Annotated in this window: 99 protein-coding genes, 1 pseudogene and 1 riboswitch (1 of these 101 only partly in view); of the genes and pseudogenes, 52 read left to right on the top strand and 48 right to left on the bottom strand. The window is 65.3% G+C overall.

Annotated elements, in window-relative coordinates; translation table 11 throughout:
- A protein-coding gene (tkt, locus tag C8N34_RS17200; protein WP_108129804.1) for a transketolase crosses the window boundary here: on the top strand, positions 1-249 show its end. The gene continues 1,770 nt to the left of window position 1, outside the view; the window shows 249 of its 2,019 coding nt (coding positions 1,771-2,019); its start codon lies beyond the left edge, outside the window; its stop codon occupies positions 247-249.
- Here tkt and C8N34_RS17205 read toward each other — a convergent pair.
- From C8N34_RS17205 to C8N34_RS17225, 5 genes are read right to left on the bottom strand one after another with little or no spacing between them, the layout of a single operon-like run.
- Entirely contained in the window at positions 246-1,205 is a 960-nt protein-coding gene (locus C8N34_RS17205; protein ID WP_108129805.1) for a sugar-binding transcriptional regulator, read from the bottom strand. The genes tkt and C8N34_RS17205 overlap by 4 nt on opposite strands.
- A 10-nt stretch (positions 1,206-1,215) precedes the next feature.
- Positions 1,216-2,358, bottom strand: a complete 1,143-nt coding sequence (locus C8N34_RS17210) for an iron-containing alcohol dehydrogenase (protein WP_108129806.1) — start codon at positions 2,356-2,358, stop codon at positions 1,216-1,218.
- Positions 2,359-2,383: 25 nt separating this feature from the next.
- Positions 2,384-3,316 (bottom strand): sugar phosphate isomerase/epimerase family protein, encoded by a 933-nt coding sequence (locus C8N34_RS17215; protein WP_108129807.1) that lies wholly within the window; start codon positions 3,314-3,316, stop codon positions 2,384-2,386.
- A 7-nt stretch (positions 3,317-3,323) separates the two neighbouring features.
- Positions 3,324-4,835 carry a glycerol-3-phosphate dehydrogenase gene (locus C8N34_RS17220; protein WP_108129808.1) on the bottom strand — a complete coding sequence of 504 codons (1,512 nt, stop codon included), beginning with the start codon at positions 4,833-4,835 and terminating at the stop codon, positions 3,324-3,326.
- Position 4,836: 1 nt separating this feature from the next.
- Positions 4,837-6,417 carry an FGGY-family carbohydrate kinase gene (locus tag C8N34_RS17225; RefSeq protein ID WP_108129809.1) on the bottom strand — a complete coding sequence of 527 codons (1,581 nt, stop codon included), beginning with the start codon at positions 6,415-6,417 and terminating at the stop codon, positions 4,837-4,839.
- Positions 6,418-6,793: 376 nt separating this feature from the next.
- On the opposite strand from C8N34_RS17225, the gene C8N34_RS17235 reads away from it, so the two are divergent.
- From C8N34_RS17235 to C8N34_RS17260, 6 genes are all read left to right on the top strand, one after another.
- Positions 6,794-7,450, top strand: a complete 657-nt coding sequence (locus C8N34_RS17235; RefSeq protein WP_108129811.1) for a DUF2291 family protein — start codon at positions 6,794-6,796, stop codon at positions 7,448-7,450.
- Positions 7,447-8,988, top strand: coding sequence for a sugar ABC transporter ATP-binding protein (locus C8N34_RS17240; protein ID WP_054304303.1), 1,542 nt, complete (start codon positions 7,447-7,449; stop codon positions 8,986-8,988). The genes C8N34_RS17235 and C8N34_RS17240 overlap by 4 nt, the downstream gene beginning before the upstream one ends.
- 37 nt (positions 8,989-9,025) lie before the next feature.
- Positions 9,026-10,066, top strand: a complete 1,041-nt coding sequence (locus C8N34_RS17245) for an ABC transporter permease (RefSeq protein ID WP_108129812.1) — start codon at positions 9,026-9,028, stop codon at positions 10,064-10,066.
- Positions 10,067-10,159: 93 nt separating this feature from the next.
- On the top strand, positions 10,160-11,107 hold the full coding sequence (locus C8N34_RS17250; RefSeq protein ID WP_054304301.1) for a D-ribose ABC transporter substrate-binding protein: 948 nt from the start codon (positions 10,160-10,162) through the stop codon (positions 11,105-11,107).
- A 91-nt stretch (positions 11,108-11,198) separates the two neighbouring features.
- Positions 11,199-12,713 (top strand): FGGY-family carbohydrate kinase, encoded by a 1,515-nt coding sequence (locus C8N34_RS17255; protein ID WP_108129813.1) that lies wholly within the window; start codon positions 11,199-11,201, stop codon positions 12,711-12,713.
- A gap of 1 nt (position 12,714) precedes the next feature.
- Complete coding sequence (locus tag C8N34_RS17260) at positions 12,715-14,346, top strand: glycerol-3-phosphate dehydrogenase/oxidase (protein WP_108129814.1); 1,632 nt, start codon at positions 12,715-12,717, stop codon at positions 14,344-14,346.
- 2 nt (positions 14,347-14,348) lie between these two features.
- Here C8N34_RS17260 and C8N34_RS17265 read toward each other — a convergent pair whose 3' ends face one another.
- Positions 14,349-14,801, bottom strand: coding sequence for a 6,7-dimethyl-8-ribityllumazine synthase (locus tag C8N34_RS17265; protein WP_108129815.1), 453 nt, complete (start codon positions 14,799-14,801; stop codon positions 14,349-14,351).
- A 76-nt stretch (positions 14,802-14,877) separates the two neighbouring features.
- Positions 14,878-15,006: riboswitch (FMN riboswitch) on the bottom strand.
- Positions 15,007-15,221: 215 nt separating this feature from the next.
- On the opposite strand from C8N34_RS17265, the gene C8N34_RS17270 reads away from it, so the two are divergent.
- Positions 15,222-16,226, top strand: a complete 1,005-nt coding sequence (locus C8N34_RS17270; protein ID WP_054304297.1) for a TAXI family TRAP transporter solute-binding subunit — start codon at positions 15,222-15,224, stop codon at positions 16,224-16,226.
- A 94-nt stretch (positions 16,227-16,320) separates the two neighbouring features.
- Positions 16,321-18,396, top strand: coding sequence for a TRAP transporter permease (locus C8N34_RS17275; protein ID WP_054304296.1), 2,076 nt, complete (start codon positions 16,321-16,323; stop codon positions 18,394-18,396).
- Between the two features lie 67 nt (positions 18,397-18,463).
- Here the strand turns inward: C8N34_RS17275 and C8N34_RS17280 are convergent, their stop codons facing one another.
- From C8N34_RS17280 to C8N34_RS17300, 5 genes are all read right to left on the bottom strand, one after another.
- Positions 18,464-19,582, bottom strand: coding sequence for an ABC transporter permease (locus C8N34_RS17280; RefSeq protein ID WP_108129816.1), 1,119 nt, complete (start codon positions 19,580-19,582; stop codon positions 18,464-18,466).
- Entirely contained in the window at positions 19,579-20,478 is a 900-nt protein-coding gene (locus C8N34_RS17285; RefSeq protein ID WP_108129817.1) for an ABC transporter ATP-binding protein, read from the bottom strand. Before C8N34_RS17285 ends, C8N34_RS17280 begins: the two co-directional genes overlap by 4 nt.
- Positions 20,475-21,419, bottom strand: a complete 945-nt coding sequence (locus C8N34_RS17290; RefSeq protein ID WP_108129818.1) for an HlyD family secretion protein — start codon at positions 21,417-21,419, stop codon at positions 20,475-20,477. Before C8N34_RS17290 ends, C8N34_RS17285 begins: the two co-directional genes overlap by 4 nt.
- A complete protein-coding gene (locus C8N34_RS17295) occupies positions 21,416-22,051 on the bottom strand; it encodes a CerR family C-terminal domain-containing protein (protein WP_054304293.1) in 636 nt (211 codons plus the stop codon). The genes C8N34_RS17290 and C8N34_RS17295 overlap by 4 nt, the downstream gene beginning before the upstream one ends.
- An 89-nt stretch (positions 22,052-22,140) precedes the next feature.
- Positions 22,141-23,367 carry an argininosuccinate synthase gene (locus tag C8N34_RS17300; RefSeq protein WP_108129819.1) on the bottom strand — a complete coding sequence of 409 codons (1,227 nt, stop codon included), beginning with the start codon at positions 23,365-23,367 and terminating at the stop codon, positions 22,141-22,143.
- 125 nt (positions 23,368-23,492) lie between these two features.
- Here C8N34_RS17300 and C8N34_RS17305 point away from each other — a divergent pair, with 125 nt between their 5' ends.
- Together C8N34_RS17305 and ilvA are read left to right on the top strand one after the other, a co-directional pair.
- Positions 23,493-24,218, top strand: coding sequence for a hypothetical protein (locus C8N34_RS17305; protein ID WP_054304291.1), 726 nt, complete (start codon positions 23,493-23,495; stop codon positions 24,216-24,218).
- Between the two features lie 36 nt (positions 24,219-24,254).
- Positions 24,255-25,502: a threonine ammonia-lyase IlvA gene (ilvA, locus tag C8N34_RS17310; RefSeq protein WP_108129820.1), complete on the top strand. Its 1,248-nt coding sequence runs from the start codon at positions 24,255-24,257 to the stop codon at positions 25,500-25,502.
- A 7-nt stretch (positions 25,503-25,509) separates the two neighbouring features.
- On the opposite strand, the gene C8N34_RS17315 is transcribed toward ilvA, so the two are convergent.
- Positions 25,510-25,839, bottom strand: coding sequence for an Hpt domain-containing protein (locus tag C8N34_RS17315; protein ID WP_108129821.1), 330 nt, complete (start codon positions 25,837-25,839; stop codon positions 25,510-25,512).
- Positions 25,840-26,050: 211 nt separating this feature from the next.
- Between C8N34_RS17315 and C8N34_RS17320 the strand changes: the two genes are divergently transcribed.
- Positions 26,051-27,277, top strand: a complete 1,227-nt coding sequence (locus C8N34_RS17320; RefSeq protein WP_108129822.1) for a PP2C family protein-serine/threonine phosphatase — start codon at positions 26,051-26,053, stop codon at positions 27,275-27,277.
- Here the strand turns inward: C8N34_RS17320 and C8N34_RS17325 are convergent.
- The gene (locus tag C8N34_RS17325; protein WP_054304288.1) at positions 27,265-27,711 is read right to left on the bottom strand and encodes an NUDIX hydrolase; all 447 of its coding nucleotides are present in this window, start codon (positions 27,709-27,711) and stop codon (positions 27,265-27,267) included. The genes C8N34_RS17320 and C8N34_RS17325 overlap by 13 nt on opposite strands.
- Positions 27,712-27,782: 71 nt before the next feature.
- Here C8N34_RS17325 and hslO point away from each other — a divergent pair, with 71 nt between their 5' ends.
- From hslO to C8N34_RS17340, 3 genes are read left to right on the top strand one after another with little or no spacing between them, the layout of a single operon-like run.
- Positions 27,783-28,784 (top strand): Hsp33 family molecular chaperone HslO, encoded by a 1,002-nt coding sequence (hslO, locus tag C8N34_RS17330; RefSeq protein WP_054304287.1) that lies wholly within the window; start codon positions 27,783-27,785, stop codon positions 28,782-28,784.
- Positions 28,774-29,361: a CoA pyrophosphatase gene (locus C8N34_RS17335; RefSeq protein ID WP_108129823.1), complete on the top strand. Its 588-nt coding sequence runs from the start codon at positions 28,774-28,776 to the stop codon at positions 29,359-29,361. Before hslO ends, C8N34_RS17335 begins: the two co-directional genes overlap by 11 nt.
- Entirely contained in the window at positions 29,358-30,500 is a 1,143-nt protein-coding gene (locus C8N34_RS17340) for a CCA tRNA nucleotidyltransferase (RefSeq protein ID WP_108129824.1), read from the top strand. The genes C8N34_RS17335 and C8N34_RS17340 overlap by 4 nt, the downstream gene beginning before the upstream one ends.
- A 56-nt stretch (positions 30,501-30,556) precedes the next feature.
- Here the strand turns inward: C8N34_RS17340 and rpsO are convergent, their stop codons facing one another.
- The gene (gene rpsO, locus C8N34_RS17345; protein WP_054304284.1) at positions 30,557-30,826 is read right to left on the bottom strand and encodes a 30S ribosomal protein S15; all 270 of its coding nucleotides are present in this window, start codon (positions 30,824-30,826) and stop codon (positions 30,557-30,559) included.
- 300 nt (positions 30,827-31,126) lie between these two features.
- Between rpsO and C8N34_RS17350 the strand changes: the two genes are divergently transcribed.
- Positions 31,127-32,149, top strand: a complete 1,023-nt coding sequence (locus tag C8N34_RS17350; RefSeq protein WP_054304283.1) for a calcium-binding protein — start codon at positions 31,127-31,129, stop codon at positions 32,147-32,149.
- Here the strand turns inward: C8N34_RS17350 and C8N34_RS17355 are convergent.
- The 4 genes from C8N34_RS17355 to rbfA are packed head-to-tail and all read right to left on the bottom strand — an operon-like array spanning position 32,124 to position 34,769.
- On the bottom strand, positions 32,124-32,654 hold the full coding sequence (locus C8N34_RS17355; RefSeq protein ID WP_108129825.1) for a DUF1643 domain-containing protein: 531 nt from the start codon (positions 32,652-32,654) through the stop codon (positions 32,124-32,126). The two genes, C8N34_RS17350 and C8N34_RS17355, sit on opposite strands and share 26 nt — an antisense overlap.
- A gap of 4 nt (positions 32,655-32,658) precedes the next feature.
- Positions 32,659-33,564 carry a tRNA pseudouridine(55) synthase TruB gene (gene truB, locus C8N34_RS17360; RefSeq protein WP_108129826.1) on the bottom strand — a complete coding sequence of 302 codons (906 nt, stop codon included), beginning with the start codon at positions 33,562-33,564 and terminating at the stop codon, positions 32,659-32,661.
- 55 nt (positions 33,565-33,619) lie between these two features.
- Positions 33,620-34,348, bottom strand: coding sequence for a phosphodiester glycosidase family protein (locus C8N34_RS17365; RefSeq protein WP_108129827.1), 729 nt, complete (start codon positions 34,346-34,348; stop codon positions 33,620-33,622).
- Positions 34,341-34,769, bottom strand: coding sequence for a 30S ribosome-binding factor RbfA (rbfA, locus tag C8N34_RS17370; RefSeq protein ID WP_108129874.1), 429 nt, complete (start codon positions 34,767-34,769; stop codon positions 34,341-34,343). Before rbfA ends, C8N34_RS17365 begins: the two co-directional genes overlap by 8 nt.
- 97 nt (positions 34,770-34,866) lie before the next feature.
- On the opposite strand from rbfA, the gene dapB reads away from it, so the two are divergent.
- The gene (gene dapB, locus C8N34_RS17375; RefSeq protein ID WP_108129828.1) at positions 34,867-35,676 is read left to right on the top strand and encodes a 4-hydroxy-tetrahydrodipicolinate reductase; all 810 of its coding nucleotides are present in this window, start codon (positions 34,867-34,869) and stop codon (positions 35,674-35,676) included.
- Between the two features lie 90 nt (positions 35,677-35,766).
- On the opposite strand, the gene C8N34_RS17380 is transcribed toward dapB, so the two are convergent.
- A complete protein-coding gene (locus tag C8N34_RS17380) occupies positions 35,767-35,943 on the bottom strand; it encodes a DUF1674 domain-containing protein (protein WP_054304278.1) in 177 nt (58 codons plus the stop codon).
- A gap of 76 nt (positions 35,944-36,019) precedes the next feature.
- Here C8N34_RS17380 and C8N34_RS17385 point away from each other — a divergent pair, with 76 nt between their 5' ends.
- Positions 36,020-37,258, top strand: a complete 1,239-nt coding sequence (locus C8N34_RS17385) for an RsmB/NOP family class I SAM-dependent RNA methyltransferase (protein WP_108129829.1) — start codon at positions 36,020-36,022, stop codon at positions 37,256-37,258.
- Here the strand turns inward: C8N34_RS17385 and gph are convergent.
- The gene (gph, locus tag C8N34_RS17390) at positions 37,236-37,904 is read right to left on the bottom strand and encodes a phosphoglycolate phosphatase (protein ID WP_108129830.1); all 669 of its coding nucleotides are present in this window, start codon (positions 37,902-37,904) and stop codon (positions 37,236-37,238) included. The two genes, C8N34_RS17385 and gph, sit on opposite strands and share 23 nt — an antisense overlap.
- Before the next feature lie 166 nt (positions 37,905-38,070).
- Between gph and C8N34_RS17395 the strand changes: the two genes are divergently transcribed.
- From C8N34_RS17395 to C8N34_RS17450, 12 genes are all read left to right on the top strand, one after another.
- Positions 38,071-39,807: a heparinase II/III family protein gene (locus C8N34_RS17395; RefSeq protein ID WP_242013819.1), complete on the top strand. Its 1,737-nt coding sequence runs from the start codon at positions 38,071-38,073 to the stop codon at positions 39,805-39,807.
- A 13-nt stretch (positions 39,808-39,820) separates the two neighbouring features.
- The gene (gene purH / locus C8N34_RS17400) at positions 39,821-41,431 is read left to right on the top strand and encodes a bifunctional phosphoribosylaminoimidazolecarboxamide formyltransferase/IMP cyclohydrolase (RefSeq protein WP_108129831.1); all 1,611 of its coding nucleotides are present in this window, start codon (positions 39,821-39,823) and stop codon (positions 41,429-41,431) included.
- A gap of 1 nt (position 41,432) precedes the next feature.
- Positions 41,433-41,942, top strand: a complete 510-nt coding sequence (lspA, locus tag C8N34_RS17405) for a signal peptidase II (protein WP_054304274.1) — start codon at positions 41,433-41,435, stop codon at positions 41,940-41,942.
- A 53-nt stretch (positions 41,943-41,995) separates the two neighbouring features.
- Positions 41,996-42,532: a DUF3035 domain-containing protein gene (locus C8N34_RS17410; protein WP_108129832.1), complete on the top strand. Its 537-nt coding sequence runs from the start codon at positions 41,996-41,998 to the stop codon at positions 42,530-42,532.
- 85 nt (positions 42,533-42,617) lie between these two features.
- On the top strand, positions 42,618-43,952 hold the full coding sequence (locus C8N34_RS17415) for a M16 family metallopeptidase (RefSeq protein WP_108129833.1): 1,335 nt from the start codon (positions 42,618-42,620) through the stop codon (positions 43,950-43,952).
- Positions 43,949-45,253 carry a M16 family metallopeptidase gene (locus C8N34_RS17420; RefSeq protein ID WP_108129834.1) on the top strand — a complete coding sequence of 435 codons (1,305 nt, stop codon included), beginning with the start codon at positions 43,949-43,951 and terminating at the stop codon, positions 45,251-45,253. The genes C8N34_RS17415 and C8N34_RS17420 overlap by 4 nt, the downstream gene beginning before the upstream one ends.
- A gap of 52 nt (positions 45,254-45,305) precedes the next feature.
- Positions 45,306-47,156 (top strand): DNA mismatch repair endonuclease MutL, encoded by a 1,851-nt coding sequence (mutL, locus tag C8N34_RS17425; protein WP_108129835.1) that lies wholly within the window; start codon positions 45,306-45,308, stop codon positions 47,154-47,156.
- Positions 47,153-48,295 (top strand): DNA recombination protein RmuC, encoded by a 1,143-nt coding sequence (locus C8N34_RS17430; RefSeq protein WP_054304269.1) that lies wholly within the window; start codon positions 47,153-47,155, stop codon positions 48,293-48,295. Before mutL ends, C8N34_RS17430 begins: the two co-directional genes overlap by 4 nt.
- The gene (locus C8N34_RS17435; protein ID WP_108129836.1) at positions 48,292-48,777 is read left to right on the top strand and encodes a HutD/Ves family protein; all 486 of its coding nucleotides are present in this window, start codon (positions 48,292-48,294) and stop codon (positions 48,775-48,777) included. The genes C8N34_RS17430 and C8N34_RS17435 overlap by 4 nt, the downstream gene beginning before the upstream one ends.
- Before the next feature lie 72 nt (positions 48,778-48,849).
- Positions 48,850-49,758, top strand: a complete 909-nt coding sequence (locus tag C8N34_RS17440; RefSeq protein ID WP_229825587.1) for a hypothetical protein — start codon at positions 48,850-48,852, stop codon at positions 49,756-49,758.
- A gap of 12 nt (positions 49,759-49,770) precedes the next feature.
- The gene (locus C8N34_RS17445) at positions 49,771-52,278 is read left to right on the top strand and encodes a hypothetical protein (protein ID WP_108129837.1); all 2,508 of its coding nucleotides are present in this window, start codon (positions 49,771-49,773) and stop codon (positions 52,276-52,278) included.
- Positions 52,263-53,096: a glycosyltransferase family 2 protein gene (locus C8N34_RS17450; RefSeq protein ID WP_108129838.1), complete on the top strand. Its 834-nt coding sequence runs from the start codon at positions 52,263-52,265 to the stop codon at positions 53,094-53,096. Before C8N34_RS17445 ends, C8N34_RS17450 begins: the two co-directional genes overlap by 16 nt.
- Here C8N34_RS17450 and C8N34_RS17455 read toward each other — a convergent pair.
- The 4 genes from C8N34_RS17455 to mntR all read right to left on the bottom strand — a co-directional run bounded on the left by C8N34_RS17455 (position 53,093) and on the right by mntR (position 55,717).
- Positions 53,093-53,857, bottom strand: coding sequence for a TSUP family transporter (locus tag C8N34_RS17455; RefSeq protein ID WP_108129839.1), 765 nt, complete (start codon positions 53,855-53,857; stop codon positions 53,093-53,095). The two genes, C8N34_RS17450 and C8N34_RS17455, sit on opposite strands and share 4 nt — an antisense overlap.
- Positions 53,857-54,336 (bottom strand): GNAT family N-acetyltransferase, encoded by a 480-nt coding sequence (locus C8N34_RS17460; RefSeq protein WP_054300910.1) that lies wholly within the window; start codon positions 54,334-54,336, stop codon positions 53,857-53,859. The genes C8N34_RS17455 and C8N34_RS17460 overlap by 1 nt, the downstream gene beginning before the upstream one ends.
- Positions 54,333-55,208 (bottom strand): phosphoserine phosphatase SerB, encoded by an 876-nt coding sequence (gene serB, locus C8N34_RS17465; RefSeq protein WP_054300909.1) that lies wholly within the window; start codon positions 55,206-55,208, stop codon positions 54,333-54,335. Before serB ends, C8N34_RS17460 begins: the two co-directional genes overlap by 4 nt.
- 71 nt (positions 55,209-55,279) lie before the next feature.
- On the bottom strand, positions 55,280-55,717 hold the full coding sequence (gene mntR, locus C8N34_RS17470; protein WP_054300908.1) for a manganese-binding transcriptional regulator MntR: 438 nt from the start codon (positions 55,715-55,717) through the stop codon (positions 55,280-55,282).
- A gap of 144 nt (positions 55,718-55,861) precedes the next feature.
- Between mntR and C8N34_RS17475 the strand changes: the two genes are divergently transcribed.
- Positions 55,862-57,142 carry an Nramp family divalent metal transporter gene (locus C8N34_RS17475; RefSeq protein ID WP_189381562.1) on the top strand — a complete coding sequence of 427 codons (1,281 nt, stop codon included), beginning with the start codon at positions 55,862-55,864 and terminating at the stop codon, positions 57,140-57,142.
- Between the two features lie 56 nt (positions 57,143-57,198).
- Here the strand turns inward: C8N34_RS17475 and cydX are convergent, their stop codons facing one another.
- The 5 genes from cydX to C8N34_RS17500 form a co-directional block, all read right to left on the bottom strand.
- Positions 57,199-57,327, bottom strand: coding sequence for a cytochrome bd-I oxidase subunit CydX (cydX, locus tag C8N34_RS17480; RefSeq protein WP_082400627.1), 129 nt, complete (start codon positions 57,325-57,327; stop codon positions 57,199-57,201).
- A gap of 12 nt (positions 57,328-57,339) precedes the next feature.
- Positions 57,340-58,503, bottom strand: coding sequence for a cytochrome d ubiquinol oxidase subunit II (gene cydB / locus C8N34_RS17485; RefSeq protein WP_108129840.1), 1,164 nt, complete (start codon positions 58,501-58,503; stop codon positions 57,340-57,342).
- 5 nt (positions 58,504-58,508) lie between these two features.
- The gene (locus C8N34_RS17490) at positions 58,509-60,119 is read right to left on the bottom strand and encodes a cytochrome ubiquinol oxidase subunit I (RefSeq protein ID WP_108129841.1); all 1,611 of its coding nucleotides are present in this window, start codon (positions 60,117-60,119) and stop codon (positions 58,509-58,511) included.
- A 123-nt stretch (positions 60,120-60,242) separates the two neighbouring features.
- Complete coding sequence (locus C8N34_RS17495; protein WP_108129842.1) at positions 60,243-61,886, bottom strand: amino acid ABC transporter ATP-binding/permease protein; 1,644 nt, start codon at positions 61,884-61,886, stop codon at positions 60,243-60,245.
- The gene (locus C8N34_RS17500; RefSeq protein ID WP_108129843.1) at positions 61,883-63,520 is read right to left on the bottom strand and encodes an ABC transporter ATP-binding protein/permease; all 1,638 of its coding nucleotides are present in this window, start codon (positions 63,518-63,520) and stop codon (positions 61,883-61,885) included. The genes C8N34_RS17495 and C8N34_RS17500 overlap by 4 nt, the downstream gene beginning before the upstream one ends.
- Before the next feature lie 120 nt (positions 63,521-63,640).
- On the opposite strand from C8N34_RS17500, the gene C8N34_RS17505 reads away from it, so the two are divergent.
- Complete coding sequence (locus tag C8N34_RS17505; protein WP_054303152.1) at positions 63,641-64,117, top strand: RrF2 family transcriptional regulator; 477 nt, start codon at positions 63,641-63,643, stop codon at positions 64,115-64,117.
- Between the two features lie 3 nt (positions 64,118-64,120).
- On the opposite strand, the gene C8N34_RS17510 is transcribed toward C8N34_RS17505, so the two are convergent.
- The 4 genes from C8N34_RS17510 to C8N34_RS17525 are packed head-to-tail and all read right to left on the bottom strand — an operon-like array spanning position 64,121 to position 68,563.
- The gene (locus C8N34_RS17510) at positions 64,121-64,942 is read right to left on the bottom strand and encodes a 2-dehydro-3-deoxygalactonokinase (RefSeq protein ID WP_108129844.1); all 822 of its coding nucleotides are present in this window, start codon (positions 64,940-64,942) and stop codon (positions 64,121-64,123) included.
- Positions 64,943-64,977: 35 nt separating this feature from the next.
- Complete coding sequence (locus C8N34_RS17515; protein WP_108129845.1) at positions 64,978-66,042, bottom strand: DmpA family aminopeptidase; 1,065 nt, start codon at positions 66,040-66,042, stop codon at positions 64,978-64,980.
- 4 nt (positions 66,043-66,046) lie between these two features.
- Positions 66,047-67,858, bottom strand: a complete 1,812-nt coding sequence (locus tag C8N34_RS17520) for a CHASE2 domain-containing protein (protein ID WP_108129846.1) — start codon at positions 67,856-67,858, stop codon at positions 66,047-66,049.
- Positions 67,859-67,861: 3 nt separating this feature from the next.
- The gene (locus C8N34_RS17525; protein WP_108129847.1) at positions 67,862-68,563 is read right to left on the bottom strand and encodes a Crp/Fnr family transcriptional regulator; all 702 of its coding nucleotides are present in this window, start codon (positions 68,561-68,563) and stop codon (positions 67,862-67,864) included.
- Between the two features lie 140 nt (positions 68,564-68,703).
- On the opposite strand from C8N34_RS17525, the gene C8N34_RS17530 reads away from it, so the two are divergent.
- Positions 68,704-70,479, top strand: coding sequence for a calcium-binding protein (locus tag C8N34_RS17530; RefSeq protein WP_108129848.1), 1,776 nt, complete (start codon positions 68,704-68,706; stop codon positions 70,477-70,479).
- 54 nt (positions 70,480-70,533) lie between these two features.
- On the opposite strand, the gene C8N34_RS17535 is transcribed toward C8N34_RS17530, so the two are convergent.
- Positions 70,534-71,583: an AraC family transcriptional regulator gene (locus tag C8N34_RS17535; RefSeq protein WP_108129849.1), complete on the bottom strand. Its 1,050-nt coding sequence runs from the start codon at positions 71,581-71,583 to the stop codon at positions 70,534-70,536.
- Between the two features lie 107 nt (positions 71,584-71,690).
- Between C8N34_RS17535 and C8N34_RS17540 the strand changes: the two genes are divergently transcribed.
- From C8N34_RS17540 to C8N34_RS17550, 3 genes are all read left to right on the top strand, one after another.
- The gene (locus C8N34_RS17540; RefSeq protein ID WP_108129850.1) at positions 71,691-72,458 is read left to right on the top strand and encodes an SDR family oxidoreductase; all 768 of its coding nucleotides are present in this window, start codon (positions 71,691-71,693) and stop codon (positions 72,456-72,458) included.
- 69 nt (positions 72,459-72,527) lie between these two features.
- On the top strand, positions 72,528-73,757 hold the full coding sequence (locus C8N34_RS17545) for a styrene monooxygenase/indole monooxygenase family protein (RefSeq protein WP_108129851.1): 1,230 nt from the start codon (positions 72,528-72,530) through the stop codon (positions 73,755-73,757).
- The gene (locus C8N34_RS17550) at positions 73,757-74,251 is read left to right on the top strand and encodes a flavin reductase family protein (protein WP_108129852.1); all 495 of its coding nucleotides are present in this window, start codon (positions 73,757-73,759) and stop codon (positions 74,249-74,251) included. The genes C8N34_RS17545 and C8N34_RS17550 overlap by 1 nt, the downstream gene beginning before the upstream one ends.
- A 70-nt stretch (positions 74,252-74,321) precedes the next feature.
- Here C8N34_RS17550 and C8N34_RS17555 read toward each other — a convergent pair whose 3' ends face one another.
- The 6 genes from C8N34_RS17555 to C8N34_RS17580 are packed head-to-tail and all read right to left on the bottom strand — an operon-like array spanning position 74,322 to position 81,479.
- Positions 74,322-75,872 carry an indolepyruvate oxidoreductase subunit beta family protein gene (locus C8N34_RS17555; protein ID WP_108129853.1) on the bottom strand — a complete coding sequence of 517 codons (1,551 nt, stop codon included), beginning with the start codon at positions 75,870-75,872 and terminating at the stop codon, positions 74,322-74,324.
- Complete coding sequence (locus tag C8N34_RS17560; RefSeq protein WP_108129854.1) at positions 75,869-78,013, bottom strand: thiamine pyrophosphate-dependent enzyme; 2,145 nt, start codon at positions 78,011-78,013, stop codon at positions 75,869-75,871. Before C8N34_RS17560 ends, C8N34_RS17555 begins: the two co-directional genes overlap by 4 nt.
- A 15-nt stretch (positions 78,014-78,028) precedes the next feature.
- The gene (locus C8N34_RS17565; protein ID WP_108129855.1) at positions 78,029-78,619 is read right to left on the bottom strand and encodes a VOC family protein; all 591 of its coding nucleotides are present in this window, start codon (positions 78,617-78,619) and stop codon (positions 78,029-78,031) included.
- A gap of 46 nt (positions 78,620-78,665) precedes the next feature.
- A complete protein-coding gene (locus C8N34_RS17570) occupies positions 78,666-79,133 on the bottom strand; it encodes a MarR family winged helix-turn-helix transcriptional regulator (protein WP_054303139.1) in 468 nt (155 codons plus the stop codon).
- Positions 79,130-80,683 (bottom strand): phytoene desaturase family protein, encoded by a 1,554-nt coding sequence (locus tag C8N34_RS17575; protein WP_108129856.1) that lies wholly within the window; start codon positions 80,681-80,683, stop codon positions 79,130-79,132. The genes C8N34_RS17570 and C8N34_RS17575 overlap by 4 nt, the downstream gene beginning before the upstream one ends.
- A 4-nt stretch (positions 80,684-80,687) precedes the next feature.
- Positions 80,688-81,479, bottom strand: coding sequence for a cyclase family protein (locus C8N34_RS17580; RefSeq protein ID WP_108129857.1), 792 nt, complete (start codon positions 81,477-81,479; stop codon positions 80,688-80,690).
- Between the two features lie 112 nt (positions 81,480-81,591).
- Here C8N34_RS17580 and C8N34_RS17585 point away from each other — a divergent pair, with 112 nt between their 5' ends.
- The 6 genes from C8N34_RS17585 (at position 81,592) to C8N34_RS17610 (ending at position 88,344) form a co-directional block, all read left to right on the top strand.
- Positions 81,592-83,160 (top strand): phytoene desaturase family protein, encoded by a 1,569-nt coding sequence (locus C8N34_RS17585; RefSeq protein WP_108129858.1) that lies wholly within the window; start codon positions 81,592-81,594, stop codon positions 83,158-83,160.
- Positions 83,161-83,204: 44 nt separating this feature from the next.
- The gene (locus tag C8N34_RS17590; RefSeq protein ID WP_054303135.1) at positions 83,205-84,725 is read left to right on the top strand and encodes an ABC transporter substrate-binding protein; all 1,521 of its coding nucleotides are present in this window, start codon (positions 83,205-83,207) and stop codon (positions 84,723-84,725) included.
- 99 nt (positions 84,726-84,824) lie between these two features.
- Complete coding sequence (locus C8N34_RS17595) at positions 84,825-85,832, top strand: ABC transporter permease (protein WP_108129859.1); 1,008 nt, start codon at positions 84,825-84,827, stop codon at positions 85,830-85,832.
- Positions 85,825-86,685: an ABC transporter permease gene (locus C8N34_RS17600; protein ID WP_108129860.1), complete on the top strand. Its 861-nt coding sequence runs from the start codon at positions 85,825-85,827 to the stop codon at positions 86,683-86,685. Before C8N34_RS17595 ends, C8N34_RS17600 begins: the two co-directional genes overlap by 8 nt.
- Positions 86,682-87,551 (top strand): ABC transporter ATP-binding protein, encoded by an 870-nt coding sequence (locus C8N34_RS17605; protein ID WP_108129861.1) that lies wholly within the window; start codon positions 86,682-86,684, stop codon positions 87,549-87,551. The genes C8N34_RS17600 and C8N34_RS17605 overlap by 4 nt, the downstream gene beginning before the upstream one ends.
- Complete coding sequence (locus C8N34_RS17610) at positions 87,544-88,344, top strand: ATP-binding cassette domain-containing protein (protein ID WP_108129862.1); 801 nt, start codon at positions 87,544-87,546, stop codon at positions 88,342-88,344. The genes C8N34_RS17605 and C8N34_RS17610 overlap by 8 nt, the downstream gene beginning before the upstream one ends.
- A 53-nt stretch (positions 88,345-88,397) precedes the next feature.
- Here the strand turns inward: C8N34_RS17610 and C8N34_RS17615 are convergent, their stop codons facing one another.
- Both C8N34_RS17615 and C8N34_RS17620 read right to left on the bottom strand, forming a co-directional pair.
- Complete coding sequence (locus C8N34_RS17615; RefSeq protein WP_054303130.1) at positions 88,398-88,886, bottom strand: hypothetical protein; 489 nt, start codon at positions 88,884-88,886, stop codon at positions 88,398-88,400.
- Between the two features lie 190 nt (positions 88,887-89,076).
- Positions 89,077-89,886, bottom strand: coding sequence for a response regulator (locus tag C8N34_RS17620; protein ID WP_054303129.1), 810 nt, complete (start codon positions 89,884-89,886; stop codon positions 89,077-89,079).
- Between the two features lie 128 nt (positions 89,887-90,014).
- Here C8N34_RS17620 and C8N34_RS17625 point away from each other — a divergent pair, with 128 nt between their 5' ends.
- The 3 genes from C8N34_RS17625 to C8N34_RS17635 are packed head-to-tail and all read left to right on the top strand — an operon-like array spanning position 90,015 to position 92,511.
- Positions 90,015-90,161, top strand: coding sequence for a NepR family anti-sigma factor (locus tag C8N34_RS17625; RefSeq protein ID WP_108129863.1), 147 nt, complete (start codon positions 90,015-90,017; stop codon positions 90,159-90,161).
- Positions 90,158-90,730, top strand: coding sequence for an RNA polymerase sigma factor (locus tag C8N34_RS17630; RefSeq protein WP_054303128.1), 573 nt, complete (start codon positions 90,158-90,160; stop codon positions 90,728-90,730). Before C8N34_RS17625 ends, C8N34_RS17630 begins: the two co-directional genes overlap by 4 nt.
- A complete protein-coding gene (locus C8N34_RS17635) occupies positions 90,727-92,511 on the top strand; it encodes a sensor histidine kinase (protein ID WP_108129864.1) in 1,785 nt (594 codons plus the stop codon). The genes C8N34_RS17630 and C8N34_RS17635 overlap by 4 nt, the downstream gene beginning before the upstream one ends.
- Positions 92,512-92,545: 34 nt before the next feature.
- Here the strand turns inward: C8N34_RS17635 and C8N34_RS17640 are convergent, their stop codons facing one another.
- Positions 92,546-92,908 carry a hypothetical protein gene (locus tag C8N34_RS17640; RefSeq protein WP_145693633.1) on the bottom strand — a complete coding sequence of 121 codons (363 nt, stop codon included), beginning with the start codon at positions 92,906-92,908 and terminating at the stop codon, positions 92,546-92,548.
- Positions 92,909-93,153: 245 nt separating this feature from the next.
- Here C8N34_RS17640 and C8N34_RS17645 point away from each other — a divergent pair, with 245 nt between their 5' ends.
- Positions 93,154-93,327: a DUF1328 domain-containing protein gene (locus C8N34_RS17645; RefSeq protein ID WP_082400959.1), complete on the top strand. Its 174-nt coding sequence runs from the start codon at positions 93,154-93,156 to the stop codon at positions 93,325-93,327.
- 95 nt (positions 93,328-93,422) lie between these two features.
- Here C8N34_RS17645 and C8N34_RS17650 read toward each other — a convergent pair whose 3' ends face one another.
- The 4 genes from C8N34_RS17650 to fliK are packed head-to-tail and all read right to left on the bottom strand — an operon-like array spanning position 93,423 to position 96,991.
- A complete protein-coding gene (locus C8N34_RS17650) occupies positions 93,423-94,025 on the bottom strand; it encodes a DNA-3-methyladenine glycosylase (RefSeq protein WP_422387667.1) in 603 nt (200 codons plus the stop codon).
- Positions 93,958-94,812: a phosphotransferase family protein gene (locus tag C8N34_RS17655; RefSeq protein ID WP_054303124.1), complete on the bottom strand. Its 855-nt coding sequence runs from the start codon at positions 94,810-94,812 to the stop codon at positions 93,958-93,960. Before C8N34_RS17655 ends, C8N34_RS17650 begins: the two co-directional genes overlap by 68 nt.
- Before the next feature lie 44 nt (positions 94,813-94,856).
- The gene (locus tag C8N34_RS17660) at positions 94,857-95,504 is read right to left on the bottom strand and encodes a flagellar hook capping FlgD N-terminal domain-containing protein (protein WP_108129866.1); all 648 of its coding nucleotides are present in this window, start codon (positions 95,502-95,504) and stop codon (positions 94,857-94,859) included.
- Between the two features lie 11 nt (positions 95,505-95,515).
- Positions 95,516-96,991, bottom strand: coding sequence for a flagellar hook-length control protein FliK (fliK, locus tag C8N34_RS17665; RefSeq protein ID WP_108129867.1), 1,476 nt, complete (start codon positions 96,989-96,991; stop codon positions 95,516-95,518).
- Positions 96,992-97,139: 148 nt separating this feature from the next.
- Here fliK and C8N34_RS17670 point away from each other — a divergent pair, with 148 nt between their 5' ends.
- From C8N34_RS17670 to C8N34_RS17695, 6 genes are all read left to right on the top strand, one after another.
- Positions 97,140-97,424: a chemotaxis protein chel gene (locus C8N34_RS17670; RefSeq protein ID WP_108129868.1), complete on the top strand. Its 285-nt coding sequence runs from the start codon at positions 97,140-97,142 to the stop codon at positions 97,422-97,424.
- A complete protein-coding gene (locus C8N34_RS17675; protein WP_054303119.1) occupies positions 97,414-97,752 on the top strand; it encodes a hypothetical protein in 339 nt (112 codons plus the stop codon). Before C8N34_RS17670 ends, C8N34_RS17675 begins: the two co-directional genes overlap by 11 nt.
- Positions 97,753-97,954: 202 nt before the next feature.
- Positions 97,955-99,160, top strand: coding sequence for a flagellin N-terminal helical domain-containing protein (locus C8N34_RS17680; RefSeq protein ID WP_054303118.1), 1,206 nt, complete (start codon positions 97,955-97,957; stop codon positions 99,158-99,160).
- Positions 99,161-99,230: 70 nt separating this feature from the next.
- A complete protein-coding gene (flaF, locus tag C8N34_RS17685) occupies positions 99,231-99,608 on the top strand; it encodes a flagellar biosynthesis regulator FlaF (protein ID WP_108129869.1) in 378 nt (125 codons plus the stop codon).
- The gene (gene flbT, locus C8N34_RS17690) at positions 99,605-100,009 is read left to right on the top strand and encodes a flagellar biosynthesis repressor FlbT (RefSeq protein ID WP_054303116.1); all 405 of its coding nucleotides are present in this window, start codon (positions 99,605-99,607) and stop codon (positions 100,007-100,009) included. The genes flaF and flbT overlap by 4 nt, the downstream gene beginning before the upstream one ends.
- The gene (locus tag C8N34_RS17695; RefSeq protein WP_108129870.1) at positions 100,006-100,746 is read left to right on the top strand and encodes a DUF1217 domain-containing protein; all 741 of its coding nucleotides are present in this window, start codon (positions 100,006-100,008) and stop codon (positions 100,744-100,746) included. The genes flbT and C8N34_RS17695 overlap by 4 nt, the downstream gene beginning before the upstream one ends.
- 87 nt (positions 100,747-100,833) lie before the next feature.
- On the opposite strand, the pseudogene C8N34_RS17700 reads toward C8N34_RS17695, so the two are convergent.
- Positions 100,834-101,001 (bottom strand): annotated as a pseudogene (locus C8N34_RS17700) (IS5/IS1182 family transposase); the annotation flags it as partial.
- Positions 101,002-101,146 lie beyond the last annotated feature (145 nt).

The raw sequence follows: 101,146 nt of genomic DNA on the forward strand, positions 1-101,146 counted from the left end.
TCCATGCCCTCGTGGGAGCTGTTCGAGGCTCAGCCCGCCGAATATCGCGCCGAGGTTCTGGGCAATGCCCCCCGCATCGCGGTTGAGGCTGCGGGCAAGTTCGGCTGGATCCGTTATGTCGCCACCGAGGATGACGTGATCGGTATGCCGGGCTTCGGCGCCTCCGCCCCGGCAGAGCGGCTGTATCAGGAGTTCGGGATCACCAAAGAGGCGATCATGGCGCGGGCAAAACTTTTGGCGCGGGGTTAATCCGCGCCCTGCATCAGTGCCATGGCGGTGGCCTCGTCGGTGATGAGGCCCCGTAACCTGCCGCTGTTCAACACCGCCCGCACAGCCGCAACCTTGCCCGGCCCGCCTGCGATGGCGACGACATGGCTGCCCTCCGGCCCGTCCAGATCCACGGCCAGGGTCCGCGCGGTCAGCGTGGTTTCCAGCACATGCCCGGCAGCGTCAAAGAAGTGGCCCAGCATCTCGCCCGCGCCACCCGCCGCATTGATCTCGGCGATCTCGCGCGGTTCGATCATGCCCGAGGCGACAAGCTGTGCATCGGCGTCGGCGGTGCCGATGCCCACCACCTTCAGCCCCGCGCCGTTCGACATGTCGAACACCTCGCGCACGCCGGGTTGTGCCAGCAGGATCGCCCGGTCCTCGGCCGAATTGGCGAAGAAGGGCACCGGCATGACATAGGATTGCGCGCCGGTCTTTTCGGCCATGCGGTGCATCACGTCATGCGGGTTGGCGGCGTAGTTCCGCGTCAGCCCGCCCAGAAGCGAGACGAAGCGTGTGCCCCCGGCATCAAAGCGCGGCAGGTGTTGGACGGCGGCGGCCAGCGTGCGGCCATGGCCAAGGCCGATCACCGCATGTTCACTGCTTTCAATGACCCGCCGCAGGAAGCCCGCGCCCGCCAGACCCAGCGCGCGCAGCGGCAGCCCTTCTTCCCCCAGATCGGGGGCAACCTCGCAGCTTTCCAGCCCGTAGCGGGTGGCCAACTGTTGCTCCAGTTCCACGCATTCGACAATCGCGCCGTCGATGGACACCTTGACCGCCCCGTCCGCCACCGCCCGCGCGATCAGCCGGTGGGTTTTCACCGAGGGCAGGCCCAGCCGTTTCGCCACGGCGGCCTGTGTCAGCCCACCCGCGTAATGCAACCAGGCCGCGCGGATGGCGAGGCTTTCCTCGGGGTCAAGCGGGCTGCGGCGGGCCATGGGCTTCCTTTCAGGCGGCGGCGTCTTGGACGGCGACAAGATCGGCTGCCGACAGGGGCGCCGGATTGGCCTTCATCGAGGACGAAGTGGCGGCGGCCTGTGCCGCTGCGGCGCGGGCCTCTGGCCCGATGCCCTGCGCGGCAAGGCCGGGCAGACCGGCGCTTTGCGACCATGCAGACAGAGCCTGTGCGGCGCTGTCCATGTCGGGCGCGCTTTCGAAAGCCTCGGACAGCCAGCCCGCCACCCGGTCCAGCCGCGCCGGATCGGCCACGGCACGGCGATTGGCGCGCAGCACATGCGGCAGCAAAGCGCCGCAGATCGCGCCATGTGCCGCGCCGGTCAGCCCGCCCAGTGGCCCGGCCAGCCCGTGCACGGCGCCCAGCCCGGCATTGGCCAGTGCGAGGCCGCCGCACAGGCTCACCCAGGCCATTTCGTCGCGCGCCTGAGCGTCCTCGCCCTGCATCAGCCGCTTCAGCGCCGCCAGCCCGCGCGGGATGGCATCGGCGCAAAGCGCGTCGGTGAGCGGGTTGGCGCGGGTGCTGGTGAAAGGCTCGATCACCTGTGTGATCGCGTCCAGCCCCGAGGCCAGCGTGATGGCGCGCGGGCAGCCATCGGTCAGCGCCGGATCGACCAGCGCCAGACGCGGCAGCATCCGCGCGTCGCGGAGGCTGACCTTGCGGGCATGATCGGGCACACCGATCACCGCATTGCGCGTGACCTCGGCCCCAGTGCCGGCGGTTGTGGGGATGGCGATGAAGGGCAGGGGGGCCACATCCAGCGGCAGGCCAAGGCCCACGACCTCCAGATGATCCAGCATCTGACGCGGGGCGGGCACCATTGCGGCAATGGCCTTGCCCGCGTCGATCACTGCGCCGCCGCCAAGTGCCACCACGGCCTCGGCGTCCGAAGCGCGGGCCAGCGCTACCCCGGCCTCGATCAGTTGCACATCGGGTTCGCGCGGCACGGCGAAATGCGTGACCGTGCAGCCCGCCGCTGCCAGAGCGGCGGCCAGTGGCGCCGCACGGGCAGGAGTAGCCCCGCCGACCAGCAGGACGCGCCGCCCCAGAGCCGCGATGCGGCCCGGCGCCTCGGCCAGCTTGCCGCGCCCGAACAGGATTTCGGTTGAGGTGGCGAAGGCGAAGGCTTGGGTCATCGGCAGGCTCCGGGGCTGTGCGACCTCAGATATTCAGGTTTTGCACGCCGGTGTCGATATGCGGCGCCCAGAAAGCCACGCTTTCGGCGATCTGCGGGATCACCTGCCGGTCATTCGGTTCGCGTTCCTTGAAGCTGAGTTCAAGGCAGATCTCGTTATCCACTGCGCCACCTTCGGCAAGGGCGGCCAGCAGCGGCTCGGGCTGGATCGAGCCTTTGGCGTTGAAGGCCGCCGTAAAGGGGCGGTGGCCGGATTTGTCCATCATTGACTGCTTGATATGGATGATCGGGCTGACTTTGGGCACCGCCCGCGCCCAGGCGTAAGGGTCTGTATCGTCGGGGTCGGGACTGGTGACATCGCCATGGTCGATATCGGCCATCATCCACATCGGCACCGCCATATCCGCCGCCGTCAGCCGGTCTTGCAGCGTCAGCGCGGCGGCGATGGTTTCGCCAAATTCGCGACCGACGCTCATCGGCTCCCAGAACACATAGCGCAGCCCGGCGGATTTCGCATGTTCCGCCACCTCGGCCCAGCAGTCGATCGCGGTCTGGATCAGCGCCTCGCGCCGCGCCGGATCGTCGTAATCCTGATAGGTGAAGATGGCGAATTGTGTGCCGACCGAGGTGCCGCCCAGATCGGCGGTGATGTCGACGAAGGTCTTGAACCAGTCCACATAATAGCGCCGCACATCGCGGTCGGGGTGGCCGAAGTGATTGAGCCGCCCGTAAGGCCCGGTCATGCCAGAGGTGACCCTCACCCCCGTCCGTGCCAGCGCGGCACCCATCTGCCGGGTCAGGCGACGGATCACCGGGGCGGGCCAGCCCGGGTTGATGAACTCATGCGTCAGTTGCAGGTCACGGATGCGCAGGTCACGCGCCACGGTGTCGATCAGATCATCCGGGTCGGCAAAGCGGTTCACCAGCGGATTGGTATTGAGCGAGAGCGTCAGGGTCATGGGAACCTCAGGCGGCAAGGCGGGCGGCGGTGAACCAGTCGGCAAAGGCCGCGCGCTCGGCCTCGGTCAGGTGCAGGTAATGCTTGGTCCGGCGATAAAGGATGTCCTCGGCGGTGCGGGCCCATTCCTTCGCGGTCAGGTAACGTACCTCGGCCTCGTAAAGGTTGCCGCCGAAGTGACGGCCCAGCCCGGCCAGTGTGGTCGCCGCACCTACCACATCGCGGGTGCGTGCGCCGTAAAGCCGCCCGTAATGCTGAACCAGCTTGCGCGGCATCCAAGGGTAACTGTCGCGCAGGTCGTTGGCGAAGGTCTCGTAATCCGCGCCGGGCATCTCGCCACCAGGCAAGGGGGCGTGCTGCGTCCAGTCATCACCCATTTTCGGGAAGATATGGCGCAACCGGTGTAACCCACGCTCCGCCAGTTCGCGGAAAGTGGTGATCTTGCCGCCGAAGACGTTCAGAAGCGGGGCGCCACCGGTTTCATCCAGATCGAAGACATAATCGCGCGTCACGGCAGAAGGGTTGCCCTTGCCATCGTCGAACAGCGGCCGCACACCCGAAAAGCTGTGCAGCACGTCGGAACGGCGCAGCTTTTCCTTGAAATAGCGGTTCACGGCGGCCAGCAGATAGTCGATTTCGGATTCGTCTGCCGCCACATCCTCGGCCCGGCCCTCATAGGCGATGTCGGTGGTGCCGATCAGCGCCTTGTCGCCCTCGTAGGGGTTGATGAAGATGACGCGCTTGTCGTGGTTCTGCACCAGATAAGCGTTCGATCCGGCCCACCATTTCGGCACGATGATGTGGCTGCCCTTGACCAGCCTCACATTGCGGGACGAATTGGACCCGGCGACATTGTTGATCACCTCGCTGACCCAAGGGCCGGCGCAGTTCACAAGACATTTCGCGCGGAAGGTTCGGGTTTCGCCGGTGGTGCCGTCGCGGGTGATGACGGTCCAGCCGCCGTTTTCGCGCCGGGCCGAAATGGCAGGCGAGCGGGTCAGCACCTCGGCGCCCTTTTCAGCGGCGCCAAGCGCGTTCAGCACCACAAGCCGCGCGTCATCCACCCAGCAATCGGAATATTCAAAACCGCGGGTGAACTGGTCGAGGATCGGCATGCCTTCGGGGTCGCGCCTCAGGTCCAGTGTTCGGGTGCCGGGCAGTTTCTTGCGGCCGCCAAGGTGGTCGTAAAGAAAGAGGCCCAGCCGCACCAGCCAGGCGGGCCGGTCCTCGGGGCTGTGCGGCAAGACAAAGCGCATTGGCCAGATGATATGCGGCGCGGCGTTCAGCAGAACTTCGCGTTCGATCAGCGCCTCGCGCACCAGCCGGAATTCGTAATATTCCAGATAGCGCAAGCCGCCGTGCACCAGCTTGCCGGAACGGGACGAGGTGCCCTCGGCCAGATCGTCTTTCTCGCACAGCACGACCGACAGGCCACGCCCGGCGGCATCGCGCGCGATACCGGCTCCGTTGATCCCGCCGCCGATGACGAACAGGTCGATCATTCCGGGTTCGGTGGTCATGTCAGTCTCCTTCATGGAACGTCCGGGCGGCGGCCAGCGCGTCCCAGGCGGGGACAAGGCCACGCCGCGCGGCGGCAAAAGCGGGAAAGATGCGGCCATAGGCGGTGACCAGCGCGGGGTCGGGGGTCTCGGACGCGCCCAGAAGCGGGGTGACCCAGTCGGCGATGCAGGCGTGCATATCGGGGTAGGCGCCGATGGCGACGGCGGCCATCATGGCAGCGCCTGCCGCCCCGGCCTCTTCGCGGGCCGACACGCGCACTGGCGCGTCGATGGCAGCGGAGAGGATGCCACGCAGCCCGCGCGACCGGGCGGCCCCGCCGGTCAGGCGCAGCTCTCCGGGCAGGCTGCCCATGGCGGCATAGCAATCGCGCATGGCATGGCCCAGCCCCTCGACCACGGCGCGCAGAATGTCGGGGTAGCGGTGGTTCAGCGAAAGGCCGGTGAAGCCCGCGCGGGCGTCGGCGTTGACGAAGGGGCCGCGCTCCCCGGCGGCCGAGATATAGGGCATGTAGACGATCTGGCCTGGTGTGCTTTGCGCCAGCCAGCCGTCGATGCGGGCTACCAGATCGCGGTGGCTGACCTCCTGACCGAAGTCGCGCAACACATCGGCGGCAAGACCCAGCGCCCAGTCGATGTTCAGCGTGGCGGCCATGTTGGTCTGCACCTGCGTGACCAGGCCGGGCACCGGCAGGCAGATCACATATCCGGTGCCCTCGGCGTTCAGATGCACGTCGCCGGCCTCAACCGCGCGCATGTGCACGCCGGTGGAGCCGACGGTGGAGCAAGCCACATCCCCCGGCCCACCCACGACGCCGGCGCCCAGTGCGGTCATTACCATGTCGACATAGCCAAGGCTGACTGGCGTACCCGCCAGAAGCCCGGTCTGCGCGGCGGCCCCGGGCGTCAGCGGATGGGTGATCTGCGTGCCGTCAATGATTTCGGGAAGCAGGTGGCGACGGGCGCTCAGGTCCAGCGCATCAATCACCGCATCGTCATAGGCACGGTTGCGGAAATTGCCGAAGGTGAAGCTGGCCTCCGACGGATCGGTGGCGCGCGCGCCCGTCAGGTTGAGGTAAAGCCAGTCCTTGCAATGCAGCGCGACCTCGGCCTGCGCCAAAAGCTCGGGGTAATGCGTCTGCATGTGGGCAAGTTGGCTACCCTGCTGGCAGGTGTTCAGCCCGGTGCCTGTCGCCTCGAATCTTGTGCGGTTCGCGGCTATGGCCGCCAGCCGCGCGACCGTGGGTGCAGCACGGGCATCCAGCCACAGCCAGGCGTCGCCCACAGGCTGGTTGCCCGCCCCCACAAGCCAGGTGCCATCGCCCTGCCCGGTAACTGCCAGCGCGGCGGTGCGGGCGGCGAGCCCCGCGATCTTCGCGCCCAGACCGCGCAGCGCGGCGGCGCAATCGGCCCAGGTATCGGTCAGCGACTGCGTAACGGCCCCGCCGGTCCGACTGGCATAACGATTCGGCACGGCTGCCGCATCAATCTGACGTCCTGCCAGATCAAAGGCCACGGCCTTGATGACCGAGGTTCCCGCATCAATGCCGATCAGCAGGTCGCGCCCGTTGCCCTGTCCTGCCATGTCTTTTCGCCTCCCGCCTTCGGCCCGCAGATACGCAGCCGTGTCCCGGCATCTCCTCCGATGCCGTTTCCGCTTCATAGCACAGTTTCACGATGCATGTGTATTTTTTTGCGGACAACGAAATTTATTTCAGTTACGGTTGGAACTGTCAAGAAAAGGCTGGCCGGGGTTCGCATCGCTGGAGGGCGGCGAAATATTCGGGGAGGACAGCCGTCACGACAGGCGCCGGGGAGGGGTGCATGCCGTTGAAAATGAAAGAGATCACAACATCATCGGCAGCGCGCCCGCTGTGCGGCGCCCGTCTTGCGGCGTCGGCCGCCGGGGGCGCCCCGGCTCGATTCGCCGCCTGCCGTTCCATCATCACGGAGGTCCGCCGATGAACCGCGCCACATCCCCCGCCCCCCGTGCGCCCGCCGCGCCGCGCCGTGGGCTGATGCTTTCGCTGGCGCTGGGCCTCGCGCTGCTGGCGGCGATGGCGCTGGATACCAAGGTGGTGCGTCTCGGGTCCGATCTGGATGTGCGCCAGCAGGCGTTTTCGCCCGACAGCTTTGGCGAGGCGGAGTTTCCCCGCATTCAGGCCAATATCGAGGGCCGGGCGGTGGATGCGCTGGTCATCGCGCCTGAGGCTCTGGCCGACAAGGCGGCGGCGGGCCAGAAATACGGCACCGTGTCTTCGACAGGGGCCATCATTCCGGTGAAGCTTTCCGGTGTGGTGGGTGAGGGAAAATCAGGCGTCTACCAGCTTGCCATCGAGGGCATGCCGCCGGAAATCAAGGTCCGGCTGCAAACCGGCCCGGCAATCAACGGCACCGATCTGCGCGACGCGCCGGGGGACATCGCCTTTGGCAGTTTCAAGAACCAGATCGAGTATCAGGATGCCGGCTCTGGCATCAACCGCGCCATGAAAAAGGCCGTTCTGGACGGGCTGGATACCGCATCGTTGCAAGGCAGGACGGTCGAGGTCATCGGCGCGTTCCGGCTGGTGAATCCGAAAAACTGGATGATCACCCCTGTGAGGATCACCGTGAAATGACCGATGTTCCGCAGCAAAAACCGGATCTGGCCGAGGTGGTTCTGGCCGCCCGTAACGTGGCGAAATCCTACGGTAATGTTCATGCGCTTAAAGGCGTGAACTTCGACATTCATCGCGGGCAGGTGACCACGCTGTTCGGCGAGAATGGCGCGGGCAAGTCGACGCTGATGAAGATCCTTTCCGGTGTGATCCAGCCGACCAGCGGCGAGATCATTCTTGATGGCAAGCCGGTCGCCTTCAACAATTCGACTGAGGCGCGGGATCGCGGGATTTCCATCATTCACCAGGAACTCAGCCTCGCCCCGAACCTGAGCGTGCGCGACAATATCTTCATGGGGCGCGAGATCATGGGCCCGACCGGCGTCGATTTCGCCGAAGAGGAACGTCAGGCCCGTCGCCTGATGGCAGAGCTTGAGGAAGACATCGACCCGCTGACCCCGGTGGAGGAGTTGCGCCTTGGCCAGCAGCAGATCGTGGAAATCGCCCGCGCCCTGTCGGTGGACAGCCGCATCCTGATCATGGACGAACCGACCAGCGCACTGTCGGCGTCCGAGGTTGAGGTGCTGTTCAAGGTCATCCGCGACCTGACGGCCAAGGGGGTCAGCATCGTCTATATCTCGCACCACCTGGAAGAGGCGTTGCAGATCACCGATCACGCGGTGGTATTGCGTGATGGCACGATGACCGCCTATGCGCCACGCGGCGGAATCGACCTTGAATGGATCGTCCGCAACATGGTGGGCGACAATTACGATCTGGGCAGCCCGCCCGAGGGGCATGTCTTTGGCGAAGTGGCGCTGTCGGTGCGCGACCTGACGGTGGCCGATCCCAAAGGGGGGGCCTTCAACGTGGTGGACCGGCTGTCGCTGGATCTGCGCGCGGGTGAGGTGGTCTGCATCTACGGGCTGATGGGCGCCGGGCGGACGGAGCTTCTGGAAACCGTGGCGGGCCGTTTGCGCGCCAGTAGTGGTGAGGTGGTGCTGGAGGGCCGCGAAATCTCGCATCTTTCCATCGCGGAACGCATCGCGCGCGGTCTGGCACTTGTCCCCGAGGATCGGCAGCGCGACGGCCTCGTGCAGACCATGAGCGTGGGCGAGAACCTGTCGCTTGCCTCCATCGCCAGCTTTACCAAAGGGCTGTTTACCCAGAAGAAGGCCGAACGCGCGCTGATCGACGCCTCTATCCGCGAGGTGACGGTGAAAACCTCCGGCCCGGCCGCCGCCATCGGCTCACTGTCTGGCGGAAACCAGCAGAAGGTCGTCATCGGCAAGATGCTGGCGACGAAACCCCGCGTCATCATGCTGGATGAACCCTCGCGCGGTATCGACATCGGCGCCAAGGCTGAGGTGTTCAAGCTGCTGGCCGAAGAGGCGAAGCGCGGCCTTGCCGTGATCTATTCGACCTCGGAAGTCGGTGAATGCCTGTCGATCGCGCATCGGATCATCGTCATGCACAAGGGCCGCATCTCGGCCGAATTCGATTCCAACGTCAGCAAGGAAAAGATCATGGCCGCCTCGGGCGAGTCCGTGGCGGCCTGACGGCCGATCCTCAGCGACCAAGTAACGGAGCCATCCCATGTCGGATACCACACTCGCCCGCACGGCCGCCGCGAAACCCGCCTTCAGCCTTGGCCGGCTGCTGCTGGAAGGTCGCGCCTTCTTTGCGCTGATCCTGATCGTCGCCGTATTTTCCTTCCTGTCGCCGAACTATTTCACGGTGTCGAACTTCCTCATCATGGCCAGCCATGTGGCGATTTACGGCATCCTGGCCGTGGGGATGCTGCTGGTGATCCTGAACGGCGGGATCGACCTGTCGGTCGGTTCGGTGCTGGCGCTTTCCGGCGTGATTGCCGGGGCGCTGATGCAGGGGGTGGAGATGCAGGCGCTGGGCGTCATCCTCTACCCGCCGGTCTGGGCGGTCGTGGTGCTGACCTGCGCGCTGGGCGCTTTGGTCGGCGCCGTGAACGGCGTGCTGATCGCCTGGTTCAAGGTGCCTGCCTTCGTCGCCACGCTGGGCGTGATGTATGTGGCGCGCGGCGTCGCGCTTCTGATGACCAACGGCCTGACCTACAACAATCTTTCGGGGCGCCCGGAACTGGGCAACACCGGCTTCGACTGGCTGGGCTTCAACAGGCTGGCGGGTATTCCGATCTCGGTTCTCGTGCTGGCGGCGATTGCGGTGCTGGCGGGTCTGATGCTCAGCCGGTCGGCTTTCGGGCGCTGGCTCTACGCCTCGGGCGGCAATGAACGTGCGGCCGATCTGTCGGGCGTGCCGGTCAAGCGGGTGAAGATCACCGTCTACACGCTGTCGGGCATGCTGGCGGCGGTGGCGGGGCTGGTGCTGTCGTCGCAGCTGACCTCGGCGGGGCCGACGGCTGGCACCACCTATGAACTGACCGCCATCGCAGCGGTGGTCATCGGCGGCGCCGCGCTGACCGGCGGGCGCGGCACGGTGCGCGGCACCATGCTGGGCGCCTTCGTTATCGGCTTCCTGTCCGACGGGCTCGTGATCATCGGGGTCTCGTCCTACTGGCAGACCGTGTTCACCGGCGCGGTGATCGTGCTCGCCGTGCTGATGAACTCCATCCAATACGGCAAAGGCCCGCGCAAGGGCTGAGCCGACCGACCTTCCCGACCGGGCCGGACCCAACCGACCCGCGCGGAAAGCCTTGCCAAGACGGCAAACGACCAAACCAAGGGAGAGAGAACCATGCTGAAACTGACCCGCCGTGCCCTGATGGCCGCCGTGGCTGTGACCCCGCTGATGAGCTATGCCGCCGCAGCCGAGGGGCTGATCTCGATCATCGTCACCGACCCGGCGAACCCCTATTGGTTCACCGAGGGAGAAGTGGCCAAGGCGACCGCCGAAAGCATGGGCTACACGGCCAATGTTTCGGCCCACAAGGGCGACACCAATGCCGAAAGCACCCTGATCGACACCGCGATCACCAACAAGTCGGCTGCTATCATCCTTGACCCGGCAAATGCCGATGGCTCCATCGGGGCGGTGAAGAAGGCCGTGGATGCGGGTATCCCGGTGATCCTCGTGAATGCCGAGATCAACCAGGAAGGGCTGGCCAAGGCGCAGTTGGTGTCGAACAACGCCCAGGGCGCCGCGCTGGGGGCGGAACAGTGGGTGGCCGATGTGGGCGACGCTGGCAAATACGTCGAGCTGTTTGGCAATCCGTCGGACAACAATGCCGCGACCCGTTCGAACGGCTACGAGACCGTCATCACCCAATACCCGGATCTGGAAAAGGTCGGCAAGGAAGTGGCGAACTGGGACCGCACCCAAGGCTATCAGAAGATGCAGTCGCTGTTGCAAGCCAACCCCGACATCATTGGCGTGATCTCGGGCAATGATGAGATGGCGCTGGGCGCGATTGCCGCGCTGAAAGAGGCGGGCAAGCTGGATCAGGTGAAGGTCGGCGGCTTCGACGGTTCGCCCGATGCGGTCGCGGCGGTGAAAGCGGGCGAGATGCAATATACCGTCCTGCAACCCGTCGCGGTCTTCTCGGCCGAAGCTGTGCGTCAGGCCGACAACGTGATCAAGACCGGCTCCACCGGCGCGGCGACCGAAAAGCAGCTTTTCGACTGCCTGCTGATCACCAAGGACAATGTGGACAAATACACCGCCGCTTTCACCCTGTCCGAGTGATTGACGGGTGGGGCGCCGCTGTGCGCCCCGGCATTCAGGCGGGGCCGGGTGCATCTGCATCCGGCCCCGATCTTTCCGAAAGGGATCTGCCATGGCTTGCCTGCTGGGTATCGACAACGGCCTGACCGTCAGCAAGGCGGTGATTTTTGACGAGAACGGGCGCGAGATCGCGGCGGCGCTGCGCCGTGTGCCGCAACAGATACCGCAGCCCCGGTATGTCGAACGTGACATGGCCGGTCTCTGGCGCGCGACGGCCGAAGCGGTGGCCGAGGCGCTGGCCAGATCTGGCCGCGCGCCGGGTGATATCACGGCAGTGGCGGCGACAGCGCATGGCGACGGGCTTTACTTGCTCGATCAGGCGGCGCAACCGCTGGGCGCGGGCATCCTGTCGCTGGACAGCCGCGCGGCGGACGTGGTCGCGGGCTGGCAGGCCGATGGCACCGCCGCGGCCGCTTTGGCGCGCACGGGGCAGGAACCGCATGCCTCTGCCCCTTCGGCGCTGCTGGTCTGGATTGCGCGAAACCAGCCCGAGCGTTTCGCCCGGATCGGGCATGTCCTGGCCTGCAAGGACTGGATCCGGTTTTGCCTGACCGGCAGCATCGGCACCGATCTGACCGAGGCCAGCACCTCTTTCACCGATGTATCGACGCAGGCCTATGCGGCAGACATTCCCGGCATTTTCGGGCTTGGCACGCTGAACCTGCCTGAAATCAGCCGCCCGGATCATGTGGTGGGTCATGTGACCGAAGCCGCCGCCGCTTTGACGGGGCTGTGCATCGGCACGCCAGTTGTGGCGGGGCTGCACGATGTGACGGCCTCTGGCCTTGGCATCGGCGGCTATGGCGAGGGGATCGTTGCCATTGTCGCAGGCACCTATTCGATCAACGAAACCGTGACGCGGCAGCCGCTCTGCGATGCGCGCTGGTTCTGCCGTAACGGCATTGCGCCGGGTGAATGGAACGCCATGGCGATCTCGCCTGCCTCTGCCACCAATTACGACTGGCTGCTGGATCGCACCTTCGGCGCCGAGCGGCAGGCGGCCGAGGCTGCGGGGGGCTCGATCCATCCGCAGGCGGCGGCAGAGTTGCAGGCCGCGCTGGCGCGGCAATCGACGCTGATGTTCCACCCCTACCTGTTCGGTTCACCCCATGGAGCGGGGGCCAGCGCCGGCTTTCTTGGCCTGCGCGGCTGGCATGACCGGGGTGACATGCTGCGCGCCGTTGTGGAGGGCATCGCCTTCAACCACCGCCTGCATGTCGATGCGCTGCGCGAAGGGTTTGCCCCGCGCGAGGTACGGCTGACCGGGGGGATTTCCCGCAATCCCGCCATCGCGCAACTGTTTGCCGATGTGCTGAACCTGCCGGTCACCGTGCCCGGCACCGGCGAGGCCGCCGCCTGGGGCGCCGCGCTTTGTGCCGGGGTAGGGGTGGGGCTTTACCAAAGCCCGCGGCACGGCCCGCCAGCGCGGGAAGGCGTCACCTTTGACCCGCAGCCCGAACGCGCCGCCGAGATGGCCTGCCGTTACGCGCTGCATGGCGAAATCGCCGCACAACTGGCGCCGATCTGGCCCGCGCTGGAGGCTCTGGCCCCCGAGGATACTGCCTGAAATGACCGAGACCCCCATTGACGTGCTGATCCTCGGCGCCGGGATCAATGGCGCGGGCCTGTTCCGCGATCTTTGCGAACAGGGGCTGACCTGCGTGATCGCCGACAAGGGCGACTATGGCTCGGGCACATCGGCTGCGCCCTCGCGGTTGATCCATGGCGGCATCAAGTATCTGGAAACCGGCGAGTTTCGCCTTGTCGCCCAATCGACGCTGGAGCGGAACCTTCTCCTGCGCAACGCGCCGCATTGCGTGCATCCGCTGCCGACCGTGATCCCGATCTTTTCGTGGTTCAAGGGCATTGGCGCGGCGCTGCGCACGCTGATGGGATCGACCACCGCGCCACGGGCACGCGGGGCGGTGCTGATGAAAATTGGCCTCGCGCTTTACGATTTCTATGGGGCCCGCGCGCGGGTCATGCCGCGCCATGCGCTGTGGGGCCGGGCGAGGGCGCTGGCCGAAATCCCGCCGCTGACCCCGCGCATCGTGGCGGCAGGGCGCTACTATGACGCGACCGTGGCGCATCCCGAACGGCTGGTGCTGGAGCTGATGCAGGATGGTTTGCGGGCCAGCCCGGCGTCGCGGGCCTTCAATCATTGCGCCTTGCTGGGGGCGGAGGGCGCCACGGTGCGACTGCGTGCCGTCGATGGCACCGAACTGGCACTGCGCCCGCGTGTGGTGATCAATGCGGCGGGGCCGTGGATCGACGCGGTGAACGCCACGCTGGGCCTGCAAACGCGGCTGATCGGCGGCACCAAGGGTTCGCATATCCTGTTGGATCATCCGGCGCTTCTGGCGGCGCTGAAGGGGCGGATGATCTATTTCGAGGCCGATGACGGGCGCATCTGCCTGGTGTTCGATTATCTTGGGCGGGCGCTGGTCGGATCGACCGATACCCGTGCCGATGACCCGGACGGCGTGCGCTGCGAGGACGGCGAAATCGACTATTTTCTGCAAAGCCTGCGCAGCCTGCTGCCGGGGCTGGCGTTCGACCGCAGCCAGATCGTCTATGCCTATTCCGGCATCCGGCCCCTGCCCGCGTCGGATGGCACGGCGGCGGGGCTGATCAGCCGCGACCATTCCGCCCCGGTAATCGAGCCGTCAGATGCGCGCGACTGGCCGGTGATCTCGCTGGTTGGCGGCAAGTGGACAACCTTCCGTGGCTTTGCCGAGGAGGTGGCGGATACGGTTCTGTCGCGCCTTGGTCGGGCGCGGCGCGTCAGCACGCGCGATCTGCCCATCGGAGGCGGGCGGGATTATCCGGCTGACCCTGCGGTCTGGGCGGCTGAGGCGGGCGGGGCGCCGGGGCGGGCGGCCACGCTGCTCGCACGCTATGGCACCACGGCGCGGGCGATTCTGCAGGCGGAGGGTGCGGCGCCCACCTCGCTGGAAGATGCGCCCGATTACACACTGGAAGAGCTGGGCTGGCTGAGCCGCAACGAACAGGTGCAAGGTCTGGAGGATCTGGTGATGCGGCGCACCGCGCTTGCCGTCACCGGGCGGCTGAGCATGCGCGACCTGGACCGGATCGCAGGGCTGCTCGCCGAAGTTCTGAACTGGGACGCACCACGCCGCGAGGCTGAACTGGCGCAGGTGCGCGCCCGGCTGACCGGGCGCCACCATATGCGGCTTTAGGCTCAGCCTGCCAGCCGCGCCTCAAGGTCCAGAAGCTGCCGCACCGCGCTGGCGGCCTCGGCGCCCTTCTTGACGAAATGGTCGCGGTAGAAATCGGTCAGCACATCGACCGGCTGGTAGTTATGCGGCGTCAGCGAGACCGACAGGCAGGGCACGCCGGTTTCAAGACCCACATTCATCAGCCCGGTCACCACGGCACCGGCGACGAAATCGTGGCGGTAGATGCCGCCATCCACCACGAAGGCGGCAGCCACCACGGCGTTGAAATGCCCGGTCTGCGCCAGTTTCTTCGCGGCCAGCGGCATTTCGAATGCACCGGGCACGTCGAAGGTTTCCACCTCGGCGCCGGGGATCAGCCGGGCGGCCTCGGCCAGAAAGCCCTCATGTGCACGGTCCACGATGTCATCGTGCCAGCGCGCGCGGATGAAAGCGATGCGGGGGGTTTTGGTCGTCATGTTTTCGGAACCTTCCGTTCAATTGCGTCAGGTCCCAGAGCACGAGTCACACCCGGCCCGCGGGAGGCAGGCCGTGCGCGATTCTCTTCCATCCGGACTATACCGTCGGCCCCGGAGTTTCACCGGATCTGCTGACCCTTCGTTGCCGAAGGCGCTCGCGGGCTATACCGCCGGTGGGGAGTTGCACCCCGCCCTGAGAACCCTTTCTGACTAACCTGTCTGTGGCGCGATGACCAGCCTGCAACCGGCATCGGCATGTCGGAAACCGGCAGCCAGGAGTCAACAAATCCGGCATTAAGGCGGCCGGATTGGCATTTCGCCTGTCCCAAAGCGGTTGCATTTGACCATTTGGTCGGTCTTACTGTGGCGATCAAGGGCGCGTGATGAACGGTGCCCTCAATGCCAAGGGGAGATGCTGGTATGATTCATCAGAAATTCTTTGCGGGTCTGGCGCTGACGGCCGGCCTTGTGGCGGGTGCTGCGCAGGCGCAGGACATGGCGTTTTTCCGTATCGGCACCGGCGGCACGGCTGGCACCTACTACCCGATCGGCGGCCTGCTGGCCAATGCCATCTCGAACCCGCCGGGGTCGCGCCCCTGTGAAGAGGGCGGCTCCTGTGGTGTGCCGGGGCTTATCGCTTCGGCCCTGTCCTCAAACGGCTCGGTCGCCAATATCAACGCCATCGCCGGTGGCACGCTGGAATCGGGTTTCTCGCAATCCGACGTGGCAACCTGGGCCTACAGCGGCACGGGCATCTGGGAAGGCAAGCCTGCGGTCGAGAAGCTGCGCGCCATTGCCAACCTTTACCCGGAAAGCATCCATCTGGTCGCCAGCGCGGAATCGGGCATCAACGGTGTAGCCGATCTGAAGGGCAAGACCGTCTCGCTGGACGAGCCGGGGTCGGGCACGCTGGTTGATGCGCGCATCATTCTGGAAGGCTACGGCCTGTCCGAAGGGGACGTGAAGGCCGAGTTCCTGAAGCCTGATCAGGCCGCCGACCGGATGCGCGATGGCGCAATGGATGCGTTCTTCTTCGTGGGTGGCTATCCAGCCGGTGCGATTGCCGAACTGGCCAGCCAGCATGCGGTGAAGATCGTGCCGATCACCTGCGAGGAAGCGCCCGCGATCTGCGAGAAGTACAGCTTCTTCGCGGCAGATACCGTGCCGGGCGGCACCTATGAAGGCAATGCCGACGATGTGAAAACGCTGTCGGTCGGTGCGCAGTGGATCACCAGCGCCGATCAGCCGGAAGAGCTGGTGTACCAGATCACCAAGGCGCTGTGGAACGAGAACACCCGCAAGCTGCTGGATTCCGGCCATTCCAAAGGCAAGCTGATCACGGCGGATACCGCCCTGAACGGCGTGGGCATCCCGCTGCATCCGGGCGCGGAACGCTTCTACAAGGAAGCGGGCCTGCTGAAGTAACGAGGACCGGCGCAAGACCGGCCAGAAGCAGGGGCCGCGCCGCAGAGCGCGGCCCCGTTGCGCTTTTAACAGTCAGCACAGGGGCAAGTGACATATGGCAAAGGTAGAGGAAGACGAGGGGCCACGGCATCTGACAGCGGATGAGCTTCAGGCCCTGGAAGAGAAATTCGACCCGGAAATGCGGTTCCGCGAGGTTGCGCGGCCGCTGGCCATCCTGACCGGCGCCATCCTGTTTCTGTTGTCCTGCTATCACTATTATACAGCCGGATTCGGCATTCCGCAGGCCACGGTGCATCGCGGGCTGCACATGGGCGTTACGCTGGCGCTGGTGTTCCTGAGCTTTTCGGCCTTCGGCGCCAAACGAACCGAGCCGGGCCTTCTGGCGCCCTGGGGCCTGCCGCTGATCGACTGGCTGCTGGCCATCGCCGGGGCGGTTGCCGCGCTGTATGTGCCATGGATCTATGCGGACCTTGCGTTCCGGGTGGGCAACCCGTTGCCCATCGACATCCTGATGGGGACCATTCTCATCGTCGTGCTGCTGGAGGCGGTACGGCGGTCGATGGGCTGGCCTCTGCCGGTCATCGCGATCCTGTTCATTGCCTATGCCTATTTCGGCCAGTCGATGCCGGGCATCCTTGTGCATCCCGGGGCAAGCTGGTCGAACATCGTCAACCACCTCTATCTGACCTCGCAGGGGATTTACGGCACGGCGCTGGGGGTGATCGCAACCTATGTGTTCCACTTCGTGCTGTTCGGCGTGATGGCGACGCGGATCGGGCTGGGGCAATTGTTCATCGACGTGGCCTCGGCGCTCGCCGGGCGCTATGCGGGCGGGCCTGCCAAGGTTTCGGTGTTGTCCTCGGCGCTGCTGGGCTCGATCTCGGGTTCCTCCATTGCCAATACGGTGACGACCGGCGCGCTAACCATCCCGGCGATGATCCGCATCGGCTATCCCCGCCATTTCGCGGCGGCGGTCGAGGCGGCTTCGTCCACCGGCGGACAGATTACACCGCCAGTCATGGGGGCGGTGGCCTTCCTGATGATCGAATATCTGGGCGTGCCGCTGACCACCATCCTGACTGCCGCCCTGGTTCCGGCCTTCATGCATTTCTTCGGCGTGCTGGTGCAGGTGCATCTTGAGGCGCGGCGCCTGGGCCTGCGCGGCCTGTCAGCCGAGGAACTGCCGAATGCCTGGAAGGTGATCAGGGAGGGCTGGCTGTCGATCTTCCCGCTGATCCTGCTGGTCGGTGTGCTGCTGTCGGGCCGCACGCCTTTTGCCGCCGCTTTCTGGTCGATCACCGCCTGTATCGTTGTGCTGGCGATTCAGGAGTTCATGAAGGGGGGCATCGCGCAGGCGATCCGGGGCACCGCCCATGGCGTGTGGGAAGGTTTCTGCCTTGGCGCGCGTCAGTCGCTGTCGGTGACTGCCGCCGCTGCGTTGGTGGGTGTGGTCATCGGGGTCGTCACCCTGACGGGCGTCGGCTTCAAGATCGCCTATATGGTGACGGGCGTTGCAGCGGGCTGGGCGGCTTCGGTCTCTGGCTGGCTGGCGATCCTGCCGTTCGAGGTGATGACGGTGCCGACGCTGACACTGCTGTTCACGCTGCTGCTGACGGCCATCGTCTGTATACTGATGGGCTGCGGCATCCCGACCACGGCCAATTACATTATCATGGTGGCGGTGGCGGCGCCCATCCTTGGCATGCTGGGGATGGAGCAGATCGTGGCGCATTTCTTCGTGTTCTACTATGGGGTGCTTGCCGACATCACGCCACCCGTGGCCATGGCGGCCTATGCGGCGGCCGGGATCGCCGGGGCCAATGCCTTCAAGGCGGGGAACACCGCGTTCCGGCTCGGCATGGGCAAGGTGCTGGTGCCCTTCGTCTTTGCCTTCCAGCCGGCGCTTCTGCTGGTGACCGAGGGCTTTACCTGGGGGGCCTTCTTCCTTGCCTTCTTCGGCGCAGTAATGGGCATCTATGTGCTGGCGGCGGCTGTCACCGGCTGGCTTTTCGCGCCCCTGAAAGGGTGGGAGCGGCTGGCGCTGACCGTGGCCGCGCTGCTGCTGGTGGCGCCGTCGATGACACCCACGATTGTCGGTCTCATCCTGATCCTGCCGGTGGCGCTGCGGCAGTTGATGGGGCGCGGCGATTCCGGCGGGCTGACGGCCTGACGCTCCTGAGTTTTCGTAATGAGTACCGGGGCGCGGGGAAACCTGCGCCCCTTTTCAATCTGCCCCGTCAATCCAGCGTGCGACGGAAGCGCGCCAGTGCCAGCAGGCCATAGACCAGCACAAAGACCATGAGCGCCGCCATCGGCTGCGCAATGTCGGGCTGGCCTGCCCCTTTCAGCATCACAGCCCGGATCAGTCGCAGGAAATGCGTCAGCGGAAAGACCTCGCCCAGGGTCTGTGCCCAGCCCGGCATACCCCGGAACGGGAACATGAAGCCCGACAGCATCAGCGATGGCAGAAAGAAGAAGAACGTGAGCTGCATCGCCTGCATCTGGGTTCGCGCGAGGGTGGAAATGAGGTAACCGAGGATCACCAGCGCCAGAACGAAGGTGAAGATCCCCGCCGCCAGCACGCCGAAACTGCCGACGAAAGGCACGCCGAAAAGCAACCGTGCCGCCAGCAGAACCACCGCCACCTGCACCGCGCCGACGCCCATATAGGGCATGACCTTGCCCAGCATGATCTCGACCGGGGTGGCGGGCAGGGCCAGCAGGTTCTCCATCGTCCCGCGCTCGATCTCGCGGGTCAGCGCCATGGAGGTCATCATCACAAGGATCATCTGGAGGACCACCCCCAGCAGCCCCGGCACGATGTTGTATTGCGTGATCCCCTCGGGGTTATAGCGTTTGTGAACGACGATCCCGACCGGCGGCTGCGTCGGGCTGGCCCCTGTTTCGCGTTGCAGGGCCTCCGCCGCGACAGTGCCAAGGGTGGAAATGGCGCCCGAGGCGACGGAAGGGTCGGTCGCATCCGCCTCGATCAGGATCTGCGGCGCGTCGCCACGTTCGACCCGCCGCCCGAAATCAGAAGGCAGGGTGACGACGAAAGCCACAGCGCCGCGGGTAATCAGCGCCTCTGCCTCGGTCGCGGAAATGCCGACATGGGTGAAATCATAGTAGCCGGTCAGTTCCAGTGCCGAGACCATGGCGCGGCTGAACCGATCCTGCGTCGGTGCCACCAGAGCGGCAGGCAGGTGTTTTGGATCGCTGTTGATCGCATAACCGAACAGTACAAGCTGCATCAGCGGCACCAGCAGCATCATGGCGAAGGTGATCCGGTCGCGCCGCATCTGGATCAGCTCTTTGCGCAGCAGGGCGCCGAGGCGGCGAAGGGAAATGCCGGTCATGCCATATTGTCCCTGCTCTGGCCCATCAGGCGGATGAAGACGTCCTCAAGGCTGGTTTCGCCAGGCTGGAAGCTTGCACCGGCCTCGGTCAACGCGCGTTCCAGTGCGGCGCGGTCAGTGCCGGTGACGTGCAGAGTGGTGCCGAACGGGGCAACCTGTTCCACCCCCGGCGCCTTGCGCAGCCGCGCCGCAAGCTCGCCCGGACGGTCGGCAGTGACCAGAAAGGTGGTCAACCCGGCCGAGGCGATGACCTCGGGCACGGTGCCGTGCGCGATCAACCGGCCGTAAGCGATATAGTTGATGCGATGGCAGCGCTCTGCCTCGTCCATGTAATGTGTGGATACCAGAACCGTCAGCCCGTCGGCGGCAAGGCCATGGATTTCATCCCAGAACTCGCGCCGTGCCTTGGGGTCCACCCCGGCGGTGGGTTCGTCCAGCAGCAGAAGCTTCGGTTTGTGCATGATGCAGGCTGCCAGTGCCAGCCGCTGCTTCCAGCCTCCCGACAGGCTGCCCGCAAGCTGGCTCCGGCGCGAGGTCAACCCCAGCCCCGCCAGCGTGTCGCGCACGGCTTCGGCGGGCAGTGCGTAAAGCCCGGCGACGAAGGCAAGGTTTTCCTCGATGGTCAGATCCTCGTAGTAGGAAAACTTCTGGGTCATGTAGCCGACCTGCCGCTTGATGGCGCGGGCTTCGCGGCGGATGTCATGGCCCAGCACCTGCCCGTCGCCCGCATCGGGCGTCAGCAGCCCGCACATCATGCGGATGCAGGTGGTCTTGCCGGAGCCGTTCGGCCCCAGAAACCCGGCAATTTCTCCCCGTGCGACGCTGAGCGAGACGTCATCCACCACCTTGCGACCATGGAAGGCCTTTGTCAGCCCGGTAACCTCGATCGCGTTCATGGTGCTGACAGGTCCACATCGACAATCTGGCCGGGCTTCAGCCGGTCCGATCCGGGGTCGGGGCGGGCCTCGACCAGAAACACCAGCTTCTGCCGGTTTTGCAGCGAATAGATCACCGGAGGGGTGAATTCCGGCGAATCCGACACATAGCTGACAGTCGCATTTTGCCCTGTGCAGCCGTCGCAATTGACCTGCAACCGGGTGCCGGGGCGGATCTGCGCGACCGATGGCTCGGGAACGTACAGCCGCAGCTTCACCGCGCCGTCGGGCAGGAAGGACAGGACAGGGGCAGAGGGCCCGGCAATCTCGCCGGGTTCGCGCACCACGTCGTAAATCGTGCCAGCGGCGGGGGCGGCCAGCGCGCGTTGCGACAATTGCCATTCCGCTGCCTCGCGCGCGGCTCGCGCCTGCGCCAGCGTGGCGCGGGCGGCGTCGATCTCCTGCGCGCGGGCGGGCAGGCGGGCAACCGCAAGATTGGCCTCTGCCTCGGCCACGCGGGCGGCGGCAACCTCGGCGGCAGTGCGGGCCTGATCCAGTTGTGCCTCAGGGCTGACATTGCGGGCGTTCAGGCTTTGCTGGCGGGTGACCTCTTTCACGGACTCGTCCGATTGCGCTCGGGCCGACGTCAGCGTGGCTTCCAACACGCGGATTTCTTCCGGGCGGCGGCCCTCCTGAAGGTTGGCCAGCTGACTTGCGGCCCGCGCCTCTGCTGCCCGCGCCTCGGCCAGCGCGATTTCGGCATCGCGCTTTTCCATCGCCACCAGCGGCGCCCCCGCTGCCACATGATCGCCCCGTTCGACGTTGACGGCCGACACCTGTGCCACGGCAAACGGTGCGATCATCACGAAATCCCCCTCGACATAGCCGGTCGCAAAAGGCGGTGGCATATCACAGGCCGCAAACAGGGCAGACAACAGCGGAACGGCGCAGATCAGGCTCATGGCTGGCTCCTCAGGATGGCGCGCATGTTGGCGGCCAGACGGTCGGCGATGGCGGTGGTTTCGGCGGCGGAATAGCCGGTCCAGCCCATCCGGCGGCAGATAACGGGCTGACCGATGCGGAAGTAGACCGCCTGTCCCAGCAGTGAAAACACCAGAAGCCGGGTTTCCTCGGCTTCGGCGGGCTGGTCGGTGGCCATACCCGCCAGAGCGCAAAGCTCGCGGTGCTTGGGCAGGAAGAAGGCGTCGTAAACCAGATCGAAAGCCGGGCCGCCTTCGGAAAGTTCGCGCAGGATGAAAGCCACTGTATCCTGTGCCTGCGGCCCCTGGGTGAGGAAAACCACCATGGCGCGCAGCATCGCCTCCAGCCGGTCCAGCGCATCGCGTCGGGTGGCGGGCAGTTCTGTTGCGGGCGGTCCGGCGACCTGCCCGATGCGCCGCGCGACCTCGGCCCCACAGGCAAGGCGCAGGCCCTCCTTACCGCCGAAGTGATAAGCGATGGAGGCGACATTGGTTTTGGCAAGCGCCGCCAGGGCCCGTGTCGGCGTGGCAGCGAAGCCCTGCTGCCCGAACAGGTGCAGCCCGGCGGCGATCAGATCGGCACGGGTGCCGGCAGGGGGATCATCCTGAGTCATGCAGCAATTTAATCAAACGATTGATTTAATCGCAAGTCCGAAAAAAAGCCCGCCCCCGAAAGGGCGGGCCTTGCCGCGAAACGGCAATTTTACTTGGCGACGCGGGCGTTGCGCGTGGCGATCAGCTTCAGCCGCAGGGCGTTCAGCCGGATGAAGCCTGCTGCGTCCTTCTGATCATAGGCGCCAGCGTCTTCCTCGAAGGTGACATGCTTTTCGCTGTACAGCGAATGTTCGGACCAGCGACCGACACAGTGGACCGAGCCTTTGTAAAGCTTCAGCCGCACAGTGCCGGTGACATGCTCCTGCGACTTGTCGATCAGGGCTTGCAGCATTTCACGCTCGGGTGAGAACCAGAAGCCGTTGTAGATCAGTTCCGCATAGCGCGGCATGATCGAATCCTTCAGGTGGCCCGCACCTGCGTCGAGCGTGATCTGCTCGATCCCGCGATGGGCTTCCAGCAGCACGGTGCCGCCGGGGGTTTCATAGATGCCGCGCGACTTCATGCCGACGAAACGGTTTTCCACGAAATCCAGCCGCCCGATGCCATGCTTGCCACCCAGTTCGTTCAGGCGGGTCAGGATGGTTGCGGGCGACAGCGCCTCGCCGTTGATCGCGACGGCATCACCCTTTTCGAAGGTGACTTCGATATATTCGGGCGTATCCGGGGCTTCCTCGGGCGAAACGGTGCGCTGATAAACGTAATCGGGCGCCTCGTCGGCCGGATTTTCCAGCGCCTTGCCTTCGCTGCTGGTGTGCAGCAGGTTCGCATCCACGCTGAACGGCGCTTCGCCGCGCTTGTCCTTGGCAATCGGAATCTGGTTCGCTTCCGCAAATTCGATCAGCTTGGTGCGCGAGGTCAGATCCCATTCCCGCCAGGGCGCGATGACCTTGATCGACGGGTCGAGCGCATAGGCCGACAGTTCGAACCGGACCTGATCGTTGCCCTTGCCGGTCGCGCCATGGGCCACGGCATCCGCGCCATGGGCATGGGCGATTTCCACCAGATGCTTGGAAATCAGCGGCCGCGCGATGGACGTGCCCAGCAGGTAAAGCCCCTCATAGACCGCATTGGCGCGGAACATCGGAAAGACGAAATCGCGCACGAATTCCTCGCGCACGTCAACGATATGGATGTTCTCGGGCTTGATGCCCAGCAGTTCGGCCTTGGCGCGGGCGGGTTCAAGCTCTTCGCCCTGACCCAGATCGGCGGTGAAGGTGATGACCTCGCAGCCGTATTCGGTTTGCAGCCATTTCAGGATGATCGAGGTGTCGAGGCCGCCGGAATAGGCCAGCACGACTTTCTTGGGCTTGGACATGAAACGCTCCCTCGCGGTTTCGCCAGCGATTAAAGGCAAATGACCGCAAGGGCAAGCGGGCTGGTCTGCTTGACTCTGCCGGGGCAAGCTGACTCAATCGCCGCGTGCAACAGGCGAGGCGAAAGATGAAGGCGTGGCAGATTTTCACCCATTCGGTGCGGCAGGTGTTCGGCAACCTGACCGATGCGCTGCGCATTTCCGGGCTGCTTTACATCGTGCAGATGATGATTGTCGTGGCAATGGGCGTGACCTCGGGTGAGACGATGCAGGCCAACCCGGCGAAAATGCTGCTGATCGTTGTCGTCGCGCTGGTGTTTTCGTTATGGATCGCCGTTGCCTGGCATCGTTTCGTGCTGAAGGGCGAGGGCGGCACCAGTTTGCTGCCGCCGTTTCACGGCAACGAGATTCTGCGCTATCTTGGCCGCTCGCTGCTGATCGGGTTGGTGGTTGTTGCAGTGGGCGCTGTGGCCGGTATGCTGATGATGCCGTTGGGCGTCATGCTGGCAGGCCCGCTGGCAGGGGCGATGATCGCCTCGCTGTTCATCATGGTTCCCGTCTTCATGGTGATGCTGCGGCTCAGCATCCCGCTCCCGGCCATCGCCATGGGGCAGAACATCGGCTTCAACGAGGGCTGGAAGGCCACCCATGGGGAAACCGGGGTTTTCTTTGGGCTGGCGTTGCTGCTGGCTGTGTTCAGCATTCTGCTGGGCGTGCCGGAAGCGCTGTTCCGGCCGGATTCGATCCCTGCTCTTCTGTGGACGTTGACCACTGGTTGGGTGCAGATGATGGTGGGCGTGTCGATCCTGACCACGTTGTACGGCCATTACATCGAAAAGCGCAGACTGGTCTGAGCTTGCCAATCCCGGCGGGACGGGTCTAATCGGCGCATGAGCGATTTTACCAGCCGAGCCCGTCTGATCACCGAAGCCCTGCGTGACCTGTTTGCGGTCACGCCCTTGCAGCGTAATGACCACCTGTCCAATCGCTACGGGGCGGAAATCTATCTCAAGCGCGAGGATCTGACGCCGGTGCGCAGCTACAAGCTGCGCGGGGCATTCAATGCCATGCGCAAGGTGCGGGCGGCAGATCCGGGGCAGGGACATTTCGTCTGCGCCAGCGCCGGTAACCATGCGCAGGGCATGGCCTATGCCTGCCGGCATTTCGGGGTGCGTGGCACGATCTTCATGCCGGTGACCACGCCGCAACAAAAGATCGACAAGACCCGGACTTTCGGCGGCGATGCGGTGCGCATCGTTCTGACCGGCGACTATTTCGACCAGACGCTTGCCGCCTCGCAAAAGTATTGCGCCGAGGAAGGCGCGCATTTCCTGTCGCCTTTTGACGATCCAGATGTGATCGAAGGGCAGTCCAGCGTTGCGGTTGAACTGCTGGATCAACTGGGGGCCGCGCCAGATCTGGTGATCCTGCCGGTCGGCGGGGGCGGGCTGGCCTCGGGCGTGACCACCTATCTGCGTGAAGCCGCGCCCGGCGTTGCCTTCCGCTTTGTGGAGCCGCTGGGGGGCGCGAGCCTGAGTGCGGCGCTGGAGGCGGGCGGGCCGGTGACGCTGCCGCGTGTCAACAGCTTTGTCGACGGGGCGGCCGTGGCGCGTCTGGGTACGCATACCTATGATTGTCTGAAATGGGCAGATCCGGCGCAGGTGCTGCTGGCGCCAGAGGATCGCATCTGCATCACCATGCTGGAGATGCTAAACGTTGAGGGCATCGTGCTGGAACCTGCCGGGGCGCTGTCGGTCGATGTGCTGCCGGTGCTGGCGAAGGAGATTCGCGGCAAGACCGTGGTCTGCGTCACCTCGGGCGGGAATTTCGATTTCGAACGCCTGCCTGAAGTGAAGGAACGGGCGCAGCGGTTTGCGGGCAAGAAGAAATACTTCATCCTGCGCATGCCGCAGCGCCCCGGAGCCCTGCGCGAGTTTCTGATGATGCTTGGCCCGGATGACGACATCAGCCGCTTTGAATACCTCAAGAAATCCGCGCGCAACTTCGGATCGGTCCTCATCGGGATCGAGACCAGCAGCGCCGGGAATTTCGACGCGCTGACCGCGCGGATTGATGCGGCGGGCTTTGCCTATCGGGATATCACCGGCGACGAGGCGCTGGCCGAATTTCTGGTGTGACCGGCCGTCAGGCGGCGGAATGACGGGCCAGACCGTTCGAGAAGGCGGCTTTGGAATCGATGTAAAGCCGGATCAGGGTGGCCAGATCCACGGCCCCGCCTGCCCCGGCGTTGCACATCCTTTCCCCTTCCTGACAACGTAATGCCAGATCGCGAAACCCCAAATTCAGCGCGCTGCCTTTCAGGAAGTGAAGGTCGCGCGGCAGTTGTGTGACCTCGCCCGCGCGGAGCCGGGTCACGACCTCGTCTGTTTCTTCCAGAAACAGCGCCGCCACTTCGGCAAAGCCGTCCTCCCCGACTTCGGATTGCAGTTCCGCAACCCTGCTCCAGTCAATCATGATACACCCCGAATGCGGCCAGACTGGCCGACGCTTCCACATCCCACCAGATCAGGATCGCGGGCGGCGCTTAACAAGCGGTTAGGAAATCACACGAGTTTCCGCGCATTTTAGGTTTCACACCATCTTAAGAGGGGCTGCCGAAACTGCCGCTGTTTTTGGGTGGAGACAGCGTGTGAATCAGGGCAGTTCTCTTTTCACAGGTGATCTGATGGCGGGGGGCGGGCGCGGGCAGGTGCTTGTGGTCGACGACAGCCGCGCACAGCGCCGCATCCTGACCATGTCGCTGCAACGCTGGGGCTATATGGTGACGGAAGCAGGCAGCGGGGAAGAGGCACTTCGGCTGGCGCGCGAAACCCCTTTTGATATCGTTCTCTCCGACTGGGTGATGCCGGGCATGTCGGGCCTGGAGTTTTGCAAGGCTTTCAGGGCTTTGCCGCACGAAAGCTACGGCTATTTCATCATGCTGACCTCGAAATCCGAGAAAGGCGAGGTGGCGGACGGGCTGGATGGCGGGGCAGATGATTTTCTGACCAAGCCGGTCAGTGCGGATGAACTGCACGCGCGGCTGCGGGCGGGGCAGCGCATTCTGGGCATGCAGGCCGAACTGGTGGAAAAGAACCGGCTGATCCGGGCGACGCTGGATGAATTGCAGAAGCTCTATGATTCGCTCGACCGGGATCTGATCGAGGCGCGCAGGCTGCAACAGACGCTGGTGCGGGACCGTCATCGCGATTTCGGGCGAGGAGTGGCGTCGATTCTTATGAAGCCCTCCGGTCATGTGGGCGGTGATCTGGCCGGGTTCTTCGAAATCAGTGCCCGCCGTGTGGCGCTGTATTCCGTGGACGTGTCGGGGCATGGCGTGGCTTCTGCGCTGATGACCGCCCGGCTGGCGGGGGTGCTTTCCGGGGCCTCGCCTGACCAGAACATCGCGCTGACAGGCGGTCTGGACGGGCGGCGCGACGCCTGGCCGCCGGAAATGGTGGCAGCGCGGTTCAACCGTATGATGCTGGAGGAAATTCAGGTCGATCAGTATTTTACCATGGCCTATGCCGAGGTTGATCTGGCCAGCGGGCGGCTGCAACTTGTGCAGGCCGGGCATCCCTATCCGCTGATCCTGCGGGCGGGGGGCGGGATCGAACTGCTGGGTGCGGGCGGGCCGCCGATCGGCTTGCTGCCAAATGTGATCTTCCAGCGGGTCGAGGCGCAGCTTGCGCCGGGGGACCGGCTGTTTCTGGTATCGGACGGTGTTACGGAATGTCCGACACCAGAGGGGGAGGAGTTGGGTGACGAGGGGCTGATGCGAATACTGCGGGACAATGCGCAGCTCGACAGCCCCGCGCTTCTGGAGGCGCTGGTCTGGAATCTGAACGCGCATGCCGGAGGCGGTGATTTTCCGGATGACGTGTCGGGCGTGCTGTTCGATTACCGGGGCTGAGCCAGTGCGCGCGCCAGAAATGCCCGGTCACCGGCGTTGCCCAGCAGATCCATCGCCTCCAGCGCCGGCAACCAGACTGCACTGTGCCCTTCCTCAGTCGGCGGGCCGATGGGGCGGACGGGACGCGCCAGATAAATGGTGCACAGCTTTTCGGCCCAGAGATCGTAGTCCGGCATATAGCAGAACCGGCGGAAGGCGCCGAGGCGGCGGGTGACGCGGATGCTCCAGCCGGTTTCCTCCATCACCTCGCGGTGCAGGGCCGCGATGGGCTGTTCGCCGGGGTCGATGCCACCACCCGGTAGCTGGAACTCGGGCTTCGGGTCTTCCTGAAAGGTGGTGAGGATCTGATCGCCTTCCAGCAGCACGGCATAGACGCCGGGGCGCCGCCGATAATGTTGACCTGCCTTCACTGCTTCGCCATACCGCCTGATCATGCCTTTGGTCCTGTGCTTGCCGCGCCTATATGATCGCGGTATGCCAAGACTGGCGCCTTCAGGAAACCCCCATGACCATTGGATCACAGATCGCCTGGGACGATACCGTCCTGCCCTTTCAACTCGACCTGTCGGACATCCGCGGCCGTATCGCGCGGCTGGACGGTGTTCTGGAGCAGGTTCTGAAGCAACATGCCTACCCGCCGCAGATCGAGGCGCTGGTCAGTGAAGCGACACTGCTGACCGCGCTGATCGGGCAGACAATCAAGCTGCGCTGGCGGCTGTCGCTGCAAATCCGCGGCACCGGCGCGGTGAAGATGGTGGCGACCGATTACTACGGCCCAACCGAGGGGGGGGAGCCTGCGCGGCTGCGCGCCTATGCCGATTTCGATCCCGATCATCTGCCCGAAGTCGAACGCCCCTTCGATCTGCTGGGAGAGGGCTATTTCGTCATCGTGATCGACCAGGGGCAGGGGATGACCCCCTATCAGGGCATCACGCCGCTGACCGGCAATTCGCTGGCCGACTGCGCGCAAACCTATTTCGCGCAGTCCGAACAGCTGCCGACGCGGTTTGCGCTGACCTATGGTCAGGTGCAGACGCCGGGCGGCGCGCCGCATTGGCGGGCCGGTGGCGTGATGATCCAGCACATGCCCAAGGCTTCGCCTTTCGCGGCGGATCAGGGTGGCTCGGGCGAAGGCGGTCTGCTGACCGCTGAAGACATTGTTGACGGCGAGGATGGTGAAAACTGGACTCGCGCCAACCGTCTTCTGGAAACGGTGGAGGAGATGGAACTGATCGGCCCCGCCGTCTCGCCGACCGAACTGCTGGTGCGGCTGTTCCACGAGGAAGGCCCGCGCGTCTTTGATGCGCAGCCGGTGCGCTTTGGCTGTTCCTGCTCGGCCGAAAAGGTGCGTTCGTCGCTGGGGATCTATTCGCAAAAGGATCTGCGGCATATGACGACGCCGGAAGGCATCGTGACAGCGGATTGCCAGTTCTGCGGCGCGCACTACGAGTTCGACCCGCTGACGCTGGGCTTCGACGCGCCGAAGGCGGCCCCGGATGGGGCCTGAGGCGCTACTGGCTGCACTGGCACGGTTCTCGGGGGAGAGTTCGGATTTCGATCTGAACCCGGGGACCGTGCTGCCGCCGGGCCGTAAACTGCGGCCCGCTGCCGTGCTGATCGCTGTGTGCGAAGGCGCGGGCGGGCCGTCGGTCCTGTTGACCAAACGGGCGTCGGGGCTGAAGCACCATCCCGGCCAGATTGCCTTTCCAGGGGGCAAGATCGACGCGGGCGATGCCTCGGCCGAGGCGGCGGCTTTGCGCGAGGCGCAGGAGGAAGTGGGGCTCGACCCCGCACTGGTGCGTGTGCTGGGCCAGCTTCCTGCGCATGAAACGGTGACCGGCTACACGGTTGTGCCGATCCTTGGGCATATTCGCGCCGATTTCACGCCGGTTCCCGAGGCGGGCGAGGTGGAAGAGGTGTTCCGCGTGCCACTGGCGCATCTGGCTGATCCGGCGAATTTCCGGGTGGAACGGCGGATGTGGCGTGGGGTCTGGCGGCGCTATTATGTCGTGCCTTATGGACCCTATTACATCTGGGGCGCTACGGCCCGGATGTTGCGCGGCCTGGCCGAGAGGCTCGCATGAGGATCACCGGCCCCTGGATCGACGCGCCGGAAACGCAAGGAGTTTGCGCGGCGCTGACTGGGGCAGGTGCGCAGGCGCTTTTCGTCGGTGGCTGTGTGCGCAATGCCCTGCTGGGTGCCGCGGTCAATGACATTGACATTGCCACCGATGCGCAGCCCGAAACGGTGGTCAGGCTGTGCGAGGCGGCGGGGTTCCGGGTGGTGCCGACCGGGATCGACCATGGCACTGTCACGGTGGTTGCCAAGGGCGTGCCGCATGAGGTGACGACCTTCCGTCGTGACGTGGAAACCGATGGCCGCCGCGCCACGGTCGCATTTTCCTCCGATGTGGCCGAGGATGCCGCGCGGCGCGATTTCACCATGAATGCGCTTTATGCGGCCCCTGACGGTCAGGTGATAGATCCGCTGGGCGGCTTGCCCGATCTGCTGGCGCGGCGGCTGCGTTTCGTGGGCGAGCCGGAGCAACGCATCCGCGAGGATTACTTGCGTATTCTTCGCTTCTTCCGGTTCCATGCCTGGTATGGCGACCCCGCACAGGGGATCGACGCGGATGGTCTGGCCGCCTGCGCCGTGCTGGCCGAGGGGCTGGAGACGCTTTCGGCAGAACGGGTCGGGGCCGAGATGCGCAAGCTGCTGGCCGCGCCCGATCCCGCGCCCTCGGTCGCAGCCATGGCGCAGGCCGGGATCTTGCAGCGGGTTCTGCCCGGCGCTGACCCGACTGCGCTGGCGCCGCTGGTGCATCTGGAGGCCGGGATACCGCCACGCTGGATGCGGCGGCTGGCGGTGCTGGGTGGCGAAGCGGTCGATGACCGCTGGCGCCTGTCGCGGGCGGAAAGCCGCGATCTGGCCCTGTTGTTGCCTGCGGTGCGTGAGGGGGGCAGCGCCGCGGTGCTGGGTTATCGGCTGAAAGCCCTCGCCGCCGATGCCATTCTCGCGCGGGCCGCGATGCTTGGGCATCCGCCCGGGCGGGGCTGGCAGGCCGAGGTCGCGCGTGGCGCGGCTGCCGTGATGCCGGTGCGCCCTGCCGACCTGATGCCGCAATATCAGGGGGCGGAGCTGGGCGCGCGGCTGAAGGCGATCGAGGCGCGCTGGCTGCAATCGGATCTGCGGCTGGACCGGACGGCGCTTCTGTCCCCCTGAAACGCGAAACGCCCGCAGCCATCGGCTACGGGCGTTCCGTTAAGCTGTGCGAAAGCTCAGCGACGCAGGCCCAGACGCGAAATCAGCGACTGGTAACGGCCTTCATCCTTGCCCTTCAGGTAGTCCAGCAGCTTGCGGCGCTGGGCCACGAGCATCAGAAGGCCACGACGCGAGTGGTTGTCCTTCTTGTGGGTCTTGAAGTGCTCGGTCAGCGTCGCGATGCGCGACGACAGGATCGCAACCTGAACTTCCGGCGAGCCGGTGTCGCCTTCTTTGGTCGCGTATTCCTTGATCAGACGGGCTTTTTCTTCCACGGTGATCGACATCGGGATCTCCTTTGCAGGTTGGTGTGACGGCACAAGCCGGGATGTCGTCCAGCAGGGCCCTTGGTTCCGCCTTGCGGCGGATGCGGGCGTATAGGAGAAAATCGCCCGCAAGGGAAGATGGATTCGCCCGGACGGATCATTCCCAGTTTAACCAAATTGCAAGAAACCATCGCGCCCGCGTGGCGCGCTTGCCCGGATTGTGCCATGATCGGCGCGCTGAATCTTCTGCAATGACAGGGGCTTGCGCGGAATATTGGTTAACGCCGGGCGGGCATTTCGGGGTTCGTGGGGAAACTGGCCATGTTGGGGCTGATCGGGTTGCTGGGCGCCTTGAGCGCGGGTCTGATGCTGGATGCGTTCGTCGCGCGACCGGAGGCGGAGGATGACCCATCCGCGAATGACGAGGATTCTCCCCCGGATGACACGGCGGAGAGTGATTCTTTCGCGCATGGCGATTTACTCGACCCGGCCACCGCGCATGCCGCCCCCTCAGCGGATGCCGCGCCGGAGGCGCCTGCGGTGGTTACCGGAGGGCCGGGGGATGACACGCTGACCGGCGGGGCCGAAGACGATGTGATCCATGGGCGGGGCGGTCTGGACCAGATCGTGTCGCGTGGGGGGGATGACAGGGTCGGAGGCGGTGCCGGACAGGATTATCTTTATGGCGGGCGCGGGGATGACACGCTTGCCGGTGGTTCCGGCGACGATCTGCTGCGCGGCGAGGCGGGGGCCGACTCGCTGTCCGGTGGCAGTGGCAATGATTTCATCGCGGGTCACGGCGGGACCGATACGCTGGCAGGTGGGCGTGGCGACGATTCGTTGATGGGCGGCAGCGGCAATGACCTGTTGCAAGACGATCTGGGCGACGACTGGCTGAACGGAGGTTACGGCGAGGATACCCTGTCGGGAGGCTATGGCGCCGATACGCTTGATGGCGATGCGGGAAATGATCTGCTGATCGGCCATGACCCGCAGGCGCCCCAGGATGGCGATGCCGATTTCCTCAATGGCGGGCAGGGTGACGATACGATGGTGGCCGGGGCGGAGGATTACCTGACCGGCGGATCGGGGGCCGATACCTTCCGTCTGGGCGACTGGCTGGAGGAAGGCGACGGCGCGCGGATCATGGATTTCAATGCGCATGAGGATGTGCTGGAGGTGCAATACGATCCCGAGGCGCATCCTGACCCGGTGCTGGAACTGCATGCCGATCCCCGGACCGGCGACGTAGCCCTGCATCTGGATGGCAAGCCCCTCGCCATCGTGGCGAATGGCGCCGGGCTGGATCTGTCGCAGATCAGGCTGGTTCCGCAGGCGGCGTAATTTCCCATGCCTGCACGGTCTGTGCCAGCGGCACATAAAGTGGATGGCGCGGCTGCCCGGCGAAGGTCAGGCCCAGATGCGCGACCTCTGCCCCACTGGCGCGCAGCAGCGCCAGAACCGCCGCATCGCGCCCCATCAGCCCGCCATGGTTGCCCCAGCCGCAGACTGCCGATCCCGAGACCCGCGCCGCCCAACGCAACAGCCGGTCGTTCAGCGGGCCAACCGGATCGTCGGCGCGTTTCAGATCGGCGGGTTCCTTGCTGCGCAGCGCAAACAGGTTCACCACGGCAAAGCCACCGGCTCCGCCCATCCGCGCCCGTTTCTCGCAACGCGCAAGCGTCTGGTCATTTTTGCGTTCCGTCGCGGTGGAGGGGTTGAGCATGACAAACAGCATCAACCGCCCCGCGCCCCAGCGACGGCTGAGATAGTAGCGGTACAGCCCGCAGCGCGAATAGGCGGCGCGCGATTGCACGCCCGCCTCGGCATGGCGACGGATCAGCAGCATCGGCTTACAGGTTGAACACGCGGCTCGGGTGCAGCTCGCCCGACTGGTAGCTGCCCACCGCCACCGGCTTTCCCCGATACGAGGCCCAGGCCGTTTCCCCGAACTCCACCCCCGAGGCGATGACCATGCCGGGATTGCCATTCTTCAAACGCGCCGCGCCTTCCGGCGTGGCGGGCAATTCCGGCAGATCGGCAAGCCCGAGTTCCAGCGGCAGCAGCAGTGTGTCGATTTCCTCGCTGCGCGCCAGCCGCTCGATTTCGTCAAGGCTTACGCCCTTGTCCGCCTCGAACGGGCCGGACCAGACCCGGCGCAGCCATTCCACATGGCCGCCGCAGCCCAGGGCCGCCCCCAGATCGCGGGCGATCGACCGCACATAGCCACCCTTGCCGCAGACCATTTCCAGCTCCACATGGTCGGCATCGGGGCGGGCGATCATCTCAAGGCTTTCCACCCACAGCGGGCGGGCGGCCAGATCCATCGCCACGCCGTCGCGGGCGAGGTCATAGGCGCGCTCGCCCTCCACCTTCACGGCGGAAAACTGCGGCGGAATCTGCATGATCTCGCCCCGGAACGGCGCCAGCACGGCGGCAATCGCCGCATCTTCGGGGCGCGCGTCGAAGGACGCCAGCGGTTCGCCCTCAGCATCGTCAGTGGTGGTAGTCACCCCCAGCCGCACCATGAAGCGATAGGCTTTCAGCGCATCGGTGATATAGGGCACGGTCTTGGTCGCCTCACCCAGGGCCACGGCCAGCACCCCGGTCGCCGCCGGATCGAGCGTTCCGGCATGACCGGCCTTCTGCGCCTGAAACGCCCATTTCACCTTGTTCACGACCGAGGTCGAGGTGATGCCTGCCGGCTTGTCGATCACGACCCAGCCGGAAACCGCCCGGCCTTTCTTGCTGCGCGCCATATCCGCCCCGCTTCTTTCAGAGAACCCGCCTGCTATCCGTCCCGGGGGCAGGCCGTCAAGGCAGCGGCGCCACCAGCCCGACGATAGGCCCCATGGGGAAGCCTATATCCGCCCGTCCCAGCTCCGGCGCATAAAGGCGCGAGACCTTGCCATCGAAATACAGCGCATCGGGCAGGCCGAGTTGATCACGGAACAGCCGCGCGAAGGTTTCAAAGTTCACCGCAGCATCCGAAATGGCAAACACCGCGCGCTTGCCATCGGCGCTGACCCCTACGCCGTTGCGGATATAGGTGCTGTCGCTGCCCGGAATGAACTTCGGATGCAGCTTGCCGCCGATCACCAGCATCGGCCCGGATTGTGTGGCATAGCGACAGGCGCGCGGCGCCCTGTCGAAGCGCCGCGATTCGATGACCGCGAACCGCGTCTTGCCGATGCAGAACACGCCGTTCGGCAGCATCCCGAAATTTCCGCGCGAGGCGGGCAGCACGATCCCGTGCCGCTGCTGCCCTTTCTCGATGTAAAGCCCCACAGGCCTGCGGTCGGGATGATACATCCCCGCGTTCATTGCAAAGACCAGCGCCTTGCCTTCGGGCGCCAGCGCTGTATCCACCGCGCCGAACGACCCCAGAAGATCGCCCGCATCATCGCTGTGAAACAGCCGCAGATCGGCGCCAGCCTGCACCTCGCAAAGCGTGAAGGGGAGGCTCTCGAAGCTGGTCTGTCGGCACGGTTCTGCCAGCGCCGGGGCGGCCAGCAGACACAGCGCCGCCAACAGCTTAAGCATCGTCGCCGTCGTCGCCCTCATCCGGCGTGTCCAGATCGCGGCGCACCTTTTCATCGGCGAACAGGCGCCGCGTCTCGTCCAGCTGATCGAAGGTCGCATCGGGGCGAAAGCGCAGGTCGGGTGTGTATTTCAGCGTCAGCGCCCCGCCGATGCGGTGGCGCAATTCGGCCTTGTTGCGCGCTAGCGCGGCAATTGCATCCTCCACCGGAACCGATCCCATCAGCGGCATCACATAAGCCGTCGCCACCTTCAGATCGGGCGAACAACGCACCTCGCCCACGGTGATGGACATGCGGTTCAGATCGGGATCGTGGATCTCGGCCCGGTTCAGCACATCGGAAAGCGTGCGCCGGATCAGTTCGCCAACGCGAAGCTGCCGTTGCGAGGGGCCATCGCCCGAGGAGAAGCGGTTTTTCGACATGACTTCCATCTAAGCCTTCCCCGCCGCCGCCGCAACAGGGCTTGGCCGTCTCCGCGCTTTCACGCTATGGGAGGGCGAGCAGACAGGAGGGCGCGAGATGGACGCATTGCCGGGTATCGTCATCGCCGGGGCTTCGGGCCGCATGGGCCGCATGCTGATCGGTACGGTTCTGGCCAGCGACAAGGCCCGTCTTGCCGCTGCCATCCAACGGCCGGGGCATGACTGGATCGGTCGTGATATCGGCGAATGTCTGGGCGGCGCGCCGGTCGGCGTGAAAGTCACTGACGACCCGCTGGAGGCTTTCGCCAAGGCCCGCGCGGTGATCGACTTCACCACCCCCGCCGCCACGGTGGAATTTGCCGCCCTCGCGGCGCAGGCGCGTCTGGTCCATGTCATCGGCACCACCGGGCTTGAGCCGGAACATCTGGCAAAGATCGACGCCGCCGCCCGCCATGCGGTGATCGTGCGTGCGGGGAACATGAGCCTTGGTGTCAACCTGCTGGTCACCCTGACCCGCAAGGTCGCCGCCGCCCTTGATGCCGACTGGGACATCGAGGTGATCGAGGCGCATCACAACAAGAAGGTCGATGCGCCCTCTGGCACCGCGCTGATGCTGGGTCATGCCGCCGCCGAAGGGCGCGGCGTCGATCTGGACACCATGCGCGACTCGGGCCGTGACGGCATCACCGGCGCCCGGCGCCCCGGTGCCATCGGCTTCAGCGCCATTCGCGGCGGTGACATCGTGGGCGAACATGACGTGCTGTTTGCCGGGACGGGCGAGCGCATCGTGCTGCGCCATATCGCGACTGATCGTGCCATCTTCGCCCGTGGCGCGCTGAAAGCCGCCCTTTGGGGGCAGGACAAGGGCCCCGGGGCCTATGACATGATGGATGTGCTCGGCCTCTGAGGCCCGGCACGTCCCTGCCCATTGCTTCTTGCAAAAATACTCAAATTCCGACGCTGCCGGCCACGCGGCCAGTCGGGGCAGGGCGCCGCCTCAGAAATCGACCGCGATACCCTTCTTTTCCCAATCGCCAAAGCGCACCGGCTCCGGCCCGTCGCGCCCGCCCAGTTCGGGCGGCAGGGTCTGGTCCTTCGCGGCGCGGCGGCGTTCCTCGGCCTCGGCCAGGGCGCGCAGCGCTTCGGGTGGAAGGTCAGGCTTGTCCTCGCTCATCGGTCGGGTTCCTTGCAGGCTTCTCTGCCATGATATACGGGCGGCAGGCAGATGAACAAGGGCGGGGACGCGGGCAATGGCAAGGACGGCACGGGCGGCGGCGGTGGACATGCTGGACGGTGTGCTGGGCGAGGGCCTGCTGCTGAGCCAGTGTGAAGCGGCGCTGACCGGCCTGTCCCCTGCTGACCGCGCGCGGGCGCAGCGGCTGACGGCGCAGGTGCTGCGCCATGTCGAACCGACCGACCGCCTTCTGAAGCCCTTTCTCCGCAAGGCTCCGCCGCTGACGGTGCTGAACACCCTGCGCCTTGCCACAGTGGAACTGGTGCTGGGCGAGGCTGCGCATGGTGTGGTGAACGAGGCAGTGAACATGGTCCGCCATCACCGCCGTCATGCCGCGCTGTCGGGGCTGGTGAATGCCGTGCTGCGGCGCGTGGCGGAAAACCCCAGTTTCGGCAAGCAACCGCCGCAGCGCCTGCCGTTCTGGCTGCGCAAGCCATTGGTCGATGCCTGGGGCAAGCCCGCGGTCAGTGCGATGGAGGCTGTGCAGGCCGCCCCTGCGCCGGTCGATCTGACCCTGCGTCCGGGGCGGGATGTGGGGATCGAAGGGGCTGAGGCCTTGCCCACGGGCAGTCTGCGGCTTGCCCCCGGTGTGCAGGTTTCCGCCCTGCCGGGCTATGCGACCGGCGACTGGTGGGTGCAGGACGCTGCCGCCGCGCTGGCAGTGCCGCTGCTGGCACCGCAGGCGGGCGAGCGGGTGCTGGACCTCTGCGCCGCGCCGGGGGGCAAGACCTTGCAACTGGCCGCCGCCGGGGCGCAGGTCACGGCGCTGGATGTGAACGAGTCGCGCATGACGCGGCTGCGCGACAACCTTGCGCGCACCGGCCTCACCGCCGAGGTGGTGGTGGCCGATGCGCTGGACAGGCAGCCCGAGGCCCCGTTCGATGCCATCCTGCTGGATGCGCCCTGTTCCGCTACGGGCACCATTCGCCGCCATCCCGATCTGCCCTTTGTGAAAGACGGATCGGAACTGGAGGCATTGGTCGCCCTGCAGGCCGCGCTGATCGACCGGGCGCTGGGCTGGCTGAAACCGGGAGGGCGGCTGGTGTTCTGCACCTGCTCGCTTCTGCCGGAGGAAGGGGAGGCGCAGCTTGCCGCCGCGCTGGCGCGTCACCCCGCCCTGCGCGTTGATGATACCCTGCCGCCCGGCGCCGACCCCGAATGGCGCGCGCCTGCGGGCGGTTTGCGCCTGCGGCCCGATTACTGGGCCGACCGTGGCGGGATGGACGGGTTCTTCATGGCGCGGCTGGCGCGCTGAACGCGGCGACCAGCCCCGGCAGCGCATCGTGATGGGCGAAAGCCGCATCATGTGGCAGCGCCTCGACCGGGGTTTTGCGATAACCTTCGGTGAACAACAGGAAGGGCAGGCCCGCGTTCTGCGCGGTTTCCGCATCGACCTCGCTGTCGCCCACGAAAATCGCCGGGCCGCCACCCATGCGTGTCAGCGTTTCCAGCAGCGGCGCCGGATCGGGCTTCTTCACCGGCAGACTGTCGCCGCCGATTACCGCCGCGAACAGGTTTTCCAAGCCGAAATGGCGCAGCACCGCAAGTGTCGGCGCCAGCGGTTTGTTGGTGCAAAGCCCCAGCTTGCAGCCCGCTGCCTGCAACGCCTCCAGCGCCGCGCGGGTGCCGGGATACAGCACGGTCAGCGCCTGCGCCCCTTCATAGACTTCCAGAAACCGGGCCAGAACGCGGTCGAACTCCGGCCCCTCATGCGGCAGGTCCCGCGATTCGCACAGCCGCGCCACAAGGTTCGGCGCGCCGCGTCCGACAAAGCCCTGAACCTCGGCACGGGTAAAGGGGGGCTGGCCCAGAGCGGTGAAAACGGTGTTGGCGCTGGCATGGATGTCGGGTGCGCTGTCAATCAGCGTGCCATCCAGATCGAAGATAACGGAATGGGTCATGCGGGCTCCTTTGCGGGCGGAGAATGGCCTGCCCCGGCGCCGGGGTCCAGCCCCCGGACCGGCTCACACGGGGTTTTGCGGTGACAGGGGGCGCCCGCGCGTCTATGGTGCGGCGCAAGACCCGGACACGGGCAAGGCAGGCAATTTGTGGATCAGTGAGCGGGGCATGAGGGCGGTTGCGCGCGGCGCATGGTGGGCAGAGGCTTGGGTGCAGGCGATGAACCGCCTTGCCGCCCGTAAGGCCACGCGCGCAAAGCCCGCCGCCGGTTTCGTCTCGCAACCCGAACCCCGCACCATCGGTCTTTACGCGCGCGGCAAGCAGCTTGTTGCCGGAAACTTCCTGTTCGCAGGCCATCTGATCGAGGCGCCGGGGGCAGAGATCTGGGATATCGCCTGCCCGGGCCCCGCGTTTGAGGCTGAATTGCAGGGCTTCGGCTGGCTGGATGATCTGGCGGCGGTCGGTGATCCGGCGGCGCGCAAACGCGCCCAGGACTGGACCTTTGGCTGGATTGATCGTTACGGGCGCGGCGACGGCCCCGGCTGGTCGCCCGATCTGACCGGACGGCGGCTGATCCGCTGGATCAACCATGCCATCCTTTTGCTGGGCGGGCAGGATCGTGACCGCGCTTTGGCCTATTACAGCGCACTGTCGCATCAGACGGTGTTCCTGTCGCGGCGCTGGCAGGTGGCCTCGCCTGGCCTGCCGCGCTTCGAGGCGCTGACCGGGCTGATCTATGCGGGTCTGGCGCTGATCGGGATGGAGGCGCATGTTGATCCCGCCGCCGCCGCGCTGGCGCGGGAATGTGAGCGCGAGGTGGATGCCGAAGGAGGGATACCGACCCGCAACCCCGAGGAATTGCTTGAGGTTTTCACCCTGCTGACCTGGGCTGCCCAGGCGCTGACCGATGCCGGGCGGCTGGTGCCGCCGTCGCATCTGGCAGCGATTGAACGGATCGCGCCGACTCTGCGCGCGCTGCGTCATGCCGATGGCGGGCTGGCGCGGTTTCACGGGGGCGGGCGCGGGCTGGAGGGGCGGCTGGATCATGCGCTGGCCAGTTCCGGCGTGAAGCCCGCACCTGTCGGCGGGCTGGCCATGGGCTTTACCCGGCTGTCGGCGGGGCGCAGTTCGGTTATCGTCGATACAGCCCTGCCGCCGGGCGGGGAGGCGGGGGCCTCGGCCCATGCCTCGACCCTCGCATTCGAGCTGACGTCGGGGCGGCGGCCGCTGATCGTGAATTGTGGCAATGGCGCGCCTTTCGGCGCCGACTGGCACCGGGCCAGCCGCGCCACGCAAAGCCATTCGACCCTGTCCATCGACGGGTTTTCCTCGTCCCGCTTTGCCCATGACCGCCGCGAGGTGCTGGAGGATCGTGCCCGCATCACCCTGCTGCGGCAAAGCCATGATGCCGAGGCGCATCTGCTGCTTGCCGGGCATGACGGCTGGCGTGGCACGCACGGTCTGGTGCATCTGCGCGACCTTTCCCTGACGGCTGACGGACGCCGCCTTGATGGCACCGACATGCTGGTGGCCGATACCCCTGCCGACAAGGACCGCCTGCAAGCGGTGCTGCGCCGGACGGAGGGGGAGATCGGCTTTGCTCTGCGCTTCCACCTGCACCCCGATGCGGATGCCGAAATCGACATGGGGGGCGCTGCGGTTTCGGTCGCGCTGCGCTCGGGTGAGATCTGGGTGTTTCGCCATGACGGGCAGGCGGTGATGACGCTGGAGCCCTCGGTCTATCTGGAAAAGGGCCGTCTGATGCCCCGCGCGGCGCGACAGATCGTACTTGCGGCATCTTTGCAGGATTTTCAGGCCCGGATCGGCTGGACCTTGGCGAAGGCACAGGATACTCCGCTCGCCATCCGCGATATTGACCGGGAAGAGCCCCCCTCCCGCCCCTGATCAGGAGTGTCCGATGCATACCGCCGCCGCCGCACCCGTGAACCTCGTGCCCGTGGGGCGCGCGCTCCTCTCGGTTTCCGACAAGACCGGCCTTCTGGATCTGGCACGCGCGCTGGCCGCGCGGGGGGTCGAACTGATCTCCACCGGCGGCACGGCGCAGACGCTGCGCACTGAGGGCCTTGCCGTGCGGGACGTGGCCGAGGTGACGGGCTTCCCCGAGATGATGGACGGGCGCGTGAAGACCCTGCACCCGATGGTGCATGGCGGCCTGCTGGCGCTGCGCGACGATGACGAGCATCTGGTCGCCATGGCAGCCCACGGGATCGAGCCGATCGACCTGCTGGTGGTGAACCTTTATCCGTTCGAGCAGACGGTGGCGCGCGGCGCCTCTTACGCCGACTGTATCGAGAATATCGACATCGGCGGCCCGGCGATGATCCGTGCCGCCTCGAAGAACCACAAATTCGTCAACGTGATCACCGATCCGCAGGATTACGATGCCCTGCTGGCCGAACTGAAGGCCCATGACGGGGCAACCACCTATGCCTTCCGGCAGAAGCTGGCGCTGACCGCCTACAGCCGCACCGCTGCTTATGATGCCGCTGTGTCCACATGGATGGCCGGGGCGATCAAGGAAGATACGCCGCGCCGCCGCGCCTTTGCCGGGCAACTGGCGCAGAGCCTGCGCTATGGCGAAAACCCGCATCAGAAAGCGGCCTTCTACACCGACGGCACGCAGCGCCCCGGTGTTGCCACCGCGCAGCAATGGCAGGGCAAGGAACTGTCCTACAACAACATCAATGACACCGATGCGGCGTTCGAGCTGGTTGCCGAGTTCGATCCGGCGGAAGGTCCGGCCTGCGCCATCATCAAACATGCCAACCCCTGCGGCGTGGCGCGTGGCGCGACGCTGGCCGAGGCTTATGGCCGAGCCTATGACTGCGACCGGACCTCGGCTTTCGGCGGCATCATCGCGCTCAATCAACCGCTGGACGAAGCCACCGCGCGGGAGATCACCGGCATCTTCACCGAAGTCGTCATCGCCCCCGGCGCCTCGCCCGAGGCGCGCGCGGTCTTTGCCGCCAAGAAAAACCTGCGCCTGCTGACCACCGACCGCCTGCCCGACCCGCAGGCCAGGGGGCTGGCATGGAAACAGGTGGCCGGCGGTTTTCTCGTGCAGGACCGCGACAACGGCTTCCTGCGCATGGAAGACCTGAAGGTCGTGACGAAGCGCCAGCCGACCGAGGCAGAACTGCGCGACCTGCTGTTCGCCTGGACCGTGGCGAAACACGTCAAATCCAACGCCATTATCTATGTGAAGGACGGCGCGACCGTCGGGGTCGGCGCCGGACAGATGAGCCGCGTTGACAGCACGCGAATCGCTGCCCGCAAATCGCAGGACATGGCAGAGGCGCTGGGCATCGCCGCGCCGCTGACCCATGGCTCGGTCGTGGCCTCGGACGCGTTCTTTCCCTTTGCCGATGGCCTGATCACCGCTGCCGAGGCGGGGGCAACGGCGATCATCCAGCCCGGCGGCTCGATGCGCGACGACGAGGTCGTCGCGGCGGCCGATGAACGCGGGCTGGCCATGGTTTTCACCGGCATGCGCCATTTCCGGCACTGACATGCGCCGCGTTGCCCTGGTTGCCCTTGCGATTTTCTTGATTGATCAGATCACCAAACTGGTGGTGGTCTTTGGCCTTGACCTGCGGGCGCGGGGCGAGATCGACATCCTGCCACCCCTGCTGAATTTCCGCATGGCCTGGAACCGGGGCGTCAACTTTGGCCTGATGTCCAGCGAAGGCGAGTTGATGCGCTGGGGCCTGATCATCCTGTCGATCCTGATTGTCGGCTGGGTCTGGCACTGGTCGGCAAAATCGGCGCACGGGCCGCTGGCGCGGATTTCGGCGGGCGTGCTGATCGGGGGGGCCCTGGGCAATGTGGTGGACCGCGTGGCCTATGGGGCGGTGGCCGATTTCCTCAACATGTCCTGTTGCGGTTTCGACAACCCCTACGCCTTCAACGTGGCCGACATCGCCATTTTCGCGGGCGCGGCGGGATTGGTCCTGTTCACCGGGGATCGTGGCGCGACCAGCGGTGGCAAGCCGCGGCCAAAGCGCCGAAAGACCCCGTGACGTGCCAGCGCCTTTGCGCTAAAGACAACGGGACGGGTTTTCTGGAGAGAACGATGCAGGCAGCACGGCGGGTAGCGCGGGGGGCCATCCTTGCAGGAGCGGCGGCGCTTTCGATGACGCTGGCAGGCTGCGGTTCCGACCGGGAGCCGAAGCTGATGAACCTGCGGTCTACGACCAATGGACCCGATGAATTCGGCATCCTGCCGCCCAAGGCGCTGCAAATGCCGGACAACCTGAAAGCGCTTCCGGCGCCGACGCCCGGCGGCAGCAATATCACCGACCCGACGCCCGAAGCCGACGCCATCACCGCGCTGGGCGGACGTCCGGGCGCGGGCAGCGACGATGCGGCGCTGGTGGGTTATGCCGCCCGGAACGGCGTGGCGCAGAATATCCGCGGCCAGCTTGCGGTCGAGGATCTGGATCACCGCCGCCGCAACGATGCCCGGCTGCTGGAACGGGTGTTCGGCGTGAACGCCTATTACCGCGCTTACAAGGACATGTCGCTGGATCAGCATTCCGAGCTGGATTACTGGCGCCGCCGCGGTGTCGGCAATCCGTCCGCCCCGCCGCGTCAGGACGGGGAACGCTGACGCACGTCCGGTAAACTCGCCGTCAGGGCGGCTTGACCCCGGCCCTCCACCGCGTAGGTGTGGTGGGCGTCCGAGGGAGGCTTCCATGCGCAATACTGTCACCGCCGCACTGCTTTGGTCGGCTTCCGCCACTTTCGCCCTGGCCGAAGGGCCGGTGACGGATTTCACACTGGATAACGGTCTGCAGGTCGTGGTGATCGAGGATCACCGCGCGCCGGTCGCCGTCCAGATGATGTGGTACAAGATCGGCGCGGCGGACGAGCCGCAGGGCCATTCCGGCATTGCGCATTTCTTTGAACATCTGATGTTCAAGGCCACCAATGATCTGAAACCGGGCGAGTTTTCTGACATCGTCGAGGCGCAGGGTGGCAATGACAATGCCTTCACCTCGTGGGACCAGACCGCCTATTTCCAGCGCGTCGCGGCTGACCGGCTGGACCTGATGATGACGATCGAAGCCGACCGGATGCGCGACCTGCAACTGACCGACGATGTGGTCGCTACCGAACGCAACGTGATTCTGGAGGAACGCAACCAGCGTACCGACAGCGATCCCAGCAGCCTGTTCATGGAACAGCTTCGGGCGGCGCAGTTTCTCAACCACCCCTATGGCGTGCCGATCATCGGCTGGCGCCAGGAGATCGAGGGGCTGGGCCGGGCCGAGGCGGAAGATTTCTACCGCACCTATTATGCGCCCAACAATGCCATCCTGATCGTCGCGGGCGATGTGACGCCGGATGCGGTGCGCGCCATGGCCGAAAAGCACTATGGCCCGCTGACGCCCACCGCCAACCTGCCGGTACGCAAACGCCCGCAGGAGCCGCCGCAACTGGCCGAGCGCCGTCTGACCATGCATGACAAGCGTGTCTCCGAACCTTTCATGATGCGCACCTATCTGGCGCCGAACCGTCGGACGGGCGATCAGAAGACCGCCGCCGCGCTGGTTTATCTGGGGGAATTGCTGGGCGGGTCCGGCACGACCAGCCTTCTGGCCCGCAAGCTTCAGTTCGAAGATCCGAAGGCGGTTTACAGCTATGCCTATTATGATGGCACGGCGCTGGATTACGGCCAGTTCACCATCGGCATGGTTCCCTTGCCCGGTGTGAAGCCCGAGGAAGCGGAGGCGGAACTGGATGGCGTGCTGAAGGATTTCCTGGCCACCGGCCCAGATCCGGCCGCCTTCGCGCGGATCAGGACGCAGCTTCATGCCTCGGAAATCTATGCCGCCGATGATGTGGACGGACTTGCCCGCCGCTATGGCGATGCGCTGACCACCGGCCTGACCGTGGCTGATGTGCAGGCCTGGCCCGAGGTGCTGCAATCCGTGACGCCCGAGGATGTGATGGAGGCCGCGCGGCAGGTGCTGGATCGCCGCCATTCCGTGACCGGCTGGCTGCTGACCGAGGAGGATGCCCAATGATCGGCCGTTTTCTGGCGCTGTTCCTGCTGCTGGCCACACCGCTGCGGGCCGAGATTGCTATTCAGGACGTAACCTCACCCGGCGGCTTGAAGGCCTGGCTGGTCGAGGATCACTCGATCCCCTTTACCGCGCTGGAAATCCGCTTCCGGGGGGGCACCTCGCTGGATGCGCCGGGCAAGCGCGGCGCGGTCAATCTGATGACCGGATTGCTGGAGGAAGGCGCGGCAGAGATGAATGCCCAGAAATTCGCGGAAACCCGCGATGGTCTGGCGGCGGAGTTCCGGTTCGACAGTTCGAAGGACGATGTGGCGGTTTCGGCCCGGATGCTGACCGAGAACCGTACGCAGGCGGCGGAACTGCTGCGCCTTGCCCTGACGCGGCCACGCTTCGATGCCGATGCGGTGGAACGGGTGCGGGGGCAGGTGCTGTCGATCATCCGCAGCAATGCCAAAGACCCGTCGGCCATCGCAGGCCGTACGCTGGACGGGATCGCCTTTGGTGACCACCCTTATGCCAGTTCGGGTGACGGAACCGAGGACAGCGTGCAGGCGCTGACCCGCGATGACATCCTTACCGCCCACACGGCCGCGCTGGCCCGCGACCGGGTCTATGTGGCGGCCGTGGGCGACATCACGCCTGAACAACTTGGTGCGCTGCTGGATCATCTGCTGGGGGGCCTGCCCGAGACCGGGGCACCACTTCCCGGCGCAGCCCGGCTCGATCTGACCGGCGGGGTCACGGTGGTCGATTTTCCGACGCCGCAGGCAGTGGTCAGCTTCGCACAGCCGGGGTTGGAGCGGGATGACCCGGATTATTTCGCGGCCTTCGTGCTGAACGAGATTGTGGGCGGTGAACGCTTCGGCTCGCGTCTCATGCGGGAATTGCGCGAAAAACGCGGGCTGACCTACGGCGCCCGCAGCTATCTGATCGACTATGATCATGCCGATCTGCTGGCCGGGCAATTCGCCACCGACAACAAGACTGCCGGGCAAGCCGTCGATGTATTGCGCGCTGAATGGGCCAGAGCCGCCGAAGGTGTGACGGCCGAGGAGCTCGCCGCTGCCAAGACCTATCTGACCGGCGCCTATCCGCTGCGCTTTGATGGCAACGGGCCGATTGCCCGCATCCTTGTGGGTATGCAGATGACCGGTCTTCCGATCGACTATTCCGCGACGCGGAACCAGAAGATCGAGGCGGTGACGCTGGACGATATTCGCCGTGTGGCGCGGCGGCTGATCCGGTCCGATCAGCTGCGGATCGTCGTGGTGGGTCAGCCCGAGGGACTGAGCACGGCGCCCTGACGCGCCGCTATTCCTGTGGCCGAATCTGCGCCCCTGTGCTAGGTCTTGCGGCATGAAGCTGGAAACCCCCAACATGGCGCGGCCGGTCATTCGGCAACTGGATGAAGCGGCGATCAACCGCATCGCGGCGGGCGAGGTGGTGGAACGCCCCGCCTCTGCCGTGAAAGAGCTGGTGGAAAACGCGCTCGACGCCGGCGCGCGGCGCATCGCGGTGGATTATGCGGATGGCGGCAAGACGCTGATCCGCGTTACCGACGATGGCTGCGGCATGACCGGCGACGACCTGCCGCTGGCCTTGTCGCGGCACGCTACCTCGAAGATTGACGGCTCGGACCTGCTGAACATCCAGAGCTTCGGTTTCCGTGGCGAGGCGCTGCCCAGCCTCGGTGCCGTGGGGCGGCTGACCATCACATCGCGCGCGCAGGGGTTTGAAGGCGTCAGCCTGACCGTCGAGGGCGGGCGCCTGGGCGACCTGCGTCCCGCCGCGCTGAATCGTGGCACGGTGGTCGAACTGCGCGACCTGTTCTATGCCACCCCGGCGCGGCTGAAATTCCTGCGCTCTGACCGGGCCGAGATGGGCGCGATTTCCGATGTGATGAAGCGCCTCGCGCTGGCCGAACCTCATGTCGGTTTCACCCTGCGCGATGTCAGTGGCGGTGGCGACGGGCGGCTTGTCTTCCGCGCCGATGCGGAAAACGGTGATTTCTTCGATGCGCTGCATCGGCGTGTTTCGCGCGTGCTGGGCAGCGATTTCGGTGAAAATGCGCTGCGCATTGATCTTGAACGGGAAGGTGTGCGGCTGGTTGGCTATGCAGCGCTGCCGACCTATTCGCGTGGTTCGTCTGTGGCGCAGTTCCTGTTCGTCAATGGCCGTCCGGTGCTGGACAAGATGCTGCTGGGGGCGCTGAGGGCGGCCTATATGGATGTGCTTAGCCGTGACCGGCACCCCGCTGCCGTGCTGAACGTGGTCTGCGACCCCGAACGGGTGGACGTGAACGTCCATCCCGCCAAGGCCGAGGTGCGTTTCCGCGAGCCGGCGCTGGTGCGGGGGCTGATCGTCTCGGGGCTGCGGCTGGCGCTGACAGGGGCGGGGCATCGCGCCTCCAACACCGTGGCGACCGAAACGCTGGAGGCGTTCCGTCCGGAGCCTGCGATGGTTGCGCCTGTTGCCGTGCCGCCGCGCGTCTATCAGATGGATCGCCCCTCGCAGGCGACCTTTGCCCGCGCTTTCGCCGCTCAGGCCCCTGCGCCGCAGCCGGGCTTTGCCGAGGCGCCTTCGGCTCGCGTCGAGTCGGCTGCCGCGCCGGAACCCGATCTGACCGAGCGTCCGCTGGGTGCCGCCCGCGCGCAGGTGCATGAAAATTACATCATCGCGCAGACGGCCAGTGGCATGGTCATCGTCGATCAGCATGCCGCGCATGAAAGGCTGGTCTATGAACGGCTGAAGGCGCAGGCGTCCGACAAGGGTATCGCCGCGCAGGCGCTGCTTATCCCCGAAATCGTCGATCTGTCGGAGGCGGACGCCGCGCGCCTGCTGGAGATTGCGGAGGATCTGGCGGCGCTGGGTCTGGGGATCGAACCCTTCGGCGGTGGTGCCATTGCCGTGCGCGAGGTGCCCGCGATCCTTGGCCGCGTCGATGCTGCCGCGCTGATCCGCGATATCGTGGACGATCTGGCCGATCTGGGATCGTCAGAGCGCCTGAAGGGCCGCATCGACGCGGTGCTGAGCCGGATGGCCTGCCATGGCTCGGTCCGCTCCGGGCGGCAGATGCGGGCCGACGAGATGAACGCGCTGCTGCGCGAGATGGAGGCGACGCCGATGTCCGGCCAGTGCAACCATGGGCGGCCGACCTATGTCGAACTCAAGCTGGCCGATATCGAACGGCTGTTCGGGCGCAGATGATCCGGCTGGGAACCATGGAACTGGCGTGGAATGACCCGGCCGTGCTCATTGCGGGCAGCCTCATCGGGCTGATCGTCCTGCTGCTGCTGCTTGTGCTGCGCGCCTCCGGTCGGGCGGCGCAACCGCTGGTGCAGGAACTGGGGTGGCTGGGGCAGCGGGTGCAAAGCCTTGCCGACGGGCAGGAGCGGCTGGCAGGCGGGCTGCATCATGTGTCTGAGGCGCAGGCGGTCAGCCAGACCGCCATGTTGCAGGTGATGGAACAGCGTCTGGCTGAAGTGCAGCGCCAGATGGGCGAAAGCCTGCACGGCACAGCCACTCGCACGGCGCGTTCCCTGGGCGAATTGCAGCAACGGCTGGAAACTATCGACAAAGCGCAGGCCAATATCGAGAAACTGTCGGGCAATGTGCTGGGTTTGCAGGATATTCTGTCCAATAAGCAGACGCGCGGCGCTTTTGGCGAGATCCAGTTGCATGACATCGTGCTGAAGGCGCTGCCGTCGGACAGCTACACGATGCAGGCCACGCTTTCCAACGGGCGGCGGGCGGATTGCCTGATCCACCTGCCCAACCCGCCCGGCCCCATCGTGATCGACAGCAAATTCCCGCTGGAGGCGTATGAAGCCCTGCGCCGCGCGCAAGGGCAGGCTGATCTGGACCTTGCGGCGCGTCAGCTACGACAGGCTGTGCGCACGCATATCAAAGCGATTTCAGAGCGTTACATCCTTGAAGGCGAAACCGCCGATGGTGCGCTGATGTTCCTGCCCTCCGAGGCGGTCTATGCTGAGTTGCATGCCAATTTCCCTGAACTGATCCGTGACGGATTTGCCGCGCGGGTCTGGATCGTCTCACCCACCACCTGCATGGCGACGCTGAACACCATGCGCGCGGTGCTGAAGGATGCTCGGATGCGCGAACAGGCGGGGGCGATCCGCAAGGAACTGGCGCTGCTGTATCAGGACGTTTCGCGGCTGGGCGACCGGGTGGCGAACCTTGACCGGCATTTCGGGCAGGCCGCGAAGGATATCGAGGAAATTCGCATCAGCAGCGAAAAGGCGGGCCGTCGGGCGCGGCGCCTTGATAACTTCGACTTCGAGGAACTGGCGCCGGAAAGCCCGGCCATGATTGGAGGCGCCGAATGAGGCTGAGCCGTGCGGATTACACCGAAATGCCCTGGGCCAATGGCAAGGGCCGCACGGTGGAACTGTGGCGCGAGGACGGGCCGCAGGGGCTGCGCTTCCGGTTGTCGATGGCTTCAGTGGTGGAGAACGGTGATTTCTCGCTGTTTCCGGGCATTGACCGGGTGCTGACCGTGCTGTCCGGTCCCGGTTTCGGGCTGGTAGGTGACGGGATCGACCTGCGCTGTGACCTGTTGGTCCCGGCGGCCTTTCCGGGGGATGTGGCGCTGCGGGCGGTGGGTGTCACCGCGCCGGTCGAGGATTTCAATGTGATGACTGCCCGTGACCTGCCCGCGCCCGAGGTGCGGGTGGTGCAGACGGGGCAGCACGCCCCGCCACAGGCTGGGCGGTTGTTTGTCTTTGATCTGGCCTCGCAGGGGCTTGAGATCAGCGAGGCGCCGGTGACGGTTTCGGGGCCGTCCCTTCTGGTGCTGACCCGGTTCTAGGCGGCAATTCGCAGAACAAACCTTGCAATCCCGCCATTGGCTGCCGATCTGGCGGGGATGAAACGACGATTGATGCTGATAGCAGGGGCTGCCGTGGCGATGGTGGCGGCGGGGGGCTGGCGTTGGCGCGCGCGCCACGACAGCGCGGCATTCGCGGCGCAATATGCCGCCCTGCCGCCTCGTCCCCCGGGATCGGTCTATCACCTTGGCCACAGCCTCGTGGGCCGGGACATGCCCGCCATGCTGGCGCAGATGATGGGGTCGGGCTACCGCTACAACAGCCAGCTGGGCTGGGGGGCCTCGCTGAACCAGCACCGTGCGGGCGACGTTCCGGGCCATGCCGAGGAAAATGCCACCCCCGCCTATCGTGCGGCCGAAGCGGCGATCGGATCCGGCGATTATGACGCAGTTGTTCTGACGGAAATGGTGGAGCTGCGCGACGCTCTGCGCTGGCATGACAGCGCGGTGGCGCTGGCCCACTGGGCGGCACTGGCGCGTGCAGCGCGGCCGGATGTGCGGGTGTATCTCTATGAAACCTGGCATCGGCTGGACGATCCGCAGGGCTGGCTCTCCCGGCTGGACGCTGACTTGCCGGAGTTGTGGGAGCCGCTGGTGGCCGAGGCCATGGCCGATCCGGCGACCGGCTCGATTCACATCATTCCTGCGGGCCAGGCGATGGCTGCGCTGGTGCGGCGGATCGAGGCGGGCGAAGTGCCGGGGCTGAGCAACCGGCAGGATCTGTTCGCCCGCGATGCGGCGGGCGAGGTGGACCCCATCCATCTGAACGATCTGGGGGCCTATGTGGTGGCGCTTGTTCATTACGCGGTACTGAGCGGTGCCAGCCCGCTGGGCCTTCCGCACCGGCTGAACCTTGCCGATGGCACCCCCGCCACGGCGCCGCCCGATGCCGCCGCGCCGATCATTCAGGCGGTGGTCTGGGACGCGGTGCGCGGTTATGCTCCGTCCGGTGTATCCGGTTGATAAGGCTTAAGCATGTCCCTTCTCGCATTCCTGGCTGACATCCTGTTCGTGGGCCACAGCCTCGTCGGCCCCAATCTTCCGCCGCTGGTGGAGGATGGCCTGCGTGCGACCGGGGTCGAGGAGGTGCGGGTCGAGGCGCAGATCATCAATGGCGCACCGCTGAAATATCAGTGGGATCACGCGGCTGAGGCCGAGGGCGCAAATGGCCGCGCCCGGCTGGAAACGGGCCAGATCGGCACGCTCATCCTGACCGAGGCGATTCCACTGGCGGGGCAGGCGGAGTGGAACGACAGCGCCGGGCAGGTCAAGAACTGGGCCGGGCTTGCCTGGGCACAAAATCCGGAGACGGCGGTCTATGTCTATGAGACATGGCACAGCCTTGCCTCCGGTTCCGGTGCGGTGATCGCGGATGACCCGGCGGCGGGCGTGCCATGGCTGGACCGGATCGCGGCAGATCGCGCGGCGTGGCTGGATCTGGCCGCAGCGGCCGAGGCGATCCGGCCCGACACTGCGCCACCGGTGCGGCTGATCCCCGCCGGGCAGGCGATGGCGCTGGCGGCAGGGGCCGCGCAGGCGGGCGCCTTGCCGGGCGTTGCCGACATCCGTGACCTGTTCGCCGATGACATCCACCCCAATGGCAAGGGGCAGTATCTGGTTGCCATGGTGCATCTGGCCATGCTGACCGGAGAATCGCCCGAGGGACTGCCGGCCAAGCTGGGCCGTCGCTGGCAAAGCCGCGATGCGGTAATTTCCCCCGAACTGGCCGTCGCGATGCAGCGCATCGCCTGGGCGGCGGCGCAGCCGGAGCTCGCCCGCGAGCCTGCCCCCCGCGCTGTTGCTGTGCCGGAACCGGCGGTCGATGCACCTGCCGGGGCCGATGCGAAACCCGTTGCCACGGAGGTTGCGGCAGCCGACCCGATGCCTGCCGCTGACGCAGCCTCCTTTACACCCGTCACCAACCCGGCGCTGGCGCTGGGGCTTGCGGGGGTGAACGACTGGTCGGTGCAGCAGCCGTTTCTGGATGTGATGAAAACAGCGCGGCCATGGACCGGCCATCTGGCGGGTCAATGGGGCGGGATGGACCATGATGCACTGGCGGCGGGCGGCTGGCTCAACGCGAATGGCTGGCCGGTTGCGCTGCCGCCCGGCATCACCGGGATTTCCACGCTGGTGCTGACCGATCTGCCCGAGGATGCGGGCGGGGTTGCCGGGCGCTATCTGGTGCACTGGCAGGGGCAGGGCGACCTGACGGTGGAGGGCCGGGCGCAAAACCTGACGCCTCTGCCGGGTGGCGGACTGGCCTTCGACTATACGCCCGGCGAAGGAGCGGTGCTGCTGACCCTGACCCGCACCGAAAGGGATGACCCGTTGCGCCGCATCACCCTCGTGCGCGAGGACCGGGCGGCAGCTTTCGCCTCGGGGCAGATCTTCAACCCCGACTGGCTGGACCGTATTCGCGGTGTGCGGGCGATCCGCTTCATGGATTGGATGGCGACCAACGATTCCATGCTCTCCACTGTCGAGGTCAGCCCCAAGCCTGATGATTACACCTGGGCGCGCAATGGCGTGCCGGTGGAGGTGATGGTGGCGCTGGCCAATGAGCTGGACGCCGATCCGTGGTTCACCCTGCCGCATCTGGCGGGCGATCCGCTGGTGCGGTTCTACGCCGAAAGCGTGGCGGATCTGCTGGAACCCGGACGCGTTGCCTGGGTCGAATATTCCAACGAGGTCTGGAACCCGCAATTCGCCCAAGGCCAATGGGCGCGCGAACAGGCGAAGGCGCGCTGGGGGGACGAAGGCGCGGGGCTGCAATTCTATGGCCTGCGCGCGGCCGAGGTCATGGGGATCTGGTCGGCAGCCTTTGGCGATGAAGCAGCGAAGCGGCTGGTCCGCGTGGTGGCCACCCAGACCGGCGTGCCGGGGGCGGAACGCGCGATCCTTGACGCGCCGCTGGCGGTGGCCGAGGGCAAGCCCGCGCCGAAGGGCAGCTTTGACGCCTATGCCGTCACGGGCTATTTCGCGGCGCTGCTGGGCAGCGAGGCCAAGCAGGCCATGGTGAAGGGCTGGCTGGCCGAAAGCGCCAAGGCTGATCCGCAGCACCCTTATGCGCAGGCCATCGCCCGTGCGGCGGAGGAATTGCGCGACGGTCGGCATTCGGGCGTGACCGAGGATACGCTGGACGACTTATTGACTCGCGTTCTGCCGCATCATGCCGAAGTCGCAAAGGCCGAGGGTCTGCGTCTGGCGATGTATGAGGGCGGCAGCCACGTCGTCGGCTATGGCCCGGTGACCGAAGATAGCGAACTCACGGCCTTCTTTCAGGCGCTGAATTACGCCCCGGAAATGGGTGCGCTTTACGCCGTCCTGCTGAAAGGCTGGGCCGGGCTGACCTATGCGCCTTTCAACGCTTTCGTAGATGTCTATCGCCCGACGAAATGGGGAAGCTGGGGCGCGCTGCGGCATCTGGGCGATGAAAACCCGCGCTGGCGGGTGCTGGCGAAGGGCTGCGACGGGTGCTGAGCGTCATCCTCCCCGCGTCGAACGAGGAAGCCTATATCGGCGCCTGTCTGGATGCATTGCTGGCCTCCGACCCGGTCCCAGGCGGGGCCGAGGTGATCGTGGTCTCCAACGGCTCGCGCGATGCGACGGCGGCGGTGGCCCGGCAACGACAGGCGGCTGCGGCTGCGGCGGGCTGGCGGCTGGCGGTGCTCGATCTGGCTGAGGGCGGCAAGCCCGGCGCGCTGAATGCAGGCGATGCGGCGGCGCGGGGGGCACTGCGGGCATATCTGGATGCCGATGTCATCGTCTCGCCCCCGCTGATGGCGGCGCTGGTTGCGGCGCTGGAGGGCGACCAGCCGCTTTATGCCGGGGGTACGCCGGTCATTCCCCGCGCCCGCAGCGCGCTGACCCGCGCTTATGCGCGGTTCTGGCAGCGCCTGCCCTTCAACCGCAGTGCCGCGCCCGGTTACGGCCTGTTTGCGGTGAATGCTGCGGGGCGGGCGCGATGGGCAGAGTTTCCGGCCATCATCTCGGACGACACTTTCGTGCGGCTGCAATTCGCGCCGGGCGAAAGGATGCAGGTGGCGCCCACATACCTCTGGCCGATGGTCGAAGGCTTTGCCGCGCTGACCCGCGTGCGGCGCCGGCAGGATGCAGGCGTGCGCGAGATTGAGACGCTCTGGCCCGACCTGCCTGCGCGCGAGGGCAAGGCGCGCCTTGGCAAGACGGCACTGGCGCGGCTGGCCCTGGCCGATCCCGTCGGTTTCGCGGTCTATGCTGCCGTGACGCTCGCGGTGCGGCTGCGCCGTCAATCCGGTGGCTGGACGCGCGGGCGTTAGCCCGTCGCCAGTTGCCAGATCAGCCGCAGCGCCAGCGCGGTGGAGCTGATCACCAGCAGCGGCTTGATGATCCTCGCCCCGATCCGCATGGCCAGCCGCGACCCCAGCCGCGCGCCGGCGATCTGCGCCGCCCCCATCGCCAGCCCCATCGCCCACCAAGGGGCGCCCTGGGCCGCAAAGATCAGCAGCCCGCCGATGTTGGAGGCGAAGTTCAGAAGCTTGGTATGCGCCGTGGCCTTCAGCACGCCATAGCCCGCCAGCAGGACGAAGCCGATCATGTAGAAGGCCCCGGCGCCCGGCCCGATCAGCCCGTCATAAAAGCCGATCAGCGGCACGATGGTGGCCGAGAAGGCCACTGCGGGCATCCGGGCGGTGCGGTCGGCATCGGTCAGCCCCGGTTTCAGCGCGAAGAACAGCGCAATGCCGATCAGGATGACGGGCAGCGCATAGCGCAGCCCCTCGGTCGGCAGGATGCTGACGGCCAGTGCACCAAGGGCGCCTGCGGCAAAGGCCCCGATCGCGGCGCGGATCTGGTGGCGCGGGTTCACATGGCCCGCGCGGGCGTAGGAAATCGCCGCCGTCGCCGCGCCGAAGGTGCCCTGAACCTTGTTGGTGGACAGCGCCTGCACCGGGCTTGCCCCGGCCAGCAGCAGGGCAGGCAGGGTAATCAGCCCGCCACCCCCTGCAATGCTGTCGACGAAGCCCGCCGCGAAGGCCGCCACGATCAGCATGGCGGCAAGATCGTAGGTGACCTCGAACATCACAGATCGAACCGGCGCGAGACACGGCCGACGACCTGCCCGCTTTGCAGCGCGTAATCGGGGTCGTTCGCATAATCGACAAAGCCGCGCCGGGCGTAATAGCCAAGCCCCGGCGCATTGTCGGCGCGGATCGTGGCGTTCAGCACCGTCAGCCCCGCCGCGCGGGCGGCGGGCACGGTAGCGGCGAACAGTGCCACGCCTGCGCCGCTGCGCTGGCGGTCGGGGCTGACGAAGCTGCCGATGTCGCCCCAGCCTTCGGGTAGCGCCGGGTTGTGACCGACACATTGAAAGCCGATCAGACCGGCGTCATCTTCCGCCAGATGGCAGCAGACGGGTTCCTCGCCCGCGATGTAATGGCGCGCCACCGCCTCGGGCGTAAACGGGGTCTCATGCGCCGTGGTGCCGCCGATGGCGATGATCCGGTTCAGCAGATCGGTCATTGCGGGCGCATCGGCGAGGGTGGCGGGACGCACGATCATGCTGCGAAATCCTCGCGCCGGTATCCCTGGATATACAGCAGCGCCGTCAGATCACCGTGGTTGATACGGATGTCGCATTGTGCCGCGACCGAAGGTTTGGCGTGCAGTGCGACGCCGGCACCTGCCCGGTTCAGCATCGCCAGATCATTGGCGCCATCGCCCACCGCCATCGCCTGTTCCGGCGTGATCCCCATGCGGGCCGAGATCTGTTCCAGCGCCTCAAGTTTCGCGGCCTTACCAAGGATGGGCATGCCCACCTCGCCGGTCAGCGCGCCATCCGTGGCAAGCAGCGTATTGGCGCGGTTTTCGTGGAACCCCAGCGCCTCGGCCACGCGGGTGGTAAAGGCGGTGAAGCCGCCAGAGACGAGCGCCGCATAGGCACCATTGGCGCGCATGGTGGCCAGCAATTCGCGCCCGCCGGGCATGAAGGTGATGCGGTCCGTCCAGACCCGTTCGATCACGTCTTCGGGCAAGCCCTTAAGCAGCCCCACGCGTTCACGCAGCGCGGCCTCGAAATCCAGCTCTCCATTCATCGCGCGGCGGGTGATGTCGGCAACATAAGCGCCCACCCCGGCCTCATCGGCCAGTTCGTCGATGCATTCCTGCTGGATCATGGTCGAATCCATATCCGCCAGCAGCAGGGCCTTGCGCCGCCCTTCGGCCGGTTGCACCACAAGGTCGATGCCTTGTTCCTGCAACTGCTCCCACACCTGCCAGCGGTCAGCGGGCATCGCCTCCAGCGCGAATTCCGCCGCTGCGCCGGGATCGAGCCAGAGCGTTTCCCCGCCATTCCAGGCGGCGCGCAGGGTTTCGACGGTGGCGCGCTCCAGCGTCGGACGGTCAGGGCAGGTCAGCAGCGTGGCGATGAACATGGGGTCTCCGGTCGGTCGCAATCGCGGGTTGCCTTGCCGCATATGCCAAATCCGCCGTCCATGCCAGCCCGTCAGCGCTGCGACAGGTAACGTTCGAAGGCCCGCAGGGTGCTGTCCGAGACGTGATGTTCGATCCCTTCGGCATCGAGTTCGGCGGTTTCCTCGGGCACGCCGACGGCCACCAGCAGGGCCACCACGGTGCGATGCCGTGCGCGCACCTTTTCGGCCAGCGTGCCGCCCGCTTCGGTCAGGAACACGCCGCGATAGGGGCGGGAGATCGCCAGCCCCTCGCGTTTCAGCCGCGCTACCGCCTTGGTTGCGGTGGGCTGGGCCACGCCCATCCGTTCGGCGATATCGGCCACGCGGGCCTCGCCCATCTCGGCCATCAGATCGCCGATCATCTCGACGTAATCCTCCAGCAGCGCGACCGACTGCACCTCGCGCGCCCGCAGAAAACGGTCTGCCTGTTCGCGGGCCGGGCTGGGTGCTTGGGGGATATCCTCGGTCAACAGGGGGCTCCGGCGGCAATCTTCGGGGAAAACCTTATAGCCAAGGCTGTGCTTTCGGGCCAGCCTTTTCGGGGCGGGAAAGCCACTTGCACGAATTATAGCCTAAGCTATATCTTGACCCGCAGGCTAATTCGGGGCGCAGCAATGACTTCTTATTCGGATCGGACGCGGCACGGCATGTCGGCGGTTCTGGCTGGCGAACGGCGGGGGATTCGCGGCAAACTGCTTTTCGCAGGGCCCGCCATTATTGCCTCGGTCGCCTACATGGACCCGGGCAATTACGCGACCAACATCCAGGCAGGCGCGGGCTATGGCTATACCCTGCTGTGGGTGGTGCTGCTGGCCAACCTGATTGCCATGCTGTTTCAGGCGCTGTCCGCGCGCCTGGGCATCGTGACCGGCAAGAATCTGGCCGAGCTGTCACGGGACAATTTCCCGAAACCTGTGGTCTGGATCATGTGGGCGATCAGCGAGATCGCCGCCATGGCCACCGACCTTGCCGAGTTTCTGGGCGGCGCAATTGGCCTTGCACTGCTGTTCAACCTGCCGCTGATCGTGGGCATGGCGATCACGGCGGTCATCACCTACGGCATTCTGCTGTTTGAGCGGCAGGGCTTCCGCCCGATGGAGCTGATCATCGGGGCGATGGTCGGCATGATCGGCCTTTGCTATCTGGCCGAAATGCTGATCGCCCCGGTCGACTGGGGCGCGGCGGCGGGTGGCATGTTCAGCCCGGCACTGCCCGACCAGACCGCGCTGATGATTGCAGTTGGGATCATCGGTGCCACGGTCATGCCGCATGCGATCTATCTGCATTCAGGGCTGACGCAGGGCCGCGCCGCCGTGCGCAGCGAGGCGGAGCGCCGCAAGGTCTTGCGCTTTTCCAATGTCGAGGTTGTGCTGGCGCTGGCCGTGGCCGGGATGGTCAACATGGCCATGGTGATGATGGCGGCCAGTGCCTTCCATCAGGGCTATGCCGAGGTGGCCGAGATCGAGACTGCCTATCACACGCTGACGCCGCTGCTGGGCGCGGCGGCGGCAGGGATCTTTCTTGCCTCGCTGATCGCCTCGGGGATTTCCAGCTCGGTTGTGGGCACGATGGCGGGTCAGCTTATCATGCAGGGCTTCCTGCACATCCGGGTGCCAATCTGGCTGCGGCGGCTGGTGACCATGGTTCCGGCCTTTGCCGTGGTGGCCGCCGGGGTGAATGCGACGCAGGCACTGGTGATGAGCCAGGTGATCCTCAGCATCGCGCTGCCGGTGCCGATGATCGCGCTGATCATCTTCACCTCGCGCCGCGATATCATGGGCGATTTTGCCACCGGCCTTCTGGTGCGGCTGCTGGCGATCATCGGTGCGGTGGTGGTGCTGGGGCTGAACTTCGTTCTGCTCGCCGGGGCGGCGGGGATGGACCTGCCGATCTGACCCTTTCGGAGCTGCGAGGGGGCGGGCAGAGGCATTTGCCCCGCCCGCCACTTCCGTTACCGCGCGTCGTCGGTGTCGCCGCTGCGGATGACCTGTTCATCCTCTTTCAACTCCAGCCACATCGCGTTCATCACCGCGAAGATGGCCGCCAGCGGCAGGCCGAGCATCCAGGCGAAATACCACATGGTCGCTTCCTTTCAGTAAACGGAATGGCTGTTTTCGGTCACGTCCTTCGCCGTCACCTTGCCCCAGAGCACCCGGTAAACCCAGGCGGTATAGGCAAGGATCAGCGGCATGAAGATCACCGTGACCACCAGCATGATGAACAGCGTGAGATGCGAGGACGAGCTGTTCCAGACGGTCAGCGATGAACGCGGGTCGCTGGAGGAGGGCATGATGAAGGGAAACATCGTCAGCCCGACCGAAGAGATCACGCCGAGGATTGCCAGCTTGGAAAACAGCAGCGTCGTGATTTCACGTCCCGCCCGCAGCCCCGCGAAGGTCAGCAAGCCCCCGAGGATGCCCAGCACGGGCGCTATGGCGATCCACGGTCGGTCGGCATAGGCGGAAAGCCAGCTTGCCGTGCGCTCCACCTGAAAATACAGCGGGTTGGAAGGGCCATCGGCCACCACCTCGCCGACGATCCGGTAACCGCTGATACCATAGGCCAGCCAGATGCCTGCCAGCGCATAGGTTGCCACCGCCACGAGCGCGGCGATGGACCCATAGGCGCGGGCGCGTTTCTGCACCTCGCCCGTCGTCTTCACCGTCAGCCAGGCGCCGCCATGCATCACCAGCATCGACAGCGACACCACCCCCGCCAGCAAGGAGAACGGGTCCAGCAGGCCGATGAACTTGGCATACCACGCGCCTTCGTAGATCGTGTGCAGGTCATCGGTGAAATGGAACGGTACGCCCTGGATCACATTGCCAACCGCCACACCGAACAGCAGCGCCGGGGCCGCGCCCGAGACGAACAAGGCCCAGTCCCAGCGGTTGCGCCAGCTGTAGCCATCGCGTTTGGAGCGGTATTTGAACGCGACAGGCCGCACGATGAAACAGGCCAGCACCGCGAACATGGCAAGGTAGAAGCCAGAGAAGCTGACCGCGTAAAGCGGTGGCCAGGCGGCGAAGATTGCGCCACCGCCAAGGATGAACCAGACCTGATTGCCCTCCCACACCGGGCCGACGGTGTTGATGACGATGCGGCGCTCGACATCGGTCTGGGCGGTGAAGGGCAAAAGCGCCCCCACCCCCATGTCGAAGCCATCAGTCAGCGCGAAGCCGATCAGCAGGACGCCCAGCAGGCCCCACCAGATCACACGCAGCAGATCATAGCTGATAAGTTCATGCAGAATCATGGCTTTCACTCCGCAGGTTGGGCGATGGCATCGGCATTGCGGCGCCCGGCCAGCCGGTTATGGTGGCGCGCCACCCAGGCCTCGGTTTCCGCGACATCCTGAAACGGACCCTTGCGGATGTATTTCAGCATCAGGCCCATCTCGATGATGAACAGCACGGTGTAGAACAGCACGAACCCGGCCAGCGTCAGCGCGACTTCGGTCATCGACAGCGCGCTGACCGACATGGCGGTGGGCAGCACCCCGTCCACCGTCCAGGGCTGCCGGCCAAACTCGGCGACGAACCAGCCCATTTCGGCGGCAATCCAAGGCGCCGGGATCATCCAGACCGCAACATGCAGCGCCCAGCGCGGATACTGCATCTGCCGGAATGAAGCGCGCCAGAAGAAATAGGCCATGGTCCCGATGAAGCCGAAGCCCAGAACCACCATGATGCGGAAGGCCCAGAACAGCGGCCAGACCGTCGGCACGGTGTCGGCTGCGGCGGCCTGGATCTGCGCGTCGCTCGCCTGACGCGGGTCGTCGATGTATTTCTTCAGCAGGAAGGCAAAGCCCAGATCGGCGGAATGATCTTCGAAGGTCTGCATCACCTCGGGCGGCGTGGCATCGCGTTCGGCGCGCACGGTCATCAGCGCGTCATAGGCGATCAGGCCCGACCGGATACGCGTTTCCGCCTGCGCGACCAGATCGCTGATCCCCGGAATCTGCGTGGTCAGCGACCGGGTGCCGATCAGCCCCATCACATAGGGCACATGGATGGCATAATGCGTCTCTCGCGCTGCCTGATCGGGGAAGCCGAAGGCAGTGAAAGGTGCGGGCGCGGGCTCGGTCTCCCACATCGCCTCGATGGCGGCCATCTTCATCTTCTGGTTCAGCGAGGTGTCATAACCCGACTCGTCCCCCAGCAGCACCACCGAGAAGGCCGAGGCCAGCCCGAAGGCCGAAGCCACGGTGATCGAGCGGCGTGCCAGTTCCGCGTGACGCCCACGCAGCAGATACCAGGCCGAAACACCGATCACGAAGACCGAGGCCGTCACATAGCCGGCGCTGACAGTGTGGACGAATTTCGCCTGCGCCACCTCGTTGAACAGCACTGCGAAGAAATCCGTCATCTCCATCCGCATGGTCATCGGGTTGAACTCAGCCCCGACCGGATTCTGCATCCAGCCATTCGCGATCAGGATCCAAAGTGCGGAAAAGTTGGAGCCGATGGCGACCAGCCAGGCGACGACCAGATGCTGCACCTTGCTCAGCTTGTCCCAGCCGAAGAAGAACAACCCGACGAAGGTGGCCTCGAGGAAGAAGGCCATCAGCCCTTCAATGGCCAAGGGGGCGCCGAAAATGTCGCCGACGTAATGCGAGTAATAGCTCCAGTTCATGCCGAACTGGAATTCCATGGTGATGCCGGTGGCGACGCCAAGGGCAAAATTGATGCCGAACAGCATGCCCCAGAACTTCGTCATCTGTCGCCAGATGGGGCGGTTGGTCATCACATAGACGGTTTCCATGATGGCGACGAGGATCGACAGGCCCAGCGTCAATGGCACGAAAAGAAAGTGATACATGGCCGTCATTGCAAATTGCAGGCGTGACAGCTCGACGATGCCGAATTCCATGTCCAGCACTCCGGTTCAGGGATGGGAAGGCGCGGGGATACGCATTCCCGATATTGAATGTATTTAACCGCTCAGATCGGGGCGGCCTTGATCTGTATCAATAACTCGTATCACTGCCTCCAGTTAATGAACTGTGACGTTTCGTAGCGTTTGTGCAGTTTCGGTCTCGCGATGCGATGCCAGCAGGATTGCGGCCTGCGGCAGATGGGCGCGGAGGCCGCTCAGGACGCGGTTTGCGGTATCAGGGTCCAGCCCTTCGGTCGGTTCGTCCAGCAAAAGGATGGCCGGGCGGCGCAGCAGGGCACGGGCCAGTACCAGCCGCCGCGCCTCGCCCCCTGACAGACCACTGCCGCCGCTGCCCAGACGCAGATCCAGCCCGCCGCGCGCCCGGATCGTTTCCGCCAGCGCGGTTGCCTCCAGAGCCTGCCACAACTCGGCCTCGGCCGCGTCAGGGGCAGCGAGGCGCAGCGCCTCGGCCACGGTCCCGCCCATCAGGCCCGCGCGTTGTGGCATCAGTGTCAACAGATCGCGCAATGCGGGTTCGTCCCAATCCGCCAGCGCACGACCTGCGAGGGTGATCTGGCCGGACAGCGGCGGGTGAAGGCCCGCCAGCGCCAGCAGGACGGTGGATTTGCCCGCGCCGCTGGGGCCGGTCAGCGCCACGGTCTCGCCTGGCGCGACGGAAAAGCTCAGCGGCGGGGTCAGCGGCTGGTTGTCGCCGGGGCGGGCGAGGCAAAGGTCATGCACCCGAATACCGCCCGATCCTGTGTAGGTGCCCATGCTGGCGACGGGCAGTGCAACACTCAGCCCGCCCCGGACGCGCCGCGCTGCATCTGCCATCCGGCCAAGATCGGCGACTGCCCGCCGCAGGGGTATCAGCGTCTCGGCCAGCGCCAGCGCGGCAAAGACCCCCAGCGCCGCCAGCGCTGGGCTGAGCCGTCCCTGCTGGGTCAGGGTCAGGCCCAGCCAGAGCGCACCACCGGCCGACAGGCTGGTCAGTGTGACAAGGGCTGCCCCCGCCCGCCGGTCCAGTCGGTCGAGCTGGTTTTGCATATTACGGCGGCGGATCTCGGCCTTGCGGGTTGCGGCAAGCTGATGTTCCAGATGGCCATAGACCGCCAGATCATCGCGGCTGCGGATCAGGTCAATCAGCCGCGTACGAAAAGCCTGTGCCGCAGCCTCGGCGCGGCGCGAGGGGCGCAGTGTTCGGCGCCCGGTTCGCCACAGCACCAGTGCCGCGCCGGTGATTGAAACGGCGGCCAGCCAGAGTGCGACCTGCCAACCGGCCAGAAACCACAGAACCCCGAAGGCAAGTAGCTGCGTCAGCCCCCCGGCCAGAACCGGCAGCGCCAGCCGCAGGGGCAGCCCGTCCAGAGCGTCGATATCGGCGGTCAGCCGGTTCAGCACCTCGGCGCCGCGCAGCCGGATCAGCCTTTGCCAGGGTGCGGCCAGGTGGCCAGCCATCAGGCGCAGCCGCAGGCTTTCCAGCGCACGCAGTGTGGCGTCATGGGTGGCCAGCCGCTCGCCATATCGCGCAGCGGCACGGCACAGTGCCAGAAAGCGCACCATGGCCGAGGGGCGGAAGACGTCAAACGTGGCCCCCACCCCGGCCAGACCGGCTGCGGCAGCGGCGGTGATGAACCAGCCTGAAAGACCCAGCAGCGCCACGCCCATCGCCAGCACCAGCACTGACAATGCCGCGCCGCGCAGCAGGGCGGTGCGCTGGTCCCGCAGCATCAGGCGCAGGATCTGCCAAAGCGCGCTCATGTGGCGCCTCCGATATGGATGATGCGGTCCATGCGTGCAGCAAGTGCAGGGTCATGGGTGGCGATGACCAGTGTCGCACCTCTTGCTCGCTGGGACAGCAGGCCCTCGGTGACAGCACGCGCGGTTTCCGTATCCAGATCGGCAGTCGGCTCGTCAGCGAGGATCACATCAGGCGTGGTCAGCAGGGCGCGGGCCAGCGACAGGCGCCGCGCCTCGCCGCCCGACAGGCCGCCCCCGGTTTCGCCCGGCCGCGTGCGCAGGCGCGGGGTGAGATGGCCAGCCGCTGCGGCTTCCATGGCCGCCCCAAGATCGCCCTCGCGGCCCAGCCGCAGGCTGGCGTCAAGGGTGGCGCCCGGGAAATGCACGCGCTGCGGCATCCAGCCGATGCGCGCGTGCCAGCCATCGGCGGTCGCGGCGTCGAGCTTCTGCCCGCCCGCCACGTGCACCTCGCCCGGTGCCGCGGTGGCCAGCCCGGCCATCAGCCGCAGGGCACTGGTTTTCCCGGCCCCGGAAGGGCCGACCAGCGCCACCGCCTCGCCAGCCGCGATCCTGATATCGGGCAGGCAGGCGCCGGAAGGCAGGTGGCAGCCAGTCAGGCTCAGATCGGCCGGGCCGGGCAGTGGCTCGGCACGCCCCCCTGCGCCGGGACGATCCGGGCCGGGGGCGGCCTGCCACTGGTCCAATTCGTCCCGCAGGGCATCTGCGGCGGCCCGGTCGTGCCAGGCGGCGGCCAGATCGCGGAGCGGCTGATAGAACTCGGGTGCCAGGAGCAGCAGGAACATGCCCTGCGCCGGGGTCAGCGGCGTGCCCCATGTGCCGAAATCCAGCAGGCCAAGCAGCGAAAACCCGACATAGACCGCCATCATCGCCACGCCGATGGCAGCGAACAGTTCCAGCACGGTCGAAGACAGGAAGGCGAGCCGCAGCACCGCCATGCTGCGCTGGCGCAGGGTAGCGGCCTCGCTGGCGAAGCCCTCTGCCACCTGCGGCCCCGCCCCCAGCAACCGGATGTCGGCCAGCGCCGACAGGCGTTCCACCAACAGGTCGTTCAGAGTCCCGATCCCTGCAAGCTGGCGGGCGCTGGCCTCTTTCGCGGCCATGCCGACCAGCGCCATGAACAGCGGGATCAGCGGGCCGGTGATCAGCAGGATCAGTCCTGCCGCCCAGGACTGGCCGAAGCTCAGCACCAGCAGGATGGGCGGCACGATCGCGACACGGGCGCGGGCAGGGCCATACCGCAGCAGCCAGGGCGCCAGCATCGCCAGCTTCTCGCCGGCCAGCGCGGCGACCGAGCCGGGCCCGCCAAAGGCCGTCTCGGTGGCGCGGGCCGCCTCGGCGCACAGAATGCGGTCGCGCAGGCCGCTGATGATGGTTTCGGCAGCCCATTGCACCAGCCGTTCTGCCCAGAGGCCCAGGGCCATGCGGAGCAGACCGAGCCAGACAAATCCCAGCGCCACGGGCAGCGGCGGCACCGGCAGATCTGCCACCAACCTGCCGATGGACCATGCCAGCAGAGCAGCCTGCACCGGCCAGACCAGCGCGGCCCCCGCCGATATGGCGGCGGCCAGTCGCAGGCGCCGCCGTTCTGGCGCCATCGCCTGTGCGAGCATCCCGCTTCGGCTGTCCGGCTGCATCCCTTCATCCTCAAGTCACAGGGCGGATACCAGTTATCTGCCCGCCGTCTGATCTGGATCAGATACAAGGACGGGCTTTCGTGGCACATGCGGTAAAGTCGCCCATGCAACAGGACTTTCATGCGTCTGACAACCCGAACCAACCTTGCTACCCGCGTGCTGATGTTCTGCGCCGTGAACGAGGGCCGGACCGTCCGCACCGCCGAAATCGCCGAACGCTGCAATGCCTCGGTCAATCATCTGTTGCAGGTGGTGAACCTGCTTCAGGCGGGCGGGTATGTCGAAACGCTGCGCGGGCGCGCGGGCGGCTTGCGGCTCGCCCGGTCGATGGAGGCAATTTCGGTGGGCGAGGTGTTTCGCAGTTTTGAAAGTGGCGTGCCCTTCGCGGAATGCTTCGATCCGGACAGCAATACCTGCCCGCTGACCGCCACTTGCCGGTTGCGCAATTACCTGACCCGCGCGCTGGAGGCGTTCTTTCACGAACTGGACATGGTGACGCTGGCCGATCTGGTGAAGGGCAACTGCGGTTTGAACAGATTGCTGGAGATGAGCCCGGCGCGGGGTTTGACATGTCCGCGCGACGATGCTCTGGCCTGACGCTCAGCCCGCCGTGTGCAGCAGGGCCAGACCTGCGAGGATGCAGGCTTCCTCGGGCAAGGTTTCGGCCTGAACGCCCTCGGCTGCCAGAGCCAGACGATAGGGCTCAGAGCCTTCCCCGGCCAGAACCACGCGTTGGCCCAGCCAATAGGGGCGTGCCGCGGTCAGTTCGGCGCCAATAAACAACCCTGTGGCCCGCGAGCGGAGTGTCGTTGCAGACAGACCCGAGAGGAGGCTTTCTGCCCTCAGGCTGGCAATCTGGGCGGCAAGCCGCTCGGGCCGCGCGCGCGTGGTGGCAAGGGACTCCGTAAAGGCGGCGGTTTCCAGTGGCCCGGCGATGTCCCCGGTCAGCGCAGCCAGCAGGCTGCCAGTCGCGAAGCTTTGAAAACTGACGACCTCGCCCGCGCTCAGATGCGCCCAGACTGTCGTGAGACCCGGCAGGCAGATCACCCCGTCGAAGTCGCCCAGCACCCGCAGCGCCCCTGCAATTCGCACCTCGGCACCCTGTGTCAGATCGGCGGGGCGATCCTGTCGCAGGCCGGGCACAAGCCGCAGGCTCAGGCTGGAATCGTCCGAGGGCACAGGTACAGCGGTCGCGACCGGGGTGCAGGGCACGATGCGCAGGGCAGTGACGGGGGCAAGGCCGCTGGCAATGACCTCGATCTGCCGTCCTTCGGTCAGCCAAGGTGCGGCCAGCGCGTGCAGGGTTGCCAGAGGGTCGGCCCCGACCGGGGCCTCTGCGCGGGCAAAAATCCCCTCTGACCCCATGGCCCAGAGGCGCAGGTGGTCTGCCGTACAGTCGGCGGCGATCCATTCGGGGGTCATGCCTTGGCCTTTCGCATTGCGGTTCCGGCCATGTATCAATCGCGGAACAGCGCGGCCAGACGCTCGCGCCCGATGGCACGACAGATCTTGCCGCGCGGCTTGATCGTCGGCACGTCTTCGCCGGCAACCATGGCATTGACCACGGCCTCGTCCACCGCCTCGACCGCTGCCAGATAGATCGGGTCCAGATGGTCCGGGTTCAGTTCCGTCACTTGGCGCAACAGCTTGGCACGCTCGGCCATCGGCTGCGGATTGGCTGTAGTGAAGGCGAGGAAGATGTCGCCCGAACTGTTGCCCCCCGGCGTGCCGGTGCGCCCGATGCCGATGGCCGCGCGTTTCGCCAGCGCGCGCAGGGAAAGCGGCGACAGCGGCGCGTCGGTGGCAAGGATCACGATGATCGAGCCGGTTTCGCGCGGCAGCAGCCGGTCCCCGGTCAGCATCTGCCCGACCGGCTTGCCGAGGATGGTCAGCCAGGGCCGGATGCCGAAATTCGCCTGCACCAGCGCGGCCACCGTCCATTCCCCACCCAGATCGACCCGGCGCGAGGCGGTGCCGGTGCCGCCCTTGAACTCATAGGCGATCATGCCGTTGCCGCCGCCGGTCGAGCCTTCGGCCACCGCGCCCGTGCCCGCCGCGTCCAGCGCGGCGCGGGCATGGTCGGGCGTCACGCTCAGTCGGGTGATGTCATTCAGGATACCGTCATAGGTTTCCGCCACCACCGGCATGGCCCAGGCGACCCCGGCGAAATGGTCGGCATAGGTGTCGATCATCCATTGTACGGCGCCGGTGTGGCAGGCTCCGATGGCATGGGTATTGGAAATCATCACCGGACCGAGGAAATAGCCCGCATCGTCGATCCAGTGGGTGCCCGTCATCTCGCCATTGCCGTTCAGTGCATAATGACCGGCGGTGACGGGGATCGGCGTGGTGCCCTTGCCGCGTGGCAGAATGGCGGTGACGCCGGTGCGCAAGTCGCGGGTGGGATCGGTCAGCGTGCAGAAGCCGACCTCCACCCCCGGCACATCGGTGATGGCATTCAGCGGGCCGGGCGTGCCGGGGAACGGCAGGCCAAGGTCGCGGGCGCGGGGTGGTCGGGTCATCGGGTCACTTCTCCGGGGAATGGGATGCGGGGGTCCGCAGGGTGTAAAGCGGCAGGGGGCCAAAGCTGCGGATGTCGGCTTCGCCCAGAGGGCGCACGGTCTCGGGGCAGCGGCGGGCCAGTTCGGGGCCGATGCAGCAGGCGGTGCCGAAGCGCTTGTTTGCCTCTTGCAGGCGGGCGGCAAGGTTCACCGCTGCGCCATGGGCAGTATAGTCGATGCGCCCGCCATGGCCCACATCGCCCAGCACCGCCGGGCCGGTTTCCAGCCCGATCCGGGTGCGGCCGAAACCGCCATGGGTGGTGCGAAACCGTTCTGTCGCCGCCATCAGATCGGCGGCGCAGGCCAGCGCCGCAGCTTCATGCCCCGGTTGGTCCAGTGGCGCGTTGAACAGCGCATGTACGGAATCGCCCACCAGCTTGTCGATCATGCCGCCGTGTTTCAGCACGATGCCGCAGGCCACCGCAAAATAGGCATCCAGCAGGGCGACCATCTCGCGCGGGCCCATTTCGGCGGTGGCGATGCTGAAGCCTTCGATGTCGGTGAACAGGGCGGTAACCTCGCGCAGCTCGCCCTCCAGCCGCATCAGGCCGGGGTCAGCGGCGATGCGGGAAACCAGCGCGGGCGGAACAAGCTGCGCCATGCGGGCGCGCAGGGCACGCTCGGCCCGGCTGGCCAGCGCGGCGCGGGAGAGCAGCGCCAGTGCCAGCGCCCCGAAGGCGGCCAGCAGCGGCGAAACGGGATCGAGCAGCAGGCCGCTGCCGCGCCACAGCAGCATGACGGACCCGGCCCAGAGCAGGCCGCCCGCTGCCAGGATGAGGCTGGCGCCCACGGGCGGCAGGGTGGCCAGCAGCCAAAGCCCGGCCAGACCCAGCACCAGCACCGCCAGCGCCTCGGCGGCCTTGCCCCAGTCGGGGCGCCAGGGCAGGTGCCCGGCAAGAATCTGTTCGGTCATATCGGCCATGATCTGCACCGAGGGCGTGACCGGACTCGCCGCCGTGGGACGCAGGCCACCCGCCTCGGGCAGGCTGGAGCCGACAAGGATCAGCGCATCCTCCGGCAGCCGGAACTCGCCCGAAAGCACGCCTGCTGCGGGCAGCGTGCGGCCAATCCAGTGATCGGGAGCGGAGGGGACAAAGCGCATCATGCCGCCGGAGACGGGCAGCAGGGTCTTGTCCAGCCGCAGTGCGCTTGCGGTAAGCAGCGGGCCGGATTCGTCGTGTGCCAGCCGGGCCAGTGCGACCGGGAGTGACGGATAGGCCATTCCGGCGACAGAGACCGCCGCAGGCAGGCGCCGCACAGCAGCGTCGCCGTCGCCAGGAAGGGCCACGCTGGCCACGGTGGTCGCGGCTGCGGTGAAGGCAGGGCAGGGTGTCTCGGCCCCGGCTGCGGACCAGAGCGCGATGCCCTCGGCGACGGCCAGATTATCGGGTGGCAGGGCGCCACCGGGTGTGGCGGCCAGCAGAAATCCCAGCACGGAACGCGCCTGCGCGAAGCCATGCGCCAGCGCGGCATTCACCGGGCGGTCGCAGGCACCGGAAAAGACGATATCGAAGCCGGTCGCCTGCGGTTTCGCCGCCACGATCCGCGCCACCAGCCGCGCGGTGGCGGTGCGATCCCAGGGCTGCCCCAGATCATCGGTGGCGCCGATGTCGATGACCGTCACAGGCTGCGCCGGGGTGGCGGGCGGCAGGGTCAGCATCAGGCGGTCAAAAATCCTTTCCTGCCACAGGGCAAGCCAGGGGGGCGAAAGCACCAGCAAGGCCGCGACGGCGAGGCAGGCCGCAAGAACCGCCGCAGACCAGAGGTTGCGCGACAAGGCTCAGCCCTCCGGCTCTGCCAGAAGGGCAAGGGCGGCGGTGCGACAGTGCCAGACGCCGCCGTCGCGGCTGAGCGCCCCTGCCGCCTGCAAGGCCATCAGCGCGCGGTTCACCTTGGGGCGGCTGGCGCCCAGAACGGCGGCAAGCTCGGTCTGGCTGATCTCCAGCCGCAGGGGGGCCTCGGGCGGCGGGGCCTCGCCATGGATCTGGTGCAAAGTGAACAGAAGGAACCGCGCCAGACGCGCTTCAAGCTGGTAAAGCGCAATGCCTTCCAGCTGATCCGTGGTCTCGCGCAGACGGCGGCAGAAGTAGCGCGCGGCTGCCATGCCAAGGGCGGGATGTGCCTCTGCCAGTTCGGCGAAACGCGCGCGCTCCAGCAGCCAGCCTTCCGTCGGAGCGACGGCGGTAGCATCGGCAGAGCGGGGCTCGCCGTCGATCAGGGCAAATTCACCCAGGGTATCGCCCGCCTCGGCATGGCGCAGGATCAGTTCGCGCCCCTGCGGGGTCAGCAGCGTCAGCTTCACCCGGCCATCCGCCAGTGCCAGCATCCACTCCCCCGGCTCGCCACGCTGAAACAGCACCTCGCCGGACTGCCAGCGGCGGCGGCGAGCAGTGGCGGCCAGCGCCGCCAGTGCCTCGGCTGGCAGGCCCGAGAACATTTCGAAAGACCGCCAGAATGCGGGTCGGGGCAAAGGGGGTTCCATCGCGGTCTCCGGGCATCGGTTGTCCCATGCTGCGCCGATCCGCCGGGCTTGGGCAAGCCTGTTCCGCCGGGAACAGCGCAGGCGACCGCCCTGCGCCAATGTGATCGCAGCAAGTAACCCGGCACGATGGAGAAACGATCATGGCTGACATCATTGGCAACGACCTTTCGAACTTCCTGGACGACCGCTTCACGCTTGGCATTCCCGGCTTCCGCAATGACAAGATTTCGGCGCTGGGCGGCAATGACCGCATCCTGATCACCGATGGCGATGACACCGTTTTCGCGGGCAGCGGCAACGATGTCATCGAGGATGGCAGCGGCGTGATCGGCGGTTCGGGCAACGACTCGATCCTTGGTGAGGCGGGCAATGATACGATCCGCGCGGGCGAGGGACGCGACACCATCGACGGCGGCACCGATATCGACCTGGTGGATTACACCGCCTCTACCGCTGCTGTGAACGTGAACCTGACCCGCACCGGGGCGCAATCCGGCGGCTTTGCCGAAGGGGATGTGCTGCGCAATATCGAGAACCTCACCGGCTCGCGGCACAATGACATCCTCGCGGGGAATAACGGGGTGAACGTGATCCTGAGCGGCGATGGACGCGACAGGGTTTCGGGGGCCGGGGGCAATGACACGCTGGACGGCGGCACCGGCAATGACACGATCTTTGGTGGCGCTGACCGTGACCGGCTGATCGGTGACAGCGGGGACGACAGCCTGATGGGGGACAGCGGCACCGACGTCCTGTTCGGGGGAACCGGCCGGGATACGATGTATGGCGGCACAGAGAATGACGTTCTCTATGGCGGTTCGGAAAATGATCTGCTGGATGGTGGCGATGGCGATGACCAGATCATCGGCGACAGCGGCCGTGACGTGATCTTCGGCGGTTTCGGCAATGACACCATCTCGGGCGGCACCGACAATGACACCATTCAGGGGGGCGGCGGCAATGATCGTATCGACGCGGGCACCGGCGATGATCTGGTGCGGGCCGACAACCGGAGCGACGCCGATTTCATCAATGGTGGCGTGGGCACCGATACCATCGACTTCAACGGCCTGACCCAGTTCTTCACCCTTGCGCGGGCGATCAACTCGATCAACGTGAACGGGCGCTTCGCCAATACCCAGTACACCGGATTTGAAAATGTCGTCGGCACCGGCAATGCAGATGCGATCACCGGCGACAGCCAGAACAATGTTCTGGACGGCGGCAACGGGAATGACCGGCTGACCGGCGCAGGCGGGGCCGATACCCTGCGTGGTGGCGAGGGAAATGACGTTCAGGATGGCGGCGAGGGCGCTGACCTGCTGCTGGGCGGCAATGGCAACGATCAGCTGCGGGGTGGCACTGAAAACGACCGTCTGTTCGGCGAGGCCGGTGCGGATCGGCTGGATGGCGGTGCGGGCAACGATACGCTGGTCGGTGGCAGCGAGAATGACACGCTGTCCGGTGGGGACGGCATCGACCGCCTGCAAGGCGATGCCGGGGATGACGTGCTGTCCGGTGGCGCCGAGAATGATGTGATCTCGGGTGGGGAGGGCCGCGACATCCTGACCGGCGGTCTGGGGGCCGATGTTCTGACCGGTGGCGCGGGGGCGGATCGGTTTGTCTTCGACTTCACAGCAGAATCGCCGAACACGCCCGGCGGGTTCGACCGTATCACCGACTTCAGCGATGCCGAGGATCTGATCTATCTGGGCCGGATCGACACCAATCCGGCACTGGCGGGCGATCAGGGCTTTGCCTTCGTGCAGTTCGGCAGCGGCGCGGGCACGGTGCGCAGTTTCGTGCAGGACGGCAATACCTTCGTGGAGGCGCATGTGGATGGTGACGGCGTGGCCGATCTGGTGATCCGCCTTGACGGCGTCCACGAACTGACAGCAGCCAATTTCTTCCTCTGATCCCCTCGGAGGATGGGCTGCCGCCCCCGGCCTGCGGGCCGGGGGTTCGGCGTTTCAATCCTGATATCCCGGCCCCAGCGCCGCCCGCAGCGTATCGCGCGGGGTCAGGCCGAACCGCAGGCGATAGCTTTCGGCAAAGCGGCCGAAATGCGCGAACCCCCAGCGCAGCGCCACATCGGTGACACGGGTTCCGGGCGCAGCGGCAATCAGATCGGCATGCGCGCGCGTCAGCCGCCGGTCGCGCCAGAAGGCCAGCGGCGTGGTGCCGCGATACTGGCGGAAGGCGAGTTGCAGGTTGCGCGCGCTGGTCCCCGCGGCCTCGGCCACATCCTCGAGCGTGATCGGCTGATCCAGATGCGCCTCGATGAAGCTCTCGGCCAGCCTCAGGTGGCGGGGGCGCGGCGCGGAACGGCTGCGGCCCAGATGCGCGGCATAATCGTGGCGATGCGCATCCAGCAGGCCGGAAAGCAGCGTTTCCTCCAGTTGTCGCCCCATCAGCCCGGTCAGGGGCGCCGCGCCGTCATCCGCCTCTGCCACCAGCCACAGCACCAGCCGCCGCAGCGCCGCCCCCGCCCCGCTGCGCAGATCAAGCGCACCCTGAAAGGTGACTGGCGCCGATGCGGGGGCGCCAAGCTGGCGCGACAGATGCGACTGCATCGCCGCCCGGTCGATGCGCAACAGGACCTGCCGGGTGCCTTCCTCCCAGATCATCGTGGTTTCCCGATGGGGGTTCAGCACCGCCGCGCGGCCCGGGTCGCTGGTGTAGCGGTCGCCGCCGTTGACGATGGACGCCCCGCCACACAGCGGGATCTGCACCAGATAGAAATCGCGCAGCGCGCCCGGCGCGATCATCGTCTTGGCGCCATATTCGATGTAGTTCAGCGACAGCTTCTCGCCCGGCAGATGGTGCTGGCGGGCATGGAACCTGCCGCGCACGGTATCGAGCCGATGCGGGCAGAACACGCGCGCAACCTTGTCCCGCGCCTCGTCCAGATCGCGGCTTTCGAACAAGAGATGCGCGGCCAGCGGCCGCGGCGCATGGTCCAGCATCCAGGTGCCCTCCATGGTGAAGCGTAACACGCTTTGGGTGCCTGCGCGCAGCATTCCCGTCGATTTTTTCGTTTTGCGGATAGTCCGCGCTTTTGGCGGATAGCGGGCGCGGGCGCGCTGCCGGAGGCTGCTTCAAATTCAAAACAAACAGGGAGACGACCATGCGCGGATTGCAGGGAAAGACGGCCATCGTTCCAGGGGGGGCCACGAAAATCGGGCAGGCCGTGGTCGAACGTCTGCGCGCCGAGGGCTGCCGGGTGATGGTGGCCGATCTGGCGGACGGCGGAACCGAGGCTGCGGACCTGGGCTATTGCCGCTGCGATCTGCGCAGCGATGCCGATATTGCAGCGCTGGTTGCGGCAACGAAGGAACGGTTTGGCCGCATCGACTTTCTGGTGAATGTTGCCTGCTCCTATCTGGATAACGGCGCCGCCAGCCCGCGTGCCGAATGGCTGGAGGCGCTGGATGTGAACATCGTGGGGTCCGTCATGCTGATGCAGGCGGTGCGCGAGGAACTGACGCGCAACAGGGGGGCCATCGTCAATTTCGGGTCAATCTCGTCGCGGGTGGCGCAGACCGGGCGCTGGCTTTACCCGGTGTCGAAGGCTGCCATCCTGCAACTGACGCGCAATCAGGCGATGGATCTGGCGCCCGAGGGCATTCGGGTCAACGCCGTTTCGCCCGGCTGGACCTGGTCGAACATCATGGATCAGCTGACCGGCGGCGACCGCGCCAAGACCGACCGCGTGGCCGCGCCCTTCCACCTGCTTGGCCGCACCGGCGACCCCGAGGAAGTGGCAAGCGCCGTGGCTTTCCTTCTGTCGGACGAGGCGAGCTTCATCACCGGCACCGATATCTGCGTGGACGGCGGCTATACCGCCATGGGGCCGGAACAGGCGGTGCCCGCCATCCCTAAACTCATGGAATAGGCGCCGGGCCGGGCCGCCGGCTGCCTCCGGCGGGGATATTTGAACCAAGATAAAGACAGGGAGACAAAAATGCGGAAAATCACCATCATCGGCGGTGGGCAATCGGGGCTGCAACTGGGTATCGGGCTGCTGAAGGCCGGGCATCAGGTGCGGATCGTCCAGAACCGGACGGCGGAGGACATCGCCTCGGGCCGGGTGCTGTCGTCGCAATGCATGTTCCATACCGCCGTGCAGAACGAGCGCGATCTGGGCATCGACTTCTGGTCCGACACCTGCCCGCCGGTCGAGGGCATCAGCTTTGCCGTGCCGGCGCCGGATGGGCAGGGCAAGGCGGTGGATTGGGTCGGGCGGCTGGATCGCAATGCCTATTCGGTGGACCAGCGCGTGAAGATTCCGCGCTGGATGGCCGAGTTCACCCGGCTGGGCGGCCAGATGGTCATTGCCGACGCCGGGATTGCCGAACTGGAGCATTATACCCGCACCGACGATCTGGTGATCGTGGCTTCGGGCAAGGGCGAGATCGGCAAGCTGTTCACCCGCGACGAGGTGAAATCGGCCTATGACAAGCCGATGCGGGCGCTGGCGCTGACCTATGTGACCGGCATGACCCCGCGCGCTGACCATTCGGCGGTCTGTTTCAACCTGATCCCTGGTGTGGGCGAGTATTTCGTCTTCCCGGCGCTGACCACCACCGGCCCCTGCGAGATCATGGTGTTCGAGGGTATCCCCGGCGGCCCGATGGATTGCTGGGGCGATGTGAAGACGCCCGAGGCGCATCTGGCGATGTCGAAACAGATCCTTGAAACCTTCCTGCCGTGGGAGGCGGAACGCTGCCGCGGCATCGCGCTGACCGATGACAACGGCATTCTTGCCGGACGGTTCGCGCCGACGGTGCGGCATCCGGTGGCGACGCTGCCTTCGGGGCGCAAGGTGCTGGGTCTGGGCGATGCGGTTTGTCTGAACGATCCGATCACCGGGCAGGGGTCCAACAATGCCTCAAAGGCGGCGGCGGTCTATCTGAAGCGCATCCTCGCCCATGGCGACGGCGCCTTTGACGAGACCTGGATGCAGGGCACCTTCGACGCCTATTGGGACTATGCGCAATGGGTGGTGAGCTGGACCAACATGATGCTGCTGCCGCCCCCGCCCTTCATTCTGGAGATCATGGGCACCGCCTGCGCCGAGCCGCGTCTGGCGCAGCGCATTGCCAACGGCTTTGATGATCCGCGCGATTTCTTCCCGTGGTTTGCCGATCCGCAGGCGGCGGGCAGCTATCTGGCGGAACTGAGGGCGGCGTGATGGGTGTGGTTGATACGGACAGCTTTCGCAGCGCCATGGGGCGCTTTCCGGGGGCGGTGACGATTGTCACCGCGCTGGCCGGGGCGGAGCGGCGCGGCATCACCGCAACGGCCGTCTGTTCGGTGACGGCCGAACCGCCCAGCGTGCTGGTCTGTCTGAACCGGGCCACCGGCACCTGCGCGGCGGTGGGCGAGGACGGGCGGTTCAACGTGAACCTTCTGTCAGACGCCGCCGACGCACTGGCGCTGCGTTTTGCGGGGGTGGGTGGCGTGACGGGCGAGGACAAGTTCACCGAAGGCGACTGGCAGGCCGACAGCCGTGGCCTTCCGGTGCTGGCGGATGCGACCGTCTCGCTGTCCTGCGATGTGGCCGAGGTGGTGGAGGCGGCAAGCCATATCATCTTCATCGGGCATATCGTCGAGATGCGCAGCGCTGACGGGCCACCCTTGCTGTATGAACAGCGGCGCTTTCACCGGCTTTCGCCGCTGAAATGACAAAGGCGCCCCACGGGGCGCCTTTTCTGTTTCCGGTCCAGACTTCAGGCGAAGCTGCGGCCCTTCGCTGTCAGGCGAAGCTGCGGATCGTGTCGATCGCGCCATCCAGCGCCTTGCCCTCTTCATCCAGCAGCGCTGCCTCGCGCAACCGGCGGGCCCAGTCGGCGGCATCCTCGCGCGCTTCAATCAGCGCGATCCCGGCGAGCACGCGGTCGAATTTCGACTGGCCGCGCGCATGGGTGTCGGAATAGCCCTTCACCAGACGGCGGCATTTCACGATTTCCACCGCCAGATCGTAGTTCCGGCCCATAGCCGCCGTCGCGCGGGAAATCCAGCGCTCCATATGCGCCATCTCTTCGGCGTGGCGCAGCGATTTCAGCCGCCACCCGCGCAGGCCCCCCAGAGTGTAGAGCATCAGGAAGCTGGGCATCGTATCGGTGCGTACGCGGCGGCCCTTGTTGAACCAGCGGTCCAGACGCGCCATCCAGGCCGGGCTGTCCTGCACCTTGCGGCCGATCCCGGCGGGCAGCATCCCGGCAATCTCGGCCGGGCCGGGGTGCATGAATTCGGTCAGATGCATGAGATTGCCGTCTTTCGCACCCATCTCGCGGCGGATGCGGCTGAAGCGCTCGCCGCGGGTCTTGAGATCAGCGACGCGGATCACATCGTCATAGGCCATGGCATTCGCCAGGTATTTCGCGGCCTCGCGGCTGAAGGCATGAGCCTTGTCGGCGCGGTCCTGCCGGACCAGCATCTCCAGACGGTCCAGATAGGCGGCGCCATAGGCGAGATCCTGAAATTCCACCACCTTGCGAAGACCGGGCAGCGCCAGCTCGGCCACCTCAGCGGGCAGGGCCGTGATACGGCCGGTCAGGCGGTTCCATTCGGCCTGAAGTTTGGCACTGCCCTGCGGCACGACCTGCGCATGATTTTTGGGTGCTGCCACGGGAGCCGGGGCGACACCGGCCTGCGCGGCCTCATAACCCACGGCGAAGGCGCGGAGACTGGCCTCCACCCCTTTGCCGCCTGCACGGATCGCATCCTCGAATGCCTCGCGCGGGAAAGGCAGGGCGCCCGATCCGGCAAGACCGCCGAACAGGCTGGCCGAGATCACCGAACCGACCTTGACCGCCAGTCCTTCGAAATCCGCAAGAATCAGCCGCTGCGCCGCGACTTCGGCCGCCGCGCGCACTTCTTCGGACGAGGCGATGCCATTGCCGGGCACCATCTTTTCCGACACAGCCAGCGCCCGGTGGGTGGAGGCGATCAGCGTCGTGCGGTCCGGCGTGACAAAGCCGCGCATGATGGCGCGTCCGGCCTCCATCATCTCGGCCGAGATCATGATGTCCACATCGCCCGAAGCGGGGGCGAGCGAAAACACCGGCATCGGCCCGCCATTATAGGGTGCCATCTCGACATAGTAGATCGTCGCGCCGGTGCGCTGTGCCACCCCGGCGACCGAGGTCGCCTGCGCCGCATAGCCATTGGCGCGGGCCAGATCCTCGATCCAGCCGGTCAGCACACCGCCGCCCTGGCCACCGACGGCCAGACAGGCGAGCTTGATGATCTGCCCCAGTGCCGGGTCGGGCTGGCGGGGCGCGAGGCTTTGCTGCACGGTCATGCGGTTTCTCCGAAAGTCAGGCGGCTGGCGGCGCGGCGCGATTGCAGCCAGCCGATGACGCGGGCGCGGAAGGCGGCCCAGCGGCTTTCCCATGCGCCGGGATTATGCACCACATCGGCGCGATAGAAGCTGGGGCAAAGCACGGCGGCATCCGCCACCTCGCCGCAGTTGCCGCAGCCGACACAGGTCTGGTCGATGCTGGCGACCGGATCATCGCGCAGGGGATCATCCAGCGTTTTCAGGGACAGCGAAGGGCAGCCAGACAGCCGCATGCAGGCGTGGTCGCCGGTGCAGACGGCCTCATCGACACCAAAGCGCGGTGCCTCGACCCGGCGACCTTCCTTGATGGCCTTGGCGCGCAGGGGCTTTTCGCGGCGCTGCTTGTTCAGCATGCATTCCGACGAGGCGACGATGACCTTCGGCCCCTTTTCCTCGGTCGTCAGCGCCTCGATGAACAGCTTCTTCAGCCCGGGCACGTCATAGGTGCGGTTGACCTGCCGCACCCATTTCACCCCCACGCCTTCCAGCGCGCGGGAAATCGGGTTGTTGGTGGCCTTGGTATCGTTCTTCGCCCGAGACGACAGGATGTCCTGCCCGCCGGTCGCGGCGGAATAGTAGTTGTCCACCACCACCGCCACGGAATCCGACTTGTTGAACACCATGTTCCCGATCGACGACGAAAGGCCGTTGTGCCAGAACCCGCCATCGCCCACGATGGACAGCGCGCGGCGTTCGCCGCCGCCGTCAAACGCGGCGTTGGAGGCGGGGCCAAGCCCGTAACCCATGGTCGAGCCGCCCACCTCGAACGGTGGCAGCGAGGCGAACAGGTGACAGCCGATGTCCGCCGTGATCTGCACCTTGCCGGTTTCCTTCTGCGCCAGTTTCAGCGCGGCGAAGATCGGGCGTTCGGGGCAGCCGGTGCAGAAGCCCGGCGGGCGGATCGGCACGGTTTTCGACAGGTCGGGAATGGCGGGCGCGGTGAAATTCGGCGCACGCACCTGACCGGGCAGCAAATCCTCGGCCTCTTCGCGGAAGAAGGCGGTCAGGCTGTCCAGCAGCACCTGCCCGGTATATTCCCCCGCCATCGGCAGGATGTCCTTGCCATGCAGCCGCACGTTACTTTTGGCGCGGTAGAGATAGGTCGCGAGCTGCTGTTCGATGAATTCGGGCTGGCCTTCCTCGATCACCAGAACGGCGCGCTTGCCCTCGCAGAAATCCAGAAACTCGGACGAGACCAGCGGATAAGTCACGTTCAGCACATATAGCGGCAGTTCGGTCTTGCCGTGCAGATCGGCAAGGCCCAGCCGCTGCAAGGCGCGGATGACGCTGTTGTACATGCCGCCCTGCACCACCAGACCGACCGGACCCTCCTTGCCGAAACGCTCGTTCAGGCCGCGTTCACGGATGAATTTTTCGGCGGCGGGCCAGCGTACGTCGATCTTTTCCTGCTCGTGCCGGTAGGTCCACGGCGGCAGAACGACCCGCTGGAAATCGCTTTGCGGATTGGCCAGCGCATCGCGCACCGTCAGGGCGGGGCGCTGGTTGTCACGGGTTTCGAACGTGCCGGTGACGTGGCAGGACCGGATGCGCACGGTCAGCATGACCGGCGTGTTCGACGCCTCTGACAGTTCGAACCCGTCGCCCACCGCCTTGACGATGGAGGGCAGGTTGGGACGCGGGTCCAGCAGCCAGATCTGCGATTTCATCGCAAAGGCATGGCTGCGCTCCTGCATGATCGAGGAACCTTCGCCGTAATCCTCGCCCACGATGACCAGCGCGCCGCCCTTCACGCCGGAATCGCTGAGGTTCGCCAGCGCGTCCGAGGCGACGTTGACGCCGACCGGCCCCTTGAAGGTGACCGCGCCGCGGATCGGGTAATGTACGCTGGCTGCCAGCATTGCCGCCGCCGCAGCCTCGTTGGCATTCGCCTCAAACCGGACGCCCAGTTCGGTCAGCAATTCCTCGGCATCGGCCAGCACATCCATCAGGTGACTGATGGGCGCGCCCTGATAGCCGCCGACATACCCCACGCCATTTTCCAGCAGCGCCTTGGTAATGGCGAGGATGCCCTCGCCCGTGAAGGTCTGGCCGGCGCCCAGCCGCAGATGCTCTACCTCCGCCTTGAAAGACCGTTCGGCCATTCGCGCTCTCCGTTCTTACTTGGAAGGTTCGGTGTTCGACCACAGGACAGGGCCACCGTCCTTTTCATAGGCCATGCCCTGCGGGAAGGAGATCAGCTCCATCTGCAAACCCCAGGGCGCATAGAAATACAGGATCGACTGACCCGCCGCCGGGCCTTCGCTGACAGGCAGCGGGCCCATCAGGGTGCGGATGCCACGGGCCTTCAGATCCTCGGCCGCCGCTGTGATGTCATCGACGTAGAAGGCGATGTGATGCCCGCCGATGTCGCTGTTGCGCGGCGTGACGGTGGCCTGATCCGGTGCGGTATACTTGAACAGCTCGATGTTGGAGCCGAAGCCGCAGCGCAGAAGCGTGATCTGTTCGATCACCGCGCGCGGATCGACGTTCAGCAGATCCTGCATGAAAGAGCCGGTATCGTCACGGAACGGGCCGAAGGACATTGCCTTCTGGCAGCCCAGAACATCGGTGAAAAAGGTCTCTGCCTCTGCCAGATCCGGCACGGTCAGGCCGATATGGTTGACCCCACGCATGCCGGGCAGGGGTTCGGCGCTGGCTGAAGCCGCGACAAGCGCGGCAGAGACGACGGCGAGAGCGGCGAATTTCATTCCTAACTTCTCCTGTCGGGTGAACGGGCCGCTTCTTCGGGCAGCCTCAGAATTCGTGTTTGCGGATGTTCGCCAGTATCTGCTGAAGTGTGGCGACAAACGCGCGGCGGTCCTTGTCGGGGATGCCGCGAAAGAGGTTACGCTCTGCCTCGACCATATGGGGCCAGAGGCTGTCGAAGGCGGCGCGACCTGCATCGGTGATGAAGATGCGGGTGGCGCGGCTGTCCTGCGGGTCGGCCTCGCGCCGCACCAGCCCTTCGGTGGCAAGCTGGTCCAGTGCCCGCGACAACGTGCTTTGCTCGGTCACGGTATAGACTGCCAGATCGCGGATCACCGGACCGTCCACCACCGCCAACGAAGCCAGAACCCGCGCTTTCGGCGTGGTCAGGCCCAGTGCCGCCATTTCGTCACGGAAGCCCGCGTTATACCGGCCCATGATCCGGTTCATCAGATAGGGGGCGAAATTCGTCAGCCCGATCTCGCCCAGCCGGGGAAGGGTTTCATCATCACTCATGCACCAAGCCTCTTTGCCGCGTTGAACCCCGATCCGCCGCCAAGGCCCGGTCCGGGATGTGTCGAGGCTCCGATATGATGGAGTCCCTTGATGGGGCAAGCGCCGGGGCTGTGCGCGAAGGGGCGCCAGAGGAAGAACTGGTCGATGGAGCAACTGCCGCCATAGGGGTCGCCGCCGACGAGGTTCATGTTCATCGCCTGAAGATCGGCGGGGGAATAGGCGCGGCGTGCCAGCTTGATCGCGGCGAAATCCTTGATGTGAAGCGAGAGGATCGCCTCGATCCGGTCGGCAAAGGCTTCGCGGGTTGCCTCGGTCCAGTCGGCCCCGGTGGTGATTTCCCCCGCCGCATCGCCCTTGATGACGCGCGGCGCGTCGGGGATTTGCAGCCAGAGCACCGCCTTGCCATCCGGGCAGCGGCTCGGGTCCAGTTGCGAGGGTTGGCCCACGCAGATCGTGGGCACGGCGGGCAGCAGCCCGCGCTCTGCCTCGTTGGCCGACCGCGACACCGCGTCGATCCCGTCGCTGAGGTGGATCAGCGCGACCTGATCCAGACCGGGCGTCAGCCATTCCGGCGCGCGGTCCAGCGCGAAATGCAGCTGGAAATCGCCGCGCCCATGGCGGAAGGCGCGGGTGGCCTCGGCCTCGGCAGGCGGGGCGTCCAGCAGGCGGCCCCAAAGCTGCGACGGCGTGACCGAGGCGAGCACGTTCTTCGCCGCAATTTCCTCGCCATCAGCCAGCCGCACGCCGGTTGTGCGGCCGTTGGCAGTGAGGATGCGGGCCACGTCAGCGCCGGTGCGGAGCGTGCCGCCCTTTTCCTCGATCAGCTTGCGGAATGCCTCGGCCGCTTGTCCGGCGCCGCCCTTCACGATGGGGGCGCCCGCAGCTTCCAGCGCGAAGGCGATGACCTTGCCCATCTGGGCGGAATAGGCGCTTTCCGGGGTCAGGCCACAATGCAGCACCCAGGGCGCCCAAAGCGCCTGCACCAGCGGGCTTTGATACTGCGTTTCCAGCCAGCCACGCGCCGGGGCAAGGGCGCTGCCGAACCATGCGGCCATGCCCTTCAGCCCGCGCCGCCGCACCTGGCCGAACATCAGCTTCAGCGTGGGCCAGGACCACAGATCACCGCCCAGCAGCGAGAACAGGAAGGGTGCATCGGCCTCGATCGCGCCGACATCAGTACCATGGCGCGTGCCGTCACCCGGCGCCAGGGCGTTGAAACGGCGGATATTCTCGGCCCGGTCCATCGCCAGCACCAGCGCCTCTCCATCGGGGCGCAGCACGGCGGTCGGGTGCGGGGAATGGCAATAGTCCATCCCGTGCCGGGCAAGGTGGGGGCCAAGCGCGGCCCCCGCCGGGGATGTCATGAACAGAACGAAAGTGGCGGCCATCACGTCATGGCTGAAACCGGGGATCAGTTCGTCTGTGCGCAGGCAGCCGCCGATGCGGTCCTCGCGTTCCAGCACCAGCACCTTGTCGCCCTTCAGCGACAGCAGCGCCGCCGCGACCAGCGCATTGATGCCCGATCCGATAATGACATGATCGACCGCCATGGCGTTACGCCTTCGGCACCAGCGCCAGCGCGCGGATAGGCGAGCCGGTTCCGTTCTTGATCTTCAGCGGCGCTGCAATCAGGATCGCACCTTTCGCGGGCAGCTTGTCGAGATTGGCAAGCGAGGCGAGACCGAAGCGGTTGTTCTTGTGCAGCAGGTTATGCGCCGGGAAGGGCGGGTTCATGCCACCGGCCTGACCCGCATCGGTGCCGATGCACTGGCTGCCCCAGCCGACGATGCCCTTGGCGATCAGATAGTCGATGACCTCGGCGGTCGGCCCCGGCGTATGCGGGCCGGTCGCATCGGCATTGAGGAACTTCGCCTCGTCATCTGCGAAACGATCCCAGTCAGACCGCAGCACGACCCATTCGCCTGCCTTGATCTCGCCATGGGTGGCCTCCCAGGCCTTCACATGGTCGATGGTCAGCAGGAAGTCGGGGTTTTCGGCGCATTCCTTGCTGAAATCCAGCACGTTGACCGGCGCGATGAGGCGCTGCACGTCCAGCGTGTCGGTATAGCCGTCGGAATAATCCTTGCCCGTAATCCAGTGATGCGGCGCATCGAAATGGGTGCCGCTGTGCTCGCCCAGTTCCAGCCAGTTCCAGGCCCAGAACGGCCCGTCCTGATCATATTCGCTGATGCGGTGAATCTTGATCGGGGGCGTATCCTTGGCCAGTTCCGGCGGCAATTTCAGAAGCGGGGTTTCCGGGCCCAGCACGCCCGAGCAGTCCACAACGTCGATCCCGCCCGACAGAATCATTTGGCCGAGCTGGCCCAGAAGAGCCTGAGAAGTCATCGCTATCTCCCTGAATGGCGACCGCATCTGGCGGCGGTCATCGCATGAGAATCACTCTAGACAGATTTACATGCATTTGCAAATATCATTGTCAGACAGGGAGCAAAGAACGATGGCGGAAAGCCTCGATGTCATTCTGGTCGGCGCGGGTCACAACGCGCTGGCCGCAGCCGTGCATATGGCGGCTAAAGGTTGGAAAGTCGGCGTCTTTGAGCAGGCGCCGATGGCTGGTGGAGCTGTAAAGACCGGCGAGTATACGCTGCCGGGGTTCCGGCATGACTGGGCGGCGATGAACCTGTCATTGTTCGCAGGCTCTGCCTTCTTCAAGCAATACGGCGCGGAATTGCAGGTCCATGGTCTTGAATTCGTGCCAGTTTCGCGGCCCTTCGCCTCGGCCTTCCCGGATGGGACATGGCTGGGCGTCAGTACCGATATGGCGCAGACGCTGGCGCGGATCGGGGCGGAATCGCCTGCCGACGCAAAGCGATGGGAAGAGCTTGTGGCCGGTTTCGGGGCTGAGGCGCCGCATCTGTTCGGTCTGCTTGGTCGTCGCATGAATATGTATGCACTTGCATCGTTCATGTTCAAAACGATTCGCGCCAAGGGTGTCGGCGGCACGCTGGACATGGGGCGCTTTCTGCTGGAAAGCCCGCGCCGCTGGCTGGACCGCACCTTTGACTCGCCCAAGGTGCGGGCGATGCTGGGCGCCTGGGGCATGCATCTGGATTTCGCCCCCGATGTGTCGGGCGGTGCGCTGTTCCCCTATCTGGAGGGGATGGCGGGTCAGGCCTTCGGGATGGTGCTGGGGCGCGGCGGGGCGGATACGATCATCCGTGCCATGGTGGCGATGATTCGTGCCAAAGGCGGTATCGTGGAAACCGGCGCCCGTGTTGCGCGGATTGATCATCAGGGCGGCAAGGCGACCGGCATCACGCTGGCGGACGGTCGTCGCTTCACCGCGTCGCGGGCGGTGGTCGCCGGGGTGGCGCCGCGCGCCTTGCCTAAGCTGACCGGCGGCACCGAGCCGGGCTTTGACCGGGCGATGGCCGATTACGCCCATGCGCCGGGCACGATGATGATCCATATCGCTGCCAGTGACCTGCCTGACTGGGCAGCGGGCGGCGCGCTGCGTGATTTCGCCTATGTGCATCTGGCGCCTTCGCTTGATCAGATGGCGCGGACCTACCAACAGGCGCAGGCGGGGCTTCTGCCGGATGAGCCAATCCTCGTGGTGGGCCAGCCGACCGGGCAAGACCCGACCCGTGCACCGGCGGGCAAGCATGTGATCTGGCTTCAGGTCCGCATGGCGCCGGGCACCATCCGGGGCGACGCCAAGGGTGAGATCGCCGCGACCGACTGGGCCACGGCGGCGGAACCCTTTGCCGAGCGTGCGCTGGACATCCTTGAACGCTATGCGCCGGGCTTCCGGTCAAAGATTCTCGCGCGCCGCATCGTCACCCCGGCCGAACTGGAGGCGGAAAACCCCAATCTGGTCGGCGGCGATCAGATTTGCGGCAGCCACCACCTGAGTCAGAACTTCCTCTTCCGCCCCGTCCGATCCCATGCGGACGGGTCAACTCCGATCCGGAACCTGTTCCTTACCGGCGCGGCCGTCTGGCCCGGCGCGGGAACCGGGGCCGGATCGGGCTTTCTTCTGGCACAGAAACTCGCCGGAAAATAACGACATAAAAACAATAACAAAGCCATCAACCAACAGGGAAAACCATGAATCTCAACCGTCGCAGCCTTTTGAAGCTTTCCGCCGCCGGGGCAGCGCTTTCGCTGACCGGCCTTCCCGCGCTGGCCGCCATCGATGAACTGGTGATCGCCTATAACGTCACTCTGCCAAGCTGGGACCCGACCGTCGGCCCCTCGGCGGTGAACCCGACGATCCAGGGCATCTACCAGTCGGTGTTCGACCAGTACATCCTGCAACAGCCCGACCTCAGCCCCGCCCCCGGCCTGCTGACGGAATGGGGCTGGAACGACGACCGCACGCAGGTCTGGATGACCGTGCGCGAGGGCGTGAAATGGCATGACGGGTCCGATTTCACCGCCGAGGACGTGGCCTGGAGCCTCGCCCGTGTGGCGAACCCCGATACCGGCTCGCCCATCCAGTTCGTCTGGGGCACGCTGAAGAACCACCGGGTCGAGGGCAACAAGGTCATCGCCGATGTGGCGCAGTTCGACCCGACGATCTTCAAGTGGATGTACTTCCTGACCGGCTATGTGCTGCCGAAAGCCTATTACGAAAAGGTTGGCGCCGAGGGCTTCGAGGCCGCGCCGATCGGGACCGGCCCCTATATGGTCGAGAAATTCGAGCGCAACGCCTATGTCCGCCTGAAAGCGAATGAGGCCTATTGGGGTGGCGCGCCCGAGTTCAAGACGGTGACGATCAAGTTCGTGACCGATTCCGCCGCCCGCGTGGCCGAGGTGGAATCGGGCAATGCCCACGTCACGCTGGAAATGCCCTATGAGGAATATGACCGGCTGAAGAACGGCCCGCTGGCCGGGGTGGCGACGCCGGTTTCCGATATCGGAATGATCTTCCTCAACGATATCGACGTGATGCTGGACCCGAATGTCCGCAAGGCCGCCGCACTGGCCATTGACAAGCAAACCATCATCGACCGGCTGCTTTCGGGCTATGGCGTTGCCATCGACACGCTGCAAACCCCGGAATACGAGGCCTATGACCCCTCCATCAAGGTTGGCTACGACCCGGAGAAGGCGAAGGAACTGCTGGCGGCCTCGGGCTACAGCCCGGAGAATCCGGTGAAGTTCAAGATCCAGACCACCAAGGGCTTCAAGCCGAAGGATTACGAGATGGTGCAGGCCATCGTCGGCCTGTGGCGCAAGGTGGGGATCGAGGCGGAGATCGAGGTTTACGAGATCGCCAAGCACTACGAACTGCGTGCCGCCGACCAGCTTGCCCCCGCCGCCTTCTACAACTGGGGCAATTCGGTGGGTGATCCGACCACCTCGACCGGCTTTGCGATGTTCGGCCCCTCGCCGCATTCGGTCTGGGACGGTGCTGATCTGATCGAGAAGATTGCGCCGCTCTGGGGTGAGGCGGACGAGGCCAAGCGCATCGAAGGCTGGAAAGCGGTGGATCGCTACATCGCCGAAAATGCGCTGGTCATTCCGCTGCTGCAATATGTGCAGCCGATCCTGCATGCGCCGGGTGTCAAGGTTGTGCCCCATGCCTCGGGCGCGCTCTTGCCGCATCTGATGACGCGGGGCTGAGCCGTCGGCCGTGGGGGACTTCACGTCCCCCACACCCCCTGTGGGATATTTGAACCAAGATGAAAGCGGGCCGCGTTCGGGCGTGGGCGGGAGAAGCATGTGTTCTGGCAGAAACTGATCGCGCGGATCGGCACGACGGCGGTGACCCTGATCGGGGTGGCCGTGATCGTCTTCGTCGTTATCCGCGTGGTGCCCGGCAATCCGGTGGCGATGATGCTTCCGCCGGGTGCGACCGAGGCGGATGTGGCGCGGCTGACCGCGCTTTACGGGTTGGACAAATCCATCCCGGCGCAATTCCTGATCTGGGTTCAGGGCGTGCTGCACGGTGATTTCGGCACTTCGATTACCACGCGCCAGCCGGTGCTGGATCTGGTGCTGGGTCGTTTGCCCGCGACGCTGGAGCTTTCGATCATGGCGCTGGTAATGGCGGTGGCCATCGGTGGCACTGCGGCGCTGACCGGCACGCGGCTGCGTGGCACCAAGGCCGAGGGCGCCATCGACGTGGCGAATGGCATGGCGCTTTCGGTGCCGGATTTCTTGTGGGGGCTGGCCTTGATCCTGCTGTTCGGGGTGTTGATGCCGGTCTTCCATATCTCGGGGCGCGTCACGCCGTCGCTGGAACTGCCGTTCACGACCGGGTTTTACCTGTTCGAAAGCCTGTTCCGGCTGCGCTTTGACCTCTGGGCCGACATCGTGAGCCATATGCTGATGCCCGCGCTGGCGCTGGCCATTCCGCTGGCGGCGATCATCGGGCAGTTGCTGAAGCAGAGCCTGAAGGAAACCATGCATCTCGATTACGTCACGCTGAGCCGGACCAAGGGCTATGGCGAGAACCACGTCATCACGCGTGAGGCGTTGCCCAATGCCATCCTGCCGACGCTGACGCTGGTCGGCGTGCAGTTCACCTTCCTGATCGGCGGCACGGTGATCGTGGAGCGGCTGTTTTCCTACGAGGGCTTAGGCAACATGGCGATTGATGCGGTGATCAACCGCGATCTGCCGCTGATCCAGGGTATCGTGATCCTGTTCGCGGTCATCTTCACCGCCGTCAATCTGGTGGTGGATCTGCTTTACACCGTCCTGAACCCGAGGTTGCGTCATGGCTGATCTGACCGATGGCCGCGGTGCGGTGAAGCGCCGGATAGGGACGCGGCTCTGGCTGGCGGGGGGCTGGCTGACGCTTCTGCTGCTCGCGGCGGTGTTCGCGCCGCTGGTGGCGCCGCAAGACCCGCTGGCGCAGGATCTGTTCCTGACCCGTCTGCCCCCGTTCTGGGAAAAGGGCGCCGAGGCTGGTTACTGGCTGGGCACTGACAGCCTTGGCCGCGATGTGCTGAGCCGGGTCATCTATGGCGCGCGTCTGGCGCTGGTGGTGGCGCTGGTGGCGGGCAGCATCACCTGTATCATAGGTTCGGCTCTCGGGCTGATGGCCGGGTTCCTGCGGGGTTGGGTCGATCTGGTGATCTCGCGCCTCATTGACATCTGGATGGCCTTTCCGCCGGTGCTGTTCTCGATCCTGCTGATTGCGGTGATCGGGCCGGGGCTGCATTCGATCATCCTTGCCATCGTCATCATTGACTGGACGCGCTTTGCTCGCGTGGTCCGGGCCGAAGCCATGGCGCAGGGGGCGATGGATTACGTCGCCTCGGCGCAGGTGGCGGGGCGCGGGCGCATCGGCACCATGCTGCGGGAAATCCTGCCCAATGTGTTGCCGACCATCGTTGTTCTGCTGACGCTGGAAATGGGCATTGCGGTGATCGTCGAGGCGATCCTGAGCTTCGTGAACCTGTCGATTTCCACCGACGATCCCACATGGGGCGGCATGATCGCCGAGGGCCGCGCCAGCGTTTATCAGGCGTGGTGGGTGCTGGTTTTCCCGCTGATCACGCTGTTCCTCACCGTTCTGGCCTTCTCGCAACTGGGCGAGGGGCTGAAGGACCGCTTTGACCCGGTGCTGCGATGAGCTTTCTGTCTGTGAAGAACCTGACGCTGCGCCTGCGCGACAACCGTGCGCCGCTGTTGCGCGATGTCTCGCTGGAGGTCAGCGCGGGCGAGGTGCACGGGCTGGTGGGCGAGAGCGGTGCGGGGAAAAGCATGATCGGCAAGGCCGTTCTGGGCATCCTGCCGCGCGCGGTAGAGATCGCGGGCGGCGAGATCTGGCTGGATGGCGTGGATCTGCTGGCGCTGCCGCCTGCTGCGCGGCGCAAGCGGGTGGGCGGATTGGCCGCGCTGATCCCGCAAGACCCGCTGACCGCGCTGAATCCCTCGCGTCGGATCGGGCCGCAGATCACGGACCGGCTGGTGGATATTCTGGGCTGGAAACGGGCCGAGGCGGAGGCGCGCGCGCTGGATCTGCTGGGCGAGGTGCAGATCAACGACCCCGCGCGGGTGATGCGGCAATATCCGCACGAGCTTTCGGGCGGAATGCGGCAGCGTATCCTGATCGCCAGCGCCTTCGCGGCAGAGCCCAAGCTGATTGTAGCCGACGAGCCGACCACCGCGCTGGATGTGACGGTGCAAAAGCAGATCCTGCGCCTGATCGCGGGAATGCAGGCCCGGCATGGCACGGCGCTTCTGTTCGTGACGCATGATCTTGGCGTGGTGTCGAAGGTCTGTCAGAGCCTGTCGGTGCTTTATGCTGGCCGCATTCTGGAACAGAGCACGGTGCGCGATTTCTTTGCCGCGCCTTCGCATCCTTATTCGGCCGCATTGCTGGGGGCGACGCCGAAATACACCGATCCCGAAGGATCGCTGACCCCGGTGCCGGAGGCCATCATTGCCCGCCTGCGGGCCGAGATCGCCGCTTATGACGAGGCGCATCATGGCTGAGCTTTACACGGTGGACAATCTGCGCCTCTCGCTGGCCGACATGACGCGAAAACCTTTGCTGGGCGCGGCGCCGCGGATCGAGGTGCTTCGGGGGCTGAGCTTTTCAATCGCCAAGGGCGAGATCATCGGTATTGTCGGCGGCTCCGGCTCCGGAAAATCGACGCTGGGTCGGGCGCTGATCCGGCTTCTGGAGCCCTCGGGCGGCAGCATCCGCTTCGACGGGCAGGACATTACTCATCTGGGAGAGGAGGCGCTGCGCCCGCACCGGCGGCGGTTCCAGATGATCTTTCAGGACCCGATGTCGAGTCTCAATCCCCGGCATCGGGTCGGCCAGATCATCGCAGGCCCCATGCGCCTGCACGGGTTCGATCAGGTGGAGGCGCGGGTGGTGCAGGCGCTGGACCACGTCGGCCTGCCGCGCGGCTTTGCGCAGCGCTATCCGCACGAACTGTCAGGCGGGCAGCGGCAGCGCGTCGGGATCGCCCGTGCCATCGCGCTGGAGCCGGAGTTCATTCTGGCCGATGAAATCGTCTCGGGGCTGGACGTTTCGAGCCAGGCGCAGGTCCTGCGGCTGCTGGAGGATCTGGTGCGCGAACTTGGGCTGACACTGGCCTTTATCAGCCATGACCTGAGCGTGATCCGCAGACTCTGTCACCGCATCATGGTGCTGTATCGCGGCGAGATCGTGGAACTGCGGCAGACCGCCGAACTGTTTGCCGATCCGCAGGCGGCCTATACTCGCGAACTGCTTGAGGCAATTCCGCTGCCCGACCCGGATCAGCGGTGGATCTGAAACGAAAAACCCCCGCCACAGGCGGGGGCATACTGGTTACAAACCCGTTCCGATCAGGGCAGGCGTTTGGCCACCGTATCGGCAAAGGCGTCGACCAGCGCCTTGTAGTGTTCGGGGGCGTCGGTCATGCTGGTGATCGCAACGGCGCCTTCGGGCAGGAAGCTGTTCACCATTTCCAGCGACACGGCGATTTCATAGGCGTCCATGTTGGTGCCTTCTGCATCGTGGAGACGGACCATGCCTTTCAGCACGGAATCCTGCGCGCCGACAGCGGTCTGAAAGCTGTTGGCCAGGGAAACTTCGTCGATGTCGACACCGACGGTCAGCCCGTTGTCGGCCACGCGGTCCTGAATGCGGGCAAGGATGGCCGATTGCAGATCGTTTGCCAGATTGCCGTAATATTCGGCCGCTTTCGGATTGGCGATTGCGGCGACATCGGTTTCAACCTCGACCGCCTTGATCGGCTTGGCGTCAGCCAGAGCCATGCCGGAGACCGGCAGGGCCAGAGCGGTGGACAGGGCGAGAATATGGAACACTTTCATTGTCAACCTCATGATAAAGCGCAGAAATTTCTTTCCTGCCTTCTGGTGTGACAACGCGCGTTCGTCGATCCCGGTTCCAGAAAAATCGCGAAATATCGATTCTGCCGGGTGCGGCGCAGGCAGCCATATAATCGGGAGAAGTAAAAAGGGGGCCGAAGCCCCCTTCTTGAGATCCTCTCCGCAGCACCTTTCAGGCGCGCAGGGTTTCCGTGGATGAGAAGAACATCGCCTGGCTGACGGCCGACCGCACCTGCGTTTCCGAGAATGGTTTGGTAATCAGGAAGGCGGGTTCCGGCCGCTCGCCGGTCAGCAACCGTTCGGGGAAGGCGGTGATGAAGATGACTGGCATCTGTTCACCCGAGGCGAGGATTTCGTTCACCGCGTCGATCCCCGACGAATTGTCGGCAAGCTGGATATCCGCAAGGATCAGATCCGGCTGGATGCGGGCAGCAAGGGCCACGGCCTCGGTCCGGGTGCGGGCGATGCCGGTGACCTCGTGCCCGCAATCAGTGACGATATCCTTGATGTCCATGGCGATGATCGCCTCATCTTCGATGATCATCACGCGGCCCGAGACAGAGTTTTCCATTTCGCGCAGGGCAATGGCGACCAGTTCGGCCGCTTCCTTCGCAGAGACGCGCAGGATGCTACCGATTTCATCGGCCGAAAAGCCCTCGATCACCGACAGCAGCAGCGCCTCGCGCGAATTCGGGGTCAGGTCGCGCATATGGCGCTGCGCCCGTTCGGCGAGCGGGCTGTCCGCCTCGCCCACCGGCGCACCTGCACTGGCCCAGACGAGGTGAAAAACATGGAACAGCGCGACTTTCACACTGGAGGCGGATTCCAGCGGCGACAGGTCTTCAAGCAGGGTTTCCAGCGTGGCGGCGGCGAAACGGTCGCCGCTGGTCTGGCTTCCGGTCAGGGCGCGCGCATAGCGGCGCAGGTAGGGCAGGCTGCCCCCTACCGCCGCGGCGAGATCGGTTTTTGCCAGGTCAGTCATTCAATGCTCCCCGATGTGACAAGCAGTTGCTTTTTTCGGGAACCAAACGCTTCGCACGGCGTTTGGTTCCAAAGAATCCGCATGAATGTCTCTATGACATGAGGCTGTCCTGAAGGCATGATGAACAGATGAACAACGCACCCCGCAAATCCAGTCTGCAACAGCAGATCGACGAGAACCTGAAGCGTGTTTACGAAGAGACGCTGAAAGAAGAGGTTCCGGACCGTTTCGTGCAGTTGCTTGAGCAGCTCAAGGCAAAGGAGCGCGAAAAATGAACAGCGCCACCGGAGCGAGCGATCCGCGGGAAGAGATATTGATCCATCTTCCTGCGTTGCGGGCGTTTGCGATCTCTTTGACGCGCAACCCCTCGCAGGCCGACGATCTGGTGCAGGACACCATCGTGAAAGCCTGGTCGAACATCGACAAGTTCGCTGTCGGGACCGATCTGCGGGCCTGGTTGTTCACTATCCTTCGCAACACCTTCTTCTCGGACCGGCGCAAGAAAAAGCGCGAGGTGGCAGACCCCGACGGTCTGCATGCGCAAACCCTGTTCGACAAGCCGCATCACGACGGGCGGCTGGCTTTCGCGGATTTCACTCGGGCGTTCTACGAACTTTCGGACGAACATCGCGAGGTGCTGATCCTTGTCGGGGCGAATGGCTATTCCTGCGAGGAAGCGGCTGAAATGATGGGCGTCGCTGTCGGCACCGTGAAAAGCCGCACAAGCCGTGCGCGCAACCGTCTGGCGCAGCTTCTGGGGATGGAGCCGGGCGAGGATGTGCTGGCGGGTGACAGCGGCGCTACGCTTGCGGTTCTCAGCCGGTCGGGCACGCAGGCGGCATGATGCACATACAGGGGCTGGTGCGCCGGCGTCTTGCGATCCTGTCGCGGCTGGGCTTCCGCTTGATGGTGATGTTCGGCATCGTACTGATGCCTCTCGCCATCCTGAGCTATGTACAGATCCGCCAGTACCAGCGCGAGGCCGCAGCGCGAACCGAGGCCGCCGTCATGGGGCAGACCATGCAGGCGGCGGTGCCGACGGTGGAGCGGATCATGCGGGGCCAGGGCGCGGTTGCCGGTCTGGCCGTTGCCCTGCCGACGATGCTGAAAGATCCGGCGGACTGCCGGGCCGTCATGCAGCGCTTTCTGGAGCTTGAGGAGAACCGTATCTACACCTTCGCGGGGTTCATCGACCTCAATCTTCAGGTGAGTTGTTCGCCACAGGGCGATCGCGACATGAGCTTCCGGCAGGATCTGCGCGATGCGATGAAGCTGGACAAGCCGACCATGCGGCTGCGGACCCATGGCTCGATCAGCAATACCAGCGTGCTGGTGTTCCTGCATCCCGTGCATGATGCCGACAACAAGGTGATCGGGCTTGCCGCCCTGTCGCTGCCGCATCAGGTGGTGCGGTATGAGTCGCTGGGCGAGCGGGCCTTCAGTGCCGGTTCCGAGCCCAACGCCCTGATGACGTTCGACGCCGATGGCGAGATTCTGACCTCCAGCCTGTCGCTGGATCAGGCCAAAACCATGCTGCCGGTCTCTGTTCCGCTGTCGGATCTGGCTGACGGCCTGCCGCACAGCTTTTCCGGCAGCGCGATGTCGGGGCGGCAAAGCGTGTTTGCGGTTGTTCCTATCGCCGAAGGCAGTCTATTCCTTCTCGGCAACTGGCCGGTGACCGTGACCGATGCGATGATCGTTGAAACCTCGATTCCGATTGTGGTGTTCCCCGCGCTGATGTGGCTGGCCAGCCTTCTGGTGGCGCAACTTGCCGCCGAGCATCAGGTGCTGCGCCATATCCGCACCCTGCGCGATTCCATCGTAGCTTTCGCCGACGGCAACCGCCGCCTGCCGGAGCTTGATCTGCACGGTGCCCCCAGCGAGTTGCGCCGGGTGGGTATCGCGGTCGAGCGCATGATGGAAAGCGTGGTGCATGATGAGGCCGAACTGGAGGACATGGTTCACCAGAAGGAGGTCCTGCTGCGCGAGGTGCATCACCGGGTGAAGAACAACCTTCAGCTGATCGCCTCGATCATCAACATGCAGATCCGCAAGGCCCGCAGCGCCGAAAGCAAGGGATTGCTGCGCGGTTTGCAGGACAGGGTGATGAGCCTCGCGACCATTCACCGTGAATTGTATCAGACCAGCGGGCTGACGGATATTCGCGCCGATGAACTGCTGCAAAGCATCGTGACGCAGATCATGAAAATGGCAGGCCGGCCGGGCGAGCCGCTGAAGGTCACGACGAATTTCGCCGATATCCGTCTGACCCCGGATCAGGCCGTTCCCCTGTCGCTGCTGGTGACCGAGGCGTTGACCAATGCGCTGAAATACGCTTCCGCCCCCTCGGGGCAACGGCCCGAACTGCGTGTGGCTCTGCGTCGTGATGCCGACTCGCGTGCGGAGGTCGAGATCGTCAACAGCGTCGCACCCGAGGCCCTGCGCGCGCCGCCGTCGCCGGACAGCGCCGCGGAAAGCACGGGGCTGGGCGAAGCCCTGCTGTCAGCCTTTGCCGCCCAGCTTGGTACGCGGGTGGAGGTTGAGCATGGCGAGACGGAGTTTGCCCTGCGCTTTGCCTTTTCCCCGAATGCGCTTGCCGAAGCGGAAGAACGTGCAGTGGTCTGAAAAGCGGCTGACCGGGGGCCTTGCCGTTGCCCGGTCAGTTGCTGCCGAGCTGCCGCAACGAGATGCGCGCCTGTTCAACCTCGGCCCGCAGGCTGCGCAGAAGCGGGGCCAGTTCCGGTTCGATCCGAACTTCCGCCAGCGCGATGTCGAAAAGCCGCAACAACTCGGTTTCGCGGGCCACCAGTTGTGCCGCATTCGAAGGTGCGGCGGCAGGCTTGCGGCGGCGCGGGCGATCATTGCGACTAAGACGGCTGCGCAGGGTCATCGCCGCACGACGGCGGCGCACGAGAACACTGTATAGCAGCGGCGTGGGTGAGCGTGCCTGCATTTCCTCCATCTCATCGAGGCTTGTTTCAAACTCGATCAGCAAGGCTACAAGGGCACGTCTTAAAGGCATGGTAATCCCGTTCTGGTCGTTCAGGCCGGTTCTGAAGCAGAGAATGTCATCATGAAAACCTCAACGCGGCAGGTCGGTTCCATACAAGCGAACGGGTTGTGACAAAAGTGTCAAGAAACTTGTGACTTTTGGGGGCGAAACGGGCACTTCCTGCGGGGATGCGCCGTGATGGAACCGGATTGCCCCTGTCGCGTTGATCTGTCGGAAGCGCCGAAAGGCGGAAACCGGACACACAGGAGAAGATCATGCTTGGTTGGGCACTTACCTTTCTGATTGTTGCATTGATCGCCGCGGCGCTGGGTTTTGGCGGCATCGCGGGTGCATCGGCCGGGATCGCCAAGATCCTTTTCATCGTCTTCATCATCCTCTTCGTCGTGGCGATGATCGCCCGTGCGCTGCGGGGGCGTCCGCCGGTCTGAGGACGGGCCAGCTGCGCTGAGGGGCATGTTTGAACCTTCGACAAGACTAGGGGCCGCATGATGTCATGCGGCCCCTGGTCATTTTGAAAAACAGGTCATTCCGGAAACGGGCGGCTGAGCGAGGCAGAGCCGCGTAAGCCAAAGCGCCAAGGTCTTTCCTTCGCCCGACTGATACCAATGCGCGGACCTGCCACCACCTCACCGGGCGGATTCTCGGGAAGGATGGAGAATTCCGGGTGATCGAACGGCTTGCCATTCAGTGCGGGGCCAATCCCCAGGGCCCGACCCAGGCGCCCCGGCCCCGCTGCCAGCCGGGCATCCGGCACGTCGCCACGTCTCTGCCGCATCTCCTCCAGCCCGTCCTGCGGTTCGATGGCGCGCAACAACACGGCAGTCCCCTCCATACAGACCACATTCAGGCACCAGTGAATGCCGTAGCTGCGGTAGACATAGGCATGTCCCGCAGGCCCGAACATCGCCGCATTGCGCGGTGTCCGGCCCCTGAAACTGTGCGAAGCCGGATCATCGTGTGTATAGGCCTCGGTCTCGCAGATCATGCCCCGACACCTCCCGATGATCAGACGGCAGCCGATCAGCCGTCGCGCCACTTCTGGCGCTGGGAGTGCAAAATCACCGGGACGGAAGGTCATGGCGTTTGCCGAGAAAGGCCTGACACTCCAGATCGAAGGCCAGGGCATAGCCGGGATGATCATGTCCGGCCCGCAATGCGCAATGCGCCGCGATGCGCCAATGCAGAAGCGGTGCGAGCCGGTCGTAGCGGGCAAGCACACCGGCATCCGCATATCCTTCGCGAAAGGCGGCCACTTCCGCAGTGGACAGGGGATACCCGCGGTAAAGATGCTGCATGCCCGGTGAAAGGAACAAGGCAACATCGTCAACCGGGTCGCCCAGGGCCGGACATTGCCAGTCGATCAAAAGGGCGTTTCCGCCCCGCACGAGGATGTTCCCGGCCACAGGGTCGCCATGCAGCAGGCGGGCGGGGGCTGGTTCTGTTACGGCCACTTCCGGCAGGGGCGGTAGGTTTCGTAGTCGTGGCCATTGGCGCAGTTCCGCCAGCAGCGCCACACTGCCCGAAGCTGTTCGGCGCAGGGAAAGCTGCGGGGCCGGGGTTGCATGGAGCCGTGCCAGCAGAGCACCTACCCCGGCCGCACCGCTTTGCCATGTCTGCCCCACGGCAAAGCGGTATGCCAGCCAGTCAGCGCCACCTGCGACCGGCGTCGGGGCGAGGCCCGTCCCGCGCAACGCCTCCAGCATCGCATATTCGATGGTGGCGTCGTTCGGAAACAGCGGAGAGGCCGCCGCTGGGCGGTGCTGTTTGACCACCAGAGCGCCGACACGCCAGACCCGGTTGACCCGCCCGCCTTCCAGAGGATGCCATTTCTGCCCGACCAAAGCCGGTAGCACCGCGCAGATATGCGCGGCCTCGGGTGGGGCAACAGGGGCCGAAGCAGGCAGGACGTTCATGGCGCGCGAAGCTAGGGCGCAATCGCCTGGCAGGCAAGACGGTGTCATTCACGCAGGGCCGTCACCGCACTGACCGGAATTTCGGCGCCTCCGGCCATCATCAGCATCAACCCCTCAGTGCCCCCCCTAACCTCGAGAATGCGGCCATACACCTCGACCGGAGAGGGCTCGAGCCGGGTTTCGCCCTGATAGTTTTCAAGTGAGACATCATATGTCCCGTCCGGAAGTGGCGCACCTTCCACATCAACTGGCGTCCAGTCCAGTTCGGTCGTGTCGGGCGCCAGATCGACACGGTTCACCACGGTGCCATCCGCATCCATGACAACCAGAACCACACGATCCGCGCCACGCGCGGGATTCGGTGCGAGCGATACCGGCGCCCCCGCCGCGACCTGCATCGGCATTTCGGCACGGGCTTCATGGCCCACCCACCCCGACATTTGCGCCATACCCAGCAGTCCGAACTGGGCCTGCATGGTTTCGAGCAACTGGTTGGTCCTGGTCTGCTGTTCCACACCCGAGAAGGTGGCGAGTTGTACCGCATAATCCCCGCTGTCGATCGGGTTCAGCGGGTCCTGATTTTTCATCTGTGTGGTCAGCATCTTCAGGAAAGTATCGAAATCTGAACTGAGGCTGCTGCCGGACGGAACGCTCCGCGCGGAGGTTCCGGTACCGGTTTGGGTAATCTCCATGTTCCGTCCTTTCACAATCTGAGGTCGAGACCCTTGCCGGGTGACCGGAGCAAGGCAGGTGGCGCGGCAGATTCCGGTTCCGAAACAACCGGATGGGAAACGCCCGGTTCATTCGCCGGATGATCTGACCGGGCGTTGGGCTGGTCCTGGGTCCAATGGCCGAACTGCATTTCGGCCTGTCGAAAACCGGCCGCCCTGAACTCGGCCAACAGCTGTTCGCCGTTGCGGCGCAAAAGCTCCAGAGTGTCTGGTTGTTCCGCCCGGATTTGCGCCAGGATGCGGTCGCCCTCACTGTGCAATGTCAGTTTCAAATGACCCAGCTCTTCGGGTGCCAGCGACAACATGATCCCCTTCCCTCCGCCCGCGTCGTCCAGTTCTGTCTGTGGCGATATGGCCCCATCCGGTGAAGCCAGTGCGGGCGACAGATGGGGCAGAGCAAGCTGTCGGTGCGGGCGTGGTGGGGAGTCCGGCAGTATCACATCCCGGGCATCGGAGTGGGTGCGATCCGGTAAGGAAGGGATGCGCAAAATATCCGGTTCTGCGGCGGGTTCTTGCAGGTTCTGATGCGCGGTCCCATCCTTCTTGGCCAGTTCATCCGGCGTAACACTGTCGAGCAAAGTATTGGCCTGTTGGGTCAGGCCATCCGCAGGAGGAGCGTTTCCTTGCAACTTTTCCGGTACTTCTCTCAGCGCCAGACGAAGCTGAGGAAGATGTTCTTTCAGGGAAATCAGGTGCTTCTGAAGGGGAGGTAAAGTCTGTGGTGCATCTTTCGACGGTGTCTTCAAAGGCAGGCACGGTTTGACGGGCTGCGCCGAACCTGCTTCTGAAGCGGCATCCTGAAACGAACGTGTGGCCATCTGCTGCGGTTCGGGCAGATCGGGCGGCAGATGGCGCGGGATCGCTTGACCCGTGCGCGCCTCAGCATCAGCCCTCATAAGCAGCGGCGGGGAAGCATCATCGGGCAGACTGGCAGACGGAGCTGGCTTCGCCACATGAGACAGATTTTCGTGCGAACTCCGTTTGAGAGCGCCCGAGGCAGGGGGTGTTTCAAAGGGGCTATCCTCTGTGGCTTCTTCTGCGGCGGTGGGGTCCGTCGCATCGACAGGCTCAGGCCCTGCGGGCTGGCTCGTATGAAGAAAGTCCACATAAGCCATGGGTGGCAGGTTTGATATTTCCTCCGTCACCTGAACGTCGAAATCCGGTGCTTCAGAAGAGGCTCCGACTCGGCGCTGCGCATAAGCAGGGGTCGAATCATCATGCGATTCTGAGCCCGTGACCTCTGGCTTTGCTGCGGTGGCGTCGGGAAGGTGCGATTCCGGACGAAGTTGTGCAACCGGAGGCGGGCCGTCGGGGCAGACCGGCCCGGCTGTGACAGTCGCTTCTGCGGCTGACACAGGCTGCCGCTCTTTATTTGTCGGCCTGTTCAAGACCTCCAGAAGCGATGCAAAGGCAATCTCTGCCCCCTCGGCGTCGCGGGGGTAGCCCATTCGCAGGGGCACAACTCCGGGCAAGGAAAGGGGAGGAATCACCGGGGCCTCACGTTTTCGATCTATCTCCGGTTATTGCCGCAACGAGTTACCGGATGTTTACCGGCAGGCCGCAGCCTTGGGGAAAATCCAACACAAGGAGAAGCGGATGACAGATCTCACGATCCGGGCCGGTGTCGTGCGGCCCGGACTTGCCCCTGAAGCGCGATTGCAGGCACGCGCGGCTGATCTCGAATCGGCTTTTCTTTCAGAAATGTTGGGCTTTTCGGGCCTTCTTGCCACCGAATCGGCATTTGGTGGCGGGGCGGGTGAGGCGCAGTTTGCCTCGTTCCTGCGAGACGAATACGCGCGCAAACTTGTTGCCCGCGGCGGGCTCCGGCTCGGGCAGGCTTTTGTAGATGCCATGCGGCGGGGGGTGGACAATGGCGAATGATGTGGCTTCCGATGTGCGACTGCGGCTGGAGGCGATCCGCCAGGCCCTGATTTCGGGAGACATCCTGTCGCTTGTCGAAGAGGAGGGGCAACTGCGGCAGGCATTGCAGGCTGCTGTGGGGCAGATCGCCCCTGCGGAGCGTGCAGAATTGCGCCGCCTCGCACACGAGAACGAAGCCCTGCTGCGGGCAACCCGACAGGGCATCCGCAGCGCCCTGCGGCGCATGGCCGAGATTCGTGACGCCAGGGTGGCCTTTGGCACCTATGACAGTGGCGGGCGCCGGAAGGTAATCCCGCATCGGCCCCCGGAGACGGACCGATCCTTCTGAACTGCATCAAATGCCGGATATTGCAGCCCTCATGGACGGCCGGATTTAGCAAAGTGTTAGAGATTGGCGGGCATCAATCCAAGGGCATCCCGAAAGCGGATGGCACGGCAAGGCGCAAGCGGCCGTAGGGCGCAGAAGGCCGATCCCGCCGCCAGACGGCACTATGCCCGGCGCAAAGCGCCGGCTCAGGAAAGGAAAAGACATGTCGTCCATTCTGACCAATACCAGCGCAATGGTTGCTCTTCAGACCCTGAAGGGCATCAACAGCAACCTCAATCAGGTGCAATCGGAAATCTCGACCGGGAAATCGGTTTCCACCGCCCGCGACAATGCGGCCGTCTGGGCGATTTCGAAGGTGATGGAATCCGATGTCGAGGGCTTCAAGGGCATCAGCGACAGCCTGGCGCTTGGCTCTTCCACCGTGGCTGTGGCGCGGGAAGCCGCTGAAACCGTGACGGATCTGCTGACCCAGATGAAAGGCAAGATCGTCGCGGCCCAGGAAGACAATGTTGACCGCACGAAAATCCAGACCGATATCGTTGCGTTGCGCGATCAGATCGCCTCGGTCGTCGGGGCGGCCCAGTTCAACGGCCTGAATCTTGTTGACGGGTCGCAGTCGACGGTCGATGTTCTGGCCTCGCTGGATCGTTCGGGCAGCGGCGTCAGCGCCTCCAGCATCACCGTCACTGCGCAAAATCTGTCTGCGGGCAACTATACGGCGAAGAACGTCTTTGGTACTTCAGACGGCGTTTCCGCGAATGGTGATACCGCCGGGTTCCAGCTCGACAACGGCACCGGCACCGGCATGATCGAAATCGACGATTCCGGCGCGGCTTTCGCCGCAGGCGACAGTGTTTCTGTCACCATCGGCGGGAAGACCGCCACCTATACGGTGACGGCTGACGATGTCGGCGCGACGACGCCGTCTGATATGGTTGCGGTCGGTCTGAAGAATGCCATCGATAGTCTGGGGGTCAGCGGTCTGACGGTGGATTATGACAGCGGCTCTCCCGGTCAGCTTGCGTTCACCAATGCCGGAACCAATGATCTGACGGTCAGCGCACAGTTCAAGAATGCTGGCTCGGGCGGGCTGTCGGCGCTGTCGTCGATTGACGTGTCGACCGCAGGCGGCGCGGCTGCGGCGCTGGGCAATATCGAAGGGATGATCCAGACATCGATCAATGCGGCGGCTGATTTCGGTTCTGTGCAGAAACGGATCGACATTCAGGCGGGCTTCGTCGGCAGTCTGACGGATTCTCTGAAGACCGGGATCGGCAGCATGGTGGATGCGGATATGGAGGAGGCGTCGGCACGGCTTCAGGCCCTGCAGGTGCAGCAGCAGCTGGGCGTGCAGGCGCTGTCCATCGCCAATCAGTCGCCGCAGAGCATCCTGTCGCTGTTCCGCTGACGACAGGGGCGGCGCGGAAAACCGCGCCGCCGCTTCCTGACATTACCCCGCACCGCCGAAAGGACACCCCGTGACCGTCAGCCAGCTTGCACGGGTTGCTTATGGCAGCCCACATACGCCCGTTCGTTCGGATCGCCAGAACGAATACGACCTCTTCGCACGCATTACGCGCGCGCTTTCAGATGCGGTGACGCGCCGCGAAACTGATTTTCCGGCCTTTGCGGCGGCATTGCATGACAATCTGGTGCTGTGGCGCACCTTGGCCGCCGATGTGTCGGAGGAAGGGAATGCCTTGCCGCCGGCGTTGCGGGCGCGCCTGTTCTATCTTTACGAATTCACGGCGTCCCATAGCCGCAAAGTATTGGCCGGGGAAGCAGGCGTTACCGTGCTGCTGGATATCAATACATCGGTCATGCGCGGGCTGCGTGGAGAAAGGGCCGCCACATGACGGGTCTTGTGCTGAAGCTGGGCCCGCATGAACGGGTTCTCATCAACGGGGCGGTGATTGAGAACGGGGATCGTCGGTCCCGCCTTTCGATCATGACGCCCAACGCAAACATTTTGCGGCTGCGGGATGCGATTCATCCTGAAGAGGTGACGACGCCGGTGCGCCGGGTCTGCTACATCGCGCAACTGGTGCTTTCCGGAGATGCCGATGCGGCAGAAGCCCGTCTGCAATTGCTTCGGGGTATCGAGCAATTGAGCCAGGTGCTGACAGATCCCGACAGTCGGCTGCACCTTGCCGCTGCGACGGATGCGGTTGTGGATGGTCAATATTATCATGTGCTCCGGGCGCTGCGGCATCTTCTGCCACGGGAAGAGCGGCTGTTTGCCGCGCGGACGACATGACCTTCGCCCCGATCATACCGCTTTCTGGCTATGCGGGGTGGAGCTTTCTGCAAAGAACGCTGGACAAGCAGAAGGCCGCCTTCAATGCAGATGCAGCTTTGCAGCGGGACCAAGCCTACTTTCGCAGCCGGATCGGCGACATTCATACCGCAGAGCAGCTTGTCGCGGACCATCGCCTACTGAAAGTGGCTCTGGGTGCTTTCGGTCTCGAGGCTGATATCGGCAGCAAATTCTTTATCCAGAAGGTCTTGACCGACGGGACGCTTAACTCCGGCGCCTTGTCCAACAAATTGGCGAATAAACAATACAAGGCCATGTCCAAGGCCTTTGGTTTCGGCGATTTCAACACGCCCCGCACACAGCTTTCAAATTTTGCCGATGAAATTCTGGCAGGGTATCGGGACAATCGCTTTGAGGCCGCAGTCGGTGAGGTTGACGCGGATATGAGGGTCGCGCTGTACGCACAGCACGCCCTGCCGGAAATAGCACAAGGGCCATTGAGCGAAGATGCGAAATGGTTCAGCATAATGGGATCGGCGCCGCTCCGGAGGATTTTTGAAACCGCGTTCGGCTTGCCCTCGAGTTTCGGGGCGCTTGATATTGACCAGCAGCTTGGCATCCTGAAATCAAGATCAAGACGAATGTTCGGGGCCGGTGGAGTGGCCCAGTTCGCGACCGCCGAAAGTCAGGACAAACTCCTCCGACAATATCTCCTCAGGGCAGCTTTGTTGCGCTAGGATCCAGACCCATTGATTTCAGGCCTTTTGCGGGCTCTGTTGCACAAATCTGGTGAGGGACGGAGTTCCCTTATTCCTGGATAGACCTCCTGCGACCTCTGTGATGGGCGTGCCGAGAGCCGGGAAACCGTTCAGGACAGCGCCAAGGACCAGGAACTCTGCAACCCGACGGTCGAAGTCCTGAGCGGAGAGGCGCTACCCCAGCAACTTGCTTCAGTGCATCTTGGTCTCCGCCCGGCCTCGTCGATCATATCCGCGGTGGCTATTGTCGAAACAGGATTGTTGTATCGACCCATGTGTGGATGGTATATGGACCCCGCCTGATTGCAACGGTCTGTTTGGTTCTGGATCGGCGGTCGCGATTGCTGATGTATATCCGGCTTCTTCGGGCGGCCTGACG

The organism is Gemmobacter caeni (assembly GCF_003054195.1).
GTDB classification, from domain to species: domain Bacteria; phylum Pseudomonadota; class Alphaproteobacteria; order Rhodobacterales; family Rhodobacteraceae; genus Gemmobacter; species Gemmobacter caeni.

What these genes read in the sequence shown, in the direction of transcription:
- C8N34_RS17260 (WP_108129814.1), top strand. Translation starts at nt 12,715, where the DNA reads ATGACCGAGACCCCCATTGACGTGCTGATCCTCGGCGCCGGGATCAAT.
- C8N34_RS17655 (WP_054303124.1), bottom strand. Translation starts at nt 94,812, where the DNA reads ATGAACGTCCTGCCTGCTTCGGCCCCTGTTGCCCCACCCGAGGCCGCG.
- purH (WP_108129831.1), top strand. Translation starts at nt 39,821, where the DNA reads ATGCATACCGCCGCCGCCGCACCCGTGAACCTCGTGCCCGTGGGGCGC.
- C8N34_RS17625 (WP_108129863.1), top strand. Translation starts at nt 90,015, where the DNA reads ATGAACAACGCACCCCGCAAATCCAGTCTGCAACAGCAGATCGACGAG.
- C8N34_RS17220 (WP_108129808.1), bottom strand. Translation starts at nt 4,835, where the DNA reads ATGACCACCGAACCCGGAATGATCGACCTGTTCGTCATCGGCGGCGGG.
- cydX (WP_082400627.1), bottom strand. Translation starts at nt 57,327, where the DNA reads ATGTGGTATTTCGCCTGGATGCTCGGCCTGCCGCTGGCGGCCATCTTC.
- C8N34_RS17225 (WP_108129809.1), bottom strand. Translation starts at nt 6,417, where the DNA reads ATGGCAGGACAGGGCAACGGGCGCGACCTGCTGATCGGCATTGATGCG.
- gph (WP_108129830.1), bottom strand. Translation starts at nt 37,904, where the DNA reads ATGACCCATTCCGTTATCTTCGATCTGGATGGCACGCTGATTGACAGC.
- cydB (WP_108129840.1), bottom strand. Translation starts at nt 58,503, where the DNA reads ATGATTCTGCATGAACTTATCAGCTATGATCTGCTGCGTGTGATCTGG.
- C8N34_RS17610 (WP_108129862.1), top strand. Translation starts at nt 87,544, where the DNA reads ATGGCTGAGCTTTACACGGTGGACAATCTGCGCCTCTCGCTGGCCGAC.
- C8N34_RS17305 (WP_054304291.1), top strand. Translation starts at nt 23,493, where the DNA reads ATGAAGGCGTGGCAGATTTTCACCCATTCGGTGCGGCAGGTGTTCGGC.
- C8N34_RS17645 (WP_082400959.1), top strand. Translation starts at nt 93,154, where the DNA reads ATGCTTGGTTGGGCACTTACCTTTCTGATTGTTGCATTGATCGCCGCG.
- C8N34_RS17440 (WP_229825587.1), top strand. Translation starts at nt 48,850, where the DNA reads ATGCTGATAGCAGGGGCTGCCGTGGCGATGGTGGCGGCGGGGGGCTGG.
- C8N34_RS17335 (WP_108129823.1), top strand. Translation starts at nt 28,774, where the DNA reads ATGGGGCCTGAGGCGCTACTGGCTGCACTGGCACGGTTCTCGGGGGAG.
- lspA (WP_054304274.1), top strand. Translation starts at nt 41,433, where the DNA reads ATGCGCCGCGTTGCCCTGGTTGCCCTTGCGATTTTCTTGATTGATCAG.
- C8N34_RS17560 (WP_108129854.1), bottom strand. Translation starts at nt 78,013, where the DNA reads ATGGCCGAACGGTCTTTCAAGGCGGAGGTAGAGCATCTGCGGCTGGGC.
- C8N34_RS17565 (WP_108129855.1), bottom strand. Translation starts at nt 78,619, where the DNA reads ATGAAATTCGCCGCTCTCGCCGTCGTCTCTGCCGCGCTTGTCGCGGCT.
- ilvA (WP_108129820.1), top strand. Translation starts at nt 24,255, where the DNA reads ATGAGCGATTTTACCAGCCGAGCCCGTCTGATCACCGAAGCCCTGCGT.
- C8N34_RS17420 (WP_108129834.1), top strand. Translation starts at nt 43,949, where the DNA reads ATGATCGGCCGTTTTCTGGCGCTGTTCCTGCTGCTGGCCACACCGCTG.
- C8N34_RS17445 (WP_108129837.1), top strand. Translation starts at nt 49,771, where the DNA reads ATGTCCCTTCTCGCATTCCTGGCTGACATCCTGTTCGTGGGCCACAGC.
- C8N34_RS17640 (WP_145693633.1), bottom strand. Translation starts at nt 92,908, where the DNA reads ATGCCTTTAAGACGTGCCCTTGTAGCCTTGCTGATCGAGTTTGAAACA.
- C8N34_RS17205 (WP_108129805.1), bottom strand. Translation starts at nt 1,205, where the DNA reads ATGGCCCGCCGCAGCCCGCTTGACCCCGAGGAAAGCCTCGCCATCCGC.
- C8N34_RS17600 (WP_108129860.1), top strand. Translation starts at nt 85,825, where the DNA reads ATGGCTGATCTGACCGATGGCCGCGGTGCGGTGAAGCGCCGGATAGGG.
- C8N34_RS17495 (WP_108129842.1), bottom strand. Translation starts at nt 61,886, where the DNA reads ATGAGCGCGCTTTGGCAGATCCTGCGCCTGATGCTGCGGGACCAGCGC.
- C8N34_RS17615 (WP_054303130.1), bottom strand. Translation starts at nt 88,886, where the DNA reads ATGAAAGTGTTCCATATTCTCGCCCTGTCCACCGCTCTGGCCCTGCCG.
- C8N34_RS17475 (WP_189381562.1), top strand. Translation starts at nt 55,862, where the DNA reads ATGACTTCTTATTCGGATCGGACGCGGCACGGCATGTCGGCGGTTCTG.
- C8N34_RS17325 (WP_054304288.1), bottom strand. Translation starts at nt 27,711, where the DNA reads ATGATCAGGCGGTATGGCGAAGCAGTGAAGGCAGGTCAACATTATCGG.
- C8N34_RS17695 (WP_108129870.1), top strand. Translation starts at nt 100,006, where the DNA reads ATGACCTTCGCCCCGATCATACCGCTTTCTGGCTATGCGGGGTGGAGC.
- C8N34_RS17275 (WP_054304296.1), top strand. Translation starts at nt 16,321, where the DNA reads ATGGCAAAGGTAGAGGAAGACGAGGGGCCACGGCATCTGACAGCGGAT.
- C8N34_RS17515 (WP_108129845.1), bottom strand. Translation starts at nt 66,042, where the DNA reads ATGACCCGACCACCCCGCGCCCGCGACCTTGGCCTGCCGTTCCCCGGC.
- mutL (WP_108129835.1), top strand. Translation starts at nt 45,306, where the DNA reads ATGAAGCTGGAAACCCCCAACATGGCGCGGCCGGTCATTCGGCAACTG.
- C8N34_RS17210 (WP_108129806.1), bottom strand. Translation starts at nt 2,358, where the DNA reads ATGACCCAAGCCTTCGCCTTCGCCACCTCAACCGAAATCCTGTTCGGG.
- rbfA (WP_108129874.1), bottom strand. Translation starts at nt 34,769, where the DNA reads ATGTCGAAAAACCGCTTCTCCTCGGGCGATGGCCCCTCGCAACGGCAG.
- C8N34_RS17365 (WP_108129827.1), bottom strand. Translation starts at nt 34,348, where the DNA reads ATGCTTAAGCTGTTGGCGGCGCTGTGTCTGCTGGCCGCCCCGGCGCTG.
- C8N34_RS17550 (WP_108129852.1), top strand. Translation starts at nt 73,757, where the DNA reads ATGGGTGTGGTTGATACGGACAGCTTTCGCAGCGCCATGGGGCGCTTT.
- C8N34_RS17410 (WP_108129832.1), top strand. Translation starts at nt 41,996, where the DNA reads ATGCAGGCAGCACGGCGGGTAGCGCGGGGGGCCATCCTTGCAGGAGCG.
- C8N34_RS17500 (WP_108129843.1), bottom strand. Translation starts at nt 63,520, where the DNA reads ATGCAGCCGGACAGCCGAAGCGGGATGCTCGCACAGGCGATGGCGCCA.
- C8N34_RS17255 (WP_108129813.1), top strand. Translation starts at nt 11,199, where the DNA reads ATGGCTTGCCTGCTGGGTATCGACAACGGCCTGACCGTCAGCAAGGCG.
- C8N34_RS17605 (WP_108129861.1), top strand. Translation starts at nt 86,682, where the DNA reads ATGAGCTTTCTGTCTGTGAAGAACCTGACGCTGCGCCTGCGCGACAAC.
- C8N34_RS17530 (WP_108129848.1), top strand. Translation starts at nt 68,704, where the DNA reads ATGGCTGACATCATTGGCAACGACCTTTCGAACTTCCTGGACGACCGC.
- flbT (WP_054303116.1), top strand. Translation starts at nt 99,605, where the DNA reads ATGACGGGTCTTGTGCTGAAGCTGGGCCCGCATGAACGGGTTCTCATC.
- C8N34_RS17620 (WP_054303129.1), bottom strand. Translation starts at nt 89,886, where the DNA reads ATGACTGACCTGGCAAAAACCGATCTCGCCGCGGCGGTAGGGGGCAGC.
- C8N34_RS17660 (WP_108129866.1), bottom strand. Translation starts at nt 95,504, where the DNA reads ATGGAGATTACCCAAACCGGTACCGGAACCTCCGCGCGGAGCGTTCCG.
- C8N34_RS17540 (WP_108129850.1), top strand. Translation starts at nt 71,691, where the DNA reads ATGCGCGGATTGCAGGGAAAGACGGCCATCGTTCCAGGGGGGGCCACG.
- C8N34_RS17460 (WP_054300910.1), bottom strand. Translation starts at nt 54,336, where the DNA reads ATGATCGTGCGTCCCGCCACCCTCGCCGATGCGCCCGCAATGACCGAT.
- C8N34_RS17435 (WP_108129836.1), top strand. Translation starts at nt 48,292, where the DNA reads ATGAGGCTGAGCCGTGCGGATTACACCGAAATGCCCTGGGCCAATGGC.
- C8N34_RS17300 (WP_108129819.1), bottom strand. Translation starts at nt 23,367, where the DNA reads ATGTCCAAGCCCAAGAAAGTCGTGCTGGCCTATTCCGGCGGCCTCGAC.
- C8N34_RS17280 (WP_108129816.1), bottom strand. Translation starts at nt 19,582, where the DNA reads ATGACCGGCATTTCCCTTCGCCGCCTCGGCGCCCTGCTGCGCAAAGAG.
- rpsO (WP_054304284.1), bottom strand. Translation starts at nt 30,826, where the DNA reads ATGTCGATCACCGTGGAAGAAAAAGCCCGTCTGATCAAGGAATACGCG.
- C8N34_RS17525 (WP_108129847.1), bottom strand. Translation starts at nt 68,563, where the DNA reads ATGGAACCCCCTTTGCCCCGACCCGCATTCTGGCGGTCTTTCGAAATG.
- C8N34_RS17505 (WP_054303152.1), top strand. Translation starts at nt 63,641, where the DNA reads ATGCGTCTGACAACCCGAACCAACCTTGCTACCCGCGTGCTGATGTTC.
- C8N34_RS17630 (WP_054303128.1), top strand. Translation starts at nt 90,158, where the DNA reads ATGAACAGCGCCACCGGAGCGAGCGATCCGCGGGAAGAGATATTGATC.
- C8N34_RS17355 (WP_108129825.1), bottom strand. Translation starts at nt 32,654, where the DNA reads ATGCTGCTGATCCGTCGCCATGCCGAGGCGGGCGTGCAATCGCGCGCC.
- C8N34_RS17675 (WP_054303119.1), top strand. Translation starts at nt 97,414, where the DNA reads ATGGCGAATGATGTGGCTTCCGATGTGCGACTGCGGCTGGAGGCGATC.
- C8N34_RS17670 (WP_108129868.1), top strand. Translation starts at nt 97,140, where the DNA reads ATGACAGATCTCACGATCCGGGCCGGTGTCGTGCGGCCCGGACTTGCC.
- C8N34_RS17585 (WP_108129858.1), top strand. Translation starts at nt 81,592, where the DNA reads ATGGCGGAAAGCCTCGATGTCATTCTGGTCGGCGCGGGTCACAACGCG.
- C8N34_RS17680 (WP_054303118.1), top strand. Translation starts at nt 97,955, where the DNA reads ATGTCGTCCATTCTGACCAATACCAGCGCAATGGTTGCTCTTCAGACC.
- C8N34_RS17265 (WP_108129815.1), bottom strand. Translation starts at nt 14,801, where the DNA reads ATGACGACCAAAACCCCCCGCATCGCTTTCATCCGCGCGCGCTGGCAC.
- C8N34_RS17290 (WP_108129818.1), bottom strand. Translation starts at nt 21,419, where the DNA reads ATGAGCCTGATCTGCGCCGTTCCGCTGTTGTCTGCCCTGTTTGCGGCC.
- C8N34_RS17320 (WP_108129822.1), top strand. Translation starts at nt 26,051, where the DNA reads ATGGCGGGGGGCGGGCGCGGGCAGGTGCTTGTGGTCGACGACAGCCGC.
- C8N34_RS17215 (WP_108129807.1), bottom strand. Translation starts at nt 3,316, where the DNA reads ATGACCCTGACGCTCTCGCTCAATACCAATCCGCTGGTGAACCGCTTT.
- C8N34_RS17580 (WP_108129857.1), bottom strand. Translation starts at nt 81,479, where the DNA reads ATGACTTCTCAGGCTCTTCTGGGCCAGCTCGGCCAAATGATTCTGTCG.
- C8N34_RS17315 (WP_108129821.1), bottom strand. Translation starts at nt 25,839, where the DNA reads ATGATTGACTGGAGCAGGGTTGCGGAACTGCAATCCGAAGTCGGGGAG.
- serB (WP_054300909.1), bottom strand. Translation starts at nt 55,208, where the DNA reads ATGTTCATCGCCACGCTGCTGACCTGCCCTGACCGTCCGACGCTGGAG.
- C8N34_RS17455 (WP_108129839.1), bottom strand. Translation starts at nt 53,857, where the DNA reads ATGTTCGAGGTCACCTACGATCTTGCCGCCATGCTGATCGTGGCGGCC.
- C8N34_RS17350 (WP_054304283.1), top strand. Translation starts at nt 31,127, where the DNA reads ATGTTGGGGCTGATCGGGTTGCTGGGCGCCTTGAGCGCGGGTCTGATG.
- C8N34_RS17510 (WP_108129844.1), bottom strand. Translation starts at nt 64,942, where the DNA reads ATGACCCCCGAATGGATCGCCGCCGACTGTACGGCAGACCACCTGCGC.
- C8N34_RS17415 (WP_108129833.1), top strand. Translation starts at nt 42,618, where the DNA reads ATGCGCAATACTGTCACCGCCGCACTGCTTTGGTCGGCTTCCGCCACT.
- C8N34_RS17340 (WP_108129824.1), top strand. Translation starts at nt 29,358, where the DNA reads ATGAGGATCACCGGCCCCTGGATCGACGCGCCGGAAACGCAAGGAGTT.
- C8N34_RS17490 (WP_108129841.1), bottom strand. Translation starts at nt 60,119, where the DNA reads ATGGAATTCGGCATCGTCGAGCTGTCACGCCTGCAATTTGCAATGACG.
- C8N34_RS17535 (WP_108129849.1), bottom strand. Translation starts at nt 71,583, where the DNA reads ATGCTGCGCGCAGGCACCCAAAGCGTGTTACGCTTCACCATGGAGGGC.
- C8N34_RS17650 (WP_422387667.1), bottom strand. Translation starts at nt 94,025, where the DNA reads ATGCCCTGGCCTTCGATCTGGAGTGTCAGGCCTTTCTCGGCAAACGCC.
- C8N34_RS17240 (WP_054304303.1), top strand. Translation starts at nt 7,447, where the DNA reads ATGACCGATGTTCCGCAGCAAAAACCGGATCTGGCCGAGGTGGTTCTG.
- C8N34_RS17385 (WP_108129829.1), top strand. Translation starts at nt 36,020, where the DNA reads ATGGCAAGGACGGCACGGGCGGCGGCGGTGGACATGCTGGACGGTGTG.
- C8N34_RS17555 (WP_108129853.1), bottom strand. Translation starts at nt 75,872, where the DNA reads ATGACCGTGCAGCAAAGCCTCGCGCCCCGCCAGCCCGACCCGGCACTG.
- hslO (WP_054304287.1), top strand. Translation starts at nt 27,783, where the DNA reads ATGACCATTGGATCACAGATCGCCTGGGACGATACCGTCCTGCCCTTT.
- C8N34_RS17295 (WP_054304293.1), bottom strand. Translation starts at nt 22,051, where the DNA reads ATGACTCAGGATGATCCCCCTGCCGGCACCCGTGCCGATCTGATCGCC.
- C8N34_RS17250 (WP_054304301.1), top strand. Translation starts at nt 10,160, where the DNA reads ATGCTGAAACTGACCCGCCGTGCCCTGATGGCCGCCGTGGCTGTGACC.
- C8N34_RS17430 (WP_054304269.1), top strand. Translation starts at nt 47,153, where the DNA reads ATGATCCGGCTGGGAACCATGGAACTGGCGTGGAATGACCCGGCCGTG.
- C8N34_RS17635 (WP_108129864.1), top strand. Translation starts at nt 90,727, where the DNA reads ATGATGCACATACAGGGGCTGGTGCGCCGGCGTCTTGCGATCCTGTCG.
- dapB (WP_108129828.1), top strand. Translation starts at nt 34,867, where the DNA reads ATGGACGCATTGCCGGGTATCGTCATCGCCGGGGCTTCGGGCCGCATG.
- C8N34_RS17545 (WP_108129851.1), top strand. Translation starts at nt 72,528, where the DNA reads ATGCGGAAAATCACCATCATCGGCGGTGGGCAATCGGGGCTGCAACTG.
- C8N34_RS17270 (WP_054304297.1), top strand. Translation starts at nt 15,222, where the DNA reads ATGATTCATCAGAAATTCTTTGCGGGTCTGGCGCTGACGGCCGGCCTT.
- C8N34_RS17285 (WP_108129817.1), bottom strand. Translation starts at nt 20,478, where the DNA reads ATGAACGCGATCGAGGTTACCGGGCTGACAAAGGCCTTCCATGGTCGC.
- C8N34_RS17395 (WP_242013819.1), top strand. Translation starts at nt 38,071, where the DNA reads ATGAGGGCGGTTGCGCGCGGCGCATGGTGGGCAGAGGCTTGGGTGCAG.
- C8N34_RS17235 (WP_108129811.1), top strand. Translation starts at nt 6,794, where the DNA reads ATGAACCGCGCCACATCCCCCGCCCCCCGTGCGCCCGCCGCGCCGCGC.
- C8N34_RS17245 (WP_108129812.1), top strand. Translation starts at nt 9,026, where the DNA reads ATGTCGGATACCACACTCGCCCGCACGGCCGCCGCGAAACCCGCCTTC.
- truB (WP_108129826.1), bottom strand. Translation starts at nt 33,564, where the DNA reads ATGGCGCGCAGCAAGAAAGGCCGGGCGGTTTCCGGCTGGGTCGTGATC.
- C8N34_RS17570 (WP_054303139.1), bottom strand. Translation starts at nt 79,133, where the DNA reads ATGAGTGATGATGAAACCCTTCCCCGGCTGGGCGAGATCGGGCTGACG.
- C8N34_RS17575 (WP_108129856.1), bottom strand. Translation starts at nt 80,683, where the DNA reads ATGGCGGTCGATCATGTCATTATCGGATCGGGCATCAATGCGCTGGTC.
- fliK (WP_108129867.1), bottom strand. Translation starts at nt 96,991, where the DNA reads ATGGGCTACCCCCGCGACGCCGAGGGGGCAGAGATTGCCTTTGCATCG.
- C8N34_RS17380 (WP_054304278.1), bottom strand. Translation starts at nt 35,943, where the DNA reads ATGAGCGAGGACAAGCCTGACCTTCCACCCGAAGCGCTGCGCGCCCTG.
- C8N34_RS17590 (WP_054303135.1), top strand. Translation starts at nt 83,205, where the DNA reads ATGAATCTCAACCGTCGCAGCCTTTTGAAGCTTTCCGCCGCCGGGGCA.